Origin of the sequence: Pseudomonas algeriensis (assembly GCF_048847255.1) — a bacterium.
In the GTDB taxonomy this organism is placed as follows: domain Bacteria; phylum Pseudomonadota; class Gammaproteobacteria; order Pseudomonadales; family Pseudomonadaceae; genus Aquipseudomonas.
The window spans coordinates 1-115,343 of sequence record NZ_JBKKRK010000015.1 but is presented as its reverse complement, the minus strand read 5'-3'; the positions used below and the strand labels follow the sequence as shown (position 1 = coordinate 115,343).

Here is a 115,343-nt window from a genome sequence, read left to right as displayed (position 1 = left end):
CTGCCCGGCGACTCGCAGACCCATCGGCAGCGAGCCCGTAGAACAGTCGGGCGCCTGTTCTGGTTCTTCATTCGATTCATGGCCCGCACCGGTGTGCTCACCTATCAGATCGATGGCGCGGAGAAACTCGGCCGCCCGGGGCAGATGATCATCGCCAACCACCCGTCGCTGATCGACGTGGTGTTCCTGATCGGGCTGGTGCGCGACGCCAACTGCGTGGTCAAGCAAAGCCTGTGGGACAACCCTTTCACCCGTGGCCCACTGCGTTCGACCCAATACATCAGCAACGACGGCAGCATGGACATGCTCGATGCCGCCAGCAACGCCCTGCAGGATGGCCAATGCCTGATTGTCTTTCCCGAAGGCACGCGCACCCAGCCGGGCCAAGCGCCGGCCTTTCATCGAGGCGCCGCCGCCATTGCCCTGCGGGGTGCGAAAATCCTCACACCGGTGACGATCAAGGTCAGCCCCACGACCTTGACCAAGGCCGAGCCCTGGTACCGCATCCCCCTGCGCCGCGTGCACTTCAGTTTTCGCGTCGGTGCCGATATAGACCCACAGGCTTTCGCCGCGCTGGGCCCTGCGCCACAGGCTTCACGCCGGCTCAACGATTATTTGCATCACTATTTCATCAAGGAGCTCGCCGAAGATGAGCGATCTGCACCGTGACATCAAACAACTGATCATCGAGGCCCTCGGCCTGGAGGACATCGGTATCGACGACATCGGCGACGATCAGATCCTGTTCGGCGACGGCCTGGGCCTGGACTCGGTGGATGCCTTGGAGCTTGGCCTGGCGATCCAGAAAAAATATGGCATCAAGATCGACGCCGATGCCAAGGACACCCGTAACCATTTCAGCAACGTGGCAAGCCTTGCGGCCTTCGTCACTGCAAAAAGCGCCTGAGACCGACCATGCAAACTCGTGACGATATTTTCAACACCCTGCGCAATGCCCTGGTCGAGCTCTTCGAGCTGGACCCTGAGCGTGTAACGCTGGAGTCGAACCTGTATCAGGATCTGGAAATCGACAGCATCGATGCAGTCGACCTGATCGACCACATCAAGCGCCAGACCGGCAAGAAAATCGCCGCTGAAGAATTCAAATCGGTGCGCACCGTCAACGATGTAGTCGAGGCGGTCTATCGACTGGTCCAGCCGGCCGCATGAGCCGGCTGATTGGCCTCGGCCTGCTGCTGGCGGGCCTGCTATACCCTTTTGCGGTGTATTTCGGCATGGAGCACTTCGCCCCCTGGCAGTTCGGGCTTCTATTGGGCTGCCTGTGGCTGGCCCGGGCGTTCCTCGGCAAGGCCGGGCCCGGCAAACGCTGGATGGCGGTCACGGCGATCTTTTTTTGCGTGTTGCTCGCGGTATTCGACAGCCCGCTCTTGCTGCGCTGGTATCCGGTGTTGATCAGCGCGTTCATGCTCGCGCTGTTCACGCTGAGCCTGAAGTACGGCCCGCCGATCATCGAGCGTCTGGCCCGCCTGCGCGAACCACGGTTGCCGGCCAAGGCGGTGGTTTATACCCGCCAGGTCACGGTGGCCTGGAGTGTGTTTTTCCTGTGTAACGGTTTGCTCGCCGCCGCCCTGACCCTTTGGGCGCCGCTGAGCTGGTGGATGTTGTACACCGGCCTGATTTCCTACGGATTGATGGGGCTGCTGTTTGCCATTGAATGGCTCATACGACAACGGGTAAGAGGCCGCCCATGAATTGGATAACGCTTGAGCAGATACTGCTCGAGGCCCAGCCAGGCCGCGCGGTAGCGGTCGGGCCGGGACTGGACCACGCGCAACTGCGCACAGACGCGCTCAGCCTGGCCGCCGGATTGCAAGCCCGGGGCATCCGGCGCCTGGCCGTGCATCTGGATGATGCAGCGGACCTGGCGGTTGCCCTGCTCGGCGCCTGGCGCGCCGGCGCGCGCGTGCTGCTGCCCGCTGACCTGCAACCGCAGACCCGCCAGCGCTGGTCGGCCGATGTCGACTTGTGGCTGACCGACCTGCCCGGCGACACCCAACCCAATGACCTGCGACAGGCTCCGCTGGAAGCCGCTGAGCTGGATCTCGATCAATGCTGGCTGGCCCTGTGCACCTCCGGTTCCAGTGGCGAGCCCAAACGCATCGAAAAAACCCTGCGCCAGCTGAGCAATGAAGTCCAGGCGCTGGAGCAGTTGTGGGGCGCCGACCTTGGCCCGGACGCCTGCATGATCGGCAGCGTCGCCGCCCAGCATATCTACGGCTTGCTGTTCCGGGTGCTGTGGCCGCTGTGCGCCGGGCGCACCTTCGTTCGTCGGCAACTGGCCTTCCCGGAGGATATGCAGCGCGCCAGTCGCGAGCATCCGGCGTTTGCCTGGGTCGCGAGCCCGGCGCTGCTCAAGCGCATGGGCGATAACCTCGACTGGCCAGCCTTGGGCAGCGTGCGCCGGGTGTTTTCCTCTGGGGGCGCCTTGCCTGCCGACGCGGCCCAGAGTCTCGAACAACGCCTGGGACAATGGCCGACGGAAGTTTTCGGCAGCTCGGAAACCGGCGGCATTGCCTGGCGCCAGGGCGGCGACTTGTGGCAACCGTTCGCCGGTGTCGAGCTGAGCCAGGACAGTGACGGCGCCTTGCTGATTACCTCGCCTTATTTGCCGGCCGGTCATGTGGAACACACCGCCGACGCGGCGCGGATCGCGGCGGATGGCCGCTTCCAATTGCTCGGCCGCTTGGACCGCATCGTCAAGCTCGAAGAAAAGCGCATCTCGCTGCCCATGCTGGAACAGGCGTTGACGGCCCACGAATGGGTCAGCGATGCGCGGCTGGGCGTCGTGCAGGAGAACCGAGCCTCCCTCGGTGCCCTGCTGGCGCTCAGCGAAACCGGCTTGCTGGCCCTGCGCAATCTGGGCCGGCGGGCCGTGACCCAAGCCCTGCGCCAGCACTTGAGCGGGCACTGTGAAACCTTGGCGCTGCCACGGCGCTGGCGCTGGCTGCGGCAACTGCCGTTAAACGCACAGGGCAAGCTGCCCCAGGCCGAAGTCGAAGCCGTGTTGATGGCGCCGCGTCCAAAAGCCCCTGAGGTGCTTGAGCAAATTCAAACCGACGGCGAATGGAGCCTGCGCCTGGCGGTGCCCCCCGACCTTGCATACTTCAGCGGCCATTTTCCCACCGCGCCGGTCCTTCCGGGGGTGGTGCAAGTCGATTGGGCCTTGAACCTGGGCCGTCGATTGCTGGACTTGCCGCCCCGGTTCGTCGGCATGGAGGTGCTCAAATTCCAGCAACTGGTGCGACCCGGTGATGAAATCCAGCTGCACCTGCGCTTCGATCGTGAGCGCGGCAAGTTGTACTTTGCCTTTCGCAATGACACAGCGGCGTGCTCCAGTGGGCGGATTGTGTTGGGGGTGGCCGATGACTAACCGCACCGCTGTGCTTCTGTGGCGAGGGGATTTATCCCCGCTCGAGTGCGAAGCGCTCACCATCAGTCTGTGTCGTTGCACAGAATTTGGGGTCGCTGCGCAACCCAGCGGGGATAAATCCCCTCGCCACAGGAAGGTTGTGCACAGTGAAACCGTGGAAGGAGCAGAATATGCATAACCCCTGCGCCGTCATCCCGGTCTACAACCACGAAACCGCCATCGCAACGGTGGTCCAGGCATTGCTCGGCAGCGGCTTGCCCTGCGTGCTGGTGGACGATGCCAGTAGCGCGGCTTGCGCGGCGGTGCTCGAACAATTGGCTGAAAACGAACGGGTTCACCTGGTGCGGCTGGCCGTCAATCAGGGCAAGGGCGGCGCGGTGATGACCGGGCTGCGGGAGGCCGCGCGCCTGGGTTTCAGTCACGCCTTGCAGGTCGACGCCGACGGGCAGCACGACCTGGGCGACGTACGCACCTTCATCGAACAATCCAGCGCTCATCCCGACGCGCTGATCTGCGGTTACCCCCTGTACGACGCCAGCGTGCCGAAAGGCCGCCTTTACGCACGCTACCTGACCCACGTAATGGTCTGGATCAACAGCCTGTCCCTGCAGATCCGCGATTCGATGTGCGGTTTGCGGGTCTATCCCCTGGCACCGACCCTGGCACTGATCGACTCGGCAAACATCGGCAAGCGCATGGATTTCGACTCGGACATCCTCGTGCGCCTGTCCTGGCGCAACCAGCCGATGCGCTGGCTGCGCACGCGGGTCCGTTACCCTCTGGACGGGGTCTCGCACTTTCGCCTGTTCCACGACAATGTGCTGATTTCTCGCATGCACACCCGGCTGTTCTTCGGCATGCTGGTGCGCTTGCCGGTGATTCTCTGGCAACGGTGGCGCCCATGAACACTGACCAGCAGCACTGGGCGGATCGCCAGGAGCGCGGTAGTTTCTGGCTGATGAAACTCACCGCGTTTGCCGCCAAGGTGTTGGGCCGTCGGCTGCTGACACCAGTGCTGTACGGCATCGTCCTGTACTTCTTCGTTTTTGGTCGCAGCGCCCGGCAGGCGGCCTGGCAGTATCAGCAGCGCCTCGCCGACTGGAGCGGCCGCCCCGAGTTGCGCCCGACCCACCGTCGAGTCTTTGGGCAATTCATGGCCTTCGCCGACTCCCTGCTGGACAAGCTCGACGTCTGGAACGGCAAGCTAAGCATCGAGCAGATCGAAATCGTCGACCCGGCGCTGCTGCGCAACCATTTGCGCGACACGCGAGGGCAGATGTTGGTCGGCGCACACCTGGGCAACCTGGAAATGTGCCGAGCCCTGGCCGAACTGGGTGAAAAGGTCACCATGAACGTGCTGGTGCATACCAAGCACGCCGAGCAATTCAATCGCTTGCTGGGCGAAGCCGGCGCCACGCACTTGCGGCTGATCCAGGTCAGCGAGCTGAACCCGGTGATCATGCTGCAACTGAGCGAACGCCTGGAGCGCGGTGAGTGGCTGGCGATCGCTGGCGATCGCGTACCGCTGCATGGCGGGCGCAGCGTGACGGTGGACTTCATGGGTTATCCGGCGGCATTCCCGCAAGGCCCCTGGCTGTTGGCCGGCCTGCTGAAATGCCCGGTCAACCTGCTGATGTGTCTCAAGCACGAAGGACACTATCGGGTCACCCTCGAACCGTTCGCCGATGCCGTGGTGTGGAAGCGCAACGAACGCGACCACGTGATTGCCCATTGGGCCGGCTTGTACGCCGAACGCCTGGCGCAATACTGCCTCCAGGGGCCACAACAGTGGTTCAACTTTTACCCTTTCTGGAAGACCGATGACGATGCCCACTCTTGAGCCGGTAACCTTCGGCGAACGCCCCCTGCGCATTGAAGATGTGCTGGCCCTGGCCAACCGTCAGGCGCCGACGCAATTGCAGGATGATCCGACGTTCCGCCAGCGCATTGCCAAGGGTGCGCAGTTCCTCGATTCCCTGCTGGACAAGGAAGGCGTCATCTATGGCGTGACCACCGGCTACGGCGACTCTTGCGTGGTGGCCGTGCCGTTGCACCACGTCGAGGCCCTGCCCCGTCACCTCTACACCTTCCACGGCTGCGGCCTGGGCAAACTGCTCGATGCCCAAGCCACTCGTGCCGTGCTGGCGGCCCGTTTGCAGTCGCTGTGCCACGGTGTGTCGGGGGTGCGGGTGGAACTGCTGGAACGGCTCCAGGCCTTCCTCAAGCACGACATCCTGCCGCTGATCCCGGAAGAAGGTTCGGTGGGCGCCAGCGGCGACTTGACGCCGCTGTCCTACGTCGCCGCTACGTTGTCCGGTGAACGGGAAGTCATGTTCCGTGGCGAACGCCGCCTGGCCGCCGACGTGCACCGCGAACTGGGCTGGACGCCGCTGGTGCTGCGGCCGAAGGAAGCCTTGGCGCTGATGAACGGCACCGCCGTGATGACCGGCCTGGCCTGCCTGGCCTTTGCCCGCGCCGACTACCTGCTGCAACTGGCGACCCGCATCACCGCGCTGAACGTGGTCGCCCTGCAAGGCAATCCGGAACACTTCGATGAACGCCTGTTCGCCGCCAAGCCGCACCCGGGGCAGATGCAAGTCGCCGCGTGGCTGCGCAAGGACCTGGCCATCGACGCCCCGACCGCGCCGTTGCATCGTCTGCAAGATCGCTACTCCCTGCGCTGCGCCCCGCATGTGCTCGGGGTATTGGCCGACAGCCTGGGCTGGCTGCGCGGGTTCATCGAAACCGAACTCAACAGCGCCAACGACAACCCGATCATCGACGCCGAAGCCGAGCGCGTGCTCCATGGTGGGCACTTCTACGGTGGGCACATCGCCTTCGCCATGGACAGCCTGAAGAATCTGGTGGCCAACGTCGCCGATCTGCTGGATCGCCAGCTCGCCCTGCTGGTGGACGAGCGATACAACCATGGCCTGCCCAGCAATCTGTCCGGCGCCAGCGCCGAGCGGGCGATGCTCAACCACGGCTTCAAGGCCGTGCAGATCGGCACCAGCGCCTGGACCGCCGAAGCCCTGAAAAACACGATGCCGGCCAGCGTGTTCTCGCGCTCTACCGAGTGCCACAACCAAGACAAGGTGAGCATGGGCACCATCGCTGCCCGAGACGCGATCCGCGTGCTGGAGCTGACCGAACAGGTCGCCGCCGCCACCTTGTTGGCCGCCAACCAGGGCGTCTGGCTGCGCAGCCGCGCCGAAGACGCACGACCGCTGCCACCGGCCCTGGCCACGATGCACGAGCAACTGACCGAGGATTTCCCGCCGGTCATTGAAGACCGCGCCCTGGAAGGCGAACTGCGCCTGTGCCTGCAACGCATTGCCGAACAACACTGGAGGCTGCATGCGTAGCCAAGGCGTTCTGCACGTCGACACCCGGATCGTGGTGCCGTTTTTTGACGTCGACTCGATGAACGTGGTCTGGCACGGCCACTACGTCAAATACCTGGAAGTGGCCCGCTGTGCCCTGCTCGACCTGATCGGCCACAACTACAACGACATGCTCGAATCGGGGCATGCGTGGCCGGTGATCGACCTGCAGTTGCGCTACGTACGCGGTGCCGTGTTCGGCCAGACCCTGACCGTGCGCGCCAGTCTGGTGGAGTGGGAAAACCGGCTGAAGATCAACTACCTGATCAGTGACGCCGCAACCGGCGAACGCTTCACCCGCGCCAGTTCCGTTCAAGTGGCCGTGGACATGGCCACTCGCGAGATGCTGCTGGCCTCGCCTCGGGTGTTTGTCGAAGCGGTCGAGAGGAAACTGTCATGAAGCGCCTGCTCACCTGGCTGCTGCTGTGCAGCCTGTCGCCGCTGGCCCAGGCGTTCGACCTGCAGCAATTGAGCGATCAACTGGCGCGCCCGGACGTGATCCACGGCCAGTTCATCCAGGAAAAACACCTGCGCGCCCTGCCCCAGCCCCTCGTCAGCAAGGGCCGCTTCGTGCTGGCGAAAAACCAGGGCCTGCTGTGGCTGCTGCAAACGCCGCTGCAACAGGACTACCGCATCACCGCCAAAGGCATAGCCCGGCGGGACGGCAGCACCTGGCAGATACTGCCGAACAAAAGCGCCGGCGCCCAGCAGAACCGGTTGTTCCTGGCGGTGTTGCAGGGCGACAGCAGTGGCTTGCAGCGTGACTTTGAGCTGAACCTGTCGGGGGAGCCGCAACAATGGAGACTCACCCTGACCCCACGCTCGGCGCTGCTCAAGCAGGTCTTCAACCAGATCAACATTGACGGCGGCCAATTGGTCCAGCGCATTGAATTGCTGGAAGCCCAAGGCGACAGTACCGTCCTGCTTATGCGCGAGAGCACCAGCACGCAACCCTTGAGCGAAGCGGAGCAACATGACTTTGCCGAGTGAACGGAGGCTGCCGTGGCTGTTCTTGATCCTGCTGCTGGCAGTGCTGGCGCTCGCCGGTTGGCAATGGCGCAACGGTGCGCCGTTGTCGGCGAACCTGATGGAACTGGTGCCGGGCACATCGCCAGATGCGCTGGAGCTGATCGCTGAACAACGCATGCAGGAACCACTGAACCGCGAAGTGTTGGTGCTCGTCGGCCACGCCGACCGCCAGCAAGCCATCGCCCTGGCCCGCAGCCTGGGCGAGCAATGGCAGGCCAGCGGCCTGTTCGATAAGGTCCAGTGGACGCTTGAAGCCGACCTGCCTGCGCTGCGCAGGCAATTGCTCGACGGCCGGCTGGCCATGCTGTCGGCAACTGATCGGCAACAGTTGATCGACCAGCCCGAGGCCTTTATCCAGCAACGGGTGCAAGCGCTGTTCGACCCGTTCAGTGGCTTCAGCCTGGTGCCGAGCCAGGACGACTGGCTAGGCCTGACCGGGCGCATCCAGAACAGCCAGCCCCAGCGCGGCGCCATCGAGCTGGACGTCGGCAGCGGTGCGCTGGTTGCCGAAGCCGACGGCAAGCATTGGGTCATGTTGCGGGCCCGCACCCAGGGCAATGCCTTCGACATGAACCTGCCCCTGCAGGTGGCCGATCTGCTGCAACGCAGCCGCGAGCACGCGAGCCAGGCCCAGGGCAATCTCTTGGCAGCCAGCGGCCTGCTTTACGCCGCCAGCGGACAGCAACAGGCCTCGCGGGAAATCACTTGGGTCGGCGGCGGCGCAACGGTGGGCATCCTGTTGCTGCTGTTGCTGGCCTTCCGCCGCTTTGCCGTGTGGCTGGCGTTCGTGCCGGTGCTGGTGGGCATGTTGTTCGGCGCGGTGGCCTGCGTGGCAGTGTTCGGTCGCATGCACGTCATGACCCTGGTCTTGGGTTCGAGCTTGATCGGCGTCGCCGTGGATTACCCACTGCATTATTTGTCCAAGAGCTGGAGCCTCAAGCCGTGGCGCAGCTGGCCGGCGCTGCGCTTGACCCTGCCGGGCCTGAGCCTGAGCCTGGCCACTACCTGCATCGGCTACCTCGCACTGGCCTGGACACCTTTCCCGGCCCTGACCCAGATCGCCATCTTCTCCGCCGCAGGCCTGGTCGGCGCCTACCTGACGGCGGTCTGCCTGTTGCCGGCGTTGCTCAAGCGGGCGGACTTGCGCCCCGCACAGTGGCCGCTGCGGGTGTGCGAAGCCATGCTCCAGTGCCGAGAAGCGCTGCTGGCCCGGGTGCGCACGCCCGTCCTATTGGCATTGCTGTTGGCCTTCTGTGGTGGTGGCCTATGGCAACTGAGCAGCAAGAACGACATCCGCCAGTGGATCGGCACGCCCCGGCACCTGACCGACGAAGCCCGCGATGTGGCTCGCATCACCGGTTTCCAGCCCACCAGCCAGTTTTTCCTGATCCGTGCCGACGACCAAGCGCAACTGCTGGAGCGCCAGACCGCCCTCAACGAGCGGCTGGACCAGTTGATCGGCCTGGAAAAACTCCAGGGCTACCTGTCCCTCAATCAACTGGTCAGCCCGCCCGCCGAGCAACAAAAAATCCGTGAGGCCCTGGCCCGGTTGCCGGCGTTCTGGCAGCCATTGCTGGACGTCGGCGTGCCGGTTGCCGCGTTGCAAGCGCAGTTGCAGCAATTGCAGGCCCTGCCAGTGACCGACATCGACGCCGCGCTGACCGGCCCGCTCGCAGAACCCTATCGCACCCTCTGGCTCGGCCCGACAGCGCAGGGCGTGGCGGCGGTGGTCAGCCTGCAAGGCTTGAACGATGCCGCGTTGCTGCGGGTGCAGGCGGTTGACTTGCCCGGCGTGCAATTGGTCGATCGCCTGGGTGACCTCAATCGCGTCTTTGCCGCCACGCAGGTCAGCGCCGCCGAATTGAAACTGGCCTCCTGCGTGCTGATCGTCCTGGTGCTGATCTGGCCGTTCGGGGCCGGCGGCGCGTTGCGCGTTGTCGCCCTGCCGCTCCTGGCCGCGCTGTGCAGCCTGGCGAGCCTCGGCTGGCTGGGACAGCCGCTGACGCTGTTCAGCCTGTTCGGCCTGTTGCTGGTGACCGCCATCGGCGTCGACTACGCGATCCTGATGCGTGAGCAGATTGGCGGAGCCGCCGTGAGCCTGCTGGGTACGCTGCTGGCGGCGATCACCACCTGGCTGTCGTTCGGCCTGCTGGCGCTTTCCAGCACACCGGCGGTGAGTAATTTCGGTCTGGCGGTAAGCCTCGGATTGGCGTTCAGCTTCCTGCTTGCACCGTGGGCCGGGCGCCAACCCCATGGGCCCAGCACTGCGGAGCCGGTCCAATGATGACGGCGCTGTTCTGGGTCATGGCCCTGGCGCTGTTCGCCGTGGCGACGCTGGCCGGGCGACGCTTCGGGCTGATCCCCATCGTCAGCCAATTGCTGCTGGCGACGTTCGGCCTGCCCTTGTTGATGTATGGCTGGATCGAGCCGGGCTGGCACCTCAGCGGTGCGCAACTGGTTTCGCCCGTGTGGTTGAAGAATCTCTACAGCCTCGCCTTCGCCCTGTTGCTGGGGCATATCCTCAGCGATGTGATCGACCTGCGCCTGGACCGCCAGAGCGTGAAGATTGCCCTGCCAAGCTTTGGCGTACCGTTTGCCTGTGGCTTGGCGACCGCGTTCTGGCTGCTGCCACCCCAGCCCTGGATCAGCTCGCTGGCGGTGGGGCTGCTGTTCGCGATCACGGCGATACCGGTGCTGTACCTGTACCTGCGCCATATCGCCTACCCGCCCGCCGCCACTCGCCGATTGGTACAGACGGCCATCCTGATCGACCTGATCTGCTGGAGCCTGTTCGCCCTGGCCCAGGGCAGCCTGCACCTGGGCAACCTGTTGCTGCCGCTGGCCGGTGCCTGTCTGCCGATGCTGCTGCGATTGGCCGGCCTGCGCCAACCGTTGCTGCACAGCGCCCTGTTCTTCGCCCTGCTGGTGGTGGCCGAACATTACCGACTCAATGCGCTCATCGTCGGCATCGGCTACCTGCTGTGCATGGCCGCGCTCAAGGTGCCGCTGGTATTGCCCCTCGGCGCCGAGTGGATGAACAGGTTGCAGACCTACCTGGCCATCCCGTTGATCCTGACGTTCGGTATCGTGCAGATCAACGTGCACAGCGCGATGGACAGCCTCGGCTGGGCCCAGCTGGGGGCGTTGCTGCTGTTGCCCATTGCCAGCAAACTGCTGGGCAACTGGCTTGGGCTCGGCTGGGCCGGGGCGTCCTTCGCCGGCGCCAGCCGCGTGCGGGAAAGTATCTTGCTGAATATTCGCGGCTTGAGTGAAATCGTCTTCCTCAATCTGCTGCTGCAACAACAACTCATCAGCCACGCGCTGTACTTCGCGCTGATGCTGATGGGTTTGATCGCGACTTTGCTGCCGGCCCTGGCCGGTTTTCACCGTATTCCTTCGCACGCCGTCCCGGCCAGGAGCCCCAGTGTCAACAGTTGAAATGGAACGTCGACAGGTCGTCATCATTGGCGCAGGCCCTTCCGGCGCCATCGCCGCCGCGCTGCTCAAGCGCAAGGGGCATGACGTGCTGGTCATCGAGCGCCAGCATTTCCCGCGGTTCTCCATCGGCGAGAGCCTGTTGTCCCACTGTCTGGATTTTGTCGAAGAAGCCGGCATGCTCGACGCGGTCAATGCCGCTGGGTTCCAGCGCAAGAACGGCGCTGCATTCGCCTGGGGCGAGCGCTACAGCGCCTTCGATTTCGGCGACACTTTCAGCGAGGGCAAGCCCACTACGTTCCAGGTCCAGCGCGCCGACTTCGACAAGTTGCTGGCCGACCATGCGGCCCTGCAAGGGGTGGAAATTCGCTACGGCCAGGCCATTGCCAACGTTGATTTCAGCCTCGCCAGGCCGCAACTGGGCGTGCAGCGCGAGGATGGCAGCGAGTACCGGGTCGAGGCGGATTTCGTCCTTGACGCCAGCGGCTATGGCCGGGTCCTGCCGCGCCTGCTGGACCTTGAGGCGCCGTCCAATTTCCCGGTGCGCCAGGCCGTGTTCACTCACATCGAGGACCGCATCGACAGCCCGGTATTCGACCGCGAGAAGATCCTCATCACCACCCATCCGACGAAACGCGACGTGTGGTTCTGGACCATCCCCTTCAGCGATGGGCGTTGCTCGGTGGGCGTGGTCGCGGCAGCGGAACATTTCGCCGGCCGCACTAATGACCTCGATGCCTGCCTGCGCGGCTTTATCGACGAGACCCCAAGCCTGTCCGGCGTGCTGGCCAATGCTGCGTGGGACACTCCGGCTCGGACCATCGGTGGCTACTCGGCCAACGTGAAGACCCTGCACGGCCCTGGCTTTGCCCTGCTGGGCAACGCCGCGGAATTCCTCGATCCGGTGTTTTCTTCCGGCGTGACCATCGCCATGCGCTCGGCGAGCATGGCCGCCGGCGTGCTGCATCGTCAGTTGCAAGGCGAGCAGGTGGATTGGCAGGGCGAATTCGCCGAGCCACTGAAACGCGGCGTCGACACGTTCCGCTGCTACGTCGAAGGCTGGTATGCCGGCACGTTCCAGGACGTGATCTACTACACCGAAGGCTCCGCCGACATCCGCCGGATGATCAGTTCGATCCTCGCCGGCTATGCCTGGGATCAACGCAACCCGTTCGTCAGCGAACCCAAGCGGCGCCTGCGCGTGCTCTCGGAAATCTGCGCGAGCCCAGCGCCATGAGCAAACAACCATGAGCTACCTGAGCGATAACTACGTCCAAGAAACCCGCTTCGGCTTCTGGTTCCTGCGCAGCCACACCTGGCAGCATCATGTGCTGCGCGTGGCGGTCGAGGATCTGCGCGGTCTGTTCAATACCGCGCCGCCTTCCAATCCGGTGCTGCTGGATGCCGGTTGCGGCCAGGGCAAGTCGTTCCAGTACCTGCGCCAGGCATTCGCGCCGCAACGCCTGATTGGCGTGGACGCCGACCCCCACAGCCTGGACCTGAGCGCCCAAGAAGCCGCTCGCCAGGGCATGGCCGTGGAACTGATCGGCAGCGATTGCGCGACCTTGGCCGTGCCCGATGCCAGCGTCGACCTGCTGTTCTGCCACCAGACCTTTCACCACCTGGTGGAACAGGAAAAAGCCCTCGCCGAGTTCTATCGGGTGCTCAAGCCCGGCGGCTACCTGCTGTTTGCCGAATCCACCGAAGCCTACATCGATACCTGGGTGATCCGCTGGCTGTTCCGCCATCCCATGCACGTGCAGAAAAGCGCCGCGCAATACTTGGCGATGATCCGCAACCAAGGCTTCCAGTTCGAGGACCGCAACGTGTCCTATCCGTACCTGTGGTGGAGCCGCGCCAAGGACTTCGGCCTCCTGGAGCGTTGGGGCCTGCGCCGGCCCAAGCCGTTCGGCGAGCGCGAAGAAACCTTGGTCAACGTGGTGGCACGCAAGCCGCTCGAAGGGACCGCCACATGATCCGCTGCCTGTTGATCGGTTGCCTGCTGCTGCTCAGTGCCTGCGCCAGCCACGCGCCGCTGCCCGAGCGCATGCCAACCCTGGCGCTGCCACTGCAATTGCACATCGAGCGGCAACTGGACGGCCAGCGCCAGGATTGGCTGTTGGTGATCCAGCGTGAAAACACCGGCATACGCTGGTCGATGATGGACCCGCTGGGCATTCCCCTGGCGCGCCAGCGCCTGGTGGACAACCAATGGCAAGCCGACGGTCTGCTGCCGCCCAATGCCGAGGCGCGGGAATTGTTCGCTGCGCTATTGTTCGCCTTGACCCCGGAAACCGAGCTTGCCGATCGCTACCCCGTCGCCCGGCAACACGGTGTCGAACGAGCCCTCGATGCGCGTTGGCAGGTGCGCTACAAACGGCCCCTGGATTTTGAGCTGCGCCTGCCCCAAGGCCCGCACTACCGCATCACACCGCTGACCGAGAGCGCACCATGACCGCTTATCTGAACGCCCTCGGGGTCATCTGCTCCTTGGGCCGGGACAAACAAAACGTCGCGCGCAACCTGTTTGCCGGCGATTGCTCGGGCGTGCGCGTCGAAGCCGGCTGGGTGGCCGAGCGGGCATTGCCGGTGGCTGCGGTAAGGGGAGAACTGGCCCCCATCCCCGGGGCACTGGCGGCGCAACGCAGCCGCAACAATCAACTGCTGCTCGAAGCCGGGTTGCAGATTCGTGCCGACATCGATCAGGCCATCGAGGCGTACGGCCCCGCGCGCATCGGTATCGTTCTGGGCACCAGCACCTCGGGCATCGACGAGGCCAGCCAGGGCATTGCCCATTACCTGCGCGAGCAGCGGTTCCCCGAAGGCTACGATTACCAGCAACAGGAACTCAGCGCGCCGGCCAATTTCCTTTCCGACTGGCTTGGCTTGAGCGGGCCCTCCTATGTGATCTCCACCGCCTGCACCTCCAGCGCGCGGGCCTTGATGAGCGCCCGTCGCCTCCTGGACCTGGGCTTGTGCGATGCGGTGCTGTGCGGTGGCGTGGACAGTTTGTGCAAACTGACCTTGAACGGTTTCTCTGCGCTGGAAGCGGTGTCGAACGAGCGCTGCAACCCGTTTTCGGTGAACCGCAGCGGTATCAACATTGGCGAGGCGGCTGTGCTGTTTCTCATGAGCAAGACGCCAGGCGACGGCCATTCGATCGCCCTGCTCGGGGATGGCGCCAGTTCTGACGCGCACCACATTTCCGCGCCGGAACCCAGCGGTCGCGGCGCCCGCCAGGCGATGGAAAAAGCCCTGCGCTGTGCCGGCCTGGACGCCAGCCAGATCGACTACCTGAACCTGCACGGCACCGCCACGCAACATAACGACGCCATGGAAAGCCATGCGGTGGCTGGATTGTTTCCGGCGGGCGTGCCCTGCTCGTCCACCAAGCCCATGACTGGCCACACGCTTGGGGCGGCGGGCGCGTTGGAAGCGGCTTTCTGCTGGCTGACCCTTAGCCCTGACAACGTCGCCCAGGCCTTGCCACCCCACCTTTGGGACGGCCAGGCGGACCCCGAGCTGCCGGCGCTGGACTGGATAGATAGCCGTGCCCGCCTGAACCCGACCTTCCCCCGACGCCTGATGAGCAACTCGTTTGCCTTCGGCGGCAACAACGTCAGCCTCATTATCGGAGACGCCCAATGATCGACTGGCCGCTCGCCGAATTGCTGCCCCATGCGGGCGACATGATTCTCATCGACCGGGTCGTGTCTTTCGATGACGAACAGATCCATGCACTCGCCACGGTCAAGCCCGGCGGCTTGTTCAACCGTGAAGACGGCGCGCTGCCGGCCTGGGTCGGCATCGAATTGATGGCCCAGAGCGTCGCGGCGTTCGCCGGTTGCCACGCTCGCCAGCGCGGCGATGCAGTGGAGCTGGGCTTTTTGCTCGGGACCCGCAAGTTCGAATGCAACGTCGAGCATTTCCCTCTCGACACTGAACTGGCCATCCATGGCGTGCGCTCCCTGGAAGACGACAACGGCATGGGTGTGTTCGAATGCCACATCCACGCGCCGGGCATCCATGCCACGGCGCGACTGAACGTATTTCGTCCGCCCCATGCTGCCCAGTACCTCAATGAAACTTCCGCAACAGGAACCCAGCCATGACTGAATCCGTACTGGTCACCGGCTCCAGCCGTGGCATTGGCCGCGCCATCGCCTTGCGCCTGGCCCAGGCCGGGCACGATATCGTCTTGCATTGCCGCAGCGGCCGCGCCGAAGCCGAAGCGGTCCTGGCAGACATCCAAGCCCTGGGCCGCAACGCCCGGGTCCTGCAATTCGACGTGTCCGACCGCGCCGCCTGCAAGGCGGCCCTCGAAGCCGACGTCGAAACCCACGGCGCCTATTACGGCGTAGTGCTCAACGCCGGCCTGACCCGCGACGGCGCCTTTGCGGCCCTCAGCGAAGACGACTGGGACAGCGTGCTGCGCACCAACCTCGACGGTTTCTATAACGTGCTGCACCCGGTGATGATGCCGATGATCCGGCGCCGCGCCGCGGGACGAATCGTCTGTATCACGTCAGTGTCCGGCCTGATCGGCAACCGTGGCCAGGTCAACTACAGCGCCTCGAAAGCCGGCTTGATCGGCGCGGCCAAGGCGTTGGCCATCGAACTGGGCAAGCGCAAGATCACGGTCAATTGCGTCGCGCCGGGGTTGATCGACACCGCCATGCTCGATGAAAACGTACCCGTGGAAGAATTGATGAAGATGATCCCCGCCCAGCGCATGGGCACCCCGGAAGAAGTCGCCGGCGCGGTGAACTTCCTGATGTCCGCCGAAGCTGGATACATCACTCGGCAAGTCCTGGCCGTCAACGGAGGCTTGTGCTGATGAAGCGCGTCGTCGTCACCGGCATGGCCGGCATCACCTCCATCGGCAGCGACTGGGAGACCATCGCCGCCAACTTCGCCGCCAACCGCAGCGGCATCCGGCGCATGGATGAGTGGGACCGTTTCACCGAACTGAACACTCGCCTGGCCGGGCCCATCGACGATTTCCAGGTCCCGGCCCATTGGACGCGCAAGCAGTTGCGCAGCATGGGCCGGGTCTCACGCCTGGCGGTGGCCTCGGCTGAGCAGGCCCTGGCCGACGCTGGCCTGCTGGGCGACCCGTCGATCAAGGACGGGCGCATGGGCGTGTCCTGCGGCTCGTCCACTGGCAGCACCGATGAGATCAAGGCCTTCGGCAACATGCTGCTCAACAGCGTGGCCGAAGGGCTGAACGCCAACTCCTATGTGCGAATGATGCCCCACACCACGGCGGCCAACATCAGCATCTTCTTCGGCCTGACCGGACGGTTGATCCCAACGTCCAGTGCCTGCACCAGCGGCAGTCACGGCATCGGCTATGCCTACGAGGCAATCAAGTTCGGCCGCTTGCCGCTGATGCTCGCCGGCGGCGCGGAAGAACTGTGCCCGACCGAAGCGATGGTCTTCGATGCGCTCTACGCCACCAGCCTGAAAAACGATGCCCCGCAGACCAGCCCGCGTCCCTACGACAAGGGCCGCGATGGCCTGGTGATCGGCGAAGGCGCCGGCATGCTGGTGCTCGAAGAACTGGAACATGCCTTGGCCCGTGGCGCACGGATCCATGCCGAAATCGTCGGCTTTGGCAGCAACGCCGACGGCCAGCATGCCACCCGTCCCGAGTTGAGCACCATGCGCCGGGCCATGGAACTGGCCCTGGAGGATGCCGGCCTCGAACCGTCCGCCATTGGCTACGTCAACGGCCACGGCACGGCCACCGAGCAGGGCGACGTCGCCGAGACCCTGGCCACCAGCAGCCTGTTCGGCGAACACATGCCCATCAGCTCGCAGAAAAGCTTTTTGGGCCACACCCTGGGCGCCTGCGGTGCGCTGGAGTCCTGGTTCAGCATCGAGATGCTCAACCGCGACCTGTATGTACACACGCTCAACCTCGATGAAGTCGACCCCGAATGCGGCACACTCGACTACTTGCGCAGTGAGTTTCGCGCGATGAGCAACGAATACGTGATGAACAACAATTTTGCCTTCGGCGGGGTCAATACCTCGCTGATTTTCCGTCGCTGGCATTGATTCCCATCAATCCTCTGGTCAAGGAGACCATGATGCCGTTGAAGAAAATCGCTGTAACCGCCGCCCTGTTGCTCGGTGCCTTGCCAAGCCTCAGCCAGGCCCGTGATACCGCGTTGTACCTGCCATTCGACAAAGTGGTCGCCGAAGCCATCCGCACCGGCAAGATCGACGGCAGCGTGAAGTTCTACCTGGCCGGGCACAAACCGGCCGGCAACGTCACCGTGGTCAGCCCGGGAGCGGTCACCAACAAGAAAACCAACGCGTTCAACAAGTCCGACGAAGCGGCCTGCGAATGGGTACTTCAATCAGCCCTGATCAGCCTGCACGAGGCCGCGAAAAACGCCGGCGCCAACGCCGTCACCAACATCGTCAGCTTCTACAAGCGCAACGAGCGCAAGGACGCCACGACCTATGAATGCCACGCTGGGGCAATCATGGCCGGGGTTGCGTTGAAAGGGGATTTGGCGAAGGTGCAGTAGTCAGGATTTGGGGCTTACATAGCTAAATCCACTGTGGCAGCGAGCTAGCGGTGAATCAGTACCGGTGATGCCGGATCTACTGACGTCATCGCGAGCAGGCTCGCTCCCACAGGCCTCTACCCAGACGTGCCCTTGTGGCGACGAAGCTTGCTCCCGCTGGGCTGCGCAGCGGCCCCCAGCAGACTAACTGGCCCCCCTTTTCAAACTCCTTCTCCGACACATTCGCACCGGGCTGCCGAACGAGGTGCAACATGTGCCGGGCATCCATGGCCCTTATCTGGTACCGCCAACCACTCTGCTGATGGCCTTGATGATGCTGGCTGAACGTCCGTCCACAATAGTCATCATAGGGGCGATCATCGTGCTGAGCAGCGCTCTCTCGCTCAACCTCGGGCCAGGAGACGCCAAGCAAAGATCAGAAATCGGAGTACATAATTTCCGAAACTTCCCACAACAAAACCCTTGAACCTCGCGCTAGGGTCACGTTCCCGACCACCAGCCAGGAATCCAAGAATGAAAGAAGCAATAAAAAAAGCTGTGATCGTATTCAGCGGAGGCCAGGATTCCACCACCTGCCTGATCCACGCTTTACCCAAGTACAACGAAATCCATTGCATTACCTTCGACTACGGGCAACGGCATCGCGCCGAGATAGAAGTGGCAAAAGAACTGGCCGAACACTTTGGCGTGACGGCGCATAAGGTGTTGGACACAACGTTATTGAGCGAACTGGCGGTCAGCAGCTTGACTCGCGACAATATTCCTGTCCCCGCGGCAAGCAATACACAAAAGGGTCCGCCTAACACTTTCGTTCCGGGTCGCAATATTCTATTTTTGACGTTGGCGTCTATTTACGCTTATCAGGTAGGTGCTGAAACAGTTATCACAGGAGTGTGCGAAACGGATTTTTCCGGGTACCCGGATTGTCGCGATAGTTTCGTCAAGGCAATGAATACCGCGATTGAATCAGGCATGGATTACAAACTGAGTATCGAGACCCCGCTCATGTGGCTCAATAAAGCTGAGACTTGGGCACTGGCGGCCTACCATGACCAACTGGATTTGGTTCGTGACCATACGCTAACCTGCTACAACGGCATAAAAGGTAGTGGCTGCGGGACCTGTGATGCTTGTAGCCTTCGAGCAAAGGGCCTAGATGAGTTCCTTGATCAAAGAGATAAAGTTGCAGAAGCTTTGAGAGGCAAGATACACCTCTAAAAGCTAGTTGAGGTGGGCTGTGACCCGACACCCACCTTTTTCATACAGATTGCGCGCCAACCACATATTTTCTGAACATCGATCTTGCCGCGTAAGCGGGAAACACACTAAAAACAGCCACAGACATTTTTATGATAATTTGCACATAAACTATCTTTAATATTTCTTCGCTTGGCAACGCCCCGTAAAACGCGATAAAACAGAAAAGAAAACTATCGATAACCACAGCAAAACATGTACTCAGCAAAACCCTAAAGAATAGATATTTCGAATTTGTCAGCTCCTTTATTTTATTCAGCAGGTAAGCGTTAACGTATTCGGAGAATAAAAAAGAAACCGATGAAGCCACTAGCGCCGATGATACATGTTTGATGACTTCTTCATAAGCCGCGTCAAGTTGCCAACCAGCCATCCCTGGAAGCCAACTTGTCATACTCAACAGCAGGAGAATGAAAGCATTACTTACAAAGGCCAGGTATATCGCCTTCCTCGCGAGTCGGAGCCCATAGGACTCGTTCAGTATATCAACCACAAGAAAGGTAAGCGGGTAAAGAAAAACCCCGGGAGTGACCACCACCCCCAACGCTTCTATATACACAAGTTTTGCCGCAGAAACATTAGTGAATATATACAAAGAAAACAACAGCAAATTCAGTACAGCGTACACCATCCATGAACGCTCATTACGATCTCTTACATCGTAGACAGTCAAAGCAGTCCCACCAGAATAAAACTTCCTATAGATCTCCTTCACTTCAATTTGGCTAAGATTGTCAATAATTTCACTGCCCAGCAACTCGCCCAACCTTACCTTCAAGACCCGCCCGGTAGAAACCACCATTATCACGGCAGTATTTTTGGTTTTTTCAAAGCCTAGCAATCTGTACCTACTATTCTCGGCATCACTGACCATTGAATCTTTCCTCCATGATCAGCCCAACAACCAGATCCATGTTAGCTTGTTGCTGCAAAGCATTGCCCACGGATAATCTTTTTGTCACCTTGTTATATATCAATGTCTCACCATCGCTGCTCGGCGCACCTTTTTTCACTATCAACAGATCACCCGAACCGTAAAATCCGTCAATATCACTCTCAAGACAAACAGCCACCAAATTGCTCGCAGCACCAAAGTAATAAGTCAATGGGCCATCAACGACCAACTCACCAATCCTCCTATCCAATCTTCGAAGCAGTTGGCTCTCCATGATGATAGGTACTGCTGCGGGATTCATATTCCCAAACTGGGAAAAACTATTTTCTACTACCTCTCGCTCCTCAAAGTCCACGGTTTCGATTTCTTCATAAGATACACCAAAAAAATCAGATATTTTTCGAATGGTAGACTGCTGGACATTGATTACCCGCCCTTCCAAAATATTATAGATTGTCGTTCTCGTCAGGCCACTTGCATTGCACAATGATAATCGCGTCTCACCGCGACTTTTTATGAGATATCTAATATTATTTTTTAGCTTTTCAGCCCTGTCTCTTCTGTGCATATACGCACCACCATCTGCTTCAACCGAAGTGAATCACGATTTTGATAAAGGCGTTACAAAATAAACTATTTGGCATGCATATCTTACACTCACTGCTTTTTGAAAAAAACAGCGATATGCCACGCCCAGCGCAACTAACGACAATTCCTACAGACTTATATACATCGACATCGCGATACTTTTTTCCTACAGAAAACTCCCAACGTGCAGGAAGATTTCCGCACATCCAACAACAATTTAGGCCGGTACATTCAAAACACCAGAACATGAATCATTTATTTACACAGACGTTCAATAACTTGGTTAAAAGAACAGATTTTTCTGGTAATAAATAGACGCGACCGTCACCCTCGACTTATGGCAATCAACGCCCTGCGGGACGTATGGGCTGGCGCCTTCCCAAATCTTGCAAGGAGCTGCAAATGAAAAGGGTTATTTCTGACGCCCCGACCCGCAACGAAGCTGCTACTAATCACCTTTCACCCTTCAGTCGACAAAATCAGGAACTACCTGGGCCCGTCGGTAACATCTTCACTATCCTTCCCAACATCGACACCCAGTCCCTGCTCTGCCATGCCAGCGAAACCCTCGCTTCACTCAACGTCATATCCAGCGACCTTGCTGGCGAATTGCACGGCTCACATCGCAGCATGGCGATAGCTCTCCTGCAACTGACGGAGCTGGGCGAATTGCTGGTCAATCGCGCATTGGAAAACCTGGAACCCCCCATTGGCTTGCCGGATGCCTCGACAAATAATCAACGTTGACTCATGAACCCTTTACTAGAAGTGACAGATAAAGCGTTCCAGCCCCGAGTCGCATCTACTACCGTCAAGAGGAATCCGAAAAGCGGACTTAGCCCGTGAGCTTTAGCCAAAATTTACCGCCCGTCGGACCTGTCAACTCTGACAGTATCCAAAAGCTTCAAAGCGGTTCCAGATTCTAAACACGAAAAACATTCCTCAACCCCAAGGATGTTTTAGGTCAACGTTCGGCCGGCTGTTCGCCCTCCGAGCCACCACTCGTATGTTGATCTCTAACAACTACGGCCCACCGATGGATAAGAAATTGATGGACACGATAACCTGGTCAGGCGTCGTCTCCACGTCTTCCTCACCCCACAGCGCAACCACGGCCGGGGAACAGAACGTGGTGGTTGACGATGTGAAGCTGACGCACGCTTACGTACATGTGAATGGAATATGCCTGCACTATGTGATCTGCGGCGATGGTGAGCAGCCGGTCCTGCTGGTGCATGGGTTTCCGGGCAGTTGGCGCAACTGGGAGCCGTTGATCGGGCCGTTGGTGCGGGCGGGTTTTACCCCCATCGTTCCTGACTATCGCGGCGCGGGTGAAACGGATATTTCCAGCGTTGGGTATGACAAGAAAAACATGGCCCATGACCTGCACGAATTGGTGATGCATCTGAAGCTCAAGCAAGTCGATGTCATTGGCCACGATATGGGGTTGATCATTGCCTACGCCTACGCCGCGCTTTATCCAGATGACACCAAGCACCTGATATTGATGGACGGATTCCTTCCCGGTATTCCCGGCTGGGAAAGTGCCTACAACAGCGACCCGTCAACCGGCATTGCGAGCAAATGGCATTTCCGGTTTTTTGGCAAAACAGCTATCACCTTGATCAAAGGGCAGGAAAGAACCTACCTGGACATGTTCTTCGATGACTTTGTCTTCGAAGGCAACGACAAAGTGCCGGATGAAGTGCGCAAGGCCCTGGTAACCGACTACGCCCGGCCTGGCCGAATGGAGGCCGCATTCAAACTTTACTCAGCCTGGGTGGAATACGACGCCAAGGACAACCTGGAGTTTTCCAGGAACAAGCTGACGGGTCCGGTACTCACCATCGGCGGCGATCATTCCCGAGGGCGGACGCTGACCGAGCAGGCCGCTTGCATTGCCGCGCAACCACACTCGCTGATATTGAAAAATACCGGGCACTGGCTCCTTGAAGAGCAACCGCAAGCTACTCGCGACGCAATTCTGGCATTCCTGCATTACACGGAATATCCACATCCCCGAAATTCGTAACCCGAAGCTGACGACTGCACCGTCGCCCTTCCCATCGTGCGGTATTTATTTACCGCTCCTGCGTCGGCGTTCTCCAATAGCTTGCCTCTTCCGAAACTTTCCCAGGAAGAGCCCATGTTGGATAACGACTCACCGCCCCAGCCCAACATTCCACAGGGCAATGGCGCCAGCGATCCCAGTGCCGAATCGACACGCCAGATCAGCGCCTCGCAGCGGCAAATGATAAACCTGAGCAAGGCCGCGCCACGTCCTTGCCGGGTCACCAGGCAACACTTGGAATATTGGTTCAAGCGAACCTTCCCCACCGTCGCGGGCGATATGGCGGTCGATCAGCTTTTCGTGCGCACATCGCAGAAGGCCCGGCTCTCTCAATCGGAACGTGAACCCAACGGGCAAAGCCCCAGACAAAAAAAAGAAGATATTGCCGGCCTTGAACATTTTTTCTGGCGCGCCATTGCCGGCCAGGTAGATATCAGCGATAGCTTTGCTGATCTGGACAGCCTTGAAATAGTCGTGGAAATGGACGGCTCCAAGCGAGTGCCCACCGCCCTGAACAGTCCCGCGGCGAAAAAACAATTCCAGCGACTGCTCGGTACCACGCCAGTCGCTTATGAACAGCTGCTCATGACAGCGTTGGATGACTTCTGGGATACGCCGGCCGCGTTCAGCCAGGGACGAAACGTCAGTGACTGGTTGGCGAACGAACTCGCTGCGCAACTCACGGCACTGGCGAACCTTCATCTGCATGACAGAACGCTGAGCCCGCCGATGCATAAGGCGGTAATGGATTCGCTGTCGGCGCCGGACGCGGCGTCTCGTAGCCAGCTGGCGGAGGGTACCAGGCCCGGGGTGTACAGCCTGATCGCCGCTTTCAATGATTGGGGATTGTCCGTTCCGGTAACCAGCGCCGCTGTCCTGTCGCGACATGACGCGGACGTGGATTGGGGAGGTGCCGTGCTGTACCGTCCCGGTAGGCCGTTGGAGGTCTACGAAGATTCAAAGCAACTGAAGATTTCCTTCATAGGCGACAGCACCGCAGATGAGGTGGAACTCGTGCCGTTGGAGCAAAGCTTCCTGACGCGTCTGGTCACGGACGTGCGGACAACGCAAAAAGCCGCCATCCGCGATGCCTTGTCGAGCGATGTTGTCGACGGGGAAAACATCTCCGGTTGGATGCATCGGCTGGACGCCGCAGCGGACCTTGGAATGCGATTGGATCTGGCAGGCGCCCTGGACGAACGTGAGTTTCGGCTGAAGCTCAAGAGCCTGCATCATTGGCTGCACGCCAGCCCCCATATCATCGGCAGCGACCGTCTGGCGTGGTGGCAGGCGACGCAGGCCTTACAAGAAACCCTCACCGCTATGGCGGCGCCGCCGGACCCGGTTTCAATGGGCACTGCGCAGGCCATTCGGGACCAGGCTCGCACGCTGCTGGCCGGCTTCATCAAAGCGAAGTACCCAGCGGCTGATCCTGACGACATAACCTTGAGTATCCGAAAAGAGACGGTCGATCCGCACGCGCCGACGGGCCATTCACCGTTCAGGTCTGGGGTCTCAATGGGCAGTGCCAAAGCGTTCCAGGACGACACGCGCTTGCTGACGGACTGGGCGATGTCCAACCTGACGGATGAGGAGCGCCAGGCAGCCCACCACACCGTCGTTGGCCCGTTGAGCTTTGCACAGATTGTCGACGTCATCGAGCGGGCCGACGTGGGTGCGCGCCTTCCGGCTGTGCTGCAACGCATGGCACGGGAGCGACAGACTCAATGGATGGGTGTGAAAGCCAAGCACATGCGGGCCCAGGTGTGGGCGGCCCATATCTCTGGAGACCTGCGACACGACAAGGACAACACCGGCTTGAAGCTGGTCCTGGCGGCACTGGACCGCCCTGGATCGGCGGGACGTGGCAAGGTCAACGGGCATGAAGTGGTCGTCCGGCAATTGCATTGGGGCGACAGCGTGTTGAAGGACCTGCTTGCGTTCGGAGTGAAGTCATTCGCCAGCCGTCCTTCGTTGACCTTGTACACGCCGGGTGCGCCGGACGGAAAAACCTTCAGGGACGTGGATGCATCAGGCAGCGGACGGGCGTTGCAAACAGCGTTGGCGCAGACCCTCACGGCCACCCCGGAGATGACCCGCTGGCTGATCTCCCATCTTCCGTTGCCGGAGCAAGCCGCTCAGGTCGCAGGCATGTTGCCGGCAGAAGATGACCTGACCGTCCAAGCGAAAATAAAAAAGGTCACGCAATCGGTTTTCAAATGGACAAGGGACAGGGCTCGAAACGATTTCGCCTTCAACGTCACTTCGCCCGTGGTCGAGGGCGACCTGTTGAAGGCATTGCATGAAACGCAGATAACCCATGTCCTCAAAACGGTACAGACCCTGACAGTGAGCAACGCCGAACGCGACAGCGCAGCGGCTCGGGAAGGGCGTCGCAACGGTGTAGCCCTGTTGACCGGGGCTATGTCCATGGTTCCGGTGGGCCGCTTGGGTGGGATATTGGGACGAGCGATCTTGCCGACCCTGGCAGGCGGTGCCGCCGTCTCGGCGATACAGGATGAAGAGGGCAGCGTCGGCCAGTGGACGAGCGATTTCATCCGCGGGCTGGGTGAGGTGCTGGCCGAGGGCGGGCAAGACTTGATCATGGCCCGCGCGACACGGCGTCGGGGCAAGGCCCATCCGGCCTTGGCATCGCTGCCTCGCATGCCGGACCCGCAGCTAAAGCCGTTCCAGCTCAAAGGCTTCGATGGCAAGGGGCTGCTGCCCGAGGGGCGCAGCCTCTATAGGGATGTGCACGGACAGGGTTATCTGAGGCTCGGGAAGGATTACTTCAAAACGGCTTTCCAGAACGGCGAACGAGTCATCTACACACCGAGCAACCGCACGGACCAGCGCGCAGTGACGTGGGAAAACGGCCAATGGACCCTGCAGGAGCGGCAGCGTCTGCTCGGCGGAGGCGGGTATTTCAGCCGGGATCCGGAGCGTGCCGAAGATCGAACCTTCAACGCACTGGTGGAGGGCGTGCTGCCCAACGGGCATGACCTGCCTCGCGAAGTCGTCGACATGACGAAGCGTGTCGTCCGCACGATGCCTGAGACCTTGGCCGAACGCATACTCAAGGAAAGTATCGATGACGTTGGCGCGACCGACGTCGAGACTTACCGCTCATTGATGAGAACCGTAAATCGACAGAATTTTGCCAGGCATAAAGCTCACCGTAAGAACCTGGCCAATAAAATCTGTATTTGGGAACTGGTTGAGCGAACGAATGACAATCTTCAAAAAGGAAAACACTTTTCCCTCACCCCGCCGCAAAAAATGCGGCTGTATGAGACGCTGGTCAAGCACAAGGATGAGTTCACGCTCGACCATCAACTCAAAGTAAGCACAACGATATTGCCCGACAACGTCACGGGTGCGAAATACATTGTGATCGTCCCGAAAACGGGAAAGAAAAAAGAGGCTGCCGACAGGATAGCCAAGGATATTACCGACACGGTGAAGTACGTGGAAAACTCCATGGACGCCAAGTTGGACACGATGTTTACCGGGGACGGGCCAGCTGTGGCGGCCGCAAGGCAAGCGTACCTGGATTCGCCGGAGTATCAGGTCAAGATCATCGACGAATTCAGGAAAGAAAGGGCCCGTCGACACAGACCCGGGTTACTCACCGAGATCAGGAATTTCAAGATCCCCTACATTATCGTCAACCGAGGCAAGACCCAGCGAAGCGCATTTTTCACCACTGAAGAAGACATCAACAATTTCACCAGAACCCTTGAAAACTACAGCCCTTTCGATATCGAGCTGGTCACCCAAGCCGCCTCCAACAAGGTCACCGGACAGGCCTCCGCTTCTGCTCCAGCCGCTATCACGCCGCAGGCTCCCACCGTTATTCCCAGGTACACGGTGACGATCAGCCCATTGGCTGAGGCGCAGATGTCATATGACAATTTCCCGGGAACCGCCAGGGTGAAAGTCATGGAGATCATGGATGACCTCCGTGCCGGCAGGATCACCAGAAAAAAAATCAACCGATATTACTGGTACGACATGGCCCAGTTGGGTTTTGGCGGAGGAAGAGGCGCATGGCGCGCCGCGTTCGAACGTCACGGCGATACCTGGACCCTCCAAGGTTTTTACGACTATCACGCGACCCGAAACGCTACGGTCTGGGGGGATTGAGCAAGAGTGCCAGGTCAGCCCGTGGACCGCGGATACATTGCGTACAGAGCCTAGGATCCGGGTGAATCCGCTCCGTCGGTCAACAACGCCACAAACGCCGCGGCCATCGGCGAACGCTGGTCCTTGCGCTGGACCAGCCACACCGCCGAAACCGCCGCCGGGTCTAGCAGCGGCCGATAGACCACGCCGTCGATACGCATGCGTTGGTAAGACGCCGGCAACACCGAGACCCCGAGGCCAGCCGCCACCAGGCCGATGATGGTCATGGCCTCCCCTGCTTCCTGGGCGAAGTGCGGACTGAAACCGGCGTCGCGGGCCAGATTCAATAGCTGGGCGTAAAGACCGCTGCCGTAGCTTCGTGGGAAAAATACGAAAGGCTCGTGGGCCAGCGCCGACAGGTACAAGCCTTCGTCGCTGCCCTGGGCAAGCGGGTGCTTGGCGCCAAGCACGGCCACCAAGGGCTCGCGGCTGAGCTCGATTTCCACCAGTGAATCGGGCAACGGCAACGGCCGCATGATGCCCACCTCGATGGTTTCATCCACCAACGCATCGGAAACCTGGGTGCTACTCATCTCTCGCAGGTTGAGGTGGACGGCCGGGAAGCGTTGGCGAAAGTTGAAGATCGCTTGGGGAATGGTCGAATTGAACGGTGCCGAGGACGTGAAACCGATTTTCAGCTCGCCCAATTCTCCCAATTGGGCACGGCGCGCTACGTCGGCCGCCTTGTCGACTTGCGCCAGCACGCGTCTGGCTTCTTCCAGGAACAGCCGCCCGGCCTCGCTCAGTTCGACCCGACGATTGGTGCGCTCGAACAACCGCGCGCCGATTTCTTCTTCCAGCGCCTGGATCTGCTGGCTCAAGGGCGGTTGAGAGATGCCCAGGGCCAGCGCGGCGCGGCCGAAATGCAATTCTTCGGCAACGGCGATGAAGTAACGCAGGTGGCGCAATTCCATGGGTAATCCAATAGGTCGCAAAACGTCTTAAACAGGTCGAATAATATATTGGATAGAAACATTAGCCGGCTATATGCTTTTTTCAACGCCTGCCTGGTCGTGCTCCCGAGGTCCACCGTGAAAACTGCTACCGCTCCACTGGCCCATGAAGTCCCGTCTCGCACAGAGGAGAACGTCGGCGCCGAACTCAAAGACATCTTCATTGAAAAAGGCACGCCGATGTTCATGCGTACGGTGCTCGCCTTGTTCTGTGGCGGCTTCGCGACGTTCGCCCTGCTGTATTGCGTGCAGCCGATGATGCCGCTGCTGTCCCTGGAGTTTTCAATCAACGCCGCCCAGAGCAGCTTGATCCTGTCGGTGGCGACCGGCCTGCTTGCCATCGGCCTGTTGATCACCGGCCCGATTTCCGACCGTATCGGTCGTAAATCGGTCATGGTGGCGGCGCTGTTTGCCGCGGCGCTCTGCACAATCGCCAGTGCCATGATGCCCACTTGGCAAGGCGTCCTTGTCCTGCGCGCCTTGGTGGGGTTGTCGCTCAGTGGCTTGGCCGCGGTGGCGATGACGTACCTGAGCGAAGAAATTCATCCCAAGCACATCGGCCTGGCAATGGGGCTGTATATCGCCGGCAACGCGATTGGCGGCATGAGCGGGCGCCTGATCGCCGGCGTGTTGATCGACTTCGTCAGCTGGCACACCGCAATGCTGGTAATCGGCGGCCTGGCCTTGATCGCGGCGGCGGTGTTTTGGCGGATTCTTCCTGAATCGCGCAATTTCCGCCCCCGGTCGCTGCATCCACGCAGTCTGCTGGACGGTTTCATCATGCACTTTCGCGACGCCGGCCTGCCGCTGCTGTTTCTTGAAGCCTTCGTGTTGATGGGCGCGTTCGTGACGCTGTTCAACTACATTGGCTACCGCCTGCTGGCCGCGCCTTATCACCTGGACCAGGCATTCGTCGGGCTGCTTTCAGTGGTGTACCTTTCCGGCATCTACAGCTCGGCGAAGGTGGGCGCCATGGCCGACAAGCTCGGGCGTCGCAAGATGCTCTGGGCGACCATCGCCCTGATGTTGGCGGGCCTCGTCCTGACCTTGTTCACACCGCTATGGCTGTTGATCATCGGCATGCTGGTGTTCACCTTCGGTTTCTTCGGGGCGCACTCGGTCGCCAGCAGCTGGATTGGCCGTCGCGCCCTCAAGGCAAAGGGGCAGGCGTCGTCGCTTTATCTGTTCAGCTACTACGCCGGCTCCAGCGTCGCGGGCACCGCGGGCGGCGTGGCGTGGCACCTGGGAGGCTGGAACGGTGTCGGCGTGTTCATCGGGACGTTGCTGGTGATTGCATTGTTGGTGGCGGTGAAACTGGCGAAACTGCCGCTGCTGCCGGGGAACTTGCAGATCTAGGCTTGGATAGTTCACTGTCCCGACAAAAGTGAAACCCGAGTCATTGACGCAAAACCACCTGAGCCCGCAACACGCCGTTTTCCGCTTCCAAGGCCAGCGACTGCAACCTCGTGCCTTGCCGCTCCAGTTGATCCAACCAATGAAGCAGCGGCTTGGCATCGCCGTTGACGGCGAGCCGCAACAAATCGTCGTCAACTTCCATTTCCGCGATATCCAACCCAGCCTTCTCCGCACTCTCGTTGACTCGCACCGACAGCAACCCCGCGATGCTCGTTATCGGCCGGGTGGGTTCGGCGCGCAAGATCCGCGCCAGCAATCGGGAATGTTGACGATGCTGGCGCTCGGCGATTTCCAGCCGTTGCCGAGTCGGCTGCCATATCGAGGTGTAAGCCAGCACCATGCACAACAGCCCGACCAGCCCTACCAACAAACTCTGTTCACGGCGCGATAGGCGTCCCCAACGCTGTTTCAGAACCGCCAAGTTGTGGAAAGTCATCCGGTTTTCTCCAGCCTGAGGATGGCTTGCACACGGTTGTCCTGTTTGCTGGCGCTGCTCAGGGTGACCGGCAACCCGTTCTGCTGTCCACGTTCACGCAATTGTTCAAGTTCAGCGAAGCTATTGGCCGTCAGTTGGATTTTCCAGCCTTCGCCGTCATGAAAATCGATGCGCTGCACTTCGACGTTGCTGGCGCCTATGACTTGCTCCGCCAGGCGAACCAGACGCGCAACCTGGGTGTCCCTTTGGCCCACGTGTCGGTCTTTTTGCATTGCCTCGAACTGCACCGCCAGGTCGGCGATCAGCGCCTGCCCGGGGTACAGCGATCGGAATCGTTGCTCGCTCTGGGCATATATAAGTCGGGTTTCATCTTCAAGAAAACGCACTCGTGCTTCGCTAAAAGCCCAGGTCAGTACCAACATCCCCATCAGCGCGGCTGAAGCACCGCGCCACGGCAAAGGTCGACGGCGCCGACGGAACTCACCCTGCAACAGGTCGATGGGATGTCCACCGGCGTCCAGTACCCATTGATCGATGCCTGGACGATCGCGCTCTTCATCCAACCAGTGGATGCCCTCGGGCAGCTCAGGCTTGAGCGTTGCCAAGGCCCTCGTCGACAACGCTACCCGTGCCGACAATTCTCCGCCCAGCAACCAGCGACCGAACCACCGCACGGCAAACGCCTTGTCATCAGGGAACAGGTCGGCATCGACCTGCACTGTCCGAACGTTGATGCCCTGTGCGCCGAGCAACGTCAGCAGCGCTTGGAACCGAGCCCGCTCCGTCACCATCATCGAGTAGCGGTGTCGGCGGTCCCGTGGGCCGATACTGATGTGCAGCACCTCCAGGTTGTCACTCAGTTGCTCTTCGATGGCGAATGCCAAGGCCTGAGGCCTTGGTTGACGTCGAGAGGGCCACGGATCGCTGCGCAACCAACTGCACATTTCCATGGGCAGCAACACGTCGACAAACCTGCCGTTCAATTCGTTGGCGGCCTGCTGCAAAGGCAAGCGGCGGCGTTCGCCGGCTGGCGACCACACGCAGCAGGGCCAGTTGGCGCAAGGCGCGTCGAGGCCTTCGACGGTCAGGTAAAGCCAGTTTTTCATCTAGGAAGCTCACTGGGGATAAACGGTAAAAAACGGCGCTGGCGAACCGTCACGCGCCCACTGACGGGATCAAGCTCGATATCCGAGGCCAGGCGTACACGGCTACCGGCGCGGATCACGCTCACAGTGATCCGAAACCACCGACTTCCCACCCCTAACCCATGACTGCTAAGGCCTAATCCGGAGACCAGTGGGTCGTTGTTGAAAGCCTGCACGCTGGCGTATGGCGCCTGGCGACGCTGGTTGACCAGCGCCTCCGCTGGCCCGGCCTCCAGACCATCCAGACTCATCAACAAGCGCTGCGGCGCGGTGTTGATGTTCAGTCGCGCCTCCTTGGGCAATAACACCACCCAGGGCTCCAGGCGCTGTAGCGTCTGGCCGTCGATGCCCGGTAACAGGCGCAGTTGACTCAATTCCTGCACCGGCCCGACCTGAGGCAACGACAGTGGCGGCAGGTCCAACAAGGCGATCAGCCGGCTCCAGCGACCGAGGGTCACCTGATCGATCTGGCCCAGCGCCAGCAACCCATTGAGATTCAGGCGCCCCGACAAATCCTCGACATGGACATGCAGCTCGGCGCCGTCCACTTCCAATCCGGGCCCCAGCCGGGCCCAATCCTGGCTCAGGTCAACTGGCCCGGACGGCGTTATCCCACTGTCTTCGATTCTCAACAGCGCCCAGGCTTCCCCTGCCAGCCCCAACTGACGTAACTGAAGCTGTTGCAGTTGCTGCGCGCTGCTCTGCAATAACAGCCGATGACTGCGCAACATGCCGCCGACCAGCAACAACGCCAGGCTCAGCACCAGCAACACGCTGATCAAGGCAACACCTCGCTCTCGGTTCATGACCGTGCGCCCGGCAACGGCAGCACTCGGCGAATCCGCTCGAAACGCGCCGTCGAGATGACTAATTCCACCGCCAACGGCGGCGTACCGCCTGCGGTTTCGTTGCCCCAGCCTCGTTGCTGATCGAATATCCGCCACTGCAGGCTACGCACGTCGTCGAGCAATTTTTGCCGCTGCACGAACGTCGTGCCTTCACCGACACTGTCGCGCCACAGCTCGGTCCCCTCAAGCCGATAGCTCACCGTTTGCCGTTCGCTGCGCGGCTGGTCGAGAGGGTTGCGCCAGTGGCTGCGCTGCAGCTTCAAACCCTCGGATACAAGCACCACCGAGCCGATCACCGCCTGCCAGACGTCTCGTTCGATCACGCTGATGGCACGCTGCAAGGCCCTGATGTCGCGCTCATGCAGCCCCGCCCCCTGCTGGGCCCGCGCGACGCCATCGAACAGTCGCCAGCCGGCCAGGCCGAGCAAGGCAAAAATAGCGATAGCGATGACCAGCTCCAACAAGGTGAAACCCGACTGCTTATTCATGGCTGCGGATCCATCCGGTGGTGCGGTGTACGAAGGTCGGGCTGTCGACACGGCTGACTTGGATCTCGACCTGCAGCAGCTGCCCGTCACAGGCCGGAACAATACGTTGCTGCAAGACCCAGCCACGGCCATTCAAGTGCCGGTCCAATCGCTGCCGACCAATCGGCGTCTCAACTTGCAGGCGCAATTCGCTCAACTGGTTGTCCGCCAGCCACGCGCCGAAAAGGCGCTCTTCAAGCCTGGCGCTTTGCTTAAGCACGAACTGGCTCGCCGATAGCACAGCCGCCGCCAGCGTTGCGAAAATTGCCAAGGCGATCATGACCTCCAGCAACGTGAAGCCCCGACAATCGGCGACATGCCGGCGCGCGCTATTCATCGATCCGCAGCTGCGCCAGGCCATCGCTGGATACGCTGGAAACAGCCTGGCCGGCCATTTTGATGCGTAACCTGAACGGGCTGATCTCATCACTGCTGAGCAGTAATAATTGCGGTGGCCCTGGCACATCATCGAGGCGCAGGACATGACCGTCCTGTTCCAACCCAAGCATCAGCCCCTCAGGCAAGCGACGCCATGCCGACACCGCCGTCCAGCCACGGGCTTCGAGCCGCAATGCCTGATAACCGTCAAGCTGCACCCGCACGCCATATTCCTGGCCCTCCAATACCGCCCGCTCACGTAGCTGCTGCACCACACCGACAAAATCCAGGGCCTGCTGTCGGGCCTCACGCGTCGGGCTCGTCCCCGTGGCGAAGCGGACCATGCCTGCCAGGACGCCAATCAAGACGATGACGACCATCAGTTCCAGCAAGGTGAAGCCCCGGCATCGACGATCCATGTTCATTCGGCCCAATTGCCGATGTCCGCCGCCATTCCTTCACCGCCGGCCACGCCATCGGCGCCCAGGGAATAAAGGTCATAGCTGCCATCCAGGGATTTTTGCCCAGGATTGAGATACTGGTAGGGCGTGCCCCAGGGATCGACCGGCAGGCTTTTCAGATATCCGTGGGGATTCCAGTTCCTGGGCGCGGGCGTGCCGGTCGGGCGCGTGTTCAATGCCGCCAGGCCTTGTTGGGTCGAGGGATAGTGAAAGTTGTCGAGGCGGTACATTTCCAGGGCCGTGGCGATCGCCTGGATGTCGGTCCGAGCGGCCGTGGCCTTGGCTTGGTCGGGGCGGCTCATGAATTGCGGCACGACAATGGCACCCAGGACGCCAATGATGACCACCACCACCATGATCTCTATCAAGGTGAAGCCGCGTTGAGGCCGTGCAGGACGATTGCTTTGAAGTTTCATCGGATCAATTCACCCATTGGTTGAGGCTCAGGATTGGTAGGAGGATGGCCATGACGATCAGCAGCACGACGCCGCCCATCAGCACCAACATGGCCGGTTCGAAAAGGCTCACCACCAGCGCGATGCGCGCCGCAAGGCTGGCCTCCTGTTGTTCGGCGGCACGGGCGAGCATGTGGTCGAGTTCGCCGGCCTGCTCACCGCTGGCGATCATGTGCAACATCAACGGCGGAATATCGCCGCCCTGCTCCAGGCCACGCGTAAGCGTCCCGCCTTCGCGGACCGAACGGGCGACTTCGGCCATGCGGGCGCGAATCGTCAGGTTGCCGATCACTTGCGCGGCGATGTGCAGGGCATCCACCAGCGGCACGGCGCTTTTGCTCAGGATCGCCAGCGTGCTGGCGAATCGGGCCGCCTCCATCGCCCGCAGCAATTCGCTCAACAGCGGCAGCCGCAACAGCAAACGATGCCAGCGCAGGCGCCACGCCGGCTGGCGCAGGCTCCAGCGCCACAGCCCGAACAGCCCGGCCAGCGCACCGAGCATCAACAGGCCATAGCGGCGCAAGCCATCGCTCACGGCGATCAGCGCCTGGGTCAGCCAAGGCAACGGCTGACCGCTGTCGATGAAAATCTTCACGACGTCCGGCACCACGTAGCCCAGCAGAAAAGCGACAATCGCGACGCAGGCCAGCATCAGAATCATTGGATAGACCAGTGCTAACTGAATGCGCTGGCGCGATGCCTGGCGCGCCTGGGTGTAGCTGGCCAGTTGTTCCAGCACCTGGCCCAAATGGCCGGATTGTTCGCCCGCCGCAACCGTGGCGCAGAACAAGTCTGGGAACGCCTGGGGAAATGCCCTCAGCGCCGTCGCCAGCGCGTGACCCTCCATCACCCGGCTGCGCACCGCCGCCAGTAAGTGCGCGATGCGCCGCTTCTGGCTCTGTTGCGCCACCGCTCCGAGGGATTCCTCAAGGGGCAGGCCGGCCTGGATCAACGTGGACAACTGCAAGGTCAGCAGCGCCAGGTCCGCCGAACTCAAACGCCCCCCCGCATGCCGTCCGCCCAAGTTTCGCTGCGCCTTGGCTTCGGTCACTTCGCTGGGCAACCAGCCGCGCTCGCGCAGCACCTGGCGGGCATGACGAAGGCTGTCGGCTTCCACGCGGCCCTTGCGGCGTCGGCCTTGGGCGTCCTCGGCCCGATAATCGAAGGTCGGCAAGGTGCTAATCCTCCTGGGTGATGCGTAGCAGTTCATCGACGCTGGTCAGGCCTTCCAGCACTCGCGCTCGACCGTCCTGGAACAGGCTGCAAGAGGTTTTGCGCGCCTCGTCCGCCAGCGCCTGCTCGGTAGCGCCTTGGTGGATCAGCTGCGACAGGCCAGCACTGACGTTCACTAGCTCATAAATGCCGAAGCGCCCGCGATAGCCTCTCTGACACTGCTCGCAGCCTTGGGCTTTGAACAACCGAGGCGCGGCGTCGGCTTCGAGGCCCAGGCGCCGACAGGTAGCCGCATCGGCCACATAAGGCGTCGCGCAGGACGGACACAGGCGGCGCAACAAGCGCTGGGCGACGATGCCGGCGAGGGACGACGCCAGCAGATACGCATCCACGCCCATGTCCACCAGCCGCGTGACCGCACCGACGGCGGTGTTGGTGTGCAGGGTCGACAGCACCAGATGCCCGGTCAACGACGCCTGGACGGCGATTTCAGCGGTCTCGCGGTCGCGTATTTCACCGACCATCACCACGTCCGGGTCCTGGCGCAAAATGGCCCGTAAGCCACGGGCGAACGTCATGTCGACTTTCGGGTTGATGGGCATCTGACCGATGCCCGGCAGGTGGTATTCGACGGGGTCTTCGACGGTGAGGATGTTGCGGCTCTGGTCGTTGATGCTGCTCAACGCCGCATATAACGTGGTGGTTTTCCCCGACCCCGTGGGCCCGGTGACCAGCACTATGCCGTGGGGCTTGCCGAGCAATCGGCGCAGGCTGGCCAGGGTGTCGTCGGGTAGGCCCAGGCGTTGTAGCTCCAGACGCCCGGCCTGCTTGTCGAGCAGGCGCAACACCACGCGCTCGCCATGGGCCGAAGGCAGGGTCGAGACCCGCACATCGACTTCGTGCCCGGCCAGGCGCAACGCCATTCGCCCATCCTGAGGCACGCGTTTCTCGGCAATGTCCAGACGCGCCATGACCTTGATTCGTGATACTAACAGGCTCGCCAGCTCCCGGCGCGGCCGGAGCATTTCCTGTAACTGGCCGTCGATGCGCATGCGGACCGAGAGGTATTGCTCGAACGTTTCCAGATGCACGTCCGAGGCGTGTTCGCGGACCGCCTCGCTGAGCAAGGCATTGATCAGCCGGATGATCGGCGCATCGCCCTGCTGTTCCAGCAGGTCCGTGGTCCGCGGCATCTGGTCGGCCAGGCTGAGCAGGTCCAGCTCCTCGTCCAAGCCTTGGGCAACCTGCTCGGCGGCGCTCTGCCCCTGGCGATAGACGCTGGCCAGACGTGCGGCAAATGGAGCCGTTTCCACAAGCTGGATGGGCAAGTCCCGCCCGCACAGGCGCCGCACTTCAGCCAGGGCGGTCAGCGGCGCATCGCGGCGCATGACCAGGCTCAAGTCCGGCCCTTCGCCTTCCAGCAGCACTCCCAGGCGCCTGGCGAAACCAAAGGGCAACGACGCTCGCGGATCAGTCACAGGGGCTCCGGGCGCAGTTGATCGGAATCACCCATGGGCGGCTGCGAGGACGACTCGAACAAGTGGCGAGCATCCCGAGGCAACAGCAGCGAATTGTTTCTTTGCGAGCCAGGCTTGCTCAGTTCCCGGAGCGCGTCGTAGCGCTGGCGGCTGACCTCGGCGAGGTCTTCGTTGCTGCGCACGATGGTCGGACGCAAAAACACCATCAGGTTGCTTTTGGTCTGGGTGTCGCGGTTCCAGCGAAACAGCGCGCCCAGGTACGGAATGCTGCGCAGCAGCGGCACGCCGCTTTGCTGGGTGCGGACGCTGTCGCGGATCAACCCGCCGATCACGATGATCTCGCCGTCGTCCGCCAGGATCGTGCTCTTCAAGGCGCGCTTGTTGGTAATCAGGTCGGAGGAGTCCACGCCCGAGACGGACGGCGCGATGTCCGAAACCTCCTGCTGCACTTCAAGGCGCAAGGTCGATCCTTCGTTGATGTAGGGCTTGACCTTGAGGCTGATGCCAACGTCCTTGCGCTCCACGGTGGTAAAGGGATTGTCCGCGCCGTTGCCGCTGGTGGCGTAGGAGCCCGTCTTGAATGGCACGTTCTGGCCGACGATGATTTCCGCTTCCTGGTTATCCAGGGTCAGCAGGCTGGGTGTGGAAAGCAGGTTGCTATGGGTATTGCTGGCCAACGCCGAGACCAACGCACTGAAGCGATCGCTTCCCAGGCGCAAGACTGCACCTTCCGGCGCACGGTCGAGCTCATTGAAATTCAGGTTGCCGATGATCGGGATATCAGTTCCCGGAAAATTGATGATCCCTTTGGCGCTGCCGGCGTTGAGTCCCCACTGCACCCCCAGCGCGTCGGTAATATCCCCGGAAATTTCCACGATGGCGGCGTGGATAAGCACCTGGGCCCGAGGCTGATCCAATTCACGAACGATTTTCTCAATGGTGCGGACCTGGGCCGGATCGGCGATCAGCACCAGTGCATTCTGGCTCTCGTCCGCCTTGATCATGAAGGGCCCGGTGCCGGCGCCTTCCCGCTGGCCGGCCAGAGCCCCCGGATTGGATTTGTCCTGTCCAACGCCTTCCAGTACCTCGGCCAATGCCTTGGCATCGAGGTGGCGCAGGCGGATGACCCGTGCGTTGTCCTGGGATGCGGCGGCCGGAACGTCGAGGGTGCGGGCCAGATCCACCAGGCGCTGGCGCACCGTCGGGGAACCAATGATCACCAGGCGATTGCTGCGGGCATCGGCAATCACCAGGCCGGCCGTATCGCCCTCGCGCTTGCCGCCGGCGGCTTCCATCAGCGGCGCGATATCCCTGGCCTGAGCATGCCGCAACGGCACCACTACATGATTGCGATTGCGGCCCGAATCCAACTGCCGCACCACGCCTGCGATGCGTTGGGCGTTGGCGGCGCTGTCGGTGATCACCAGCGCATTGGACGATACCGATGGGCCGACGTAGCCACTGGCTGACACCAGGGGCCGGACCAACCCGGCAATGTCCGCGGCGACACTCGATTGCAAGTCGATGACCCGGGTGACGAACTGCGATGGCGTCGCGTTGTTGGCATCAGCGACCGCGGCGCGTGTCTTGGCATCGCCGACCGGGATGATCAGGATCCGCTCGCCTTCGTCGATCACGGTGAAGTTATGCGCGTCGAGCACCGAATAAAACAGCCGCCGCACCCCCTCGCGATCGAGCGGTTGGCGGGACATCACGGTAATGCGTCCCGATACCCGGGGATCGAGCACAACTGTCTTGCCTAGGATCGCTGAAAACTCCTCGACCACATCGCGCAGTTCCGCATTGTTCATCGCCAGCTGCCAACGGGCTTCCTCGGCCCGCAGCGAATCGGCAAGCACCAGCGGGCAGGACACGACAAGGCAGAGCAGCACCCTTGATGCAAGCCCCCCGATAAAGCTGTTCATCTTTTCGATCACTCTTATTGCCCGGCGACCGGGCGTAGGTATTGCGAGGAAGGGAGAACCGCCTGGCGGTTGTCTTCCGAATCCAGCCGGCGCAGCAATGGCTCGGCCGGTGGATGCAGCGCCAATCGCTCTTCACGTCCGTTGCGCCACAACGTCACATGGCGGGCTTCCACCCGGCGCAACACGCTGCCACTCGGCAAGCGTTCGCCCACCTGGTAGATACGCGGGCCGGCGGCGTCCGCCAGCAATGCCCGGGACAAGCCCTGGCCGGTCACGAAGCTGGCTTGCAAGGTCATCGGCTCCGCGCTCGGTACCTGGGCGCCTTCAGGTGCCAGCCCGAGCACGGTCGCAACCGCCAGGACATTGGGCAATTCGCGAACAGCGGCTTTCTGCGGGTCGGTAACTACCGGTACATCACCGCTCGATCCCTGGCGAAACCGCCATTCTTGCCCGGCGAGGAACGCCCCGTAAGCCAGCGGTATGATCAGCGGCAGGATCTTCAGCAAACGGTCATTGATAGGCATCACAGCCTCCTCATCAGAAGGCTCCAGACGATTCGCGAGAATCGCCTGGAGCCTTGCCTGCCAGGACCTACAGCTTGTCCCAAGCGTTCTGCCACGAAGCACCAACACCCGGCTCAAAGCCGTTCGAGGTCGGGCTGTATTGCTTGCAATAGCCAGACGCGGGGAACGGCTTGCACTGGAAGACTTCGTCAGTCTTGGGTTGCAAGACTTTTGTGCCGGCGGTGTAGTCAGCGATGCCGTCAGGGAAGACAAAATCGTATTCGATACCGGCGCCTTCACCGGTCAAGGTGACGCTCCGAGTCGCCTGGCGAGTGGTCCGCCCGTCCTCGGTAGTCCCCACAAGGGTGAGCGTATGGGCGCCCGGGGCACTGCGCACGTCCAGGTTCAGGCCGGTGCTACCCGCCCCTACCGTCCGAGTCTCCACGCCGACTGGTTTGTTCTTCTCGTCGAACAGCGTGGCTTCAAGCCGCATCTTGCGGTTTGTCTGCGCGGTGAACGCCAGGGTTACCCGGCCTTTGTCGAGAACGTATTCCGGCTGCAAGGCAGTGATTTCCATGCTCGCGCCAGCGTCTTCCTGCATGTCCAATTGCACTTCGTAGCGGTTCACGCCGCTTTCCTTCTGGGCATAGAGGGTGTTGGCGCCCTTGACCGGAGTGATACTGCCTTCTTCGTCACGAATACCCGCGCGAATCAGCGTGTGTGCGTTGTTGATCGCCTCGGCCAATTTGAACGACCAGTTCTCAGGCTTGGCTTCTTCGGCATGGTCGATGCCGATTTCGACGCTGTATTCGCTATTTTCACCGGCTGAGGAGAACGCCCGGGCCTTGACCTTGTCCCCCACCAGCAAGGGGGTCGACGGCGCAATGCTACCCACCGGCGACCAACCGCCCGGCAGCGCCGCTTCGGCAAGAATGTTCACATCCGCCGGATTGTAGAAAGCGGCGTCAGTGTCGCCCACCGTCCACACCGCCAGGATCACGTGATGGCCTGATTTGCTGTCGGGAATGACGCACTGGTGCTTGGCCCCGCCCACCGGAACCTGGTGACCTCCATCGACCGTACAGAACGGCGCGCTGTCGAACGAGGCGCGCTTGAGTGATTCGTTTGGATTCCAACCGTCGCGGGTAATGAAATATTCGTGTTTGGTCGCCGGATGCACCGCGGTGTACTGCCATTGAAAGGCAATGTTGCGGTCCCTGATCTCAGTCAGATGCCAATGCGTGGCCGACTGCGCGTCAAGGGCGGAAAAGAGCGGGATACCGCCGCTGGCGATTTTACCGTCGACAGGTCCTTGCAGCGGCGCGCCACCGGCGCCGTTGGGAAAACCCTTGAAGGTTTCGCCGGTACTTTGCGGTTCGTACTGCGCGCCGCCGCAGTTTTGGTTATCGCCTCTCTGGCACAGTAATGCCCGTGAAGGCGGAACTTCCAAATATCCATGGGCGAAGACCCCCTGCGACGCGACCGTACTTGCCAATAGCAATAGCGAAGATGCACAGCCTGTCAAAACGCTGCGCTTGTTGAAATTATTATTCATATAAGATCCAGACTAATCTCGGGATGCAGCGACGTGCTGCACTCTCTTGAAAGGGCGTGCCAGAGCTATCAGCTCCTGCTCTTTCAACCGAGCGGAACCTTATAGAAAGTTCGAGCATCCCTATGTAGGACAAATCACCCAAGATAGAAGGAAGGATCTCTGAATCTCTTTATCTCTCCACAACTAAAGACGTTTCTTACAAATAAAAATAGTCACCAAACAAAAAGGCAAACGCTTCCATCCAATCCAAACAATTGACTAGTGAAGCGAGCAACACATAAACAGCCAGACATAAAAAAGCCCGTCCGGTAGGGGCCGGACAGGCGGGTAGGACAGGGCTGAAATCAGTCGTGATATTGGCCCGACAACTCATGCACCGCGCGCAGGAAGGCGCCGGCGTGTTCCGGGTCGACTTCCGGCGTGATGCCGTGGCCGAGATTGAACACATGGCCACTGCCCTTGCCATAGCTGGCGAGGATGCGTCCGACTTCGGCACGGATGGCTTCAGGCTTGGCATACAGCACGGTCGGGTCCATGTTGCCTTGCAGCGCGACCTTGTGACCGACACGCTGGCGGGCGTTGCCGATGTCGCAGGTCCAGTCCAGGCCCAAGGCATCGGCGCCGGCATCGGCGATACTCTCCAACCACAGCCCACCATTCTTGGTGAACAGGATCACCGGGACCTTGCGACCTTCGTGCTCGCGGATAAGGCCGCTGACGATCTTGCGCATGTAGGCCAGGGAGAACTCCTGGTACGCCGCCGCCGACAGGTTGCCGCCCCACGTATCGAAGATCTGCACCGCCTGGGCACCGGCCATGATCTGGCCGTTGAGGTACGACGTGACCGACTGCGCCAGCTTGTCCAACAGCAGATGCATGGCTAGCGGATTGTCGTAGAGCATCGCCTTGGTCTTGCGGAAATCCTTCGACGAGCCGCCTTCGACCATGTACGTCGCCAGCGTCCAAGGGCTGCCCGAAAAGCCGATCAACGGGACGCGACCGTTGAGTTCACGGCGGATGGTGCTGACCGCGTCCATGACGTAGCCCAGGTCCTTCTGCGGATCGGGGATCGGCAGGGCCTCGATGTCGGCCAGGGTTCTGACGACTTTCTTGAAGCGCGGGCCTTCGCCGGTTTCAAAGTACAGGCCTTGGCCCATGGCGTCGGGGATGGTGAGGATGTCGGAAAACAGGATCGCCGCGTCCAGTTGCGGGTAGCGGTCCAGCGGCTGCATCGTGACTTCGCAGGCGAACTGCGGATTCATGCACAGGCTCATGAAGTCACCGGCCTTGGCGCGGCTGGCGCGGTACTCCGGCAAATAGCGACCGGCCTGACGCATCATCCACACAGGGGTGACGTCTACGGGTTGCTTGAGCAGGGCGCGAAGGAAGCGGTCGTTCTTCAGGGCAGTCATGTCGGCATCCGGAAAAAAAGTGCGGGCATTTTCTCAGAGCGCGACGTAAAAGGCACGGCAAGAGCCGTGCCTTTTATCTATCGGGGCAATTTGTCGCGGTGCAACGCAGTCTTCCAAAACACCACAAACAACTGTGGGAGCGACGATTCGGCGCCCCGACTTGCTCGCGATGGCGGCATGTCAGCCAACGCATCTGGCGACTGATCTACCGCCATCGCGAGCAAGCTCGCTCCTACAGGGTTACCCCATTTCAGGTCTGGACGCGGCTCAGACTTGCAGGTAATCCAGGATCCCTTCCGCCGCATTGCGGCCTTCGAAGATCGCCGTCACCACCAGGTCGGAACCCCGGACCATGTCGCCACCGGCGAAGATCTTCGGGTTGCTGGTCTGGTGCTTGTACTGACCCTGCTCCGGGGCAACGACGCGGCCCTGGCTGTCGGTCTGGATACTGAACTGCTCGAACCATGGCGCCGGGCTCGGGCGGAAGCCGAAGGCGATGACCACGGCGTCCGCCGGGATGATCTCTTCGGAACCGGGGATCGGCTCGGGGCTGCGGCGACCGCGGGCGTCCGGCTCGCCGAGACGGGTCTCGACCACCTTCACGCCTTCGACCTTGTCCTCACCGACAATGGCGATCGGCTGGCGGTTGTAGAGGAACTTCACGCCTTCTTCCTTGGCGTTCTTCACCTCTTTGCGCGAGCCTGGCATGTTCGCTTCGTCACGACGATAGGCGCAGGTCACCGACTTGGCGCCCTGGCGAATCGACGTGCGGTTGCAGTCCATCGCCGTGTCGCCACCGCCGAGCACCACGACCTTCTTGCCCTTCATGTCGACGAAATCTTCCGGCGACTTTTCAAAGCCCAGGTTGCGGTTGACGTTGGCGATCAGGAAGTCCAGCGCGTCGTAGACGCCCGGCAGGTCCTCACCGGCAAAACCGCCCTTCATGTAGGTGTAGGTGCCCATGCCCATGAAGACCGCATCGTACTCTTCGAGCAGTTGCTCCATGGTCACGTCCTTGCCCACCTCGGTGTTCAGGCGGAACTCGATGCCCATGCCGGTGAAGACTTCGCGACGATTGCTCAGCACGGTCTTTTCCAGCTTGAACTCGGGGATGCCGAAGGTCAGCAGGCCACCAATTTCGGGGTTTTTGTCGAACACCACCGGGGTCACGCCGCCACGTACCAACACGTCGGCACAGCCAAGGCCCGCCGGGCCCGCGCCGATGATCGCCACGCGCTTGCCGGTCGGCTTGACCTTGGACATGTCCGGGCGCCAGCCCATGGCGAACGCGGTATCAGTGATGTACTTCTCCACCGAACCAATGGTCACCGCGCCGAAACCGTCGTTGAGGGTGCAGGCACCTTCGCACAGACGATCCTGCGGGCACACCCGGCCGCAGACTTCCGGCAGGGTGTTGGTCTGGTGGGACAGCTCGGCGGCCTGGAGGATGTTGCCCTCAGCCACCAACTTCAGCCAGTTGGGAATGAAGTTGTGCACCGGGCACTTCCATTCGCAGTACGGGTTACCACAACCCAGGCAACGGTGGGCCTGGTCGGCCGACTGCTGGGGTTTGAAAGGCTCGTAGATTTCCACGAACTCTTTCTTGCGTTGACGCAACAGTTTCTTCTTCGGATCCTTGCGCCCGACATCGATGAACTGGAAGTCGTTATTCAGACGTTCAGCCATTGTTAAAACCTCATCAAACTCTTCAGGCGCATATCACTGCGGGTTGGCACGGGTGCTGGAAAGCAACGATTTCAGGTTGGCCGCCTTCGGCTTGACCAGCCAGAAACGACGCACGTAGTCATCGAGGTTCTCGGCGAGTTCACGACCCCACTCGCTGTTGGTTTCCTCGACGTACTCGTTCAGCACGCGTTGCAGGTGGCTACGGTAGGCTTCCATCGCCTCGCCGCTGATGCGCTGGATTTCCACCAGTTCGTGGTTGACCCGGTCAACGAACGTGTTGTCCTGGTCAAGCACGTAGGCGAAACCGCCGGTCATGCCAGAACCGAAGTTGTAACCGGTCTTGCCCAATACGCAGACGAAACCACCGGTCATGTACTCGCAGCAGTGATCCCCGGTGCCTTCCACCACGGTGTGGGCGCCGGAGTTACGCACGGCGAAACGCTCGCCTGCGGTGCCGGCGGCAAACAACTTGCCGCCCGTGGCGCCGTACAGGCAGGTGTTGCCGATGATCGCACTGTCCTGGGTCTTGTAGACGCTGCCCTTGGGCGGAACGATGACCAGCTTGCCACCGGTCATGCCCTTGCCCACGTAGTCGTTTGCATCACCTTCCAGGTACATGTTCAGGCCGCCAGCGTTCCAGACGCCGAAGCTTTGCCCGGCCGTGCCCGTGAAGCGGAAGGTGATCGGCGCATGGGCCATGCCCTGGTTGCCGTGTTTGCGAGCGATTTCCCCGGAGATCCGCGCGCCGATGGAACGGTCGCAGTTGCAGATGTCCAGTTCGAATTCGGCACCGCTCAGGTCGTTGATCGCCGCAGCGGCCATGTCGACCATCTTCTCGGCCAGCTCGCCCTTGTCGAACGGCGGGTTGCGATCGACATGGCAAAACTGTGGCTTGTCCGCCGGAATCAGATCACTGCCCAGCAACGGGGTCAGGTCCAAGTGATGCTGCTTGGCGGTCTGGCCCTCGATCACTTCCAGCAGATCGGTACGGCCGATCAGCTCTTCCAGCGAGCGTACGCCCAGCTTTGCCAGCCACTCGCGGGTCTCTTCGGCCACGTAGGTGAAGAAATTCACCACCATGTCGACGGTACCGATGTAGTGGTCCTTGCGCAGCTTGTCGTTCTGGGTCGCCACGCCGGTGGCGCAGTTGTTCAGGTGGCAGATGCGCAGGTATTTGCAGCCCAGGGCGATCATCGGCGCGGTGCCGAAGCCGAAGCTCTCGGCGCCGAGGATGGCGGCCTTGATCACGTCCAGGCCGGTCTTCAGGCCACCGTCGGTCTGCACCCGGACCTTGCCGCGCAAATCGTTGCCGCGCAGAGTCTGGTGGGTTTCGGCCAGGCCCAATTCCCACGGTGCGCCGGCGTACTTGATCGAGGTCAGCGGCGATGCGCCGGTGCCGCCGTCATAGCCGGAGATGGTGATCAGGTCGGCATAGGCTTTCGCCACGCCGGCGGCAATGGTGCCTACGCCCGCTTCCGCCACCAGTTTCACCGACACCAGGGCCTTCGGGTTCACCTGCTTGAGGTCGAAGATCAGTTGCGACAAGTCTTCGATCGAGTAGATGTCATGGTGCGGCGGTGGCGAGATCAGGGTCACGCCAGGCACCGCATAACGCAGCTTGGCGATAAGGCCGTTGACCTTGCCACCAGGCAGTTGGCCGCCTTCGCCGGGCTTGGCGCCTTGGGCAACCTTGATCTGCAGCACTTCGGCGTTGACCAGGTATTCCGGCGTCACGCCGAAGCGGCCGGTCGCCACTTGCTTGATTTTCGAACTCTTGATGGTGCCGTAGCGCGCCGGGTCTTCACCACCTTCACCGGAGTTGGAACGCGCACCGAGGCGGTTCATGGCTTCGGCCAGGGCTTCGTGGGCTTCCGGGGACAACGCGCCCAGGGAGATACCGGCCGAATCGAAGCGCTTGAGCACCGATTCCAGCGGTTCCACTTCACTGATGTCCAGCGGCGTGTCGAGGGTCTTGACCTTGAGCAGGTCGCGGATCATCGACACCGGACGGTTGTCCACCAGCGCGGTGTATTCCTTGAACTTGCTGTAGTCGCCTTGTTGCACGGCCGCTTGCAGGGTGTTGACCACGTCCGGGTTGTAGGCGTGGTATTCGCCACCGTGGACGAACTTCAACAGGCCGCCTTGCTGGATCGGCTTGCGCGGGCTCCAGGCTTCGGCCGCCAGGGCTTTCTGCTCGGCTTCGATATCGACGAAACGCGCACCCTTGATGCGGCTCGGTACGCCACGGAAGCTCAGCTCGCAAACTTCTTCCGAGAGACCGATGGCCTCGAACAATTGCGCGCCACGGTACGAAGCGATGGTCGAGATGCCCATCTTCGACAGGATCTTGAGCAGGCCCTTGGTGATGCCTTTGCGGTAGTTCTTGAACACCTCGTAGAGGTCGCCCAGCACTTCACCGGTACGGATCAGGTCGCCCAGCACTTCGTAGGCCAGGAACGGATAGACCGCCGAAGCGCCGAAGCCGATCAGCACCGCAAAGTGATGCGGGTCACGTGCGGTAGCGGTTTCCACCAGAATGTTGGAATCGCAGCGCAGGCCTTTCTCGGTCAGGCGATGGTGCACCGCGCCAGTGGCCAGGGAGGCGTGGATCGGCAGCTTGCCCGGGGCGATGTGACGGTCGGTCAGCACAATCTGGGTACGGCCGGCGCGCGCGGCTTCTTCAGCCTGGTCGGCGATGTTGCGGATCGCTGCTTCCAGGCCGACGCTTTCGTCATAGTTCAGGTCGATGACCTGACGCTCGAAGCCAGGGCGTTCGAGGTTGGTCAACGAGCGCCACTTGGCCGGCGAAATGACCGGCGAGCTGAGGATCACTCGGGAGGCATGCTCTGGCGATTCCTGGAAAATGTTGCGCTCGGCGCCCAGGCAGATTTCCAGGGACATCACGATCGCTTCGCGCAGCGGGTCGATCGGCGGGTTGGTCACCTGGGCGAACTGCTGGCGGAAGTAGTCGTACGGCGTGCGCACGCGCTGGGACAGTACCGCCATCGGCGTGTCGTCGCCCATGGAGCCGACCGCTTCGTAGCCCTGCTCGCCCAGCGGACGAAGCACCTGGTCACGTTCTTCGAACGTCACCTGGTACATCTTCATGTACTGCTTGAGCTGGTCGACGTCATAAAAGGCCGAACCGTGGTCGTTGTCTTCCATGGTCGCCTGAATGCGCAGGGCATTCTTGCGCAGCCATTGCTTGTATGGATGACGGGACTTGAGACGGTTGTCGATGGCGTCGGTGTCGAGGATCTGGCCGGTCTCGGTGTCCACGGCAAAGATCTGCCCAGGGCCTACGCGGCCTTTGGCGATGACGTCTTCGGGCTGGTAGTTCCAGACACCGATTTCCGAGGCCAGGGTGATGAAACCATTGGTCGTGGTGACCCAGCGCGCCGGGCGCAGGCCGTTACGGTCCAGCAGGCACACCGCATAGCGACCGTCGGTCATGACGATACCGGCCGGGCCGTCCCACGGCTCCATGTGCATGGAGTTGTATTCGTAGAAGGCCCGCAAGTCCGGGTCCATGGTCTCGACGTTCTGCCAGGCAGGCGGCACGAGCATGCGCACGCCACGGAACAGGTCGATGCCGCCGGTGACCATCAGCTCCAGCATGTTGTCCATGCTCGAGGAGTCCGAACCGACGCGGTTGACCAGCGGGCCAAGCTCTTCGAGGTCCGGCATCAAATCGTTGGCGAACTTGGTGCGACGGGCCAGGGCCCAGTTGCGGTTGCCGGTGATGGTGTTGATCTCGCCGTTGTGGGCGAGGAAGCGGAATGGCTGGGCCAGTGGCCATTTCGGCAGGGTGTTGGTGGAGAAGCGCTGGTGAAACACGCAGATCGCGGTTTTCAGGCGCTCGTCGCTCAGGTCCGGATAGAAGGCGGTGAGGTCCGCCGGCATCATCAGGCCTTTATAGATAATGGTCTTGTGGGAAAAGCTGCAGATGTAGTGATCGGTGTCGGCGGCGTTGGCCACGGACGAACGACGACGGGAGCTGAACAGCTTGATCGCCATTTCCTGGTCGCTCAGGCCTTCACCGGCAATGAACACCTGTTCGATCAGCGGCAGGCGCTCGAGGGCCAGGCGGCCGAGGACGCTGGTGTCGATCGGCACTTTGCGCCAGCCGACGAGCTGCAGGCCGGCGGCCAGGATCTCGCGGTTCATGTTCTCGCGAGCGGCCTGGGCCTTGACCGGGTCCTGATTGAAAAACACCATGCCCACGGCGTACTGCTTGGGCAGGGTCACACCAAACGTTTCCTGGGCAATGGCACGCAGGAACTCGTCTGGCTTTTGAATCAGCAAGCCACAACCGTCACCGGTCTTGCCGTCGGCGTTGATCCCACCACGGTGGGTCATGCAGGTCAGGGCCTCAATGGCCGTTTGCAAAAGGGTATGACTGGGCTCGCCCTGCATATGGGCTATCAGGCCGAAACCGCAGTTATCCTTGAATTCATCTGGTTGGTACAGACCTGCTTTCATAGACACTTTCTCACCAGGCTGCCTCTTAGCGAGGCAAATTTCTTTTCAATTCAACCAGTTGCATACCGCGCCGAACGTACGCCAGCTTTGCGGGGGCAAAAGGGAGGTCATTGTACACACCGACACAGAGGCCCACAAATTTGACGACGAACTGTCGCAAATCCATGTCGCATTTGTGAAAGGTTTAAAGCTATATGCTGTGCTAGTCAAAACTTTTTTGGGTTCGACCGCTACGACTCAAACACTACTGTGACGCAGACACCACAAGGCGCGCGGCCTGAAAGGCCGCCCGCCCTTGCGGAAATTTTGAGGTTGCCGGGAGAGGCGGCCTGGGTAAGGCCGCCGAATCATCAGCGAGTTGCTGCCAGTTCCTGTTGGACGCTGGCGACAGTGCGAGGCCAAGGTTTACCAGCCTGAACCTTCGCTGGCAAGGCCTTGATGGCGGAAACGGCTGCGTCACGGTTGGCAAAGCTGCCGTAAGTGATGACATACAGCGGCTTGCCATTGAGTACTTTCTTGAAATAACGGTACTCGCCGCCTTGCTCCTTGACGAAGTTCTGCGCGGCGGTTTCAGAGCTGGTGCCGAGGATCTGCACCACATAGTTGCCCGGAGCCTGGCCGGCGTACCAGCTACCGCCCGCGGCCTTGGCCGGGGCAGCAGGCTTGGCCGCGGGTGCTGGCGCCGCCGGTTTGGCCGCTGGCGCAGGTGCAGGAGCGGGCTTGGCGGTGGCGACCTGAGTAGGCGCAGGGGTCGGCTTGGCGGCCGGAGCCGGCGATGGCGTCGGCGCAGGGCCGGCCGGTACGCCCGCAGGCGGCGCGGTGGTGGTCACAGTAGGTGGCACGTCGCTGGTGTCTTCGATCGGAGGCGGCGCTCCGTCGTCACCCTCGGTGATTCCACCGGCGGCTTCAGCCAACGGACCGCGCATGACCGGTTGCGACTGGCCGACCAACGGCAGCGGCATTGGCTGGGTGTTGCCGGCGAATTCCACCGCCGGTGCGCCGCCGTTGGGTTGTGGCGTCCCCTGACCGAGAGGCAGCTGTGCCTGTTCGTTGGCAGGTGCGCCGGTGGTCGGTGCTTTGCTGCGACCCGGCATCAGCCAGGCGGCAGCCACCGCGACCACGACCACGGCGGAAATCGCCAATACGTGTTTCTTCGGCATGTTGAACCCCATACTTGGACGCTTCACCGCTGAGCGGCTGGCGATCATGATTTCGATCAGAGCATCTCGGGCTACCTGGTTGATATTCCCTGGCCAGCCGTCGGAGCTTTCGTGAATCTCAGAGATCTGATCCGCGGTGAAAAGTTCGATACCCCGGCCGGCGCCTTCGAGACGCTGGGCCAGATATTCACGGGTTTCTTCCTCGGTGTAGGGCGCCAGTTCGATAACGTGGAAACGCTCTTCCTCAAGGTCCAGTTGCTCGAGGTCAGCGATCAACGACGACTCGCCAAACAGGAACACATGAGGACGACCCTCCGGCGCGCCGGCAGCCAGGGCCAACAGGGCTTCCAGGGCGGATTCGTCGAGTTGCTCGGCATCGTCCACCAGCAGATAGACTTCCTGCCCCGTCAACGCCAGTTGCACGATCTGGCCGAGAATCGCGCCGATTTCCGCCTGCTCGACATTCAGTGCCTGGGCGACCTGACGCAGCACGCCAGCTGCGTCGCCGGCGCCACGGGCCGATATCACGACGCTTTGCACCGACTGTTTGTTGGTGCTGGCCACCAGGGCCTGGCGCAGCAAGGTCTTGCCGCTGCCCTGGGGGCCGGTGACGACCAACAGCAACTGGCTGTAGCGCGCCAGGTGATGCAACTGGCCCAGCACCGGCTTGCGCTGGGCGGGAAAGAATTTGAAACCCGGGACCCGTGGGGCGAAAGGGTCGTGACTCAACTGGAAATGGCCGAGGAAAGCCTCGTCGGCATGCAAACTAGTCATCGGAATCTTTTTAACCTTTAAGCTGAGCCAGGGCGCGGTAGTCCGCTCCCAGCGTGGCCTGTAGAACCTCTTTCGGATAATCGTCGGTCACCACCGCTTCGCCCATGCGGCGCAGCAGCACCAGACGCAGACGACCGTCGATCACTTTCTTGTCGATTGCCATGTGTTCAAGGAAATCCGCCTCGCTCATTTCCTCGGGCGGCACCACCGGCAGCCCGGCACGCTGGAACAGACGGATCCCACGATCACGCTCCTGCTCGCTGATCCAGCCCAGGCGCATGGACATTTCCAGGGCCATGACCGTACCCGCGGCAACCGCCTCGCCATGCAGCCAGACGCCATAGCCCATGTGGGTTTCAATGGCATGGCCGAAGGTGTGGCCCAGGTTCAGCGTGGCGCGCACGCCCGATTCACGTTCATCGGCGCCGACCACCGCGGCCTTGGCGGCACAGGAGCGCTCGATGGCGTAAGTCAGCGCCGCCTGGTCCAGCGCGCGCAGGCGGTCGACGTTGTCTTCGAGCCAGCCGAGGAAAGGCTCGTCGCAGATCAGTCCGTACTTGATGACCTCGGCCAAGCCCGCGGACAACTCACGGGGCGGCAGGGTCTTGAGCGTTGCCGTGTCGATCAGCACCACGTTGGGCTGGTAGAACGCGCCCACCATGTTCTTGCCCAGCGGATGATTGATGCCGGTCTTGCCACCTACCGACGAGTCGACCTGGGAAAGCAGCGTAGTGGGGATCTGGATGAAATCGACACCGCGCTGATAGCAAGCCGCCGCAAAACCGGCCATGTCGCCGATCACACCGCCACCCAAGGCAACCACGGTGGTGCGGCGGTCATGCCGGGCAGTCAGCAGGCCGTCGAAAATCAGTTGCAGGGTTTCCCAGTTCTTGAAGGCCTCGCCGTCGGGCAACACTACGGAAATGACCGAATAGGCAGACAGACTGCGTGCCAGGCGTTCCAGATACAAAGGGCCGACGGTTTCGTTGGAGATGATCGCGACTTGCCGCCCGGCGATGTGCGGCGCCAGCAATTCGGGCTGGTCCAGCAAGCCTTCGCCAATATGAATCGGGTAGCTGCGCTCGCCCAGGTCGACCTTAAGTGTCTGCATGTGTCCCCACAGTGAAGATGAAATCAGGCGTCCTGCCTGCATTGACGAAATTACACGGTGCCCGCTGTGGCGCCAGTTAATGGCCATCCGCCACGCCCCAGACGGGCCAAGGCGGGACGCCGAGGATAGCGCATTTCGCGCCGCGCATTAACGGGGGGGCAATTGTTGCAGGCGATCGAGGATTTCCAGTACCACCATCCGTGGCGGCCGCTCGTCGGTTTCGATGACCAGGTCGGCGATTTCCCGATACAGAGGGTCACGCACTTCCAGCAGGTCCCGTAAGGTCTTGGCCGGGTCGGCCGTACGCAGCAGCGGCCGGTTGCGATCGCGGGCGGTACGGCCAACCTGCTGTTCGACGGAAGCATGCAGATAGACCACTCGCCCTCCGGCATGCAGCGCCCGACGATTGGCTTCGCGCATGACCGCGCCGCCGCCGGTGGCCAGCACCACGCCTTCAAAATCGCACAGCTCGGCAATCATCGCCTGCTCGCGGTCCCGAAAGCCCGGCTCGCCTTCCTTATCGAAGATCCATGGGATATTGGCACCCGTGCGCAATTCAATTTCCTTGTCGGAATCTTTGAATGGCAGGCGCAGCTCTTTGGCCAGCAAACGACCGATGGTGCTTTTTCCAGCCCCCATCGGCCCAACAAGAATCAAATTTCGCACAGAATCAACGACTCACAGCAATCGCCTGGTTGTTCATGATACGCGGAGTGAGAAACACCAGCAGCTCGGATTTTTTCTCCGAGACCACATCACGCCGGAAAAGGCGGCCAAGATACGGCACATCGCCAAGAAATGGCACCTTATCTACAACCTTGCTCTGAGTATTTGAGAAAACGCCACCAATAACAATGGTCTCGCCGTCATTGACCAGCACCTTGGCGTTGACCTCATTTTTCTTGATCGGCGGGACATCCTGCACTTTGTTCAGATAATCCGGCTCATCCTTGGTGACCTTGACCTCCATGATGATGCGGTTGTCCGGGGTGATCTGCGGCGTGACCTCCAGCGACAACGATGCTTCCTTGAACGACACCGAGGTGGCGCCGCTGGAGCTGGCTTCCTGGTAGGGAATTTCCGTGCCCTTGAGGATTTTCGCGGTCTCCTTGTCGGAGGTCACCACCTTGGGCTGGGAAACGATTTCACCGTTGCCGGTTTTTTCCATGGCGGTCAGTTCCAGGTCCAGCAGCACGTTGTCCGTGATGAACGCGATACCAATCCCGGAGGTGTTGCCTGAAGCCCCGAGGTCGACGAACGGTTGGTTGGTGCCGGTACTGCCCGGCGTGCCGATGGTCGTGGAGTCTCCCGTGGTGACGCCGGAAGAATTCCAGTTGCCCTTGTTCTGTATCGAGCCCCCCCAGCGCACGCCCAGGCTCTTGTCGTAATCGACGTTGGCCTCGACGATTCGCGCCTCGATCATCACTTGACGCACGGGTATGTCCAGTTGCGCGACGATCCGGCGCAGCTCGTCGAGCCGGTCCTGGGTCTGGTAGGCGATGATGTTGTTGGTGCGTTCATCGACCGTGATCGTGCCCCGCTCGTCGGCCTTCGCCTCGGCACTGGTGACCGACTGGAACAACTTGGCGATGTCGGCGGCCTTGGCATAGTTGACCTGCAGCAGCTCACGCCGCAGCGGTGCCAGGTCGGCAATCTGCTTCTGGGATTCAAGCTCCTGGCGCTCGCGTGCCGCAATCTCGTCGGCGGGCGCCACCAACAGGACATTACCGACCTTGCGCTTGTCGAGCCCCTTGGTCTTGAGCACGAGGTCCAGCGCCTGGTCCCACGGCACGTTCTGCAACCGCAGGGTGATACCGCCTTGCACGGTGTCGCTGGCCACCAGGTTCAGGTTGGTGAAGTCGGCGATCAACTGCAGCACCGAGCGCACTTCAATGTCCTGGAAGTTGAGTGACAGCTTTTCCCCGTTGTAGGCGGCGCGGTCGCTGTTGCGTTTCTGCAAGTCTTCGACCGTCATTGGCCGGACGCTCACGGTCAGCTTGTTGTCGGTCTGGTAGGTCGAGTAGTCGAAGGTGCCGCTGGGTTCGATGCTGATGGTGGCGCGGTCGGAACCCGCGCTGGCATTGACGAACTGCACCGGGGTGGCGAAATCCTTGACGTCCAGGCGCACCCGCAGGGGTTCGGGCAACTGGGTCCTGGGGAAGTCGAGGATGATCCTGCCTTCGCGCTCCTGGATATCGGGCGCAATGGAAGGGTCGGACAAGTCAATGACCACATTGCCTTCCCCTTGAGTCCCGCGCTGGAAGTCCACGCCCCGGATGGCCTTGCCTGCCGGAGCGCTGGCCCTGGTGAGGGACGGTACGGCTCCGGCAGGGCGCGGTGCCTGCGCCGCGGCCCTGGCGGTCGCGCCCTTGCCAACCACTACGAAGAGGTTGTTGCCCTCGATCCGCGTGTCATAGGGCGCCAGCTGGGTAAGGCCGATGATCAGCCGCGTGCGGTCCCCCGCCTCGACCACGGTGGCGCTGCGTGCGTTGCCGCCGCCCAGGTCATGGCTTTTGCTGGCCAATCGATTGGTCACGCCGGGCAGGTCCAGCGCGATTCGCGCCGGTTGTTCGGTGGTATAGCCCCGGGGTGGGGGCGGCGGACCATCGAAGCTGAGCTTCAGTTCGACACGGTCCCCCGGCAACGCCGCGACATCGAGCGTCTTCAGGCTGGCCCCCTGTACCATCGGTGACAACAGCGCTATCCATAGCGAAATACCGAGGGCTGGAAAAATCCTGTTCATTGTTCGAATTCCACTATGAGTGCTCTTTCAAAGGAATGGTCCGCGGCCGCTCCAGCCAGGCGCCCTCGCCATCGGGAACGATTTCGACCACATCGACCTGCGTGGCGCTGATCGCGACGACCCGCCCATCATTGCGTCCCAGGTAGTCCCCCACCTTCAGCCGATGTACGCCGCCCGCGCCTCGTACCAGTGCAAAGGAACCACTGGCATTGGAGATCGTCCCGACCATCTCGAACTGCTCGATATTAAAGCCTTCCAGGTACTGCTTGACCCGGTTGGGATCGGGCCGCACGTTGCGCGAGCCCTGCGGCCGACCCGCCTGGTCCATGCGCACTTGCCTGGAGAAAGGGCTGCGCAGGTTCGCGGCGCTGTAGGTGAAGGTTTCGTTGGGCTTGAAGGTCGGCGTTGGCTCGATCTTGCCAGGTGGGCGCAGGCGCACCTCGTTCATGTAGGCATCCAGGTCACTGAAGCCGTCGTCGCTGTTACAGCCGGCCAACGCGACCAACCCGGCCAGCAGGCTCACACGCCAGGCCGACATCATGGCTGCGCCTCCTGCTCGTTGTACCGGTAGGTCTTGGCCTGGATGCTCATGCGCAGCTTCGTCCCCTCCTCGGGCTCCATCGGGGCGATCTCGAAGTCGTGCAGAGTCACGATTCGCGGCAACCCGGCCACGCCGCTGACGAATGTCGCCAGGTCATGGTAGCCGCCCGTCACGGTGATCTGGATCGGCAGCTCGATGTAGAACGGCTGGGTGACTTCCGGCAGCAGTTTGATTTCCTCGAACTCCAGGCCACTGCCCAGGCCGGTGCGGGTGATGTCTTCCAACAGGCCTGGCACTTCGGTGTCGCTGGGCAACTGCCGCAACAACACGCCGAACGAGGTCTCCATCTGCTTCATCTGCTCGGTGTAGCGCTCCAGGTTCGCCGCCATGTGAGCCTTGCCCGCAAATTGCGCCTTGAGGGTGTTCTCCTCTTCCTGCACTTGCTGCAACTGAGTCTGCAGGTCACTCAAGGCGAAGTTATAGCCCAGCCCCAGAATCAGTATCACTAGCACAATGCCAGCCAGCCATTTGATCGGTGCCGGCCACGAACCAATATTGTTGGTGTCCAAGTCGCTGAGGTCGATCTTGCGCAGTGCGTCCAGCCATTCTCCAGGCTTCATTGGGCGTCCTCCGCATCGGCCGGGCGGGTCTGGCGAACCGTCAGCTGAAAGACGTTCGCCTGGTCGAGCTGGCCCGCGGTAGTAGCCTTCACTTCCGTCAGGCTCGGAGCATCGAACAAGTCCGATGAGTCCAGGTTGCGCATCAGGTCAGAGACGCGGTTGTTCGACTCCGCGGCCCCTGTGATGGACAAGGTGCCCTCTTCCATCTTGACGTCAGTGAAATACACACCGTCGGGCAGGGTCCGCGCCAACTGATCGAAAATCCGCGCGCTGACCGGCCTATTGCCCTGCAGGTCCTGGATGATGCGCATGCGCTCCAGCAATTGTTGCCGCCGTGCCTTCAATTCGCTGATCTGCTCGATGCGCTCGTCCAGGACGGCAATCTGCTCGCGCAGGTGGCTGTTGCGCGCTGTTTGATAGTCGATGGCACTGTTCAGATATTGCACCGCGATCAAGGTCAGGCCCACCGCACCGACCAGCGCGCCGACCAATGCCAGCAGAAAGCGTTTGCGGCGCTCTTCGCGCAGCTCTTCGCGCCAGGGTAGAAGGTTGATCCGCGCCATCAGTCGAAACTCCTGAGGGCCAACCCGCAGGCGATCATCAGCGCCGGCGCGTCACTGGCCAGGGCGCCCGCGTTGACCTTGCTGCTCAGGGCCATGTTGGCGAACGGATTGGCCACCTGGGTGGGTGTGCCCAGGCGCTGCTCGATCAGCCGATCCAGCCCCGCCACCGAAGCCGTGCCGCCGGCCAACAGGATGTGATCGACCGCGCTGTACTGGCCGGAGGCAAAGAAAAATTGCAGCGAGCGCGATACCTGCTGGACCAATGCTTCGCGAAACGGCTGCAGCACCTCGCTGAGATAGTCGTCCGGCAACCCTCCCTGCTTTTTTGCCAGGCCGGCCTGCTCCGGCGTCAGGCCGTAGCGGCGCTGGATTTCCTCGGTCAGTTGGCGGCCACCGAACAACTGCTCGCGGGTATAGATGATGCGCCCGTTGTGCAACACGCTGAGGGTGGTCATCGTGGCACCGATGTCGACGACCGCCACCGTCAACCGCTCCTGAGTCGCCGCCAACTGGGTCGCGAGCAGACCAAAGGCACGCTCCAGCGCGTAGGCCTCCACGTCGACCACGCGGGCCGTCAACCCAGCGAGCGCCAGCGCGGCCTCGCGGACCTCGACATTTTCCTTGCGACACGCGGCCAGCAGCACCTCGACCCGCTCGGTGCTGCGGGGCGAAACGCCAATAACTTCGAAATCGATCGCTACCTCATCCAGGGGGTAAGGAATGTACTGGTCGGCTTCGATCTTGAGCTGGTTTTCCATTTCGTCATCGGACAGCCCGGCATCCATCTCGATGGTCTTGGTGATGACCGCCGAACCCGCGACGGCCACCGCCACGTTGCGCAAGGGCGTCCTGGCCTTGGCGAGCACCCGCGACAGCGCCTGCCCCACGCCTTCGAGCTCGGCAATGTTCTTTTCGATCACGGCATTGGCCGGCAGAGGCTCGACCGCATACGACTCGACGCGATAACGATCACCCTGGCGACTCAATTCGAGCAGCTTCACCGACGTCGAGCTGATGTCGATTCCCAGAAGCGCATGGGCTTTTTTATTGAAGAGTCGTAGCACTACCAATTCCCTATGACTATCCGTGAGTTACGGACTCTCTAATAAGCGTTGCGTTCAATCCCCCCGGTCCGACGAACGTCCGGATGGCGTTCCCGACGAAAAAAAATGCTTATAATGCCCAGCGTTTTTTTTCGCTTTGTTGCAAGCACGGGTTCTTCCCTGCACCTGGCGCCTTTTCATTCTTTGCCTGGATATCCAAAAGCCTTGATTCGTCTGCTGAAATTTTTCGGATGGTCCATCGTCGCCGTTTTCTGCGGACTGCTCTTGGGCCTGAGCGGTGCGTTTCTTTACCTTAGTCCGGGATTGCCGTCCGTGGAGGCGCTGAGAAGTATTCAGTTGCAGATTCCCCTGCGGGTGTACAGCAGCGACAACAAGTTGATCGCCGAATTTGGCGAAATGCGCCGTACGCCGATCCGTTTCGCCGACATTCCGCCCAATTTCATCAATGCGTTACTAAGTGCTGAAGACGACAATTTCGCCAACCACTACGGCGTCGATCCCGGCAGCCTGATGCGCGCCGCCAGCCAGCTGATCAAGAGCGGCCACATCCAGTCCGGTGGCAGCACCATCACCATGCAGGTGGCGAAGAACTTCTTCCTGACCAGCGAGCGCAGCTTCTCGCGCAAGACCACCGAGATCCTCCTCGCCCTGCAAATCGAGCGGCAGCTGACCAAGGACGAGATCCTCGAGCTGTACGTGAACAAGATTTACCTGGGCAACCGCGCCTACGGCATCGAGGCGGCAGCCCAGGTGTATTACGGCAAGTCGATCCGCGATGTGAGCCTGGCGCAGATGGCGATGATCGCCGGCCTGCCCAAGGCGCCGTCGCGCTTCAATCCGCTGGCCAATCCGGCGCGCAGCAAGGAACGTCGCGACTGGATCCTGGGGCGCATGTACAAGCTCGGCAAGATCAGCGAAGCGGACTACACCGCCGCGGTCAATGAGCCGCTGAACGCCAGCTACCACGTCCCGACTCCAGAAGTGAACGCCCCGTACATCGCCGAGATGGCCCGCGCCGAAATGGTCGGTCGCTATGGCAGCGATGCCTACACCGAAGGTTTCCGCGTCACCACCACGGTGCCGAGCAATCTTCAGGAAATGGCCAACACCGCGCTGCACGAAGGCTTGATGACCTATGACCAGCGCCACGGCTACCGGGGCCCTGAATCGCGCCTGCCGGGCAAGACCAAGGAAGCCTGGGCCCAGGAGCTGACCAAGCAACGCACCATCAGCAGCCTGGAGCCGGCGATCGTCACCCAGGTGGACAAGGACGGCATCAAGGTACTGACGCGCAGTGGCGAGGCAGAAGAACACGTGGCCTGGGAGACGATGAAATGGGCCCGTCCGTTCCTCAATACCAACAGCATGGGCGCCAACCCTCGCCAGCCATCGGACGTGGCGCAGGTCGGCGACCTGGTCCGGGTGCAGCGCCAGCCGGACAATTCCCTCAAGTTCAGCCAGATCCCGGCCGCCCAGGGCGCGCTGGTGTCCCTGGACCCGCAAAACGGCGCGATCCGTTCGCTGGTGGGTGGCTTCGCCTTCGAGCAAAGCAATTACAACCGCGCCTTGCAGGCCAAGCGCCAGCCAGGCTCGAGCTTCAAGCCGTTCGTCTACAGCGCCGCGCTGGATAACGGCTACACCGCCGCCAGCCTGGTGAACGACGCGCCGATCGTGTTTGTCGACGAGTACCTGGACAAGGTCTGGCGCCCCAAGAACGACACCAATACCTTCCTTGGCCCGATTCGCCTGCGCGAAGCCTTGTACAAGTCCCGCAACCTTGTATCGATTCGCCTGCTGCAGGCCCTGGGCGTAGACCGCACCATCGACTACATCAGCAAGTTCGGCTTCAACAAGCAGGACTTGCCGCGCAACCTGTCCCTGGCCCTGGGCACCGCGACGCTGACGCCGATGGAGATCGCCACGGGCTGGAGCACATTTGCCAACGGCGGGTACAAGATCACTCCGTATATCATCGATAAGATAGAAAGCCGCAACGGCGAAACGCTGTTCCTTGCCAACCCGCCACGGGTCCCCACGGGCGAGGAGGCCAGCAACGGCGTCGCCGCGCCTGCCACTGAGACCTTCACGGTGAACGCAACAGGCGGCGAAGCCACCACCGCCCCTGCCGTACCGCAAGCGCCGGCAATCGCCGAACGCATCGTTGACGGACGCACCACCTACATTCTCAACAGCATGCTGCAGGACGTGATCAAGCTCGGCACCGGCCGTCGAGCCCTCGCCTTGGGCCGCACCGACCTGGCGGGCAAGACCGGTACCACCAACGAATCCAAGGACGCCTGGTTCTCCGGCTATAACGCCGATTACGTGACCACCGTCTGGACCGGTTTCGACCAGCCCGAAAGCCTGGGTCGGCGAGAGTTCGGTGGCACCGTGGCGCTGCCGATCTGGATGAGCTACATGGGCGCCGCCCTCAAGGACAAGCCGCCCCACACCCAGCCTGAACCGGAAGGCATCCTCAGCCTGCGAGTCGACCCGGTCAGCGGCCGCGCGGCCACGCCAGGTACGCCGGGTGCGTACTTCGAACTGTTCAAAAGCGAAGACACCCCGCCGTCGGTCAACGAGCTGGGCAACGGCGTAGCGCCGGGCAGCCCGTTGCCGGCAGACGAGGCGGCGCCGATCGATTTGTTCTGACCGACCCCACCTCCCTGTGGGAGCCGAGCTTGCTCGCGATGGCGGCGGCCCAGGCAACCCAAAACCCGTGGCGAGGGAGCTTGCTCCCGCTGGCCTGCGCAGCAGGCCCCTGCATGCCTATAGACCGACCGCATTGCCCGGTTTGCGACGGCTGCGCAGCCGAGCGGGAGCAAGCTCCCTCGCCACAGGGTTGGATTGAGACTTGAGCGTTGGGCTGAGAGGCCTGGGGTGAATTGAAGATCGTCATCGCGAGCAAGCTCGCTCCCACAGGGGGATTTGTAGCGGTCGCACAATCAATGCCCAACACCGAACCAATGTGGGAGCGAGCTTGCTCGCGATGGCGGCAGCCCAGGCAACCCAAAACCCCGTGGTGAGGGAGCTTGCTCCCGCTGGCCTGCGCAGCAGGCCCTGCATGTTTATAGACCGACCGCATTGCCCGGCTTGCGACTGCTGCGCAGCCGAGCGGGAGCAAGCTCCCTCGCCACAGGGGTTGGATTGGGGTTCAAGCGCTGGGCTTGGGAGACCTCGGGTTAATTAAAAATCGTCATCGCGAGCGAGCTCGCTCCCACAGAGGATTTGCGGTGGTCATACAAAGCAGCGGCCAATAAAAAGCCCCGGCTCATCAGAGCCAGGGCTTTTTATTATTGAAGCGCTACAACGATTTAGCCGTTGAACACGTCATCCACGCTCTTGAGCGGGTAGTTCTTCGGGTACGGCAGGGTGGCCACGCCCGTCTCGATGGCGGCCTTGGCCACGGCGTCGGAGATCAGGGTGATCAGGCGGGCGTCCATGGGTTTCGGGATGATGTACTCACGACCGAATTCCAGCTTGATGCCGCCGTAGGCGTCGCACACTTCCTGAGGCACCGGCAGCTTGGCCAGTTCGCGCAGGGCGTTGGCGGCCGCGACTTTCATTTCTTCGTTGATGCGCTTGGCGCGAACGTCCAGAGCACCACGGAAGATGAACGGGAAGCCCAGCACGTTGTTGACCTGGTTCGGGTAGTCCGAACGGCCGGTGGCCATGATCACGTCGCTGCGAGTCGCGTGAGCGAGCTCTGGGGAGATCTCCGGGTCCGGGTTCGAGCAGGCAAACACGATTGGGTTCGGCGCCATGCGCAGCAGGTTTTCCGGAGTCAGCAGGTTCGGGCCCGACAGGCCGACGAACACGTCCGCACCGTCCAGCGCGTCCGCCAGGGAGCGCTTGTCGGTCGCGTGGGCGAACACGGCCTTGTATTGGTTCAGGTCGTCACGGCCGGAGTGGATCACGCCGGTACGGTCGATCATGAAGATGTTTTCGATCTTGGCGCCCATGCTCACCAGCAATTTCATGCAGGAGATGGCCGCAGCGCCCGCGCCCAGGCAGACGATCTTGGCTTCCGGCAGGGTTTTGCCAGCGATTTCCAAGGCGTTGATCATGCCGGCTGCGGTCACGATCGCAGTACCGTGCTGGTCATCGTGGAAAACCGGGATGTCGCACTGTTCGATCAGGGCGCGCTCGATCTCGAAGCACTCAGGTGCCTTGATGTCTTCCAGGTTGATGCCGCCGAAGGTGATGGAGATGCGCTTGACGGTGTCGATGAAGGCTTGCGGGCTTTCGGAATCGACTTCGATGTCGAACACATCGATGCCGGCGAAGCGCTTGAACAGGACTCCCTTGCCTTCCATGACTGGCTTGGAAGCCAGCGGGCCGAGGTCACCCAGGCCGAGAATCGCGGTGCCATCGGAAATGACTGCAACCAGGTTGCCCTTGCCGGTGTATTTGTAGGCCAGCTCAGGGTCGCGAGCGATTTCACGCACTGGTTCGGCTACGCCGGGGCTGTAGGCCAGCGACAAGTCGCGGGCAGTAGCGGTGGCCTTGGTGAGCTCGACACTCAGCTTTCCTGGACGAGGATTAGCGTGATATTCGAGAGCGGCAGTTTTCAGATCAGACATGTGGGCATTCCGCTTTTTACTGTGTTGGACAGACGGACCGCCGAGGATACGCGCCTCGCAAAGTCCCTACAAGACTGACCAGTCACTCCTGTCAAGCGCCCTGCCCTACGACTTTGGGCCAAGAGCAGCGAAACACACGGGCTTGATGCATACAATCGAGCAAATAAATGTCTACAATTATTTTCTCAGAGCACCGGCTGCAACATTGCTGGATCGGTCAGCGGCAACATCCATCGCGCCTGCCCCTGCTTGGTAGCTCCACGTCGAGAGCGATCGATGACCCAACCGCGCGCCTCGACTGTGCGGCCTTGCAGGCGTTTCAACATCGACGCATCGAAATTGCGCTGCAGGTTGGGAGCGATGTGCAGGACAACCGCGCCTTGCAGTTCGATCCAGATACCGCCGCGATTGCGTTGCACGCTGTCTACACGGCCGCTGACCAACGCAAAGCCGGGCGCCTTGATTTGCTCGGCTCGCGTGACAGGGGATTTCTTCCAGATCCCGAGCCTTGCTTGCCGCGCCTGGCGTTCCGCCGCCTGCTGACACTCCACCAACTCAACGTTCGGCGCGACTGCCACCAGGAAACCCAGCCCCTCGGCAATCAACTGTTCTTCCAGGTTTCGGCCCTGGCGGTCGTAGACATGAGCAAGCGTGCGCCCGTAATCATCGCGGTCGTCCCGACCCGGCAATACCTTGACCCGGCCGGCGCTGGCGGCCACCAAGGCCTCGAGTCGCTGGTGCGCCGCCACGGCGAACGGTTCGTCTGCACGCCCGCGCTTGCCCAGCTCCGGGCTGTTGAGGCCGATCATGCGGATGCGACGACCGTCCTCAAGGTAAACGGTGTCGCCGTCCACGACCCGCTGAACGGCCACTTCGGGCAGCTCACCCGGCGAAGGGCAGGACGCCTGAGCACCACAAAGCCAAATCGCGGACACAAAAAAGGCGCCCGCAAGGGACGCCTTTTTCATCAGTCTGGAATAGCCCGAAAGACTTTCCAAAATGATTAGCCTCAGGCTTTCGGAGTAACTTTGCCGAAAGCACCGAAACGATCGGCGAACTTCTGAACGCGACCGCCGGTATCCAGAGTCTTTTGCTTACCGGTGTAGAACGGGTGGCATTCGTTGCAAACGTCGATCGCCAGGGCTTTGCCGTAGGTCGAACGGGTTTCGAACTTGTTGCCGCAGCTGCAGGTGACTGCAACAACTGGGTAGTCTGGATGGATATCGGTTTTCATGGTGTTTTCCTCAGGCTAGCGTGCCGCCACCCAACACTATTGTTGAATACCGCACGTAATTAGGCCGCGGATTCTACCAGACATCGTCATTCACGCAAGCTATGCCTTGTACCAACCGTCTGCTAGGCTCGCCCCCACCACACCCCTGTGGGAGCAAGCTTGCTCGCGATAGCGGTGGATCTGCCACATGCATGTTGACTGACAGGCCGCCATCGCGAGCAAGCTCGCTCCCACATTGACTTGCGAATTTGTTCGTTTACCGAGATCCCCGCGTGCCCGACGCCATCCTGCGCCTCGCCTTGCCATCGCCCCTGCGCCGCCTGTTCGATTACCGCGCCCCGGCTGGAGTGCCGCGTGCCCAGTTGCAACCGGGCATGCGTCTGCGCGTGCCGTTCGGCCGGCGGGAAATGATCGGCATCCTGGTGGAAGTCAGCGATCAAAGCGAAGTGCCGGTCGATAAGCTCAAGCCAGCCCTGGCCCTACTCGATGCGACGCCACCGCTGCCGGCGCCGCTGCTCAAATTATGCCTGTGGACCGCCCAGTATTATCAGCACAGCCTGGGTGACACCCTGAGTTGGGCCCTGCCGGCGCTGTTGCGCCAGGGCGAACCGGCCGAGGCGCGCCAGGAGCGGTTCTGGTCGGCGGCACCGGGCGCCTCGCTGGACGATCCGCGTATTGCCCGCGCACCGCGCCAGCGCGAAGCCCTGGCGACCCTGGCCCAGCATCCCCATGGCGTGGCGCACCCGTTATTAAGCAAGTTGATGCTCAGTAAGGACAGCCTCGACCTGTTGTTGGCCAAGGACCTGGTCCAGGTGGAAGTCCGCCGGCATGCTCCGAGCGCACGCCATGAACACTGGCTGGCCCAGCCGGAACTGCCACTCAACGCTGAGCAACGGGCCGCTTGCGAGGCCATTCGCGCGGGCTTCGACAGCTACCACGCCTTTCTGTTGGCGGGCGTCACCGGCAGCGGCAAGACCGAGGTCTACCTGCAACTGATCCGCCAGACCCTCGAAGCCGGCAAACAAGCCCTGGTGCTGATCCCGGAGATCAACCTCGGCCCACAAACCCTGGCGCGCTTCGAACAACGCTTCAATGCGCGAATCGCCCTGGTGCACTCGGCGGTCAACGATCGCGAGCGACTGGAAGCCTGGCTCGCCGCCCGGGACGGCGAGGCAGATATCATCATCGGCACCCGCTCGGCGCTGTTCACACCGATGAAAAATCCCGGCCTGATCATCATCGACGAAGAGCACGACGGTTCTTATAAACAGCAGGAAGGCCTGCGCTATCACGCGCGGGATCTGGCGCTGGTGCGCGCCCGCCAGGAAAACATTCCCATCGTCCTTGGCTCGGCCACGCCCTCGCTGGAAAGCCTGCACAACGCCTACACCGGTCGCTACGGCCTGCTGCGCCTCAACGAACGAGCCGGCGGCGCCAAGCAACCGCGCTTCCTGCGCCTGGATGTGAAAAGTCGTCCACTGGATAGCGGTATTTCCGGACCGATGCAGCAAGCCATCGGCCAGACCCTGGCAGCCGGGCAACAGGTCCTGGTCTTCCTCAACCGCAGGGGGTTCGCCCCGACCCTGCTGTGCCATGATTGCGGCTGGATGTCCGGTTGCGAGCGCTGTGATGCACGAATGACCGTCCATCAACGCTACGGCGAACTGCGCTGCCACCATTGCGGGCACTCCGAGCGTGTGCCGAGGAACTGCCCGCAATGCGGGAAAGTCGACTTGCGTCCCGTGGGCGCCGGCACCGAGCGCGCCGAAGAGCGGCTGGGCATTTTGTTTCCCGACTATCCGGTGCTACGCGTGGATCGCGACAGCACTTCCCGAAAGGATGCGATGAACAATCTGTTCGCCACCATCCAAAAAGGCCAGCCCTGCATCCTGGTGGGCACGCAGATGCTCGCCAAGGGGCATCACTTCCCCCGTGTCACGCTGGTGTCGATCCTGGATGCCGATGGCGGGCTGTTTTCCGGCGATTTCCGCGCCAGCGAGCGCATGGCGCAGCTGATCGTCCAGGTCGCAGGCCGCGCCGGGCGCGCCGAAGAGCCAGGCAAAGTGATCATCCAGACCCACCTGGCGGATCATCCGTTGCTGATACAACTGACCGAGCAAGGCTATTTTGCCTTCGCCGAGCAGGCGTTGAGCGAACGCCGAGGCGCCGGGCTGCCACCGTTCGCCCACCTGGCGCTGTTGCGGGCCGAGGCTCACAAACCGGGGCAGGCTGAAGGTTTTCTGGATGAAGCGTGCAGCGAGGCGGAGCGTCTGCTGGCGGAACAGAACCTCACCGGCATCGAACTCTTGGGCCCGGTGCCAGCGCCGATGGAACGACGCGCCGGGCGCTATCGTGCCCAGCTTTTATTGCAGGCCAATGCCCGGGCGCCGCTGCATCGGCTGTTGAATGCCTGGTTGCTGGTGCTCGAACAGATGCCCAGCGGGCGGGCGGTGCGCTGGTCGCTGGATGTGGATCCGGTGGATTTGTACTGACCCAGGCGCCGCCTTCGCGAGCAGGCTCGCTCCCACGGAAACCTCATTTCAATGTGGGAGCGAGCCGGCTCGCGAAGGCGTCCGAACAACCACCACACATCCCCAACCAACCCGCTACAGTTGGCAAGCTCGCCCGCGCCACGGATAATGCCCAGTTTTTCCACCAGCGCATCGAAGCGCCGCCGCGCCTGCGGTTGAAAGAGAAGACCATGAAAGACACCATTCGCCAGCTCATCCAGCAAGCCATCACCCAACTCGTCACTGAAGGTGTGCTGCCAGAAGGCCTGTCGCCGGCGATTCAGGTCGAGAACACCCGCGACAAGACCCACGGCGACTTCGCCAGCAACATCGCGATGATGCTCGCCAAGCCGGCCGGCATGAAGCCTCGCGACCTGGCGGAAAAGATCATCGCAGCGCTGCCGGCCGACGAGAACGTCAGCAAGGCCGATATCGCCGGCCCAGGCTTCATCAATTTCTTCCAGAACACCCAGGCCCTGGCCTCGCGTCTCGACGCGGCCCTGGCCGACGCGCGCCTTGGCGTACGCAAGGCCGGGCCATTGCAGCGCACCGTAGTCGACCTCTCGGCCCCTAACCTCGCCAAGGAAATGCATGTCGGCCACCTGCGCTCGACCATCATTGGCGACGGCGTGGCGCGCGTGCTGGAGTTTCTCGGCGACACCGTGATCCGCCAGAACCACGTCGGCGACTGGGGCACGCAGTTCGGCATGCTGATGGCCTATCTGCAGGAAAACCCCATCACCAGCGACGAGCTGTCGGACCTGGAAAACTTCTACCGCGCCGCCAAGCAACGCTTCGACGAATCGCCCGAATTCGCCGACCGCGCCCGTGGCCTGGTGGTCAAGCTGCAGGCCGGCGATGCCGAGTGCCTGGCGCTGTGGACCAAGTTCAAGGACATCTCCCTGTCCCACTGCCAGAAAATCTACGAGCTGCTGAACGTCAAGCTGACCATGGCCGACGTGATGGGCGAGAGCGCCTACAACGATGACTTGGTCAACGTGGTCAACGACCTTCGCGCCAAGGGCATGCTGGTAGAAAGCAACGGCGCCCAGTGCGTGTTCCTGGAGCAGTTCAAGACCGCCGATGGCGAGCCCCTGCCGGTGATCATCGTCAAAGCCGACGGCGGCTACCTCTATGCCACCACCGACCTGGCGGCCGTACGCTACCGCAACGGCGTGCTCAAGGCCGATCGGGTGTTGTATTTCGTCGACCAGCGCCAAGCCCTGCACTTCCAGCAAGTGTTCGAAGTGGCGCGCCTGGCTGGCTTCGTGACCCACCCGATGGAAATGGAGCACATGGGCTTCGGCACCATGAACGGCGCCGACGGCCGCCCATTCAAGACCCGCGACGGCGGCACCGTAAAATTGATCGACCTGCTGACCGAAGCCCAGGACCGCGCTTACACCTTGGTCAAGGGCAAGAACCCGGACCTGGCCGAAGACGAACTGCGCAACATTGCCAAGGTCGTCGGCATCGACGCGGTGAAGTACGCCGACCTGTCGAAACACCGCACCAGCGACTACAGCTTCAACTTCGACCTGATGCTCAACTTCGAAGGCAACACCGCGCCGTACCTGTTGTACGCCTACACCCGCGTGGCGGGGGTGTTCCGCAAGCTCGGCAAACGCTTCGACGAAGTGGAGGGTCAGATTGTCCTCGAGGCCGCCCACGAGCAGGAACTCGCGGCCAGGCTGGCCCAGTTCGGCGAGGTGCTGAACAACGTCGCAGACAAAGGTACACCGCATACTTTGTGTGCCTACCTGTACGACGTCGCTGGCCTGTTCTCCAGCTTCTATGAGAACTGCCCGATCCTCAGCGCCGACACCCCGGCACAAATGCAGAGCCGCTTGCGCCTCGCCGCGCTGACCGGACGTACGCTCAAGCAAGGCCTGGAACTGCTGGGCCTGGAAACCCTGGAGCGCATGTAAGTTGGCCGCCAAGAAAAAACCTGCACCCAAACGCGGCGCCAGCCGTTACCAGCCCCCGGCCAAAAAGCCGATTCCGGGCTGGTTGTGGATGGCCATCGGCCTGACCGTCGGCGCTTTCATTGTCTTTCTGATGAAGCTGGAGCCGGGCCAGGGCGATGACGTCAAGCGCGTGCGGCAAGAGCAGCAGAAAGCCACGCGGATCGCCGAGGCCAACAAGACCCCGCCGAGCCCGACGCAACCGGTGAAGCCGAAGTACGACTTCTATACCCTGCTGCCGGAATCGGAAGTCATCGTGCCGCCCGATGCCGTGCCGGAGAAAACCCTGCCGACACCACAAGTGCCTCAGGTGCCGGCCACACCGGTGACCCCGGCCGAAGCCGCCAAGATCGACACCGCCCGCGCCCAGGCGGCCCTGGCTGGCATCACGCCGCCACCCGCGCCGCCCGTACAAAAGGCTGCGCCAGTGACGAAGTTCTTCTTGCAAGCCGGCTCGTTCCGCAAGGAAGCCGATGCCGACAAGGTCCGGGCACAGATCATTTTGCTGGGCCAGTCGGTTTCGGTGGAATCCGGCACGGTGAAGGACGAAACCTGGTACCGGGTACTGGTTGGCCCGTTCAGCAATCGGGAAGAGCTGACCAAGGCCCAGAAACAACTGGCCGGCAGCGGCTTCAGCAACCTGTTGTTACAACAACGCCAGAGCCGCTGATTCCAACGAAGGCATTTATGGCTGCGAGGCTTTTCGTGGCGAGGGAGCTTGCTCCCGCTGGGTCGGTCCGACGCCTCGGGCGTAGCAGCCCTAAAAGCTTGGGACCACTGCGCGGTCCAGCGGGAGCAAGCTCCCTCGCCACAAAGAAGTCCTCTGCCAAAAACAGCGAGGGACCACTCATCCCCTCCGCGCCCTTGCAGTTGAAAAACCCCACGCCACCCCCATATGAGTTCCATCCGGGCATTTTCGCCCCGCTGCGTGGAGACTCTTCCCTTGACCACCATCGTTTCAGTCCGCCGTCACGGCAAAGTCGTCATGGGCGGCGACGGCCAGGTTTCACTGGGCAACACCGTGATGAAAGGCAACGCGAAGAAAGTCCGCCGCCTGTACCACGGCCAGGTCATCGCCGGTTTCGCCGGGGCCACCGCCGATGCCTTCACCCTGTTCGAACGTTTTGAAGGCCAGCTTGAAAAACACCAGGGCCACCTGATCCGCGCCGCCGTCGAGCTGGCGAAGGAATGGCGTACCGACCGCTCCCTGAGCCGCCTCGAAGCGATGCTCGCGGTCGCAAACAAGGATGCCTCGCTGATCATCACCGGCAACGGTGACGTCGTTGAGCCTGAAGACGGCTTGATCGCCATGGGTTCCGGTGGCGCCTACGCCCAGGCCGCCGCCAGCGCCCTGTTGAAAAAAACCGACCTGTCGGCCCGGGAAATCGTTGAGACAGCCCTTGGCATTGCCGGCGACATCTGTGTCTTCACCAACCACACCCAGACCATTGAGGAGCAGGACCTCGCGGAGTGAGCCCATCCAGGCCCAGACTTCCGCTTGAGGACCGCCAATTATTATGTCCATGACTCCCCGCGAAATCGTCCACGAACTCAATCGCCATATCATCGGCCAGGACGATGCCAAGCGCGCCGTCGCCATTGCCCTGCGCAACCGCTGGCGCCGGATGCAGTTGCCTGAAGAACTGCGCGTCGAAGTAACACCCAAGAACATCCTGATGATCGGCCCCACCGGTGTCGGCAAGACCGAGATCGCCCGTCGCCTGGCCAAGCTCGCCAATGCGCCATTCATCAAGGTCGAGGCCACCAAGTTCACCGAGGTGGGCTACGTGGGCCGCGACGTCGAGTCGATCATTCGCGACCTGGCCGATGCCGCTATCAAGCTGCTGCGTGAGCAGGAAATCACCAAGGTTCGCCATCGCGCCGAAGACGCCGCCGAAGAACGCATCCTCGATGCGCTTCTGCCGCCTGCGCGTATGGGCTTCAATGCCGACTCCGCCGCGACCCAGGATTCCAATACCCGCCAACTGTTCCGCAAGCGCCTGCGCGAAGGCCAGCTGGACGACAAGGAGATCGAGATCGAAGTGGCCGAGATGGCCGGTGTCGACATCTCCGCGCCGCCGGGCATGGAAGAGATGACCAACCAGCTGCAGAGCCTGTTCGCCAACATGGGCAAGGGCAAGAAGAAAAGCCGCAAGCTCAAGGTCAAGGAAGCGCTGAAGCTGGTGCGCGATGAAGAGGCCAGCCGCCTGGTCAACGAAGAAGAATTGAAGGCCAAGGCCCTGGAAGCGGTCGAGCAGCATGGCATCGTGTTCATCGACGAGATCGACAAGGTCGCCAAGCGCGGCAACGTCGGCGGCGCCGATGTGTCCCGCGAAGGCGTGCAACGCGACCTGCTGCCGCTGATCGAAGGCTGCACGGTCAATACCAAGCTGGGCATGGTCAAGACCGACCACATCCTGTTCATCGCTTCCGGCGCGTTCCACCTGAGCAAGCCGAGCGACCTGGTTCCTGAGTTGCAGGGCCGCTTGCCGATTCGTGTTGAACTCAAGGCGCTGTCGCCGGAAGATTTCGAACGCATCCTGAGCGAGCCCCATGCGTCGCTGACCGAGCAATACTGCGCGCTGCTCAAGACCGAAGGCCTGAACATCGAGTTCGCGCCCGAAGGCATCAAGCGCCTGGCGCAGATCGCTTGGCAGGTCAACGAAAAGACCGAGAACATCGGTGCCCGCCGCCTGCACACGCTGCTTGAGCGTCTGCTCGAGGAAGTCTCGTTCAGCGCCGGCGACCTGGCCAGCGCCCACAACGAAGCGCCGATCCGCATCGACGCCGAGTACGTCAACAGCCACCTGGGTGAGTTGGCGCAGAACGAAGACCTGTCGCGCTATATCCTGTAAGCCACCGACAGGTTTCCCCGGACCTGTGGGAGCGAGCTTGCTCGCGATGGCGGCACAACATTCAATCCATGTATTGACTGTCAAACCGCTATCGCGAGCAAGCTCGCTCCCACATGAACCGCGTCGTTTTGCAGATCAACGCGTCCTTCAGAGACGGATCATAGGCCATGACCAAACTCCCCACCGCCATCAACCTGCACAAAGCCTCCAAGACCCTGACGCTCAAGTACGCGCCAGACGAGGAGTACCACCTGCCAGCGGAATTCCTGCGGGTGCACTCGCCCTCCGCCGAGGTCCAGGGCCACGGCAAGCCCATCCTGCAATACGGCAAGCTCGGCGTCGGCCTGACCAAGGTTGAACCGGCCGGCCAGTACGCACTGAAATTGACCTTCGACGACGGCCATGACAGCGGATTGTTCACCTGGGACTACCTGTATCAGTTGGCAGTGCGCCAGGAAGTCCTGTGGAACGATTATCTCGCCGAGCTCAAGGCCGCCGGAAAAACCCGCGATCCGAACGAGTCCGTCGTCAAGCTGATGCTCTAGCTCAAGGGCTGGCGCTTTAGGGCGAATTTTCTAGACTCATCTGCTTGAATGCCTGCGCAGCATCGTCAATGACTGGCCTGCTTGCGAAAAAAATTAAACTCGGGTAACCAATGGAGCTGGCAAGTTCCCTGCAAAGGAACCGGCGAGTTCCTGGCACACGTTTCCTCATTGCCCTCGATGCGGAATTAATGGTCACCCCGAGCAGCGTACCTGGTATTGGCCTTGCGGCTTCACGGCACGGCCCCGGTACTCGTCTGAAGGACAATGGAGCGTCGTAGATGAGCAACAAGAACAACGATGAGTTGAAATACCAAGCCTCGGAAAACACCCTGGGCTTGAATCCCGTCGTCGGCTTGCGCAGGAAGGACCTGCTGGCCTCTGCCCGGATGGTGCTGACCCAGACCATCAGACAACCCCTTCACAGCGTCAAGCATGTGGCCCATTTCGGCGCTGAGCTGAGGAAGGTCCTGTTCGGCAAGTCCGAGTTGCAGCCCACCAGCGACGACCGTCGTTTCGCCGATCCGGCCTGGAGCCAGAACCCGCTCTACAAACGCTACCTGCAAACCTACCTGGCGTGGCGCAAGGAGCTGCACGCCTGGATCGACGACAGCAGCCTCTCGCCCCAGGACATCAGCCGCGGGCATTTCGTGATCAACCTGATGACCGAGGCGATGGCCCCGACCAACTCGGCGGCCAACCCGGCGGCGGTCAAGCGCTTCTTCGAAACCGGCGGCAAGAGCCTGCTCGACGGTTTGTCCCACCTGGCAAAAGACCTGGTGCACAACGGCGGTATGCCGAGCCAGGTCGACATGGGCGCCTTCGAAGTCGGCAAAAGCCTGGGCGTGACGGAAGGCGCCGTGGTGTTTCGCAACGATGTGCTGGAGCTGATCCAGTACCGCCCCATCACCGAGCAGGTGCATGAGCGGCCGCTGCTGGTGGTCCCGCCGCAAATCAACAAGTTCTATGTATTCGACCTGAGCCCGGATAAGAGCCTGGCGCGCTTCTGCCTGCGCAGCAACGTGCAGACATTCATCATCAGTTGGCGCAACCCCACCAAGGCGCAGCGCGAGTGGGGCCTGTCGACTTATATCGAAGCGCTCAAGGAAGCGGTGGACGTTGTCACGGCCATCACCGGCAGCAAGGACGTCAACATGCTGGGCGCCTGCTCGGGCGGCATCACCTGCACCGCGCTGCTGGGCCATTACGCCGCGCTCGGCGAGAAGAAGGTCAATGCCCTGACGCTGCTGGTGAGTGTGCTGGACACGACCCTGGACACCGACGTGGCCCTGTTCGTCGACGAGCAGACCCTGGAAGCGGCCAAGCGCCATTCCTACCAGGCCGGCGTACTGGAAGGCCGCGACATGGCCAAGGTCTTCGCCTGGATGCGTCCCAACGACCTGATCTGGAATTACTGGGTCAACAACTACCTGCTGGGCAACGAACCACCGGTGTTCGACATTCTCTTCTGGAACAACGACACCACGCGACTGCCGGCGGCGTTCCATGGCGACCTCATCGAGATGTTCAAGAACAACCCGCTGACCCGCCCCAATGCACTGGAAGTATGCGGTACGCCGATCGACCTCAAGCAGGTCACTGCCGACATCTTTTCCCTGGCCGGCACCAACGACCACATCACGCCGTGGAAGTCCTGCTACAAGTCGGCGCAGCTGTTTGGCGGCAAGATTGATTTCGTGTTGTCGAGCAGCGGCCACATCCAGAGCATCCTCAACCCGCCGGGCAACCCCAAGTCGCGCTACATGACTAGCGAGGACATGCCGGCCAAGGCCGAGGACTGGATGGAAAACTCCACCAAGCACACCGACTCCTGGTGGCTGCACTGGCAAGCCTGGCAGGCCGAGCGCTCGGGCAAGCTGAAGAAAGCGCCCTCGGTGCTGGGCAACAAGACCTACGTGGCCGGTGAGGCGGCGCCGGGCACTTACGTGCATGAAAGATAGCTGTGAGCCGCAAGCTTCAAGCTACAAGCTACAAGCGCCTTAACTTGAAGCTTGAAGCTTGAAGCTTGAAGCTTGAAGCTGCCATTCTGCTTTTTTAACCCCAGGGCTTGAAGCATGCCGCAACCGTACATCTTCCGTACCGTCGACCTGGATGGCCAGACCTTGCGCACCGCGGTACGTCCCGGCAAGCCCCATTTGACCCCGCTGCTGATTTTCAACGGCATCGGCGCCAACCTGGAGCTGGTCTTCCCATTCATCGAGGCCCTGGACCCGGACCTGGAAGTGATCGCCTTCGATGTGCCCGGGGTCGGCGGTTCGTCTACACCGAGCCGGCCGTATCGCTTTCCCGGCCTGGCCAAGCTCACCGCGCGGATGCTCGATTACCTGGACTACGGGCAGGTGAACGTGATCGGCGTGTCCTGGGGCGGCGCCCTGGCGCAGCAGTTCGCCCACGACTATCCGGAGCGCTGCAAGAAGCTGGTGCTCGCCGCCACGGCCGCCGGCGCGGTCATGGTGCCCGGCAAGCCGAAGGTGCTGTGGATGATGGCCAGCCCCCGGCGCTACGTGCAGCCGTCACATGTCATGCGCATCGCTCCACTGATCTACGGCGGCTCGTTCCGCCGCGACCCAAGCCTGGCGGCCCGTCACGCGGCCAAGGTGCGTTCGGCCGGCAAGCTCGGTTATTACTGGCAGCTTTTCGCGGGCCTTGGCTGGACCAGCATCCACTGGCTGCACAAGATCCACCAGCCAACGCTGATCCTGGCCGGAGACGACGACCCGCTGATTCCCCTGATCAACATGCGCATGCTGGCCTGGCGCATTCCCAATTCTCAGTTGCACATCATCGATGACGGCCATCTGTTCCTGATCACACGGGCCGAGGCCGTGGCACCGATCATCATGAAATTCCTGGAGGAAGAACGTCAGCGCGCGGTCATGCACCCACATCCCGCACCGCTGGGTGGCGGCTGACACCGCCCATTGCGCCTGGCAGGACGCCGGATCACGCAACTACCCGAAACAGCGTCTATGTTGTCTGGTTCGGTGTGTTTGTTTTTAGCCTGATGACGAAGGAGTTGACTCATGCGCGACAAACCGGCGAAGGGTTCCATGCCCGCCCCTGCCAGTTTCATCAATGCACAGAGCGCGGTCACCGGCCTGCGCGGCAGGGACCTGCTTTCTACCTTGCGCAACGTCGCCGCTCATGGCTTGCGCAATCCGGTGCACAGCGCCCGGCATGCGTTGCGGCTGGGCAGTCAACTGGGGCGCGTGCTGCTGGGCGAAACGCTGCACCCCACCAACCCCAACGACAAGCGCTTCGCCGACCCGACCTGGCAGCTCAATCCATTCTATCGTCGTAGCCTGCAAGCCTACCTGAGCTGGCAAAAGCAGGTCAGGAGCTGGATCGACGAAAGCGACATGAGCGAGGACGATCGCGCCCGTGCCCATTTCACCTTCTCCCTGCTCAACGACGCGGTGTCGCCCTCCAATACGTTGCTCAATCCGCTGGCGATCAAGGAACTGTTCAACTCCGGCGGCACCAGCCTGATTCGTGGCATCAGCCACCTGGTGGACGACCTGCTGCACAACGATGGGCTGCCCCGGCAGGTCACGCCCCAGGCTTTCGAAGTCGGCAAGACCCTGGCAACCACACCCGGTGCGGTGGTGTTTCGCAACGAGCTGCTGGAACTGATCCAGTACAAACCGATGAGCGAAAAGCAATTCGCCACGCCAGTGCTGATCGTGCCGCCGCAGATCAACAAGTTCTACATCTTCGACCTCAGCCCCTCAAATAGCCTCGTCCAATACGCCCTGAAAAACGGCTTGCAGGTCTTCATCATCAGTTGGCGCAACCCCGACGTTCGCCATCGTGAATGGGGCCTGTCCAGCTATGTCGAGGCGACGCAAGAAGCCATGAACGTCTGCCGGGCGATCACCGGCGCACGGGAAGTCAACCTGTTGGGCGCCTGCGCCGGCGGCATGACCATCGCCGCCTTGCAAGGCCATTTGCAGGCCAAGCGCCAGCTGCGCCGGGTCGCCAGTGCGACGTACCTGGTCAGCCTGCTGGACAGCGAGATGGAAAGCCCGGCAACGTTGTTCATCGACGAACAGACTCTCGAAGCCGCCAAGCGTCGCTCCTACCAGCGAGGCATTCTCGACGGGCGCGACATGGCCCGCGTATTCGCCTGGATGCGCCCCAACGACCTGATATGGAGTTATTTCGTCAATAACTACTTGCTGGGCAAGGAGCCGCCGGCGTTCGACATCCTGTACTGGAACAACGACTGCACTCGGCTTCCGGCGGCGTACCACGGCGATCTGCTGGACTTTTTCAAGCACAACCCGCTGACCCGCCCGGGCGCGCTGGAGGTGTGCGGCACGCCGATCGATTTGCAAAAAGTCACGGTGGACAGCTTCAGCGTGGCGGGCATCAACGACCACATCACCCCATGGGACGCGGTGTACCGCTCCACGCTGCTGCTGGGGGGCGACCGCCGTTTCGTGCTGTCCAACAGCGGTCACGTGCAGAGCATTCTCAACCCGCCGGGCAACCCCAAGGCCAACTACATCGAGAACCCGAAGCTGAGCAGCGACCCCAGGGCTTGGTACTACGACGCCAAGCACGTCGAGGGGAGTTGGTGGCCCCAGTGGCTGGGCTGGATCCAGGAACGCTCCGGCGAACAGCGCGAAACGGTCATGGCGCTGGGCAACAGCAAATATCCGCCTCTGGAAGCCGCGCCCGGAAACTATGTACGGGTGCGCTGAAGGCCTCACCACGGCCGCATCGCGGACCGTGGCACGACTCACCATAAAGAAGACCGGATGAAGACCCGCGACCGTATCCTTGAATGTGCCCTGCAGTTATTCAACGAAAAGGGCGAGCCGAACGTTTCCACCATGGAAGTCGCCAACGAAATGGGCATCAGCCCCGGCAACCTGTATTACCACTTCCACGGCAAGGAACCGCTGATACTCGGATTGTTCGAGCGATTCCGGGCCGAGCTGGCGCCACTGTTGGACCCACCTGCCGATGCACAGCTGGCGCCGGAGGACTATTGGCTGTTCCTGCACCTGATCGTTGAACGCCTCGCTCAGTACCGGTTCTTGTTCCAGGACCTGTCGAACCTGGCCGGGCGCCTGCCGAAGCTGGCCAAGGGTATTCGCCAGTTGCTCAACGCGCTGAAGCGAACCCTGGCCTCATTGCTGGCGCAACTCAAGGCCCAGGGGTTGTTGGTCAGCGACACCCAGGCGTTGGGGCAACTGGTGGAACAGGTCACCATGACCCTGCTGTTTTCCCTGGACTATCAGCGGATCCTGGATCGCGAAGGCGACGTTCGCCTGGTGGTCTATCAGGTCATGATGCTGGTGGCGCCACACCTGCCGCCGGCGATCAAGGTCGCCACCGAGCAAATGGCGTTGCGGTATCTGGAAGAGCACGAATAACGAACGGCAGTGGCAGTGGCATACCCATTGTGGGAGCGAGCCTGCTCGCGATGGCTGCGGCACATTCAACGACAATGTGTACCGGCACACCGCCATCGCGAGAAAGCTCGCTCCCACAGTAGGGTTCTATGGCGCAAAAAAAACCCGGCCATTACAGGCCGGGCGTTTTTTTCAGCTCTGTAGATCAGGACTGGGTGGGAGGCGTCGATGGAGTCGGCGTAGATGTTGGCGTGGCCACCGGGGTTGGAGCCGAGGCGGAGTTCGCCGTGCTCACCGGAGCTGTTGCCGGTTTGGCGGCGGCGGTTGGCGCCTTCGGTGCAGCCGCTTTTGGTGCAGCCGGTTTCTTCACGGCCGGCTTCTTGGCCGCTGCGGGTTTCGCTGCTGCCTTGGCCGCAGGTTTGGCCGCCGCTTTTGCCGCTGGCTTGGCTGCCGGTTTGGCGGTAGCCGGTTTGGCTGCGGCGGTTTTCGCCGCCGGTTTAGCTGCGGGTTTAGCCGCAGCCTTGGTTGCTACCGGCTTGGCCGCTGCCTTCGCAGCTGGTTTGGCCGCTGCGGTTTTGGCCGCAGGCTTGGCCGCCACTTTTGCCACAGGCTTGGCCGCCGCCTTGACCAGTGGCTTGGCCGCCGCCTTCGCCGCAGGCTTGGCCGCCGCCGTCTTGGTTGCCGTAGCCTTGGTCGCAACCGGTGTGACCTTGGCCCCGGTGAGTTTTTCGATCTGCCTGGTCAGGGTGTCGACCTTGTTGTGCAGTTCCTTGACTTCATTGCGGCTGGGCACGCCCAGACGGGAGATCGCGCTGTTCAGGCGCTTGTCAAAAGCCCCTTCCAGCTCACCCCATGTGCCCAACGCACGGTCCTTCGCGCCGCTGATGCGCGACTTGGCGGACTCGGCAGAGTCCTTGGCTGCGTCGACTTGCTTGCCGACTGCCGTCTTGGTGAGTTTTTCGGCTTTCTCGCCGTCCTTTACCAGGGACTCGAAGAGTTTGCTGCCGTCAGTGTCGATCTTCGAGTACACGCCTAAACCAGCAAGCCAGATTTTGCGGGAGTACTTTTCAATCTTCCCGGCCCACGAGCTGCCTTCTTTTTCGGTGATTTTTTTGCCAGCCATCCCGTTCTCCTTAATGTTTACGCGCGACACGTTCGAGCAATGCCGTCAGCTCATCGAGCTTAGCAGAGAGTGCCTCAACGTCATGTTTAGACGGAATGCCGATACGATTCAAGGCACTTGCAACACGGGCGTCGAATACTTTCTCGACTTTGTCGAGTTGAACTTCGACCCTGGCCTTGAACGTATTGACCTCGGACTTGGCTTCGATCAGTTCGCTATTGGCCGCTTCAAGTTTCCCGGCAATCTTCTTTTTGCCTTTGGTTTCAACTACTTCGCCAGCCTTTACCAACTCCTGGAAGTACTCGCTGCCTTCCTGGCCGACCTTTGTATAGGCGCCCAGGCCCGCTAGCCAGATCTTGCGCGCATACGTTTTAACGTCGCTCAGCGTGGAAGATTCAACGTCCGTTTTTTTCTTCAGGATAACTTTGGCCATGGTGCACCTCACTCGAAAAAGGTTTGAGGAACTGCCCGCACACGGACGGGCTCAGGCACAAAGTAGTGGCAATAATTAGAAACGGCACCCTAACAACCGACACAAATCCCGAGACATCTGATTTCCAATGTGGGAGCGAGCCTGCTCGCGAATGCAGGGTATCAGCGACATCAGTATTGAATGGCACACCGCTTTCGCGAGCAGGCTCGCTCCCACAGGAGATTGTGCTCAACTTAAGTTTTGCGCGTTTCCAATCAATCAAGCCAACGCCTTATCCAGCGCCTTTTCGATTTCCCCCTTGATCGTGCCGCTCATGGCCGACATCAACATGCCCAACTCCACATCGACGCGAATCGAATCCTCGCCTACATGCACTTCGCCCTTGACCCCGGAGCGCTTGAGCTTCAGCGTGTCGCCTTCCCACGTGGGCTCCAGGCCATAGCTGTCGGACAGTTTCTGCGCCAACTTCTCAGCCTTTTCACGGGCCGCTTCCTTGCCCAAGCCATGTTCACGTTCAACCGTTATACGGGCCATCTGATAACTCCTGCTTGATCGAGACTTGCCTGAACGTTCAGACCCTGCCTGCGTCAAAACGTCCGGGCGATGGTTCATCTTACCTGCAGCCTTGCCAAGACAAAGCCCTCCACCGGGATTAGAATGTCCCGCATTCTTTTTTGGTGACAGCGATATGACTGATCAGCGCAAAGGCAGCGATGCCGAACCCACCACTCACTTCGGCTTCAAGAACGTGCCGGAAAGCCAGAAGGCGGAAAAAGTCGCTGAGGTTTTCCACTCGGTGGCGGCCAAGTATGACTTGATGAACGACTTGCTTTCGGGCGGCATGCATCGTCTCTGGAAGCGTTTCGCGATCGAGCTGTCGGGCGTGCGCAGCGGCAACCGCGTGCTGGATATCGCCGGTGGCACGGGCGACCTGACCAGGAAGTTCTCCCACATCGTCGGCCCGACCGGCCACGTGGTGCTCGCCGACATCAACGAGTCCATGCTCAAGGTCGGCCGCGACCGCCTGCTGGACCTGGGTGTGGCCGGCAACGTCGAGTTCGTCCAGGCCGATGCCGAAAAGCTGCCTTTCCCGGATAACCACTTCGACTGCGTGACGATCGCCTTCGGCCTGCGCAACGTGACCCACAAGGAAGACGCCCTGCGCTCGATGCTGCGCGTGCTCAAGCCTGGTGGCCGGTTGCTAGTGCTGGAATTCTCCAAGCCGACCAATGCGCTGATGTCCAAGGCCTATGACGCCTATTCGTTCGCCTTCATGCCGCTGATGGGCAAGCTGATCACCAACGATGCGGAAAGCTATCGCTACCTGGCCGAATCGATCCGCATGCATCCGGACCAGGAAACACTGAAGTCGATGATGGTCGAGGCCGGTTTCGACCGGGTGACCTATCACAACATGACTTCAGGCATCGTCGCCCTGCACCGCGGTATCAAGCCCTGATGTTGCTCACCGGCCTGCTCGCCAGCGTGGAACTCGGGATCAACCGAGTCCTGCGCCTGGACAGTACGGCGCCGGTGCGCCTGGCGCGCTTGAGTGGCAAGGTGATCGCTGTCGACTGCCGCAACCCGGCATTGCAACTGTTTATCCTGCCCAGCGATGAAGGCCTGATGCTCGCCGCCCATTGGGAAGCCGAAGCCGATTGCACGCTGCGAGCCCCGGCATCGAGCCTGCTGGAGCTAGCGCTGAGCAAGAACAAGACCGCCGTGCTGCACGGCCCGGACGTCGAGCTCGACGGCGACAGCGGTGTGCTGCTGGAGCTGGCGGCGATCCTTCAGGACCTGGAGCTGGACTGGGAATACGAAGTGTCCCGCTGGATCGGTCCGGTGGCGACCCAATTGCTCAGCGGTCACCTGCGCAGCCGCAGCCGCTGGTACCGCCAGGGCTTTGCCAGCCTGGGACAGAATCTGAGTGAATACCTGGCCGAAGAATCGCGTACCCTCGTGGGCCAACGCGAGGCCCAGGCCCGTTTTGATGAACTGGACCAGGTCAAGCTTGACCTGGAACGTCTCGAGGCGCGTTTCGAGCGCCTTTCCCGATCCCTTGAATCCAAGCGATAACGCATGAAGCTGCTTGCCGTCCGCCGTCTGTTGCGCATCCAGCGCGTCGTGATCCGCTACCGCCTCGATGACCTGCTGTTCGCCTTGCCGCTGCCCTGGTTCCTCCTGGCGCTGCGCTTTGTGTTGCCATGGCGCTGGTTCCCCCGGCGTACCCTGGACCTGACTCGCGGCGCACGCTTGCGCCTGGCCTTGCAGGACCTGGGGCCAATCTTCATCAAGTTCGGGCAGATCCTCTCGACCCGTCGCGACCTGTTGCCCGAAGACATCGCCGATGAGCTGATGCTCCTGCAAGACCGCGTGCCGCCGTTCGACTCGAAGTTATCGGTGGCGCTGATCGAAGGGCAATTGGGCAAAAAGATCAGCGAGGTCTTCAGTCGCTTCGATGTCGAGCCCCTGGCCTCGGCGTCGGTCGCCCAAGTCCACGCTGCCCAGCTCAAGACGGGTGAAGAAGTGGTGGTCAAGGTGATTCGTCCCGGCCTGAAGCCGATCATCGCCCAGGACCTGGCGTGGCTGTTCATTCTTGCCCGCGCCGCCGAGCGGTTGTCTGCCGACGCGCGCCTGCTGCACCCGGTGGACGTCGTCCAGGATTACGAAAAGACCATCTACGACGAACTCGACCTGCTGCGCGAGGCCGCCAACGCAAGCCAACTGCGTCGCAACTTCGAAGGCTCGCCGCTGCTCTATGTGCCGCAAGTCTATTGGGACTGGTGCCGGCCGAAAGTCTTGGTGATGGAGCGCATCTACGGCATCCAGGTGACTGACCTGGCGACCCTGGCCGACCAGCGCACCGACATGAAACTGCTTGCCGAGCGCGGTGTGGAAATTTTCTTCACCCAGGTGTTTCGCGACAGTTTCTTCCACGCCGACATGCACCCAGGCAACATTTTCGTCAGTACGGTGCAGCCGTGGAGCCCGCAGTACATTGCGATCGACTGCGGCATCGTCGGCAGCCTCACCCCCGAGGACCAGGACTACCTGGCCCGCAACCTGTTCGCCTTCTTCAAGCGCGATTATCGCCGCGTCGCGCAGTTGCACATCGACTCGGGCTGGGTGCCCGCCGAAACCAAGCTCAACGAATTCGAAGCGGCGATACGCACTGTGTGCGAGCCGATCTTTGAAAAACCATTAAAGGATATTTCCTTCGGCCAGGTCCTGATGCGCCTGTTCCAGACCGCGCGACGCTTCAACATGGAAGTTCAGCCGCAGCTGGTACTGCTGCAAAAAACGCTGTTGAACATCGAAGGCCTCGGCCGCCAGCTGTACCCGGACCTGGACCTTTGGAACACCGCCCAGCCCTTCCTCGAGCGCTGGATGCGCGAGCGAATGAGCCCGAAAGCCTTGCTGGGCAACGTCCAGAGCCAATTCGAACAGCTCCCGCACCTGGCCAACATGACCCGCGACCTGCTCGAACGCATGTCCCAACCCCACGCCAACGACCCCGCTCCACCATGGAAACGCCGTCGGGACGACTGGTTCCTGCGTTTGCTCGGCGCGGCCCACCTGGGTGGCGGCGCGGTGCTGGCGGCCGGTGGGCCGTTGAGCCAACTGGGCCATTGGCCCGCCGGCGTCATGGTGGCCGTTGGTTTGTATCTGGTCGTTCGCCGATAGCACGAAACAGCTGCAAGCGATAAGCTGCAAGCCGCGAGCTCAAACGGTTGGACCTATCACTCAACCCCTACACAGAATCGCTTTTACTTGCAGCTGGAAGCTTGAAGCTGCCGTCAGGACCGAAGATGAAAAACTGGCAGGACGAGATCAAATGGGACGCCGACGGCCTGGTGCCGGCCATCGCCCAGGATCACAAGACCGGGCGCGTGTTGATGATGGCCTGGATGAACCACGAGGCACTGGCGCTGACCGCTGCCGAGAATCGCGCCATCTATTGGTCACGTTCCCGTGGCAAGCTGTGGCGCAAGGGCGAAGAGTCCGGGCATGTGCAGCACCTGCATGAGATGCGCCTGGATTGCGACGGTGACGTCATCATCCTGATGGTCGAGCAGGTCGGAGAAATTGCCTGCCATACCGGCCGTCAAAGCTGCTTCTATCGAGTCTTCGAGAACGGCGACTGGAAAACCGTCGACCCGGTGCTCAAGGACCCGCATGCCATCTATTCAGGACATACCCATGAGTGACACCCTGACCCGCCTGGCCCAGGTGCTGGAAGAGCGCAAGGGCGCAGCGGCCGACAGCTCCTATGTCGCCAGCCTGTACCACAAGGGCTTGAACAAGATTCTGGAAAAGGTCGGCGAAGAATCGGTCGAGACCATCATCGCCGCCAAGGACGCCGCCGTCAGCGGAGACTGCAGCGACGTGATCTACGAGACCGCCGACCTTTGGTTTCACAGCCTGGTGATGCTGGCCCAGCTGGGGCAGCATCCCCAGGCCGTACTGGATGAACTGGACCGTCGCTTCGGTCTGTCCGGGCACGTCGAGAAAGCCTCGCGCCCATCCGCCTGATCAATTCTTGAGAGGAATAACCACATGGGTATTTTTGATTGGAAACACTGGGTCGTCATTCTGGTGGTCGTGGTGCTGGTGTTCGGCACCAAGAAATTGAAGAACCTCGGCACCGATGTCGGTGAGTCGATCAAGGGTTTTCGCAAGGCCATGAACGATGACGAGAAACCGGCCGACACCACGACCAACCAGGCTCAACCCGTGCCACCGGCCCAACCGGTCCACCCGCAGGCCACACAGCCTGTGAATGCACCGAACACCATCGACGTGCAGGCCCAGAAAGTCGAAGAGCCAACCCGCAAAGACTCGTGAGCACTGACTAATGTTTGGGATCAGCTTCACTGAACTGCTGCTCGTCGGCCTCGTTGCCCTGCTGGTGCTGGGTCCCGAGCGCCTGCCGGGCGCTGCGCGTACCGCCGGCCTGTGGATCGGCCGCCTGAAGCGCAGCTTCAATGCGATCAAACAGGAAGTTGAACGTGAAATCGGTGCCGACGACATCCGTCGGCAACTGCACAACGAACACATCCTGTCGCTGGAACAGGAAGCGCGAAAAATCTTCACGCCGACCCAGCAGGAGCCGACACCGGTCCAGCCTGTGGCCGAGCCGACGACCGCACCCCAGGCACCGGCTGTCGAAGCCTCGCCAGCGGTGGCTGAACCGGTTAAACCGGTCGATCCGGCGCCTGCGACGACACCGACTCCCAACGATCCCACTTTGCCGCCGCGAGCCCCATGAGCGATATCCCTGAAAACGACCAGCCAATGCCGCTGGTATCGCACCTCACCGAGTTGCGCACCCGCCTGCTGCGTTGCGTCGCGGCGGTTTTCGTTATCTTCGCCGGGCTGTTTGCCTTCACCCAGCAGATCTACACCTTCGTCTCCACGCCGCTGCGCGAGTACCTGCCGGTGGGTGCGACGATGATCGCCACCGACGTGTCGTCGCCGTTCCTGACGCCGCTGAAGTTGACGATGATGGTCTCGCTGTTCCTGGCGATCCCGGTGATCCTGCATCAGATCTGGGGCTTCATCGCACCGGGCCTGTACAAGCACGAAAAACGCATCGCCGTGCCGCTGCTGGTGTCGAGCATCCTGCTGTTCTACACGGGCATGGCCTTCGCCTACTTCTTCGTGTTCCCGCTGATCTTCAAATTCTTCGCCGCCGCCACCCCGGCGGGCGTGGAAATGATGACCGACATCACCAGCTACCTGGATTTCGTCATGACGCTGTTCTTCGCCTTCGGCGTGGCGTTCGAGATCCCCGTGGCGGTGGTGCTGCTGGTGTGGATCGGCGTGGTCGATGTCGCCTACCTGAAGAAGATCCGCCCGTACGTGATCATCGGCTGCTTTGTGGTCGGCATGATCCTCACACCACCGGACATCTTCTCCCAGACCTTGCTGGCGGTACCGATGTGGCTGCTGTTTGAAATCGGCATCCTGTTCGGCGGCCTGGTGCGCAAGCGCCGGGAAGAGCCTGAGGACCAGCCCGTCGATGATCACAACGACCAGCCGCCAGCGACCCAAGCGTGAACCTGCTGCTGCTCGAAGAGGCCGATTTCATCGGGCCTGACCGCGTCGTCCTGAGCGACCGTCGGTTGACCCATATGCAGGAAGTCCATCGCTGTATTGTCGGCGACAGCCTGCGGGTCGGCCGCATCGACGGCTTGATGGGCTCCGCCCAGGTGCTGCGCCTGGACCCTCGCGAGGCCGAACTGCAAGTGACCCTCGACCAGCCACCGCCGGCCAAATTGCCGCTGACGCTGGTACTGGCATTGCCGCGACCGAAGATGCTCAGGCGAGTGTTCCAGACCGTGGCGACCATGGGCGTGCCGCGTGTGGTACTGGTCAACAGTTACCGCGTGGAGAAAAGCTTCTGGCAGACGCCATTCCTGGAGCCCGAAGCCATTCGCGAGCAATTGATCCTGGGCCTCGAGCAGGCCCGGGACAGCGTGCTGCCTGAGATCGTCATCGAAAAGCGCTTCAAGCCCTTCGTCGAGGATCGCCTGCCGGCCATCGTCGATGGCACCCTCGGGTTGGTCGGCCACCCCGGCAATCATCCGCCTTGCCCCCGGGCACTGACGGAACCGGTGACCCTGGCAATCGGCCCGGAAGGTGGCTGGATTCCTTACGAGATCGACCTGCTGGGCAAGGCCGGCTTGCAGCCGGTGCAGCTGGGCGACCGGATCCTGCGGGTCGAGACCGCCGTCACTGCCCTGCTGGCGCGGTTGTTCTGACCCTGCAACACGCTGACAGACACCTCGCCACGAAATCTCGGCAAACGCCTACAGAACCCACCAAAGCCGCCGATACAGTCCCCATAAAACCAATATAAACGCTCCAAGGGAGTATCAGCATGTTCCGGTGGCTTGCCCAGGGTCTGGGAAATGTAAGCGTCAATCGCAAACTCGGCGCGGGCTTCGGCCTCGTGCTGTTCCTCACCTTGATGATTGCATTCACCGGTTGGTCCGGCCTGGGCAATGTCATCAGCCGGGGCGACAAGCTGGGGTTCATTGCCAGTCTCAATGACTTGAGCAAGGACCTGAACCTGGCCAGCATCGACTACAACACCACCCGGGGCGAGAAAGGGCCGCAAAAGGTCAATGACCTGCTGGCCAAACTCGAGGCTGGGCTCCAGACAGCGCGCCAGTTGATCGAACAACCAGCCGATGTGGCGCTTATCGATGCGCAATTGGCCGCCGTCGCTGAATACAAGAGCGCCTTTGCCCTGATGGCCAGCGCTACCGTCAGCCGCGAAGACGCCCGCAGCAAGCTCGGCGCCAGTGCCGACAACACGGTGGCCCGCGTCGCCGAGGTGGAAAAGGCAACGTTGCAAAGCGGAGACATCACGCAATTCAACAGCGTGGTGGCCCTCAGCAAGGCGATCCAACAGGCGCGCTATCAGGTTCGCGGCTACACCTACAGCGGCAAAAGCGAGGCCCAGCAACCGGCCATCGACGCAATCACCGATGTCCTGAAACTGCTGGCACGCTTGCCAGCCCAGTTGCCCGAGGAGCACGCCGACAAACTTCAGCAGGCCAGCGACTCGATGAATGTCTATCGAGCGGCGGTCAGCCAGTTTCGTGATTCCCAGCTCGACAACGGCGCTGCGCTGCAGCGCATGATCGAGCAAGGCCAGGTATTGATCGATTCCAGCCAGAAACTCACCGTGTCCCAGACCGCCGTGCGCGACCACGACACAGCTCAAGCCAAGACCGTCCTGATCGCAGCCGCCGCCCTGGCCCTGTTGTTTGGCGTGGTCGCTGCCCTGGTCATTACCCGCCAGATTGTCGGCCCGCTGGATGAGACGCTGAAGGTGGCGGAACGCGTCGCCGCAGGCGACCTCACCCACAACCTCACGTCTGACCGCCGCGACGAACTCGGCCAACTGCAACGGGCCATGCAACGCATGACCGTGGGCTTGCGGCAGCTGATCGGTGGCATCGGTGAAGGCGTCACCCAGATTGCCAGCGCCGCTGACCAACTCTCCGCCGTGACCGAGCAGACAAGCGCCGGGGTCAACAGTCAAAAAGTGGAAACCGATCAGGTTGCCACGGCCATGCATGAGATGACCGCCACGGTGCAGGAAGTGGCCCGCAACGCCGAGGAAGCTTCCGAGGCCGCCGTCGCAGCCGACCAACAGGCCCGTGAAGGCGACAAGGTGGTTGGCGAAGCCATCGCTCAGATCGAGCGCCTGGCTAAAGAGGTGGGCAACTCCACCGCTGCCATGGGCGATCTGAAGCGTGAAAGCGACAAGATCGGCAGCGTCCTGGACGTGATCAAGTCCGTGGCCCAGCAAACCAACCTGCTGGCCCTCAACGCAGCCATCGAGGCAGCCCGTGCTGGTGAAGCCGGGCGAGGCTTCGCCGTGGTGGCTGACGAGGTTCGCAGCCTGGCCCAACGCACCCAGAAATCCACCGAAGAAATCGAAGAGCTGATCGTCGGTTTGCAAAACGGTACCGAACAGGTCGCGACCATCATGGACAACAGCCGCAGCCTGACCGACAGCAGCGTCGAACTGACCCGCCGCGCCGGGGGCTCACTGGAGAACATCACGCGCACGGTGTCGGCGATCCAGTCGATGAACCAACAGATCGCCGCGGCTGCCGAACAGCAAAGCGCCGTCGCTGAGGAGATCAACCGAAGCGTGCTGAATGTGCGTGATGTGTCGGAGCAGACAGCGTCGTCCAGCGAGGAAACCGCAGCTTCGAGCGCTGAACTGGCGCGGCTGGGGGTTCACTTGCAAACGTTGGTGGGGCGGTTCAGGGTTTAACTTGGACTAGAGGGCTTGCTCGCGAAAGAAGATATCGAATATGCCGGCCTCATCGCGAGCAAGCTCGCTCCCACATTTGATCTTCAGCGCCGCAGCTCTCACCTACACCGCAAACCCATTGTGGGAGCGAGCCTGCTCGCGATAGCGGTGTCACGGCCAGTGGAGATGTTGAATATGCCGGCCTTATCGCGAGCAGGCTCGCTCCCACATTTGATCTTCAACGCCGCAGCAGTCATGTACACAGCAACGCCATTGTGGGGCGGGTTTGCTGGAAAAACTGAGTTTGCGCCCAACAAAAAGCCCCGCTTCCTTTCAGAAGCGGGGCTTTTTGTTTATCAGGCCAACTGAGGCTGTACGCTAACCGGCTGAAGCGGCAGCAACGGTGCATGCGGATCGGCCTTGACCGACTCACGCCATGCCGCCAGCCACTCGGGATGCGCCTCGTTCCAGACCTGCTCATGCAGGCGGGACAAGGCCACCGGGTCGCTCAGCAGCGCCAGTCGCTCGGCATTGCTGAGACCGGCCGGGCCAGCCTTCAGTGCGTGACGGACGCGTTCGACCCGTAGCCATTCAATCGGTTCGGCCTGGCCGTGACGGGAAGTCGCCAATGCACACGCCAAAGCATTCTGTTGCGGATCGACCACCGCCCGGATGAAGCCGTCGTTCAGCGCGTGCCAACGGTTTTCGTGGGTGTACTGGTCAGTCGACAGCAGCTCCTGAGGCGGTGCGTATTCCTCGGGGATCAGGAACAGGCTTTCATCACGGGACTTCAAGCCCAGGCCCACGCGACTGGAAATCACCGAGACCGGGATCGACAGCATCAGCGAGCCGACGATCGGCACGAGCCACCACAGGAAGCTTGGGTTCAGCCAGATCACCAGCAGTGCCCAGAAGAAGCCCAGCAAGGTCTGCGGGCCGTGGCGCTTGATGGCTTCGCTCCATGGCGTGGAGTCGTCGTCGCGCTTGGGCGAGTTCCAGGTCGCGGCCCAGCCCAGGAAAGCGGCAAGGACGAAGCGGGTATGAAAGATCATGCGCACCGGCGCCAGCAACATGGAGAACAGCATCTCCAGCAGCATCGACATCGTGACCTTGAACTTGCCACCGAACTCTTTCGCGCCTTTTGCCCAGATCAGCACGATACTCAAGAGCTTGGGCAGGAACAGCAGCACGATGGTGGTCGAGAACAGGGCGATGGCCTTCTCCGGGTGCCATTGCGGCCAGAGCGGATACAGCTGGCGCGGCTCCAGGAAGTATTGCGGCTCCATCAGCGTGTTCACGGCCAATAGCGCGGTGGACAGCACCAGGAAGAAGAACCACAGCGGCGCCGACAGGTAGGACATCACGCCCGTCAGGAATACCGCGCGGTGCACCGGGTGCATGCCCTTGACCAGGAACAGCCGGAAGTTCATCAGGTTGCCGTGGCACCAGCGACGGTCACGCTTGAGTTCGTCCAGCAGGTTCGGCGGCAACTCCTCGTAGCTGCCTGGCAAGTCATAGGCAATCCACACGCCCCAACCGGCGCGGCGCATCAGCGCCGCTTCAACGAAGTCGTGGGATAGGATCGCACCCGAGAACGCCCCTTTACCCGGCAACGGCGCCAGGGCGCAGTGGTCGATGAACGGTTTCATGCGGATGATCGCGTTGTGGCCCCAATAGTGCGACTCACCCAACTGCCAGAAGTGCAGGCCGGCGGTGAACAGTGGACCATAGACGCGGGTGGCGAACTGCTGCATGCGTGCATACAGCGTGTCCATGCCCGAGGCTTTTGGCGCGGTCTGGATGATGCCGGCGTCCGGCGTGGCTTCCATCAGACGCACCAGGCTGGTCAGGCATTCGCCGCTCATCACGGAGTCTGCATCGAGCACGACCATGTACTTGTAGTCACTGCCCCAACGACGGCAGAAGTCGTCGAGGTTGCCGCTCTTGCGCTTCACGCGGCGACGGCGACGGCGATAGAAGATCTTGCCGAAGCCGCCGGCTTCCCGGCAGACATCCAGCCAGGCTTGCTGTTCGGCGACGCAGATATCGGTCTCGTTACTGTCGCTGAGCACGAAGAAGTCGAAGCGATCCAGGTCACCGGTGGCCGCGACGGATTCGAAGGTGGCGCGCAGCCCGGCGAATACCCGTGGCACATCCTCGTTACAGATCGGCATCACCAGCGCGGTGCGAGCGTCTTTCGGAATCGGCTCGTTGCCGGCGCTGGCACCGGAGATACGGTACTTGTCATGACCGGTGAGCAGTTCGAGAAAGCCCATCAGCGCGGTCCAGAAACCGGCCGACACCCAGCAGAACAGGATCCCGAACATGATCAGGATGCTGGTTTGCAGCGCATACGGCAGCACTTGCGTGGCCGTTTGCAACAACGGCTGGTGCAGCACTTCGTCCAGGTCCACTAGCGACCAGCCCTGGTACGGCATGATGCCTTTCATGTACCAGCCGGCGACGATGGTCTGGCCGAGCATCAGTATCAGCAGGATATAACGACGGATCGACCCCACGGTGCGCCAGCGAGCGTGCGGCAAAACGCGCTCGTCCTTGGGCGGCTTCGGCGGGTTGGTGCGACCGGTCAGGCGGCGCCATGCACGCACCAGGATATTGGTACGCCATGGCTCCGGCACGACCTTGGTCCGGCGAATCGGCGGCGTTGCTTTCAAGCACACCCGACCACTGGAATCGAGCGCCAGCATTTCGGCGTCCTCGAGTTCCTCGGCGGTGCTCAGCGTCAGGCGACGGCCTACCGAGGCTTGGGCCGCCTCGGTGGGTGCATCGAATGTCGGCGAAGCCAGGCGTTCATGCAGTTCGCTGAAGGACTTGCAGCCCGCCAGCTCGGCGCGCTGCTCGTCGGTCATCGGCAAATGGGCCAGATACTCGCGAAGAGATTCTGGTTGTACGGGAGTATTACTCATCGGCAGGCAACTGATAGCTCCAGGTCTCGGTCAGGACTTGCTCAGTCTGTTCCGGTTCCTGCGGGGTTGGGGTCGGCTCGGCGGCGGCGGTGGACGCCTTGACGGCCTTGGCTTCTTTTTGCTCGTTGGCTTGCTCGTTGGTTTTTTCTTTCTCGCTCTGCTGCTTGGCAACCTTGTCGGCCTTGGCCAAGGTGGTCACGGAATGCGAGGCGGCCGGCAGTTCGACCGGCACAAGCGGCCGGACCAGGGCGGCACGCATTTCGGTGGCCTTGCTCGGGTCCTTGATCTTCAGGCGCAGCGTCAAGCGCCAGCCCTTGGTTTCCGGGTTGTAGCGCACGCTGTTTTCAACGATCTCGGCGTTGTCGCCGACGCTCACCTGGCTACGCACTTCTGCGTTTTCCGGCAGCGCTTGCAGGGACGGGCCTTCAAAATCGACCAGGTAGGCCACGCTGCCATCCGGTTGGCGGATCAGGTTGGACTGTTTGACGTCACCGGTGGAACGCAGGGTCTGCTTGACCCAGGCGCTGTCTGGCGAGTGCAGGCTGGCTTCATCGAGGGTCCAGTGCAGACGATAGGCGAAGTCCAGAGGCTGGCCTGGCTCAGGCAGCTTTTCCGGGCTCCAGAACGCAACGATGTTGTCGTTGGTTTCATCGGCAGTCGGGATCTCGACCAGGTTCACGGTGCCCTTGCCCCAATCGCCTTTCGGCTCGATCCAGGCGCTTGGACGCTTGTCGTAACGGTCGTCCAGGTCCTCGTAGTGGCTGAAGTCACGGCCACGTTGCAGCAAGCCGAAACCACGCGGGTTTTCCACCGAGAAGCTGCTCACGGCCAGGTGTTTCGGGTTGTTCAAGGCACGCCAGATCCACTCGCCGTTGCCGGCATGAATGGACAGACCGCTGGAGTCGTGGAGCTCGCGACGGTAGTTCAGCACTTTGGACGGCTGGTTGGCGCCGAACAGGAACATGCTGGTCAACGGGGCGATGCCCAGCTTGTTGACGCGATCACGCAGGAATACGCGCGATTTCACGTCGACCACGGTGTCGGTGCCTGGACGCAGCGTCAGGCGATAGGCGCCGGTAGCCCGTGGCGAATCCAGCAAGGCGAAGATCACCAGATGCTTGTCGGTCGGTTTCGGGCGCTGGATCCAGAATTCGCGAAAGCGTGGGAACTCTTCACCCGACGGCAGTGCGGTGTCGATCGCCATGCCACGCGCGGACAAGCCGTAAACCTGGCCTTTGCCGATGACGCGGAAGTAGCTCGCGCCCAGCATGGTCATGATCTCGTCTTGCTTGTCGGCCTTGTTGATCGGGTACAGCACACGGAATCCCGCGTAGCCCAGCTGTTCGGTCGCCTTGGGATCGAACTTGACGTCACCGAAATCGAAGCGCGCCGGGTCATATTTGATCTCATCGACGGTGGTCGCGGTGATCTCATTGATTTTCACCGGCGTGTCGAAGTGCATGCCCTGGTGATAGAACGACAGCCGGAACGGCGTCTTCTGGTCGGCCCATTCAGCTTTTTCAGTGCGGAAACGAATTTTCTGATAATCGGCGAACTTCATTTCGCGGAATTCATTCGGCAAATTGCTGCGCGGGGCTTCGAACTTCTGCCCGGCCAGTTCTTGTGCCTTCGCCGATACATCATCCAGGCTGAATGCCCACAGTTGGCCGGCGCCAAACAGGCACAACAGGGCCGAGCCCGCTACCAGAGCGTTTCTAAACCGTTTGGCAGTCATTTTTGGTGCATTACAGGGACTAACAATCACGAGCAACCCTCGCCGAAAACTGATCAAAAAACCAACGGCCAGATAAAGTATCTACACGGTAACGGCGCTGAAAAACCGTTCCTGCGGACCACTCTTGCCAAGTTGGCGAGCATTGTTCCGACTCCGACGGGGCAAAATGATTCCCCAAACGGTTCAGGACAAGTCTCTACCTAAGTCAAATGGACCAGCGAACGCTGGTCCCCCGTAGCGCGCGATTATCTAGTAGGCCGCGTGACAACGCATCAGGGCTAGCAAAGTATTTATCGAGAAAACATCCTGTTTTGCCTCGAAACCGGACCGAAAAGATGTTTCAAACGCTTTCAGGCCTGTAACAGAAAGGTTACCGGGCCATCATTGACCAGATGCACTTGCATGTCGGCGCCGAATCTACCTGATGCCACGGTGCCATGCACCTGTTTCGCCTGGCTGAGCAAATAGTCGAACAACTCTTCACCGAGAGCGGGAGGCGCGGCGGTCGAAAAACTCGGGCGCAAGCCGCTCCTGGTATCCGCCGCCAGGGTGAATTGCGACACCAACAGCAAACCGCCCTGCACATCCACCAGGGACAGGTTCATCTTCCCGTCGGCGTCGCTGAACACCCGGTAGTTAAGCAGCTTATGCAAGAGTTTGTCGGCGTGGGCAGGGGTATCCCCGGGCTCGACAGCCACCAGCACCAGCAAACCATGGTCCACCGCACCGACAATTTCCCCCGCGACTTCTACCCGGGCGCCGCGAACCCGCTGCAGCAACCCTTTCATGCTTCTTCGGGCGGCAGATCAAGCAGGCGTCGGGCCATTTGCGCGGCCGCGCGCACCAGCGCATCGGTGATCCCTGGCTCCGAGGCTGCATGGCCGGCGTCGCGAATCACCTGCAACTCGCTGTTGGGCCAGTTCTGGTGCAGCTCCCAGGCGTTGTCCAGTGGGCAGATCACATCGTAGCGGCCATGCACGATGACGCCGGGCAAATGGGCGATCTTGCCCATGTCGCGGATCAACTGGTTGGGTTCAAGAAATGCATTGTTGGTGAAGTAGTGGCATTCGATCCGGGCAATCGACAGCGCGCGCTGTGGCTCGGAGAAGCGGTCGACCACCAGCGGGTTCGGGCGCAGGGTAGCGGTACGGCCCTCCCACGTCGACCAGGCCTTGGCCGCGTGCATCTGGGCGATCTGGTCGTTACCGGTCAGGCGCTTGTGAAAGGCGCTGAGCAGGTCGTCGCGCTCATCCAGTGGGATCGGCGCGATGTAGTCCTGCCAGTAATCCGGAAACAGGCGGCTGGCGCCGGCCTGGTAGAACCACTCGATTTCCTGGGGACGGCAGAGAAAGATCCCACGCAAGATCAAGCCATGCACCCGCTCCGGATGGGTCTGAGCGTAGGCCAGGGCCAACGTTGACCCCCAGGAGCCGCCGAACAGCACCCACTTCTCGATGCCCAGGTGTTTGCGGATGCGCTCCAGGTCCTCGACCAGATCCCAGGTGGTGTTGTTTTCCAGGCTGGCGTGAGGCGTGGAACGACCACAACCGCGCTGGTCGAACGTGACGATGCGATACAGGTTCGGATCGAAGTAGCGGCGGCTTTGCGCATCGCAACCGGCCCCCGGGCCACCATGAATGAACACCACCGGCAGGCCTTCTGGCGAGCCGCTTTCATCGACGTAGAGCGTGTGGGTGTCATCGACAGCCAGATCGTGCCGGGCATGGGGTTTGATCTGCGGGTACAAAGTCTGCATTGCGCGCTCCGTAAGGGGTCGAGTCATCCCTGTGGGGACTTCTATTTAGTCTGCCGTCCGGCATCATAAACCCGAATCACCTCAATGAGCATGCCCCCGCACAGTCAAAGCGTGTCAGCCAGGTATGCCAGCAGTGTGCGATACATCTGATCGACCTCTGGCACCAGGCCACGTGCGCGCAGGCAACCGTGGACCAGCCCTTCCCCCCGATACAGGACCGACACGCCCCCTGCGACATTCAATCGCTCGTGATAAAGAACGCCGTCATCACGCAGGGGGTCCCATTGCGCGACGGCGACAAAGGCAGGCGCCAAACCGCTCAGATCGTCGGCAAGCAACGGGGCGGCGTAGGGCGTGGGGGCGGCACCGTGCAGGTACATGGCGTCGTAGCGTTGCAGGTCGCTGCTGCTCAAGAGAGGTGCGTCGAAACACTCCTGGCGCGACGGCAAATGCGCGGGGCCGCCTAGCGCCGGGTAAATCAGCACTTGGGTTCGCGGCTGAGGCTGGCCTGCATCACGCAGGGCCAGGCACAACGCGGCGGCGAGATTGCCTCCAGCGCTGTCGCCAGCCAGCGCTTTGCGTCGTGGATCAATGGCGAATGGGACGTCTGCCAAGTGATGCCACACCGCGAGGCAGTCTTCGAAACCGGCCGGATAGGGATGCTCCGGGGCGAGCCGGTAGTCCACCGCCACGACCAGCACACCAAGGCTTTCAGCCAGCTCCATGCAAATGAAGTCATGGGAATCCAGGTCCCCTACCACCCAGCCACCACCGTGCAGGTAAAGGATGCACGGCCAGCCGGCCAATGGTGGCGCGACGCGCGCGTGATAGGTGCGGATGGCCACGCCAGCCAATTGCAGGTCCTCGACCGCAAGCGTTGACGGGCGCGACGGGGTGAACGCCCGACACATCTGGCTGTAGGCCTCGCGCGAGCCGGCGAGGCTGTCGTCCGGGCTGGTGAAGCTCAGGGTCTTGTCGATGAAGGCAGTCATTGCCTGGGAAAGTGGGTAGGCCACGGGGTTCTCAATGTCCAGGAGCTTGCATCAGTTCTTGAGACTCGCCTGCACCGCTGCAATTCCATCCTTGCCGTCGAAGCTGGTCACGCCGGCCAGCCAACGCTGCAGATCCTCGGGGTGCTCGCGCAGCCATTGCCTTGCGACGTCCTGGGGAGTCTTGCGCTCCATGATCGGCACCATCAGCTGACTTTCCTGGGCAGCGGTAAACGTCAGGTTTTCCAGCAGCCGCTGGACGTTGGGGCAACGCTGGGCGTAGTCCGGCGCGGTCACGGTGGAGACAGTCGCGGCACCTTCGTTCGGGCCATACACGTCTTCGCTGCCCGTCAGGTAGGCGATATTCATGTTGATGTTCATCGGGTGCGGGGTCCAGCCAACGAAGACCACGAACTCCTTGCGATTCACCGCCCGTTGCACCGCCGCCAACATCCCCGCCTCGCCGGATTCGATCAGTTTGAAATCCTTGAGGCCAAAGTGATTGGTCTCGATCATGGTCTTGATGGTGGTGTTGGCGCCACTGCCCGGCTCGATGCCGTAGATCTTGCCGCCGAGCTCACCCTTGAACCGGGCGATATCGGCAAAGCTCTTGAGCCCTGCCGCCGCCACGTAATCGGGCACGGCGAGCGTGGCCTGGGCGTCGGCCAGGCTAGGTTTGTCCAGGACCTTCACTTGGTTGGCCGCCAGGAACGGGGCGATGTTCTTGTCCATCGCCGGTTTCCAATAGCCCAGGAAGATATCGAGTCGCTTGTCGCGGATGCCGGCGAAGATGATCTGTTGCACGGCGCTGGTCTGCTTGCTTTCGTAGCCAAGGCCGGTGAGCAGTACGTCCGCCATGCCACTGGTGGCAATGACGTCGGTCCAGTTGACCACGCCCATGCGTACGGCCTGGCAAGACGCAGGCTCGGCGGCCATCGCGCCGGAGCTTAGTAGAACGGTACCGCAGAGGAACGATAGACAGCGTTTGGACAGTCTTTTCATCGCGTGGGTCTCGTGCGGCAGTGGATTGTTGTAGGTCGGCGTCTAGATGCACCGTGCCTGGAACATTACGCAGCGTCGAGGGGGCGAAGGTGAACTGTGGCGACTTGGTTTTGCACGGTGGCGACAGTCCCCATTCCAGGGAGTCAGCGCCCATAAACCTGTGGCGAGGGGATTTATCCCCGCTGGACTGCGTAGCAGTCCCAAAATTCTGAATCCGTGTGGATCATCTATTTTTGGGGCCGCTTCGCGACCCAGCGGGGATAAATCCCCTCGCCACAGGTATTGGGTAGGTCTTTATTTCTTGTAGGCCTGCCGCCCCCACGCCAGGTAGCCTTCCAACAATTCCCTGAGCACCACCTGGGTCGGCGCCGCCAGGTCGGGCCGATAGTTGAACGGTTCGAACTCTTCCATGTAGGTGCTCTGGCATAGCTCCAGTTGCACCGCATGGATGTCCTGGGCCGGGTTGCCGTAGTGGCGGGTGATGTGCCCGCCCTTGAAACGCCCGTTCAGCACGTGGGTGAACTGATCATGGCGGGCGCAGATGCCTTCGAGCTCGCTCGCCAGCGTCGGATTGCAACTGGCGCCGTTGAAGGTGCCCAGGTTGAAATCCGGCAGCTTGCCGTCAAACAGGTGCGGGATCACCGAGCGGATCGAGTGGGCATCGAACAGCAAGGCATAGCCGAACTCGGCCTTGAGCCGCGCCAGTTCTTGCTGCAGCGCTTGGTGATAGGGCATCCAGACCCGTTGCAGGTACGTCGCCCGCTCTTCGGCGGATGGCTCCAGACCTTCACGAAACAACGGCACGCCATCGAACAGCGTCGCCGGGTACAAGCCGGTGGTGGCACCGACGTACATCGGTTTGTCATCGGAGGGCCGGTTCAGGTCAACGACGAACCGTGAGTATTCGGCGGCCAGGGTGCTGGCGCCAAGCTCATCGGCAAACTCATAGAGCCGCGGAATGTGCCAATCGGTGTCCGGCAGGCTTTGGGCTTGCGGGATCAATCCGGCCTGTACCGCCGGGGTCAGGCGCAGGCCGGCATGAGGCATGCTGATCAACAGCGGCACGCGCCCTTGCTTGAAATTCAGGACCTTCTCCACAACCGTTCTCCTCAATCGATTTCCACGCCGTGACGCACGACGCGTTTTTCCAGCTCGCCACCGAGCCAATAGGACAGGTCAGCGGGGCGATCGATGTCCCAGGCGACAAAGTCCGCTACCTTGCCCGCTTCCAGCGAACCATGGGTCCCGGCCATGCCCAAGGCTTGAGCCGCGTGGATCGTCGCCCCAGCCAGGGCTTCTTCCGGGGTCATACGCAAACAGGTGCACGCCATGTTCAACATCAAGCGCAACGACAATGCCGGCGAGGTGCCGGGGTTGAGGTCGCTGGCCACGGCGATTTTCACGCCGTGCTTGCGCAGGGCATCCATGGGCGGCAGCTGGGTTTCACGCAGGAAATAAAACGCCCCTGGCAACAACACCGCCACGGTGCCGGACGCGGCCATGGCCTTGGCGTCGTCCTCGGTCATGAACTCCAGGTGATCGGCCGACAGCGCCTGGTAGCGCGCCGCCAGGCTGGAGCCATTGAGCGACGACAATTGTTCAGCGTGCAGCTTCACCGGCAGGCCCAATTGCTGCGCGGTGATAAACACCCGCTCGACCTGCGCCGGGGAAAAGGCCAGGTACTCGCAAAAAGCGTCAACGGCGTCCACCAGCCCTTCAGCCGCCAACGCGGGCAGCATTTCAGCGCAGATGTGCTCGATGTAGTCATCGGCGCAATCCTTGTATTCCGGCGGCAAGGCGTGGGCCGCCAGGCACGTGCTGCGCACACTGACCGGAAGCTCGGCACCGAGGCGGCGGATGACGCGCAGGATCTTGCGCTCGCTGGCCAGGTCCAGGCCGTAGCCGGACTTGATTTCCACCGTGGTCACGCCATCGCGCATCAGGCTCTTCAGGCGTCTGGCGGCGCTGGCGAACAGCTCGTCCTCACTGGCGGCGCGGGTGGCACGCACGGTGCTGGCGATGCCACCGCCGGCCGCCGCTATTTCGGCGTAGCTGACGCCTTGCAGGCGCTGTTCGAATTCACCGCTGCGGTTGCCGCCAAACACCGTGTGGGTGTGGCAGTCGATCAGCCCCGGCGTGACCCAGGCGCCCTTGAGGTCGTTGACCGCCGGATAGTCGCCCATCGGCAGTTCGGCACGGGGGCCGATCCATTGAATGTGCTCGCCCTGGGTGACGATGGCGGCGTCTTCGATGATCGAGTAGACGCCCTGGGCCATGGTGGCGGCGTGGCAGTTTTGCCAGAGGGTTTTCATCCCGGTTTCCTCGTCGCGTTCAAAATCGAATCGCGAGCAGGCTCGCTCCCACAAGGGTCAGGGTGTACCCAAATGAATGTTCAACCCCTACCCCTGTGGGAGCGAGCTTGCTCGCGATGAGGCCCTTACAGACTCGGCAACAACTGCGCCGTGACCAGCTCGTTCAGGCAGCGACTCGCCAACAATTCACTCGCTGCATTGATATCCGGGGCAAAGAATCGGTCCTTCTCATAGAACGGCACTTCTGCACGCAACAGACCCCGGGCCTGTTCCAGCTTGGCGGAGGTCTTCAAACCGCCGCGCAGGTCCAGCCCTTGGCACGCCGCCAGCCACTCCACCGCCAGGATCCCGCGGGTGTTCTCGGCCATTTCCCACAGGCGCTTGCCAGCGGCCGGGGCCATGGAGACGTGGTCTTCCTGGTTGGCCGAGGTCGGCAGGCTATCCACCGAATGAGGATGGGACAGCGCTTTGTTTTCACTCGCCAGCGCCGCCGCTGTCACCTGGGCAATCATGAACCCGGAGTTCACACCGCCATTGGCCACCAAAAACGGCGGCAGCTGCGACATGTGCTTGTCCATCATCAGCGAAATGCGTCGCTCGCTCAGGGAGCCAATTTCGGCAATCGCCAGGGCCATGTTGTCCGCCGCCATCGCCACCGGTTCGGCGTGGAAGTTGCCGCCGGAAATCACATCGCCCTCGGCGGCGAACACCAGCGGGTTATCCGACACGGCGTTGGCCTCGATCACCAGCACCTCGGCGGCCTGGCGGAACTGGGTCAGGCAGGCGCCCATCACTTGCGGTTGGCAACGCAGGGAATACGGGTCCTGGACCTTGTCACAGTTCTGGTGCGAATCGGAAACTTCGCTGCGCTCGCCCAGCAGGTCGCGGTAGGCCGCGGCGGCATCGATCTGGCCTTTCTGGCCGCGAGCCGCATGGATGCGCGCATCGAATGGCGAACGCGAACCGAGCACCGCTTCGACAGTGAGGCTACCCAGGGCCAGGGCGCCAGCGAACAGGTCTTCGCCTTCGAAAAGGCCGCGCAAGGCAAACGCGGTGGAGACCTGGGTGCCGTTGAGCAGCGCCAAGCCTTCCTTCGCGGCCAGGGTCAGCGGCGCGAGGCCAGCAACTTTCAAGGCGTCGACGGCCGGCAGCCATTCGCCCTTGTAGCGGGCCTTGCCTTCGCCCAGCAGCACCAGGGACATGTGGGCCAGCGGTGCCAGGTCACCGGATGCGCCCACCGAACCTTTCAACGGAATGTGTGGATAAACCTCGGCGTTGATCAGCGCGATCAGCGCATCGATCACCTGCCGACGAATGCCCGAGAAACCTCGGCTCAGGCTGTTGACCTTGAGCACCATGACCAACCGCACCAGCGCATCGCTGATCGGCTCGCCCACACCGGCGGCATGGGACAGCACCAGGGAACGCTGCAGGTTTTCCAGGTCCTCGCTTGCGATGCGAGTCGAGGCCAGCAGGCCGAAACCGGTGTTGATGCCATAGGCGGTGCGGTTCTCGGCAAGAATCTGTTCCACGCACGCAACGCTGGCTTCGATCTGCGCCGACGCACTGGCATCAAGGCTCAGGGTGACCGGTTGCTGGTAGATGTCGCGCAATTGAGCCAGGCTCAATTGGCCGGGAATCAGGTTTAAGGCAGTCATTTATTGCTCCTTTTGAGAGTTTTGTTTTTTCATTCGCCAGTCGCTCCGGAATGCTCCGTTATCCGTCACCTTCGCTTTTTGGGCGATGCCTAGGGGCTATAGGTGCCTTGGCACGCTGGCGCTTTTTTGATCAATTCAAATTCGGTAATACGTTTTTCAGGAGGTGCGGGTCGCTGAGCAGCCCGGCGGCACTGGCGATGTCCGGCGCCAGCCAGCGGTCCTGGTCGTAGGCCGGAACGCGCTCGCGCAGCAGTTTCCAGGCGATGTCGGTGCCGGCGCCGAAGCGCTGCGCCTTGAGAAACTCGAAGGCCTGGGCCGCCAGCAGGTACTCGATGGCGAGGATCTGCGTGCAGTTTTCCAGCGCCCGGTGCAGCTTCAAGGCCGCGTTGGTGCCCATGCTCAAATGGTCTTCCTGCAACCCGGAGGTGACGAAATTGTCCAGCACCGCCGGTTGCGCCAGTTGCTTGTTCTCCGCGCACAGCGACGCGGCAACGTATTGCACGATCATCATTCCCGAGTTCACGCCCGGGTTGGCGACCAAAAATGCCGGCAAGCCGCTGACGTGAGGATTGATCAGGCGGTCGAGGCGACGCTCGGCGATCGAACCGATCTCGGCCATGGCAATCGCCAGCAGGTCCGCCGCCAACGCCACCGACTGGCCGTGGGGATTGGCCTGGGACATGACCCGGAAACTCTCCGGCGTACCCAGCAGCATTGGGTTATCGGTGACGGCGTTGAGCTCGGTTTCGATCTGTTGCCGTGCATGCTCCAACTGATCGCGAGCGGCGCCGTGAACCTGGGGAATCGAGCGGATGCTCAAGGCATCCTGGGTGCGGATACCCAGGCTCGAAGCAATGACTTCGCTGCCATCGAGCAACGCGCGCAAATTCGCACCAACCTGTTGCATGCCCGGGTGTGGCTTGAGGGCGACGATCTCGGCATCGAACGCGGCAATCTGCCCGCGCTGGGCCTCGAAGCTCATGGCACCGATCACGTCGGCCCATTGCACCAGCCGCGTGGCATCGGCCAGGGCCAGGCAACTGAGCCCGGTCATGCACGGCGTGCCGTTGACCAGGCACAAACCGTCCTTCGCTCCCAACTGCACCGGCTGCAGGCCTTCTGCGGCCAAGGCCTGTTGCGCCGGGACGATCTGCCCGCGATAGCTGACTTGCCCAACGCCCAACAGCGCGATACCGATGTGGGCCATGTGGGTCAAGTAACCCACTGAGCCCTGGGACGGCACTTGTGGCGTAATGCCGCGATTGAGCAACGCCAGTAATGCCTCGACCGCCCGGCGATGGATACCGGACTTGCCTTGGCTGTAGTTGTGGATGGCGGCGCAGAGAATCGCCCGGGTCTGCTCGTCGGCGAGTGCCGGGCCGACGCCACAGGCGTGGCTGAGCAGGGTGTTGCGCGACAATTGGCTGAGCTGTTCGTCCTTGAGCGAGACATTGCACAAGGCGCCCAGGCCGGTGTTGACGCCATAGGCACGCTCGCCGCTTTCGACGATGCGCTGGACGATGGCCTGGGCATTGTCGATCCGCGCCCAGACCTGGGCCGACAGCTCGAGCGTAGCGCCGAAGCGGGCGACGGCGACTACGTCCTGCCAGCGCAGGGGGGCGCCGGTGATGATGATTTTTTCAGCCTGGGACATCTCAAACCTCATTCCAAATTCTCAGTGCGCTGTCTCTTGGGCTGAAGGCATCACTCCCGTGGCGAGGGAGCTTGCTCCCGCCCGGCCGGGCTGGCGCTCCAGCGCGTAGGGGCCGCCTCTTTTGGGTCTGCTACGCAGCCCAGCGGGAGCAAGCTCCCTCGCCACAACAGCCTTTCAGCCAAAAATAGCTGTCCGCCGGCCACATCAGCCTTACACCACCGCAGCCCGGCGCTGCACGAACCGATCGACATACTCATCCGCCGGCGAGTGCAGGATCTCTCGCGGCGTGCCGACCTGAATCAGCTTGCCGTCCTTGAGGATCGCAATGCGGTTGCCGATGCGCACGGCCTCGTCGAGGTCGTGGGTGATGAAAACGATGGTCTTGTGCAGGGTCTTTTGCAGCTCCAGCAACTGGTCCTGCATTTCCGCGCGGATCAGCGGGTCGAGGGCGCTGAAGGCTTCGTCCATGAGGATGATGTCGGTATCGGCCGCCAAGGCACGGGCCAGGCCGACGCGCTGGCGCATGCCGCCGGAGAGCTGGTGCGGGTATTTGTTCTCGTAGCCTTTCAGGCCGACGGTGTTGATCCAGTGCAGCGCGCGCTCGGCGCACACCTGCTTGCTTTCGCCGCGCACTTTCAAGCCATAGGCGACGTTGTCCAACACGCTCTTGTGGGGAAGCAGGCCGAAGCTCTGGAAGACCATGCTGATCTTGTGCCGACGAAATTCGCGCAGGGCGTCCATGTCCAGCTGCAGGATGTCCTCGCCGTCCACCAGGATGGCGCCGCTGGTTGGGTCGATCAGCCGGTTGAAATGGCGCACCAGGGTGGATTTTCCGGAGCCCGACAGGCCCATGATCACGAAGATCTCGCCGGTGCCGATGCTCAGCGACAGGTCATTCACGCCGACCACGCAGCCGGTCTCGGCCAGCACCTGGTCCTTGGTCTTGTTCTGGCGGATCAGCGCCAGGGCTTCGTTGGAGCGGTTGCCGAAAATCTTGAAGACATTTTTGACTTCGATCTTGCTGATGACTTCGTTGCTCATTTGCTCACCTCGTGCCGCGGACGACCATAGGCCTGGGTAATGCGGTCGATGACCACGGCGAGAATCACGATGGCCAGCCCCGCTTCCAGGCCGCGCCCGACGTTGAGGGTCTGGATGCCCACCAGCACGTCTTCACCCAGGCCACGGGCGCCGATCATCGAGGCGATGACCACCATCGACAGGGCCATCATGGTGGTCTGGTTGATCCCGGCCATGATGCTCGGCAGGGCCAGGGGCAGCTGCACGCCGAACAGCTGTTGCCAGCGATTGGCGCCAAAGGCGTTGATGGCCTCCATGACTTCACCGTCCACCTGGCGGATGCCCAGGTCGGTGAGGCGAATCAACGGTGGCGCGGCATAGATCACCGTGGCGAAAATCGCCGGGACCTTGCCCAGGCCAAACAGCATCAACACCGGAATGAGGTACACGAAGCTGGGCATCGTCTGCATGATGTCCAGCAACGGCATCAGCACCGAACGCAGGCGGTTGCTGCGCGCCGAGAGGATGCCCAGCGGGATGCCGATCATCACCGAGATCAGCGTCGCCACCAGCATCAGCGCGAGGGTCTGCATCAGTTTGTCCCACAGGCCCACCGCACCCACCAGGAACAGCAGGCCGACGATCACCGCCGTGGCGACGACCTTGCGGGTGGCGTGCCAGGCAACACCGCCGACGATGGCCAGCATCAGCCACCAGGGTGCCATGCGCAGCAGGCCTTCAAGGCTGACGATGGCCCACAGCAACGTGTCGGAGATCTGCCGGAACACATCGCCATAATTGGTCACCAGGGCGTCGACCCAACCGTTGACCCAGTCGGCGATGGAGAAGGTAAAGCTTTCGGGAAACATAAGAGACTCTCGATCAGGTGGATGCGGTGAACGTCCCGGCCCGCCCTCTGGCTGGCCGGGAAATATTCGACCTACAGAGCCGCGTCGATTTTCTTGGCTGCGTCTTCGCTGACCCAGGCATGCCAGACTTCAGGATGTTCCTTCAGGAAGATCTTCGCCAGCTTCGGCGACTCGATCCGCTCTTTGGCCATGCGGCCGAGGTTCTGGTTCAGGATATCGATCGGCAGGTTGACCTTTTCCAGCACAGCCACCAGCTCCGGGGCTTCGTCGTGGAAGGTCTTGGACAGGCCGACCTTGATGCTCACGCTTTTATCCACGCCCGGTTTTTCTTCCAGTTTCACCAGGTCCACCTGGCCCATCAGCGGCGTTGGCGACCAGTAGTAGAACAGGATCGGCTCGCCACGCTTGTAGCTCGACAGCACGGCTGCATCCAGCGCCGGGCCGGTGCCCGGACGGAAGTTGGTATAAGTCTTTTCCAGGCCGTAGCTCTTCAGCATTTCGCTGTTGTCGAGCTCGCACGTCCAGCCGGCCGGGCAGTTGTAGAAGCGACCCTTGGACGGTTCCTCCGGGTCCTTGAACACGGCGGCGTACTGGCCCAGGTCGGCGATGTTCTTCAGGCCTGGCGCCTTGGCTTCCAGCTTGCGCTTGGCATCGCCTTCGATCACGTAGCGTGGCACGTACCAGCCTTCGATGGCCCCCACCACCGGCGCACCGACGCCCACCACCTTGCCGGCCTTCTCGGCCTTGTTCCACACTTCGCTGCGGCCGACCCACTCTTCGGCGAACACCTGGATGTCGTTGCTGCTCAGGGCATTTTCCATGGTGATGGAGTTGCCGGGCAGGCTATCGGTCTTGCAGCCGTAACCCTTGTCCAGCACCACTTGCATCACGTCGGTCAGCAGCATGCCGCTTTCCCAGTTCAGGCCGGCGAACTTCACCGGTTTGCCCGACTCGCACCAGCCTGCCGCCTGCGTGGCGCCGACACTGGCCAGCAGGCCCATGGACAGCAATGTGGTCAGCAGGGTCTTGTTCGATTTCATTATGTGACGCTCCTAATCAGTTGGATTGGCTTACGGCAGTCAAGAGGCATCTAGCCCTGTCAACGTCCCATCAGACCGCTTGGATGCGGCCCGCCCTGCTCGGTTGTGCGTCAACCGCGTCCTGCTCGACCGGCAGGATCAATTGATCGGGTACGGCGCTGTGCCATTTTCTAGCGATGACGTAGTACAGCACCGCCGGAACCACCAAGCCGATGATCCACGAGATATCCACACCGCCCATGGCTTCCACCAGCGGACCGGTATAGAACTTGGTGGCGATGAACGGCAACTGGACCAGTACGCCGAAGACGTAGACGCTGATACCCAGTGCGTTCCAACGACCGTAGCGACCGTTCGGATCGGCGAGTGCCGGCACGTCATAGCGCTCACGGGTTATGCAGTAGTAGTCCACCAGGTTGATCGCGCTCCAAGGCGTAAAGAACGCCAGCAGGAACAGGATGAAGGACTTGAACGCACCGAGGAACGAGTGCTGGCCGAGCAGCGCGATCAGGGTCGCGGCGCCGACAATGAACAGCACGAACACCAGGCGTTGCACCCGCGTTACGTTCAGGTGACCACGGAAACCGCTGATGATGGTCGCAATGCACATGAAGCTGCCGTAGGAGTTCAGCGTGGAAATGGTGACCTTGCCGAACGCGATGCTGAAATACAGCAGCGCGGCGGTGGCGCCGGTGCCACCCAGGCCAACGATATAGGCCACTTCGTGGCCGGCGAACTGCCCGTTGGCCGAGGCGGCGGCAAACACACCGAGGATCATCGCCACCTGCGCGCCGATGACTGAACCTGCACCTGCGGCAAAGAAGGTTTTCACCGAGGACGTCTTGCTCGGCAGGTAACGCGAGTAGTCCGCGACGTAGGGGCCGAAGGCGATCTGCCAGGAGGCCGCGAGCGACACCGCAAGCAGGAAACTGCTCCAACTGAAGTGGCGGATCTGCAGGAGTGCGCCCACATCCGTATGGCTGATCAGGCGAGCGAACAGGTAAACAAAGGCGATCACACCGATGATGCTGGCGACACGGCCGATCCAGTGAATCACCCGATAACCAAGCACCGTGACCAACACGATGACACTGGCGAAGATGAGGATGCCGACACTGTCGCTGACGCCAAACAACTGGCCCAGCGCCTGGCCGGATAGCACGGTGCCCGTTGCGGTGAAACCCAGGTACATCAGGCATACCAGCACGATCGGGATGGCCGCGCCATATACACCAAACTGCACCCGGCTGGAGATCATCTGCGGCAGCCCGAGCTTTGGCCCTTGGGCGGCGTGCAACGCCATGACACCACCGCCGAGCAACTGGCCGATCAGCAAACCGATCAACGACCAGAACACATCACCCCCCAACACCACCGCCAACGCACCGGTGACAATGGCGGTGATCTGCAGATTGGCCCCCATCCAGAGGGTGAACTGGCTAAACAGATGACCGTGTCTTTCCCCTTCCGGGATGTAGTCGATCGAGCGCTTCTCGATCAACGGCTTGCTGCTATCGCGTGTGCTGGTGACAGCCATGGTTCAACCTCTGTGGATTGTTCTGGTTCGAACGATGCTCTTATTTGTGGGAGCGAGCCTGCTCGCGATGAGGCCGACACATTCGATACATGCGTTGGCTGACAGGCCGCCACATTCGATACATGCGTTGGCTGACAGGCCGCCATCGCGAGCAGGCTCGCTCCCACAGTTTTTGCACTTACTTGCCAGTGATCATCGGCAGGTTGAGCCCCTGCTCCTTCGCGCAATCGATCGCGATCTGGTAACCGGCGTCGGCGTGGCGCATCACGCCAGTGCCCGGGTCGTTATGCAGTACGCGAGCAATCCGTTCGGCCGCTTCGTCGGTGCCATCGCAGACAATCACCATGCCCGAATGCTGGGAGAAGCCCATGCCGACGCCGCCGCCGTGGTGCAGCGATACCCAGGTCGCGCCGCTGGCGGTGTTGAGCAATGCGTTGAGCAGTGGCCAGTCGGAAACGGCGTCGGAACCGTCCTGCATGGATTCGGTTTCGCGGTTCGGGCTGGCCACGGAACCGGAGTCCAGGTGGTCGCGGCCGATGACGATCGGCGCCGACAACTCGCCGCTGCGGACCATCTCGTTGAACGCCAGGCCCAACTTGGCGCGTTGGCCCAGGCCAACCCAGCAGATCCGCGCCGGCAAGCCTTGGAAGCTGATGCGCTCGCGAGCCATGTCCAACCAGTTGTGCAGGTGGGCGTCGTCGGGGATCAGTTCCTTGACCTTGGCGTCGGTCTTGTAGATGTCCTGCGGGTCACCGGACAACGCCGCCCAACGGAACGGGCCAATGCCGCGGCAGAACAGAGGACGGATGTAGGCCGGGACGAAACCCGGGAAGTCGAATGCGTTTTCCACGCCTTCTTCCTGGGCCATCTGACGGATGTTGTTGCCGTAGTCGAAGGTCGGCACGCCCATTTTCTGGAATTCGAGCATCGCTTTGACGTGGACGGCCATCGATTGCTTGGCGGCCTTCACCACGGCGGCGGGTTCAGTCTTGGCGCGGGCACGGTATTCGTCCCAAGTCCAGCCGGCAGGCAAGTAACCATTGAGTGGGTCGTGGGCGCTGGTCTGGTCTGTGACCATGTCCGGGCGCACACCACGGCGGACCATTTCTGGCAGGATTTCAGCCGCGTTCCCACACAGTGCGATGGAAATCGCCTTGCCTTCGGCGGTGTATTTCTCGATGCGCGCCAGGGCGTCGTCCAGATCCTTGGCTTGTTCGTCGACGTAACGGGTTTTCAGGCGGAAATCGATACTCACCTGCTGGCACTCGATGTTCAGCGAGCACGCACCGGCCAAAGTCGCGGCCAACGGTTGCGCGCCGCCCATGCCGCCGAGGCCGGCGGTCAGGACCCAGCGGCCCTTGAGGTTGGAGTCGTAATGCTGGCGGCCGGCCTCGACGAAGGTTTCATACGTGCCTTGCACGATGCCCTGGCTGCCGATGTAGATCCAGCTGCCGGCCGTCATCTGGCCGTACATGGCCAGGCCCTTGGCGTCGAGCTCGTTGAAGTGTTCCCAACTGGCCCAGTGCGGCACCAGGTTGGAGTTGGCGATCAGTACGCGCGGGGCATTGCTGTGGGTCTTGAACACGCCCACCGGCTTGCCGGACTGCACCAGCAGGGTTTCATCGTCATTCAGATGGGTGAGGCTTTCGACGATCTTGTCGTAGCACTCCCAGTTGCGCGCCGCGCGCCCGATGCCACCGTAGACCACCAGCTCCTTGGGGTTCTCGGCCACTTCCGGGTCGAGGTTGTTCATCAGCATGCGCAGCGGCGCTTCGGTCAGCCAGCTCTTGGCGGTCAGCGTGTTACCGCGAGGGGCACGGATTTCAACGTCACGGTATTTTTCAGGTTTGCGGGTAGCGTCGGTCACAGCAAAAACTCCTCAGCGATCAATCCAGACCAGCCCGGGCAGTGGGCAGCGATTAAGCGAACGTAGCGTTGAATGCAGAGGACTCATACGCATACGTCTTTACTTGTATGTACAAGCATATGCAATCAAGCGGCCAACTTGTTGAAGGGCTAATCAAGAAAAATTGAAGAATCGGCGAGAAGCCTCGTAATAGAAGGGCCGCCAAGCTGCATGAAATTTTTGGAGGAGGTTTTTGGGAAGCAATCAAAAGGTCATAAAAAGCGTGGTATTGCGCCACGCTGGGGCGTTCGGTAACAAGTTGGTGCGCCAGAAGGAACAACGAACACACCTTTTGTGGCAAGGCGCCTTAGTGGGCCGTCAGCTCGATCACGCAGCATTGGCCGTGGGTAGTGATGTCCAGCAGCCCAGCGTTACCGCTCAGTTGCAGGCAGTCATAAAGCCCCAGTGCCTCGACAGTTTCATCCATCTTGACCCTCAGCGTCGGAGCGGCACTGAACACCAATACCGTTCCCGCCTCGCTGAAAAAACGCTGCTGGCCGCCCAGCCATTGCAGCCGCGCGCGGTAACGCTGCGGCGCGTAGATCAGGTTGAAGTCGCGAATCGGCCCCTCCAGCAGCGTGCACTGCACTTGGCTCTCGCCGCTGAAGGCAAACGGTTCCAGCGAATGCAGCGGCCGCGTGGCGTGGCCATCGACAGTCAGCGTCATGCCGCCACCTTGCAAGACCGTGATGATCCGTTCGTAGCCAGCGAAGGTGGAAAAACCACCCGATTCACCGATATCGGCAATGGACAGGCGCCAGCCGAAACCTTCCAGGCCGGTGCCGGCATCGCGGGTGATTTCCTCGGTGCTGCCACCGCCGTTTTTCCACGGCATGCGCGGGTAATCCGCTGCGCGTAAAACCTTCAATTGGCTCATTTGTGGAAACGCCCTTCCAGACTGTGACGCGAGCCCGGATGGATCAGGCGTGCGGCGGTCACCGGCTGGCGACCTGACCAGGTACGACGACGGATCAACAGGCACGGCTCGCCCCGCTCGATCTGCAACAGCTTGCATTCACTCGGCTCCGCCAGGATCGCCTCGACCACATGCTCACCTTCGGTCAGCGGCGCAACCTGGTTCAGGTAGGCATAAGGCGTTTGTTGAGTGAAGTCCTGCTTGAGGTAATCAGGCGCCACCAGCGCGTTGACGAAACGGTCCTCGATTTGCACAGGAATGTCGTTTTCGAAATGCACGATCAACGAATGGAATACCTTCTGGCCTTCGCGCATGTCCAGGGCCAGCGCCCGCTCGGAACCGGCGGCCTCTTCTTCCAGGGTGATGACCTTGCACGTATGGCGATGACCACGGGAGGCGATTTCATCCGCAATGTTATGCACTTCGAACAGTGCGGACTGGCTCTTGGGCTCGGCGACGAACGTGCCGACGCCTTGCATGCGCACCAGCAGGCCATCAGCGGTCATTTCCCGCAGGGCCCGGTTGATGGTCATGCGGCTGAAGCCCAACTGGCTGACCAGTTCGCTTTCCGATGGCACACGGTAATGGGGCGGCCAGTTTCCACTGTCGATCTGCTGGGTGATCATTTGTTTGACGCGGGCGTACAAGGGCGCCGGACTGTCACCCATGGTTGCGGCCAGCGGCGGTTTGGCAGGCGGAGTCGGCACGGCGTATTCCTGTTCTGCGAATGTTGATGACTAGCTTGCCGGAGTTTACCGGGCAGGCAAACGTCTGTATATGTATATACAAATTACACGCAACGAGGTTCAACCGATGTCCGCCTTCTTTGCCGAGCGTGCGCTGCTGCCTGATGGATGGGCCAATGATGTACGCCTCGAGGTCAACGCCGAGGGCGTCTTGACCCATGTCCAGGCCGATTCCCACGCAAACGGCGCCGAACGGCTCGGCGGTCCCCTGCTTCCGGGCATGCCGAACCTGCATTCCCATGCGTTCCAGCGGGCCATGGCCGGGCTGGCGGAAGTGGCGGGCAATCCCAATGACAGTTTCTGGACATGGCGCGATCTGATGTACCGCCTCGTCGGCAAAATCAGCCCCGACCAGCTGGGCGTCATCGCCCGTCAGCTTTACATCGAAATGCTCAAGGCCGGCTATACATCGGTTGCCGAATTCCATTACGTACACCATGACACCGACGGCAGACATTACGCCGATCCGGCCGAACTGGCCTTGCGTATCAGCCAGGCCGCCGGTGACGTGGGCATTGGCTTGACGCTGCTGCCGGTGCTTTACAGCCATTCCGGTTTCGGCGGCCAAGAGCCCAACGACGGGCAGCGCCGGTTCATCAACAGCACCGAAAACTACCTGAAGCTTCAGTCACGCTTGCAGCCGATCCTGGCCGGGCAACCGTCCCAGGCGTTGGGCCTGTGCTTCCACTCGCTGCGCGCCGTGACACCCGGGCAGATCCACGATGTGCTGGCCGCCAGCGACCGCGATTGCCCCGTGCATATCCACATCGCCGAACAGCAAAAGGAGGTTGACGACTGCCTGAGCTGGAGCGGCGCGCGTCCGCTGCAGTGGCTGTATGAAAATGCCGAGGTGGATCAACGCTGGTGCCTGGTTCATGCCACCCACGCCAATCCACAGGAAGTCAGCCTGATGGCCAAGAGCCGGGCAATTGCCGGTCTGTGCCTGACCACGGAAGCCAACCTGGGTGACGGAATTTTTCCGGCCGTGGATTTCCTAGCCCAAGGCGGGCGGATGGGCATCGGCTCTGACAGCCATGTGTCGTTGAGCGTCGTGGAGGAATTACGCTGGCTGGAATACGGCCAGCGGCTGCGGGACCAGCGCCGCAACCGGTTGTACCGAACGGATCAGCCGATGGTCGGGCGTACCCTGTATGACGCCGCACTGGACGGTGGCGCCCAGGCGTTGGGCCAACCGATCGGCGCATTGGAAGTCGGCAAGCGCGCCGACTGGCTGGTGCTCGATGGCAATGATCCTTACCTGGCCACGGCGACCGGTGACGGCATTCTCAATCGTTGGCTGTTTGCGGGCGGCGATCGCCAGGTGCGCGATGTGATGGTCGGCGGAAAATGGCAGGTTCGCGACGGCCGTCATGCCGGCGAGGAAGAAAGCGCCCGAGCGTTTAGCCGGGTGCTGCGCGAACTGCTGGGCTGACGACAATTCAATGTGGGAGCGAGCTTGCTCGCGATAGCGGATTCTCCATCAACATCTATGTTGACGGTAAAGGCCTCATCGCGAGCAAGCTCGCTCCCACAGGTGTTCTACTCCATCAGTCCGAAGTCTTGGCCATCTGCCGGTCCGACGCACGCCAGACCAACCGCGTCGTGTCGTAGCCCTGCTGGCGCGCCTTGCTCAGCAGTTCTTCGCGCACATCGACATTGACCGTTGGCGTGCGCGACAGCAACCACATGTAACGCCGGCTCGGATCGCCAACGATGGCGGTCTTGTAGTCATCGCTGACATACAAGACCCAATATTCTCCCTTCGCCACACCCGGCAGGATCCGCGAGAACCAGGTATCGAATTCGACCCAGAGCTTGTCGGTCTTGCCTGGCACCTGTGGGTAAGCGGTGCCCCGGGCTTCTTCCCACTTCCAATCGGAAGTCAGGCAGCGGTTGAACACATCCACGTTGCCGTCGGGCTTGAGGGTGTAATGGGCTTCGGATTGCGCGCAGTTGCGCTGGAAATACATCGGTAGGCGGGCCAGCTCGTACCAGGTCCCTTGGTAACGCTTGAGATTGACACTGTTGACGGTCTTGGGCGCCAACGGGTCTACGCCAGAAGTGGCACAGCCGGCCAATACCAGGCCAGCCAAAAGCACAAAAACTAACCGCATCATTATTTTTTTCTCCCGTGGGCGCTTGGCCCCGGTTTACTTCAGGTTACTTCAGGCCTTGGCCGGAAAACATCAACACTTTGTCACCGGCGTACTGCACGCTGATAAAGCTTTTCTGGTCGCCCCAGGTGCAGCTGGACATGCCGAGCGCGCCCGAACAGTCAGTCGGCTTCCCCAGCAACGTCTCGACTTCGGCCTTGGGCATGCCCGCCGACAGCTTCGAGTAGTTTTCCTGGTTGACCTTGCTGCATGCGGTCAATACGACGCACATGAACAGCAGGGCGATAGATCGCAGCGACATGGTGTAACTCCTGGAGCGGAAGGGAGGTGGCAGGGTGCCAACCTGAACCTTAGAAGAGAAAACCCCTATCTGGTTCCCCGACGCCCCCAGTATTTATTGGTTGTCCCGAGGGTTATCGACGGGTGAAACAATCGAACTGTGACGCCGTCGTGCCTTTCGTCGGGATGAGTCCATCGACGCCTGATGCGCCGGGCTTGCGGGCCGATAAAAAGTAACAGCGTAAAATCCTGTGTTATGGCAAATTGACACCCCTTTTTGACCCGTCCCTCCGCGGTAGCGTTCTTAATGACCAGAAACATGAAATTCAGCCACAAAATCCTGTTGGCTGCCGCCCTTGTGGTGGCCGTCGCATTCGCCTGTTTCATCCTGTTCAACGATTACCGCCAACGACAAAGTCTGTATTCCAGCACCGAGACCTCCATGCAGGAGCTCGGCAGCCTGACCAGCCGCAATATCCAGACGTGGGTCGAAGGCCGGATCCAACTGCTGCAATCGCTGGCCCAGCAAATCGCCATCGATGGCAGCAGTGCCGACAGCCTGAAACGCGCGGTGGGCCTGCCTGCCTACACCGGCAATTTTCAGCTCAGCTATTTTGGCGGCACCGACGGCGTAATGTTTTCGGTGCCGGCCGGCAATCGCGCCGCCGACTACGACCCGCGCGCCCGTGGCTGGTACAAGGCCGCCAACAGCGCCCAACAGACCATCGTCACCGAACCCTACATCGCCGCGTCTTCGGGCAAGCTTGTGATCACCGTTGCCACGCCGGTACAGCGCCAGAACCAGATGATCGGCGTGGCGGGGGCGGACATCGACCTGACCAGCGTCAGCGCCATCATCAACTCGCTGAACTTCGGCGGACATGGCCATGCGTTCATCGTCAGCGCCGATGGCAAGATCCTCGTCCACCCTGACAGCAAGCGCGTGCTCAAGACCCTCGCCGAGGCCTATCCCAACGGTGCGCCGCAAGTCAGCCCGGGCATGAAGGAAGTCGAGCTCGACGGCAAGACCCAGTTCATTTCCTTTACCCGAGTCGCCGGCGTACCCGGCGCCGACTGGTACGTGGCGCTGGTGCTCGACAAGAGCGCGGCGCTGGCGATGCTCAGCGAGTTCCGCACCTCGGCCCTGATTGCCATGGTCATTGCCGTGGTGTTCATCATCGCCCTGCTGAGCATGCTCATCCGTGTATTGATGCGACCGCTGCTGATCATGGGCCGCGCCATGCATGACATCGCCGAAGGCGAAGGCGACCTGACCCGCCGCCTGACCATCCACGGCCATGATGAATTCGGCGCGCTGGGCACTTCGTTCAACCGTTTCGTCGAGCGTATCCACGCTTCGATCCGCGAAGTGGCTTCCGCCACGGGCCAGGTCAATGAAGTCGCCCTGCGTGTCGTCAGCGCCTCCAATTCGTCGATATACAACTCCGACCAGCAAGCGTCGCGCACCAGCAGCGTGGCCGCGGCCATCAACCAGCTTGGCGCCGCCGCCCAGGAAATTGCCCAGAATGCCGCCCTCGCCTCGCAGCACTCCAGCGAGGCCCGCAACCTGGCCGAAGATGGCCAGCAAGTGGTGGATAAAACCATCACGGCGATGCAACAGCTGTCAGCCAAGATCAGCGATTCTTGCGGCAACATCGAAACCCTGAACAGCAACACGGTGAACATCGGCCAGATCCTCGAAGTGATCACCAGCATTTCCCAGCAGACCAACCTGCTTGCCCTGAACGCCGCCATCGAAGCGGCCCGGGCCGGTGAAGCCGGTCGCGGCTTCGCGGTCGTCGCCGACGAGGTGCGCAACCTGGCCCACCGCACCCAGGATTCTGCGCAGCAAGTGCAGAAGATGATCGAAGAGTTGCAAGTCGGCGCGCGGGAAGCGGTGCTGACCATGACCGATAGCCAGCGCCAGAGCGAAAGCAGCGTCGGCATCGCCAACCAGGCCGGCGAACGACTGGGCAGCGTGACCCAGCGCATCGGCGAGATCGACGGCATGAACCAGTCCGTGGCCACCGCCACCGAAGAACAGACCGCCGTGGTGGAATCGATCAACGTCGACATCAATGAAATCAACACGCTGAACCAGGAAGGCGTGGAAAACCTGCAAGCCACCTTGCGGGCCTGTTCCGACTTGGAACAGCAGGCGGCGCGGTTGAAGCAGTTGGTGGGCAGTTTCCGGATCTAACGCCTGGAAGGGCCCCATCGTCGGATCGCCGCCCGGAGCGAGCTTGCTCCGGGCGGCGATCCGACGATAGCGGCATCAGCCTCGCAAAAAATTCAGAACCTGGACCCAGGCCTGCTCAAGAATTCCACTTCCTCAGCCGTGGACTCACGCCCCAACACCGCATTGCGATGGGGAAAACGTCCGAACCGGGCAATGATCTTCTGATGCCGTTCGGCATAATCCAGGTTGTCTTCGAACACCGCGCGCTGCGCCTCGGGTTGCTCCCGGACCAGTCTGACGAACCGCGACACGGCTTCGTTCTGCACCGCGAGGTTTTCGCAATGTTCGAGGACGAGGTAGATGAGACACGCTGGATTGGCCGCAGTTGCTGGTCGAAACCTGCCGCCAGACCTTGGGCCACCAACGCTTGGGCACGCAAGTCGCCGGAAAAGCTTTTGGGCGTGTCGCGAAAGATCATACGCGGGAGTTGATCCAGTAGCAGGACCAGGGCCAGCCAACCTTCCGGGCGTTGCGCCCAATCGGTCAATCCGCCGGCCAGTGCTTGCTCGACCTGTTCGCCGAAGCGCTCTTGCGCCTGGCGATCATGGCCTTTGCCAAACCACAGCTTGCCCTTGTCAGCCGCTATTTCGTCCGGCGTTTGGGCTGTGCCAAACCACCAATCGAGCAACGGCTGCCAAGGCCCGGTCATGGTTTACTCCTTGTGGTAAGCCGTGGCGCGTGCCACTTCTTCCTTCGAACCGAGGAATACCGCAACTCGCTGGTGCAGGCCCTCAGGCTTGATGTCGAGGATGCGCTGGCGACCGTCGGTGGAAGCGCCACCCGCCTGCTCCACCAGGAACGACATCGGGTTGGCTTCGTACATCAGGCGCAGCTTGCCCGGCTTGGACGGCTCGCGGCTGTCGCGCGGGTACATGAACAGACCGCCTCGGGTCAGGATGCGGTGTACATCGGCAACCATCGCGGCCACCCAGCGCATGTTGTAGTTCTTTTTCAGCGGGCCTTCTTCACCGGCCAGCAACTCGCTGACGTAGCGTTGTACCGGAGCTTCCCAGTGACGCTGGTTGGACATGTTGATGGCGAATTCCTGGGTGGTTTCAGGAATGGTGATGTCTTCGTGGGTCAGGACGAAACTGCCCATCTCGCGGTCCAGGGTGAAGCCTTTCACGCCGTCGCCCAGGGTCAGCACCAGCATGGTCTGAGGACCGTAGATGGCGTAACCGGCGGCGACTTGCTCGGTGCCGGGCTGCAGGAAGGCCTTTTCATTCAAGGCTTCGTTCTGGCTCAGGTATTCGTTAGGGCAACGCAGTACCGAGAAGATTGTGCCGACCGGCGCATTGATGTCGATGTTCGACGAGCCGTCCAACGGGTCGAATACCAGCAGGTAGGCGCCTTTCGGGTATTTGCCCGGGATCTGGTAGGCATTGTCCATTTCCTCGGACGCCATGCCGGCCAGGTGACCGCCCCACTCGTTGGCTTCCAGCAGGATTTCGTTGGAGAGCACGTCGAGCTTCTTCTGCACTTCGCCCTGCACGTTCTCGGTGCCCATGCTGCCCAGGACACCGCCCAGCGCGCCCTTGGACACGGCGTGGCTGATCTCCTTGCATGCACGCGCCACCACTTCGATCAAAAAGCGCAGATCGGCAGGGGTATTGTTGCTGCGGGTCTGCTCAATCAAATAGCGACTCAAGGTAACGCGGGACATGGACGGCTCCGAAGAATAGGGGGCGGAAAACCCGCGCAGTTTAGCGCGAGTCGGGACTTAATTCCTCCTATGAGACGGGATATGGAGGATTGAGTTCACGGGGTGGGGCCCGCTTGGGTATTTATGTTGATTGACAAGGCGCCATCGCGACCAAGCTCGCTTCCACAAGTTGACCGAGTTGCTCTAACGAATGCGGTCTATTGTGGGAGATTCTATGTTGCAGGGGAACCCTGCAGCATAGAATTAGGGCGATATTCGCTCTGGTTTTTCATCAGGGCGAATGCCACCCGACACAATTTACGGGCGAGGCTCACCAACGCTTGGGTTCTGGCGAAACCTCTTGCCAAGCAGGACTCGTAGTAAGGCTTCCAGACTGGAGACCGGCAAGCCGCCATTGCTGCGGTGTGTGCCAAGCGTCGCAGCTCGCCATCTCCTTTCTTGCTCAGGTGTCTGGGACTGTGTTTTTTTCCGGAGTCCTTTGGCCTCAGGTCCATCCCTAAAAAGGCAATGAACGCATCGCCGCTGGCGAAGTCACCTCGCATGAATGCGGTCGCCAGGCTTGTTGCCGTCAGTTCGCCCACACCCTCAATGGCTTTGCAGCGGTTGATATTCTCAGTAATTCCCGCCCCTTGGCTGGCTTCACGCAATAATTTCTGAATGGCCCGATCGCTTTGCTTGAAGGCGTCCAGTTGCTGGGTCAGGATATCTTTCAGAAGCGGTTCGCCCGACCAGCTCAGCATGAGGCTGACGCGAGCTTTGATCAGTTCTGCACGCTTGCGTAGCAGGCTTCTTAGCACTTTGTAGGCATCGGGAGGTGGTGTCCAGGCACGTAGCCGTTGCTGTTCATTCGTCAGATAACGCGCCAGCAAACGTGCATCACAAGGGTCGGTTTTTGCCCGCTGCCCAATGCTTTCACGGTAATGGGCCACACGATAGGCATCCACAACATAAACCCTGTGCCCCATCCCATGGGCCAGTTCAGCCGTATCCAGGTGATAAAAGCTGGTGGCTTCCAAGGCAATCAAGCTTTGCGCTGGCAACATTTTGAGCCAGCGGACAAGGGCTTCACGATTGTTATCGACGATTTGAATGCTTTTCAGATCCTCGCGATAAGCGACAATTTCAGCCTTGGCGACATCAATACCGATAACCGCTGGAGAGGTAAGGATTGTCATGTCGAATCCTCGGAGCTAGGGTTTAGATGCTTGTCGGGGTCTACCGTAGCGCTGGCTTGCTTCTATCGTCGGTTTTACCGATGAATTCCTTATCGGCGCTTTAGGTAGAAAGGGCGGGACGAGAAGTCTCCCACGGTCCGTACTGGCTAGAGTCGGAATCGAGCTTTTAGTCCTGCCCACCCCTTCAAGTCTAAACATACAAGCGAGCTTGCTC

Annotated in this window: 101 protein-coding genes and 2 pseudogenes (1 of these 103 running past the window's edge); 49 read left to right on the top strand and 54 right to left on the bottom strand. The window is 61.5% G+C overall.

The window, feature by feature from the left end:
- The 21 genes from ACLK1G_RS20500 to queC all read left to right on the top strand — a co-directional run.
- Positions 1-669, top strand: the 3' portion of a protein-coding gene (locus ACLK1G_RS20500) for a lysophospholipid acyltransferase family protein (RefSeq protein ID WP_420767085.1). 141 nt of this gene lie to the left of the window's left edge; only the last 669 of its 810 coding nucleotides appear in the window; the start codon falls outside the window, past its left edge; the stop codon is at positions 667-669.
- Entirely contained in the window at positions 650-907 is a 258-nt protein-coding gene (locus tag ACLK1G_RS20495; protein ID WP_420767084.1) for a phosphopantetheine-binding protein, read from the top strand. The genes ACLK1G_RS20500 and ACLK1G_RS20495 overlap by 20 nt, the downstream gene beginning before the upstream one ends.
- Before the next feature lie 8 nt (positions 908-915).
- Positions 916-1,170 carry an acyl carrier protein gene (locus tag ACLK1G_RS20490; RefSeq protein ID WP_264427453.1) on the top strand — a complete coding sequence of 85 codons (255 nt, stop codon included), beginning with the start codon at positions 916-918 and terminating at the stop codon, positions 1,168-1,170.
- Positions 1,167-1,712 (top strand): COG4648 family protein, encoded by a 546-nt coding sequence (locus ACLK1G_RS20485; protein WP_420767083.1) that lies wholly within the window; start codon positions 1,167-1,169, stop codon positions 1,710-1,712. The genes ACLK1G_RS20490 and ACLK1G_RS20485 overlap by 4 nt, the downstream gene beginning before the upstream one ends.
- The gene (locus ACLK1G_RS20480; protein WP_420767082.1) at positions 1,709-3,391 is read left to right on the top strand and encodes an ApeI family dehydratase; all 1,683 of its coding nucleotides are present in this window, start codon (positions 1,709-1,711) and stop codon (positions 3,389-3,391) included. The genes ACLK1G_RS20485 and ACLK1G_RS20480 overlap by 4 nt, the downstream gene beginning before the upstream one ends.
- Before the next feature lie 170 nt (positions 3,392-3,561).
- Entirely contained in the window at positions 3,562-4,296 is a 735-nt protein-coding gene (locus ACLK1G_RS20475) for a glycosyltransferase family 2 protein (protein WP_420767081.1), read from the top strand.
- Complete coding sequence (locus ACLK1G_RS20470) at positions 4,293-5,231, top strand: lysophospholipid acyltransferase family protein (protein WP_420767080.1); 939 nt, start codon at positions 4,293-4,295, stop codon at positions 5,229-5,231. Before ACLK1G_RS20475 ends, ACLK1G_RS20470 begins: the two co-directional genes overlap by 4 nt.
- Positions 5,212-6,756 carry an HAL/PAL/TAL family ammonia-lyase gene (locus ACLK1G_RS20465; RefSeq protein WP_420767079.1) on the top strand — a complete coding sequence of 515 codons (1,545 nt, stop codon included), beginning with the start codon at positions 5,212-5,214 and terminating at the stop codon, positions 6,754-6,756. The genes ACLK1G_RS20470 and ACLK1G_RS20465 overlap by 20 nt, the downstream gene beginning before the upstream one ends.
- Entirely contained in the window at positions 6,749-7,174 is a 426-nt protein-coding gene (locus ACLK1G_RS20460) for an acyl-CoA thioesterase (RefSeq protein WP_420767078.1), read from the top strand. The genes ACLK1G_RS20465 and ACLK1G_RS20460 overlap by 8 nt, the downstream gene beginning before the upstream one ends.
- On the top strand, positions 7,171-7,764 hold the full coding sequence (locus ACLK1G_RS20455; RefSeq protein ID WP_420767077.1) for an outer membrane lipoprotein carrier protein LolA: 594 nt from the start codon (positions 7,171-7,173) through the stop codon (positions 7,762-7,764). Before ACLK1G_RS20460 ends, ACLK1G_RS20455 begins: the two co-directional genes overlap by 4 nt.
- On the top strand, positions 7,748-10,087 hold the full coding sequence (locus ACLK1G_RS20450; protein WP_420767076.1) for an MMPL family transporter: 2,340 nt from the start codon (positions 7,748-7,750) through the stop codon (positions 10,085-10,087). Before ACLK1G_RS20455 ends, ACLK1G_RS20450 begins: the two co-directional genes overlap by 17 nt.
- On the top strand, positions 10,084-11,241 hold the full coding sequence (locus tag ACLK1G_RS20445; RefSeq protein ID WP_420767075.1) for a cation:proton antiporter: 1,158 nt from the start codon (positions 10,084-10,086) through the stop codon (positions 11,239-11,241). Before ACLK1G_RS20450 ends, ACLK1G_RS20445 begins: the two co-directional genes overlap by 4 nt.
- A complete protein-coding gene (locus tag ACLK1G_RS20440; RefSeq protein WP_420767074.1) occupies positions 11,228-12,475 on the top strand; it encodes an NAD(P)/FAD-dependent oxidoreductase in 1,248 nt (415 codons plus the stop codon). Before ACLK1G_RS20445 ends, ACLK1G_RS20440 begins: the two co-directional genes overlap by 14 nt.
- 10 nt (positions 12,476-12,485) lie before the next feature.
- Entirely contained in the window at positions 12,486-13,214 is a 729-nt protein-coding gene (locus ACLK1G_RS20435; protein WP_420767073.1) for a class I SAM-dependent methyltransferase, read from the top strand.
- Positions 13,211-13,693 (top strand): DUF3261 domain-containing protein, encoded by a 483-nt coding sequence (locus tag ACLK1G_RS20430; RefSeq protein ID WP_420767072.1) that lies wholly within the window; start codon positions 13,211-13,213, stop codon positions 13,691-13,693. Before ACLK1G_RS20435 ends, ACLK1G_RS20430 begins: the two co-directional genes overlap by 4 nt.
- Positions 13,690-14,886: a beta-ketoacyl-[acyl-carrier-protein] synthase family protein gene (locus ACLK1G_RS20425; protein WP_420767071.1), complete on the top strand. Its 1,197-nt coding sequence runs from the start codon at positions 13,690-13,692 to the stop codon at positions 14,884-14,886. The genes ACLK1G_RS20430 and ACLK1G_RS20425 overlap by 4 nt, the downstream gene beginning before the upstream one ends.
- Positions 14,883-15,350 carry a hotdog family protein gene (locus ACLK1G_RS20420; RefSeq protein WP_420767070.1) on the top strand — a complete coding sequence of 156 codons (468 nt, stop codon included), beginning with the start codon at positions 14,883-14,885 and terminating at the stop codon, positions 15,348-15,350. The genes ACLK1G_RS20425 and ACLK1G_RS20420 overlap by 4 nt, the downstream gene beginning before the upstream one ends.
- Positions 15,347-16,075, top strand: coding sequence for a 3-oxoacyl-ACP reductase FabG (gene fabG / locus ACLK1G_RS20415; protein WP_420767069.1), 729 nt, complete (start codon positions 15,347-15,349; stop codon positions 16,073-16,075). The genes ACLK1G_RS20420 and fabG overlap by 4 nt, the downstream gene beginning before the upstream one ends.
- Entirely contained in the window at positions 16,075-17,301 is a 1,227-nt protein-coding gene (locus ACLK1G_RS20410) for a beta-ketoacyl-ACP synthase (protein ID WP_420767068.1), read from the top strand. The genes fabG and ACLK1G_RS20410 overlap by 1 nt, the downstream gene beginning before the upstream one ends.
- Before the next feature lie 32 nt (positions 17,302-17,333).
- Complete coding sequence (locus ACLK1G_RS20405) at positions 17,334-17,780, top strand: excinuclease (RefSeq protein WP_420767067.1); 447 nt, start codon at positions 17,334-17,336, stop codon at positions 17,778-17,780.
- A gap of 513 nt (positions 17,781-18,293) precedes the next feature.
- A complete protein-coding gene (queC, locus tag ACLK1G_RS20400; protein ID WP_420767066.1) occupies positions 18,294-18,998 on the top strand; it encodes a 7-cyano-7-deazaguanine synthase QueC in 705 nt (234 codons plus the stop codon).
- Positions 18,999-19,038: 40 nt separating this feature from the next.
- Here queC and ACLK1G_RS20395 read toward each other — a convergent pair whose 3' ends face one another.
- Positions 19,039-19,911 carry a queuosine precursor transporter gene (locus tag ACLK1G_RS20395; RefSeq protein ID WP_420767065.1) on the bottom strand — a complete coding sequence of 291 codons (873 nt, stop codon included), beginning with the start codon at positions 19,909-19,911 and terminating at the stop codon, positions 19,039-19,041.
- Entirely contained in the window at positions 19,901-20,500 is a 600-nt protein-coding gene (locus ACLK1G_RS20390; RefSeq protein WP_420767064.1) for a helix-turn-helix transcriptional regulator, read from the bottom strand. Before ACLK1G_RS20390 ends, ACLK1G_RS20395 begins: the two co-directional genes overlap by 11 nt.
- A gap of 422 nt (positions 20,501-20,922) precedes the next feature.
- Between ACLK1G_RS20390 and ACLK1G_RS20385 the strand changes: the two genes are divergently transcribed.
- The 3 genes from ACLK1G_RS20385 (at position 20,923) to ACLK1G_RS20375 (ending at position 26,737) form a co-directional block, all read left to right on the top strand.
- On the top strand, positions 20,923-21,267 hold the full coding sequence (locus tag ACLK1G_RS20385) for a DUF6124 family protein (protein WP_420767063.1): 345 nt from the start codon (positions 20,923-20,925) through the stop codon (positions 21,265-21,267).
- A gap of 304 nt (positions 21,268-21,571) precedes the next feature.
- Positions 21,572-22,552 (top strand): alpha/beta fold hydrolase, encoded by a 981-nt coding sequence (locus ACLK1G_RS20380; protein ID WP_420767062.1) that lies wholly within the window; start codon positions 21,572-21,574, stop codon positions 22,550-22,552.
- Between the two features lie 114 nt (positions 22,553-22,666).
- A complete protein-coding gene (locus tag ACLK1G_RS20375; RefSeq protein WP_420767061.1) occupies positions 22,667-26,737 on the top strand; it encodes a dermonecrotic toxin domain-containing protein in 4,071 nt (1,356 codons plus the stop codon).
- A gap of 50 nt (positions 26,738-26,787) precedes the next feature.
- On the opposite strand, the gene ACLK1G_RS20370 is transcribed toward ACLK1G_RS20375, so the two are convergent.
- On the bottom strand, positions 26,788-27,690 hold the full coding sequence (locus ACLK1G_RS20370; protein WP_420767060.1) for a LysR family transcriptional regulator: 903 nt from the start codon (positions 27,688-27,690) through the stop codon (positions 26,788-26,790).
- Positions 27,691-27,828: 138 nt separating this feature from the next.
- On the opposite strand from ACLK1G_RS20370, the gene ACLK1G_RS20365 reads away from it, so the two are divergent.
- Positions 27,829-29,085, top strand: coding sequence for an MFS transporter (locus tag ACLK1G_RS20365; protein ID WP_420767100.1), 1,257 nt, complete (start codon positions 27,829-27,831; stop codon positions 29,083-29,085).
- Between the two features lie 40 nt (positions 29,086-29,125).
- Here ACLK1G_RS20365 and ACLK1G_RS20360 read toward each other — a convergent pair whose 3' ends face one another.
- From ACLK1G_RS20360 to ACLK1G_RS20250, 23 genes are all read right to left on the bottom strand, one after another.
- Positions 29,126-29,581 (bottom strand): type II secretion system protein M, encoded by a 456-nt coding sequence (locus ACLK1G_RS20360; protein WP_420767059.1) that lies wholly within the window; start codon positions 29,579-29,581, stop codon positions 29,126-29,128.
- Positions 29,578-30,687, bottom strand: a complete 1,110-nt coding sequence (gene gspL / locus ACLK1G_RS20355; protein ID WP_420767058.1) for a type II secretion system protein GspL — start codon at positions 30,685-30,687, stop codon at positions 29,578-29,580. Before gspL ends, ACLK1G_RS20360 begins: the two co-directional genes overlap by 4 nt.
- A complete protein-coding gene (locus ACLK1G_RS20350) occupies positions 30,684-31,532 on the bottom strand; it encodes a type II secretion system protein GspK (RefSeq protein ID WP_420767057.1) in 849 nt (282 codons plus the stop codon). Before ACLK1G_RS20350 ends, gspL begins: the two co-directional genes overlap by 4 nt.
- Positions 31,529-32,062, bottom strand: a complete 534-nt coding sequence (locus ACLK1G_RS20345) for a type II secretion system protein GspJ (RefSeq protein ID WP_420767056.1) — start codon at positions 32,060-32,062, stop codon at positions 31,529-31,531. The genes ACLK1G_RS20350 and ACLK1G_RS20345 overlap by 4 nt, the downstream gene beginning before the upstream one ends.
- Positions 32,055-32,438, bottom strand: coding sequence for a type II secretion system minor pseudopilin GspI (gspI, locus tag ACLK1G_RS20340; RefSeq protein WP_420767055.1), 384 nt, complete (start codon positions 32,436-32,438; stop codon positions 32,055-32,057). Before gspI ends, ACLK1G_RS20345 begins: the two co-directional genes overlap by 8 nt.
- A complete protein-coding gene (gene gspH, locus ACLK1G_RS20335; protein WP_420767054.1) occupies positions 32,431-32,898 on the bottom strand; it encodes a type II secretion system minor pseudopilin GspH in 468 nt (155 codons plus the stop codon). The genes gspI and gspH overlap by 8 nt, the downstream gene beginning before the upstream one ends.
- A 2-nt stretch (positions 32,899-32,900) precedes the next feature.
- The gene (gene gspG / locus ACLK1G_RS20330; protein ID WP_420767053.1) at positions 32,901-33,356 is read right to left on the bottom strand and encodes a type II secretion system major pseudopilin GspG; all 456 of its coding nucleotides are present in this window, start codon (positions 33,354-33,356) and stop codon (positions 32,901-32,903) included.
- A 4-nt stretch (positions 33,357-33,360) separates the two neighbouring features.
- Positions 33,361-34,569, bottom strand: a complete 1,209-nt coding sequence (gspF, locus tag ACLK1G_RS20325; RefSeq protein ID WP_420767052.1) for a type II secretion system inner membrane protein GspF — start codon at positions 34,567-34,569, stop codon at positions 33,361-33,363.
- 4 nt (positions 34,570-34,573) lie between these two features.
- A complete protein-coding gene (gene gspE, locus ACLK1G_RS20320; RefSeq protein ID WP_420767051.1) occupies positions 34,574-36,046 on the bottom strand; it encodes a type II secretion system ATPase GspE in 1,473 nt (490 codons plus the stop codon).
- Positions 36,043-37,971: a type II secretion system secretin GspD gene (gene gspD, locus ACLK1G_RS20315; RefSeq protein WP_420767050.1), complete on the bottom strand. Its 1,929-nt coding sequence runs from the start codon at positions 37,969-37,971 to the stop codon at positions 36,043-36,045. The genes gspE and gspD overlap by 4 nt, the downstream gene beginning before the upstream one ends.
- 14 nt (positions 37,972-37,985) lie before the next feature.
- Positions 37,986-38,495 (bottom strand): type II secretion system protein N, encoded by a 510-nt coding sequence (locus tag ACLK1G_RS20310; RefSeq protein ID WP_420767049.1) that lies wholly within the window; start codon positions 38,493-38,495, stop codon positions 37,986-37,988.
- Positions 38,496-38,562: 67 nt separating this feature from the next.
- Positions 38,563-40,029: an N-acetylglucosamine-binding protein GbpA gene (gbpA, locus tag ACLK1G_RS20305; RefSeq protein ID WP_420767048.1), complete on the bottom strand. Its 1,467-nt coding sequence runs from the start codon at positions 40,027-40,029 to the stop codon at positions 38,563-38,565.
- A 344-nt stretch (positions 40,030-40,373) separates the two neighbouring features.
- A complete protein-coding gene (hemE, locus tag ACLK1G_RS20300; protein ID WP_420767047.1) occupies positions 40,374-41,441 on the bottom strand; it encodes a uroporphyrinogen decarboxylase in 1,068 nt (355 codons plus the stop codon).
- Between the two features lie 267 nt (positions 41,442-41,708).
- Entirely contained in the window at positions 41,709-43,127 is a 1,419-nt protein-coding gene (locus tag ACLK1G_RS20295) for an FAD-dependent oxidoreductase (RefSeq protein WP_003196992.1), read from the bottom strand.
- A gap of 33 nt (positions 43,128-43,160) precedes the next feature.
- Positions 43,161-47,609 carry a glutamate synthase large subunit gene (gene gltB, locus ACLK1G_RS20290; RefSeq protein ID WP_420767046.1) on the bottom strand — a complete coding sequence of 1,483 codons (4,449 nt, stop codon included), beginning with the start codon at positions 47,607-47,609 and terminating at the stop codon, positions 43,161-43,163.
- A gap of 350 nt (positions 47,610-47,959) precedes the next feature.
- Complete coding sequence (locus ACLK1G_RS20285) at positions 47,960-49,543, bottom strand: AAA family ATPase (RefSeq protein WP_420767045.1); 1,584 nt, start codon at positions 49,541-49,543, stop codon at positions 47,960-47,962.
- A gap of 10 nt (positions 49,544-49,553) precedes the next feature.
- Positions 49,554-50,654 carry a 3-dehydroquinate synthase gene (gene aroB, locus ACLK1G_RS20280; protein ID WP_420767044.1) on the bottom strand — a complete coding sequence of 367 codons (1,101 nt, stop codon included), beginning with the start codon at positions 50,652-50,654 and terminating at the stop codon, positions 49,554-49,556.
- A 147-nt stretch (positions 50,655-50,801) separates the two neighbouring features.
- Positions 50,802-51,320: a shikimate kinase AroK gene (aroK, locus tag ACLK1G_RS20275; protein ID WP_420767043.1), complete on the bottom strand. Its 519-nt coding sequence runs from the start codon at positions 51,318-51,320 to the stop codon at positions 50,802-50,804.
- Positions 51,321-51,324: 4 nt separating this feature from the next.
- Positions 51,325-53,397, bottom strand: coding sequence for a type IV pilus secretin PilQ (locus tag ACLK1G_RS20270; protein WP_420767042.1), 2,073 nt, complete (start codon positions 53,395-53,397; stop codon positions 51,325-51,327).
- A 13-nt stretch (positions 53,398-53,410) separates the two neighbouring features.
- On the bottom strand, positions 53,411-53,935 hold the full coding sequence (locus ACLK1G_RS20265; protein ID WP_420767099.1) for a pilus assembly protein PilP: 525 nt from the start codon (positions 53,933-53,935) through the stop codon (positions 53,411-53,413).
- Positions 53,935-54,558, bottom strand: a complete 624-nt coding sequence (gene pilO, locus ACLK1G_RS20260; protein ID WP_420767041.1) for a type 4a pilus biogenesis protein PilO — start codon at positions 54,556-54,558, stop codon at positions 53,935-53,937. The genes ACLK1G_RS20265 and pilO overlap by 1 nt, the downstream gene beginning before the upstream one ends.
- Positions 54,555-55,121: a PilN domain-containing protein gene (locus ACLK1G_RS20255; RefSeq protein WP_420767040.1), complete on the bottom strand. Its 567-nt coding sequence runs from the start codon at positions 55,119-55,121 to the stop codon at positions 54,555-54,557. Before ACLK1G_RS20255 ends, pilO begins: the two co-directional genes overlap by 4 nt.
- The gene (locus ACLK1G_RS20250; protein WP_420767039.1) at positions 55,121-56,185 is read right to left on the bottom strand and encodes a pilus assembly protein PilM; all 1,065 of its coding nucleotides are present in this window, start codon (positions 56,183-56,185) and stop codon (positions 55,121-55,123) included. Before ACLK1G_RS20250 ends, ACLK1G_RS20255 begins: the two co-directional genes overlap by 1 nt.
- Positions 56,186-56,392: 207 nt before the next feature.
- Here ACLK1G_RS20250 and ACLK1G_RS20245 point away from each other — a divergent pair, with 207 nt between their 5' ends.
- Positions 56,393-58,837 (top strand): penicillin-binding protein 1A, encoded by a 2,445-nt coding sequence (locus ACLK1G_RS20245; RefSeq protein WP_420767098.1) that lies wholly within the window; start codon positions 56,393-56,395, stop codon positions 58,835-58,837.
- A gap of 662 nt (positions 58,838-59,499) precedes the next feature.
- Here the strand turns inward: ACLK1G_RS20245 and ACLK1G_RS20240 are convergent.
- From ACLK1G_RS20240 to rpmE, 3 genes are all read right to left on the bottom strand, one after another.
- Complete coding sequence (locus ACLK1G_RS20240; RefSeq protein ID WP_420767038.1) at positions 59,500-60,768, bottom strand: malic enzyme-like NAD(P)-binding protein; 1,269 nt, start codon at positions 60,766-60,768, stop codon at positions 59,500-59,502.
- 185 nt (positions 60,769-60,953) lie between these two features.
- The gene (locus tag ACLK1G_RS20235) at positions 60,954-61,736 is read right to left on the bottom strand and encodes a thermonuclease family protein (protein ID WP_420767037.1); all 783 of its coding nucleotides are present in this window, start codon (positions 61,734-61,736) and stop codon (positions 60,954-60,956) included.
- A gap of 41 nt (positions 61,737-61,777) precedes the next feature.
- On the bottom strand, positions 61,778-62,002 hold the full coding sequence (rpmE, locus tag ACLK1G_RS20230; protein ID WP_305497356.1) for a 50S ribosomal protein L31: 225 nt from the start codon (positions 62,000-62,002) through the stop codon (positions 61,778-61,780).
- Between the two features lie 272 nt (positions 62,003-62,274).
- Between rpmE and ACLK1G_RS20225 the strand changes: the two genes are divergently transcribed.
- The 10 genes from ACLK1G_RS20225 (at position 62,275) to ACLK1G_RS20180 (ending at position 75,278) form a co-directional block, all read left to right on the top strand.
- The gene (locus tag ACLK1G_RS20225) at positions 62,275-64,494 is read left to right on the top strand and encodes a primosomal protein N' (RefSeq protein WP_420767036.1); all 2,220 of its coding nucleotides are present in this window, start codon (positions 62,275-62,277) and stop codon (positions 64,492-64,494) included.
- Between the two features lie 209 nt (positions 64,495-64,703).
- Positions 64,704-66,440, top strand: coding sequence for an arginine--tRNA ligase (gene argS, locus ACLK1G_RS20220; protein ID WP_420767035.1), 1,737 nt, complete (start codon positions 64,704-64,706; stop codon positions 66,438-66,440).
- A gap of 1 nt (position 66,441) precedes the next feature.
- Complete coding sequence (locus ACLK1G_RS20215; RefSeq protein ID WP_420767034.1) at positions 66,442-67,146, top strand: SPOR domain-containing protein; 705 nt, start codon at positions 66,442-66,444, stop codon at positions 67,144-67,146.
- Between the two features lie 273 nt (positions 67,147-67,419).
- The gene (hslV, locus tag ACLK1G_RS20210) at positions 67,420-67,950 is read left to right on the top strand and encodes an ATP-dependent protease subunit HslV (protein ID WP_007968352.1); all 531 of its coding nucleotides are present in this window, start codon (positions 67,420-67,422) and stop codon (positions 67,948-67,950) included.
- A gap of 43 nt (positions 67,951-67,993) precedes the next feature.
- Positions 67,994-69,331 carry an ATP-dependent protease ATPase subunit HslU gene (gene hslU, locus ACLK1G_RS20205; RefSeq protein ID WP_039592417.1) on the top strand — a complete coding sequence of 446 codons (1,338 nt, stop codon included), beginning with the start codon at positions 67,994-67,996 and terminating at the stop codon, positions 69,329-69,331.
- A 167-nt stretch (positions 69,332-69,498) separates the two neighbouring features.
- Positions 69,499-69,876 (top strand): gamma-butyrobetaine hydroxylase family protein, encoded by a 378-nt coding sequence (locus ACLK1G_RS20200; RefSeq protein ID WP_420767033.1) that lies wholly within the window; start codon positions 69,499-69,501, stop codon positions 69,874-69,876.
- Between the two features lie 278 nt (positions 69,877-70,154).
- A complete protein-coding gene (gene phaC, locus ACLK1G_RS20195) occupies positions 70,155-71,834 on the top strand; it encodes a class II poly(R)-hydroxyalkanoic acid synthase (RefSeq protein ID WP_420767032.1) in 1,680 nt (559 codons plus the stop codon).
- Between the two features lie 114 nt (positions 71,835-71,948).
- Positions 71,949-72,806, top strand: coding sequence for a poly(3-hydroxyalkanoate) depolymerase (phaZ, locus tag ACLK1G_RS20190; RefSeq protein WP_039592414.1), 858 nt, complete (start codon positions 71,949-71,951; stop codon positions 72,804-72,806).
- 111 nt (positions 72,807-72,917) lie between these two features.
- On the top strand, positions 72,918-74,600 hold the full coding sequence (gene phaC, locus ACLK1G_RS20185; protein WP_420767031.1) for a class II poly(R)-hydroxyalkanoic acid synthase: 1,683 nt from the start codon (positions 72,918-72,920) through the stop codon (positions 74,598-74,600).
- A gap of 57 nt (positions 74,601-74,657) precedes the next feature.
- A complete protein-coding gene (locus tag ACLK1G_RS20180) occupies positions 74,658-75,278 on the top strand; it encodes a TetR/AcrR family transcriptional regulator (protein WP_420767030.1) in 621 nt (206 codons plus the stop codon).
- A 184-nt stretch (positions 75,279-75,462) separates the two neighbouring features.
- Here the strand turns inward: ACLK1G_RS20180 and ACLK1G_RS20175 are convergent, their stop codons facing one another.
- From ACLK1G_RS20175 to ACLK1G_RS20165, 3 genes are all read right to left on the bottom strand, one after another.
- On the bottom strand, positions 75,463-76,380 hold the full coding sequence (locus ACLK1G_RS20175; RefSeq protein ID WP_420767097.1) for a phasin family protein: 918 nt from the start codon (positions 76,378-76,380) through the stop codon (positions 75,463-75,465).
- A gap of 10 nt (positions 76,381-76,390) precedes the next feature.
- A complete protein-coding gene (locus tag ACLK1G_RS20170) occupies positions 76,391-76,813 on the bottom strand; it encodes a phasin family protein (RefSeq protein WP_420767029.1) in 423 nt (140 codons plus the stop codon).
- 258 nt (positions 76,814-77,071) lie between these two features.
- Complete coding sequence (locus tag ACLK1G_RS20165) at positions 77,072-77,347, bottom strand: polyhydroxyalkanoic acid system family protein (RefSeq protein WP_420767028.1); 276 nt, start codon at positions 77,345-77,347, stop codon at positions 77,072-77,074.
- Positions 77,348-77,501: 154 nt separating this feature from the next.
- On the opposite strand from ACLK1G_RS20165, the gene ubiE reads away from it, so the two are divergent.
- The 11 genes and pseudogenes from ubiE to ACLK1G_RS20110 all read left to right on the top strand — a co-directional run bounded on the left by ubiE (position 77,502) and on the right by ACLK1G_RS20110 (position 85,961).
- Entirely contained in the window at positions 77,502-78,272 is a 771-nt protein-coding gene (gene ubiE, locus ACLK1G_RS20160) for a bifunctional demethylmenaquinone methyltransferase/2-methoxy-6-polyprenyl-1,4-benzoquinol methylase UbiE (RefSeq protein ID WP_420767027.1), read from the top strand.
- Positions 78,272-78,896: pseudogene (locus tag ACLK1G_RS20155) on the top strand (ubiquinone biosynthesis accessory factor UbiJ). Before ubiE ends, ACLK1G_RS20155 begins: the two are co-directional and overlap by 1 nt.
- On the top strand, positions 78,893-80,497 hold the full coding sequence (ubiB, locus tag ACLK1G_RS20150) for a ubiquinone biosynthesis regulatory protein kinase UbiB (RefSeq protein ID WP_420767026.1): 1,605 nt from the start codon (positions 78,893-78,895) through the stop codon (positions 80,495-80,497). Before ACLK1G_RS20155 ends, ubiB begins: the two are co-directional and overlap by 4 nt.
- 125 nt (positions 80,498-80,622) lie before the next feature.
- The gene (gene hisI / locus ACLK1G_RS20145; protein ID WP_420767025.1) at positions 80,623-81,021 is read left to right on the top strand and encodes a phosphoribosyl-AMP cyclohydrolase; all 399 of its coding nucleotides are present in this window, start codon (positions 80,623-80,625) and stop codon (positions 81,019-81,021) included.
- Positions 81,014-81,346 carry a phosphoribosyl-ATP diphosphatase gene (locus ACLK1G_RS20140; RefSeq protein WP_047699744.1) on the top strand — a complete coding sequence of 111 codons (333 nt, stop codon included), beginning with the start codon at positions 81,014-81,016 and terminating at the stop codon, positions 81,344-81,346. Before hisI ends, ACLK1G_RS20140 begins: the two co-directional genes overlap by 8 nt.
- Positions 81,347-81,370: 24 nt before the next feature.
- Positions 81,371-81,658 carry a twin-arginine translocase TatA/TatE family subunit gene (locus tag ACLK1G_RS20135; protein WP_420767024.1) on the top strand — a complete coding sequence of 96 codons (288 nt, stop codon included), beginning with the start codon at positions 81,371-81,373 and terminating at the stop codon, positions 81,656-81,658.
- Between the two features lie 10 nt (positions 81,659-81,668).
- Positions 81,669-82,082, top strand: coding sequence for a Sec-independent protein translocase protein TatB (gene tatB, locus ACLK1G_RS20130; RefSeq protein ID WP_420767023.1), 414 nt, complete (start codon positions 81,669-81,671; stop codon positions 82,080-82,082).
- Positions 82,079-82,873: a twin-arginine translocase subunit TatC gene (gene tatC, locus ACLK1G_RS20125; RefSeq protein ID WP_420767022.1), complete on the top strand. Its 795-nt coding sequence runs from the start codon at positions 82,079-82,081 to the stop codon at positions 82,871-82,873. Before tatB ends, tatC begins: the two co-directional genes overlap by 4 nt.
- On the top strand, positions 82,870-83,577 hold the full coding sequence (locus ACLK1G_RS20120; protein ID WP_420767021.1) for a 16S rRNA (uracil(1498)-N(3))-methyltransferase: 708 nt from the start codon (positions 82,870-82,872) through the stop codon (positions 83,575-83,577). Before tatC ends, ACLK1G_RS20120 begins: the two co-directional genes overlap by 4 nt.
- A gap of 119 nt (positions 83,578-83,696) precedes the next feature.
- Positions 83,697-85,613: a methyl-accepting chemotaxis protein gene (locus ACLK1G_RS20115; protein WP_420767020.1), complete on the top strand. Its 1,917-nt coding sequence runs from the start codon at positions 83,697-83,699 to the stop codon at positions 85,611-85,613.
- 15 nt (positions 85,614-85,628) lie between these two features.
- Positions 85,629-85,961, top strand: coding sequence for a hypothetical protein (locus tag ACLK1G_RS20110; RefSeq protein ID WP_420767019.1), 333 nt, complete (start codon positions 85,629-85,631; stop codon positions 85,959-85,961).
- Here the strand turns inward: ACLK1G_RS20110 and mdoH are convergent.
- The 17 genes from mdoH to hutC form a co-directional block, all read right to left on the bottom strand.
- Positions 85,949-88,519, bottom strand: a complete 2,571-nt coding sequence (gene mdoH, locus ACLK1G_RS20105) for a glucans biosynthesis glucosyltransferase MdoH (protein WP_420767018.1) — start codon at positions 88,517-88,519, stop codon at positions 85,949-85,951. The two genes, ACLK1G_RS20110 and mdoH, sit on opposite strands and share 13 nt — an antisense overlap.
- Positions 88,512-90,254, bottom strand: a complete 1,743-nt coding sequence (locus ACLK1G_RS20100) for a glucan biosynthesis protein (RefSeq protein WP_420767017.1) — start codon at positions 90,252-90,254, stop codon at positions 88,512-88,514. Before ACLK1G_RS20100 ends, mdoH begins: the two co-directional genes overlap by 8 nt.
- A gap of 350 nt (positions 90,255-90,604) precedes the next feature.
- On the bottom strand, positions 90,605-91,042 hold the full coding sequence (dtd, locus tag ACLK1G_RS20095) for a D-aminoacyl-tRNA deacylase (RefSeq protein WP_420767016.1): 438 nt from the start codon (positions 91,040-91,042) through the stop codon (positions 90,605-90,607).
- On the bottom strand, positions 91,039-92,010 hold the full coding sequence (gene pip / locus ACLK1G_RS20090; protein ID WP_003196909.1) for a prolyl aminopeptidase: 972 nt from the start codon (positions 92,008-92,010) through the stop codon (positions 91,039-91,041). Before pip ends, dtd begins: the two co-directional genes overlap by 4 nt.
- 104 nt (positions 92,011-92,114) lie before the next feature.
- A complete protein-coding gene (locus ACLK1G_RS20085; protein ID WP_420767096.1) occupies positions 92,115-93,002 on the bottom strand; it encodes an alpha/beta hydrolase in 888 nt (295 codons plus the stop codon).
- 51 nt (positions 93,003-93,053) lie between these two features.
- Positions 93,054-94,001, bottom strand: a complete 948-nt coding sequence (locus ACLK1G_RS20080) for a choline ABC transporter substrate-binding protein (protein ID WP_420767015.1) — start codon at positions 93,999-94,001, stop codon at positions 93,054-93,056.
- A 294-nt stretch (positions 94,002-94,295) separates the two neighbouring features.
- Positions 94,296-95,099 (bottom strand): N-formylglutamate deformylase, encoded by an 804-nt coding sequence (hutG, locus tag ACLK1G_RS20075; protein WP_420767014.1) that lies wholly within the window; start codon positions 95,097-95,099, stop codon positions 94,296-94,298.
- Positions 95,100-95,110: 11 nt separating this feature from the next.
- Complete coding sequence (gene hutI / locus ACLK1G_RS20070; protein ID WP_420767013.1) at positions 95,111-96,313, bottom strand: imidazolonepropionase; 1,203 nt, start codon at positions 96,311-96,313, stop codon at positions 95,111-95,113.
- Positions 96,314-96,438: 125 nt separating this feature from the next.
- Positions 96,439-97,971 (bottom strand): histidine ammonia-lyase, encoded by a 1,533-nt coding sequence (gene hutH / locus ACLK1G_RS20065; protein WP_420767012.1) that lies wholly within the window; start codon positions 97,969-97,971, stop codon positions 96,439-96,441.
- A 130-nt stretch (positions 97,972-98,101) separates the two neighbouring features.
- Positions 98,102-99,625 carry a histidine ammonia-lyase gene (gene hutH / locus ACLK1G_RS20060; protein ID WP_420767011.1) on the bottom strand — a complete coding sequence of 508 codons (1,524 nt, stop codon included), beginning with the start codon at positions 99,623-99,625 and terminating at the stop codon, positions 98,102-98,104.
- Positions 99,626-99,835: 210 nt separating this feature from the next.
- Positions 99,836-100,666 carry a quaternary amine ABC transporter ATP-binding protein gene (locus ACLK1G_RS20055; protein WP_420767010.1) on the bottom strand — a complete coding sequence of 277 codons (831 nt, stop codon included), beginning with the start codon at positions 100,664-100,666 and terminating at the stop codon, positions 99,836-99,838.
- The gene (locus tag ACLK1G_RS20050; protein ID WP_420767009.1) at positions 100,663-101,514 is read right to left on the bottom strand and encodes an ABC transporter permease; all 852 of its coding nucleotides are present in this window, start codon (positions 101,512-101,514) and stop codon (positions 100,663-100,665) included. Before ACLK1G_RS20050 ends, ACLK1G_RS20055 begins: the two co-directional genes overlap by 4 nt.
- Before the next feature lie 71 nt (positions 101,515-101,585).
- Positions 101,586-102,554, bottom strand: coding sequence for an ABC transporter substrate-binding protein (locus tag ACLK1G_RS20045; RefSeq protein WP_420767008.1), 969 nt, complete (start codon positions 102,552-102,554; stop codon positions 101,586-101,588).
- Between the two features lie 70 nt (positions 102,555-102,624).
- The gene (locus ACLK1G_RS20040) at positions 102,625-104,091 is read right to left on the bottom strand and encodes a purine-cytosine permease family protein (RefSeq protein WP_420767007.1); all 1,467 of its coding nucleotides are present in this window, start codon (positions 104,089-104,091) and stop codon (positions 102,625-102,627) included.
- Between the two features lie 178 nt (positions 104,092-104,269).
- Complete coding sequence (hutU, locus tag ACLK1G_RS20035; protein ID WP_420767006.1) at positions 104,270-105,958, bottom strand: urocanate hydratase; 1,689 nt, start codon at positions 105,956-105,958, stop codon at positions 104,270-104,272.
- Between the two features lie 346 nt (positions 105,959-106,304).
- Positions 106,305-106,874, bottom strand: a complete 570-nt coding sequence (locus ACLK1G_RS20030; RefSeq protein ID WP_420767005.1) for a HutD/Ves family protein — start codon at positions 106,872-106,874, stop codon at positions 106,305-106,307.
- Positions 106,871-107,581, bottom strand: a complete 711-nt coding sequence (gene hutC / locus ACLK1G_RS20025; protein ID WP_305501386.1) for a histidine utilization transcriptional repressor HutC — start codon at positions 107,579-107,581, stop codon at positions 106,871-106,873. Before hutC ends, ACLK1G_RS20030 begins: the two co-directional genes overlap by 4 nt.
- Before the next feature lie 145 nt (positions 107,582-107,726).
- Here hutC and ACLK1G_RS20020 point away from each other — a divergent pair, with 145 nt between their 5' ends.
- Entirely contained in the window at positions 107,727-109,091 is a 1,365-nt protein-coding gene (locus ACLK1G_RS20020; RefSeq protein WP_420767004.1) for a formimidoylglutamate deiminase, read from the top strand.
- Between the two features lie 115 nt (positions 109,092-109,206).
- On the opposite strand, the gene ACLK1G_RS20015 is transcribed toward ACLK1G_RS20020, so the two are convergent.
- Together ACLK1G_RS20015 and ACLK1G_RS20010 are read right to left on the bottom strand one after the other, a co-directional pair.
- Positions 109,207-109,776, bottom strand: a complete 570-nt coding sequence (locus ACLK1G_RS20015; protein ID WP_420767003.1) for a lipocalin family protein — start codon at positions 109,774-109,776, stop codon at positions 109,207-109,209.
- Positions 109,777-109,819: 43 nt separating this feature from the next.
- The gene (locus tag ACLK1G_RS20010) at positions 109,820-110,074 is read right to left on the bottom strand and encodes a hypothetical protein (RefSeq protein ID WP_003186715.1); all 255 of its coding nucleotides are present in this window, start codon (positions 110,072-110,074) and stop codon (positions 109,820-109,822) included.
- A 285-nt stretch (positions 110,075-110,359) separates the two neighbouring features.
- Between ACLK1G_RS20010 and ACLK1G_RS20005 the strand changes: the two genes are divergently transcribed.
- Positions 110,360-112,252, top strand: coding sequence for a methyl-accepting chemotaxis protein (locus tag ACLK1G_RS20005; RefSeq protein ID WP_420767002.1), 1,893 nt, complete (start codon positions 110,360-110,362; stop codon positions 112,250-112,252).
- Between the two features lie 92 nt (positions 112,253-112,344).
- Here the strand turns inward: ACLK1G_RS20005 and ACLK1G_RS20000 are convergent.
- The 3 genes and pseudogenes from ACLK1G_RS20000 to ACLK1G_RS19990 all read right to left on the bottom strand — a co-directional run bounded on the left by ACLK1G_RS20000 (position 112,345) and on the right by ACLK1G_RS19990 (position 115,129).
- A pseudogene (locus ACLK1G_RS20000) lies at positions 112,345-112,940 on the bottom strand (DUF924 family protein).
- Between the two features lie 3 nt (positions 112,941-112,943).
- The gene (locus ACLK1G_RS19995; RefSeq protein ID WP_420767001.1) at positions 112,944-113,954 is read right to left on the bottom strand and encodes a class 1 fructose-bisphosphatase; all 1,011 of its coding nucleotides are present in this window, start codon (positions 113,952-113,954) and stop codon (positions 112,944-112,946) included.
- A 212-nt stretch (positions 113,955-114,166) separates the two neighbouring features.
- The gene (locus ACLK1G_RS19990; RefSeq protein ID WP_420766129.1) at positions 114,167-115,129 is read right to left on the bottom strand and encodes an IS110 family transposase; all 963 of its coding nucleotides are present in this window, start codon (positions 115,127-115,129) and stop codon (positions 114,167-114,169) included.
- Positions 115,130-115,343 lie beyond the last annotated feature (214 nt).

Coding starts and splice junctions, on each gene's coding strand:
- ACLK1G_RS20395 (WP_420767065.1), bottom strand. CDS start 19,911: ATGGTCAGTGATGCCGAGAATAGTAGGTACAGATTGCTAGGCTTTGAA.
- phaZ (WP_039592414.1), top strand. CDS start 71,949: ATGCCGCAACCGTACATCTTCCGTACCGTCGACCTGGATGGCCAGACC.
- ACLK1G_RS20475 (WP_420767081.1), top strand. CDS start 3,562: ATGCATAACCCCTGCGCCGTCATCCCGGTCTACAACCACGAAACCGCC.
- ACLK1G_RS20135 (WP_420767024.1), top strand. CDS start 81,371: ATGGGTATTTTTGATTGGAAACACTGGGTCGTCATTCTGGTGGTCGTG.
- ACLK1G_RS20455 (WP_420767077.1), top strand. CDS start 7,171: ATGAAGCGCCTGCTCACCTGGCTGCTGCTGTGCAGCCTGTCGCCGCTG.
- ACLK1G_RS20055 (WP_420767010.1), bottom strand. CDS start 100,666: ATGAGCAACGAAGTCATCAGCAAGATCGAAGTCAAAAATGTCTTCAAG.
- ACLK1G_RS20170 (WP_420767029.1), bottom strand. CDS start 76,813: ATGGCCAAAGTTATCCTGAAGAAAAAAACGGACGTTGAATCTTCCACG.
- ACLK1G_RS20480 (WP_420767082.1), top strand. CDS start 1,709: ATGAATTGGATAACGCTTGAGCAGATACTGCTCGAGGCCCAGCCAGGC.
- ACLK1G_RS20485 (WP_420767083.1), top strand. CDS start 1,167: ATGAGCCGGCTGATTGGCCTCGGCCTGCTGCTGGCGGGCCTGCTATAC.
- ACLK1G_RS20495 (WP_420767084.1), top strand. CDS start 650: ATGAGCGATCTGCACCGTGACATCAAACAACTGATCATCGAGGCCCTC.
- gspH (WP_420767054.1), bottom strand. CDS start 32,898: ATGGATCGTCGATGCCGGGGCTTCACCTTGCTGGAACTGATGGTCGTC.
- ACLK1G_RS20385 (WP_420767063.1), top strand. CDS start 20,923: ATGAAAAGGGTTATTTCTGACGCCCCGACCCGCAACGAAGCTGCTACT.
- ACLK1G_RS20430 (WP_420767072.1), top strand. CDS start 13,211: ATGATCCGCTGCCTGTTGATCGGTTGCCTGCTGCTGCTCAGTGCCTGC.
- gspG (WP_420767053.1), bottom strand. CDS start 33,356: ATGAAACTTCAAAGCAATCGTCCTGCACGGCCTCAACGCGGCTTCACC.
- ACLK1G_RS20450 (WP_420767076.1), top strand. CDS start 7,748: ATGACTTTGCCGAGTGAACGGAGGCTGCCGTGGCTGTTCTTGATCCTG.
- dtd (WP_420767016.1), bottom strand. CDS start 91,042: ATGAAAGGGTTGCTGCAGCGGGTTCGCGGCGCCCGGGTAGAAGTCGCG.
- hutH (WP_420767011.1), bottom strand. CDS start 99,625: ATGTCCCAGGCTGAAAAAATCATCATCACCGGCGCCCCCCTGCGCTGG.
- gltB (WP_420767046.1), bottom strand. CDS start 47,609: ATGAAAGCAGGTCTGTACCAACCAGATGAATTCAAGGATAACTGCGGT.
- hslU (WP_039592417.1), top strand. CDS start 67,994: ATGTCCATGACTCCCCGCGAAATCGTCCACGAACTCAATCGCCATATC.
- ubiE (WP_420767027.1), top strand. CDS start 77,502: ATGACTGATCAGCGCAAAGGCAGCGATGCCGAACCCACCACTCACTTC.
- ACLK1G_RS20370 (WP_420767060.1), bottom strand. CDS start 27,690: ATGGAATTGCGCCACCTGCGTTACTTCATCGCCGTTGCCGAAGAATTG.
- ACLK1G_RS20380 (WP_420767062.1), top strand. CDS start 21,572: ATGGACACGATAACCTGGTCAGGCGTCGTCTCCACGTCTTCCTCACCC.
- hisI (WP_420767025.1), top strand. CDS start 80,623: ATGAAAAACTGGCAGGACGAGATCAAATGGGACGCCGACGGCCTGGTG.
- hutH (WP_420767012.1), bottom strand. CDS start 97,971: ATGACTGCCTTAAACCTGATTCCCGGCCAATTGAGCCTGGCTCAATTG.
- pip (WP_003196909.1), bottom strand. CDS start 92,010: ATGCAGACTTTGTACCCGCAGATCAAACCCCATGCCCGGCACGATCTG.
- aroB (WP_420767044.1), bottom strand. CDS start 50,654: ATGCAGACACTTAAGGTCGACCTGGGCGAGCGCAGCTACCCGATTCAT.
- tatB (WP_420767023.1), top strand. CDS start 81,669: ATGTTTGGGATCAGCTTCACTGAACTGCTGCTCGTCGGCCTCGTTGCC.
- ACLK1G_RS20030 (WP_420767005.1), bottom strand. CDS start 106,874: ATGAGCCAATTGAAGGTTTTACGCGCAGCGGATTACCCGCGCATGCCG.
- ACLK1G_RS20470 (WP_420767080.1), top strand. CDS start 4,293: ATGAACACTGACCAGCAGCACTGGGCGGATCGCCAGGAGCGCGGTAGT.
- hemE (WP_420767047.1), bottom strand. CDS start 41,441: ATGACTGCCCTGAAGAACGACCGCTTCCTTCGCGCCCTGCTCAAGCAA.
- ACLK1G_RS20435 (WP_420767073.1), top strand. CDS start 12,486: ATGAGCTACCTGAGCGATAACTACGTCCAAGAAACCCGCTTCGGCTTC.
- ACLK1G_RS20240 (WP_420767038.1), bottom strand. CDS start 60,768: ATGTCTGATCTGAAAACTGCCGCTCTCGAATATCACGCTAATCCTCGT.
- ACLK1G_RS20200 (WP_420767033.1), top strand. CDS start 69,499: ATGACCAAACTCCCCACCGCCATCAACCTGCACAAAGCCTCCAAGACC.
- ACLK1G_RS20350 (WP_420767057.1), bottom strand. CDS start 31,532: ATGAACCGAGAGCGAGGTGTTGCCTTGATCAGCGTGTTGCTGGTGCTG.
- fabG (WP_420767069.1), top strand. CDS start 15,347: ATGACTGAATCCGTACTGGTCACCGGCTCCAGCCGTGGCATTGGCCGC.
- ACLK1G_RS20265 (WP_420767099.1), bottom strand. CDS start 53,935: ATGTCGGCCTGGCGTGTGAGCCTGCTGGCCGGGTTGGTCGCGTTGGCC.
- ACLK1G_RS20115 (WP_420767020.1), top strand. CDS start 83,697: ATGTTCCGGTGGCTTGCCCAGGGTCTGGGAAATGTAAGCGTCAATCGC.
- ACLK1G_RS19990 (WP_420766129.1), bottom strand. CDS start 115,129: ATGACAATCCTTACCTCTCCAGCGGTTATCGGTATTGATGTCGCCAAG.
- ACLK1G_RS20255 (WP_420767040.1), bottom strand. CDS start 55,121: ATGGCGCGGATCAACCTTCTACCCTGGCGCGAAGAGCTGCGCGAAGAG.
- ACLK1G_RS20010 (WP_003186715.1), bottom strand. CDS start 110,074: ATGTCGCTGCGATCTATCGCCCTGCTGTTCATGTGCGTCGTATTGACC.
- ACLK1G_RS20285 (WP_420767045.1), bottom strand. CDS start 49,543: ATGACTAGTTTGCATGCCGACGAGGCTTTCCTCGGCCATTTCCAGTTG.
- gbpA (WP_420767048.1), bottom strand. CDS start 40,029: ATGAATAATAATTTCAACAAGCGCAGCGTTTTGACAGGCTGTGCATCT.
- ACLK1G_RS20390 (WP_420767064.1), bottom strand. CDS start 20,500: ATGCACAGAAGAGACAGGGCTGAAAAGCTAAAAAATAATATTAGATAT.
- ACLK1G_RS20445 (WP_420767075.1), top strand. CDS start 10,084: ATGATGACGGCGCTGTTCTGGGTCATGGCCCTGGCGCTGTTCGCCGTG.
- ACLK1G_RS20310 (WP_420767049.1), bottom strand. CDS start 38,495: ATGCCTATCAATGACCGTTTGCTGAAGATCCTGCCGCTGATCATACCG.
- ACLK1G_RS20100 (WP_420767017.1), bottom strand. CDS start 90,254: ATGACTGCCAAACGGTTTAGAAACGCTCTGGTAGCGGGCTCGGCCCTG.
- ACLK1G_RS20045 (WP_420767008.1), bottom strand. CDS start 102,554: ATGAAATCGAACAAGACCCTGCTGACCACATTGCTGTCCATGGGCCTG.
- phaC (WP_420767031.1), top strand. CDS start 72,918: ATGCGCGACAAACCGGCGAAGGGTTCCATGCCCGCCCCTGCCAGTTTC.
- phaC (WP_420767032.1), top strand. CDS start 70,155: ATGAGCAACAAGAACAACGATGAGTTGAAATACCAAGCCTCGGAAAAC.
- ACLK1G_RS20410 (WP_420767068.1), top strand. CDS start 16,075: ATGAAGCGCGTCGTCGTCACCGGCATGGCCGGCATCACCTCCATCGGC.
- ACLK1G_RS20375 (WP_420767061.1), top strand. CDS start 22,667: ATGTTGGATAACGACTCACCGCCCCAGCCCAACATTCCACAGGGCAAT.
- ACLK1G_RS20015 (WP_420767003.1), bottom strand. CDS start 109,776: ATGATGCGGTTAGTTTTTGTGCTTTTGGCTGGCCTGGTATTGGCCGGC.
- ACLK1G_RS20005 (WP_420767002.1), top strand. CDS start 110,360: ATGACCAGAAACATGAAATTCAGCCACAAAATCCTGTTGGCTGCCGCC.
- queC (WP_420767066.1), top strand. CDS start 18,294: ATGAAAGAAGCAATAAAAAAAGCTGTGATCGTATTCAGCGGAGGCCAG.
- tatC (WP_420767022.1), top strand. CDS start 82,079: ATGAGCGATATCCCTGAAAACGACCAGCCAATGCCGCTGGTATCGCAC.
- ACLK1G_RS20085 (WP_420767096.1), bottom strand. CDS start 93,002: ATGACTGCCTTCATCGACAAGACCCTGAGCTTCACCAGCCCGGACGAC.
- pilO (WP_420767041.1), bottom strand. CDS start 54,558: ATGAAGCCTGGAGAATGGCTGGACGCACTGCGCAAGATCGACCTCAGC.
- argS (WP_420767035.1), top strand. CDS start 64,704: ATGAAAGACACCATTCGCCAGCTCATCCAGCAAGCCATCACCCAACTC.
- hutI (WP_420767013.1), bottom strand. CDS start 96,313: ATGAAAACCCTCTGGCAAAACTGCCACGCCGCCACCATGGCCCAGGGC.
- gspI (WP_420767055.1), bottom strand. CDS start 32,438: ATGAATAGCGCGCGCCGGCATGTCGCCGATTGTCGGGGCTTCACGTTG.
- ubiB (WP_420767026.1), top strand. CDS start 78,893: ATGAAGCTGCTTGCCGTCCGCCGTCTGTTGCGCATCCAGCGCGTCGTG.
- ACLK1G_RS20080 (WP_420767015.1), bottom strand. CDS start 94,001: ATGAAAAGACTGTCCAAACGCTGTCTATCGTTCCTCTGCGGTACCGTT.
- rpmE (WP_305497356.1), bottom strand. CDS start 62,002: ATGAAAACCGATATCCATCCAGACTACCCAGTTGTTGCAGTCACCTGC.
- ACLK1G_RS20235 (WP_420767037.1), bottom strand. CDS start 61,736: ATGAAAAAGGCGTCCCTTGCGGGCGCCTTTTTTGTGTCCGCGATTTGG.
- hutC (WP_305501386.1), bottom strand. CDS start 107,581: ATGGGTGACAGTCCGGCGCCCTTGTACGCCCGCGTCAAACAAATGATC.
- ACLK1G_RS20295 (WP_003196992.1), bottom strand. CDS start 43,127: ATGGCTGAACGTCTGAATAACGACTTCCAGTTCATCGATGTCGGGCGC.
- ACLK1G_RS20405 (WP_420767067.1), top strand. CDS start 17,334: ATGCCGTTGAAGAAAATCGCTGTAACCGCCGCCCTGTTGCTCGGTGCC.
- ACLK1G_RS20175 (WP_420767097.1), bottom strand. CDS start 76,380: ATGGCTGGCAAAAAAATCACCGAAAAAGAAGGCAGCTCGTGGGCCGGG.
- ACLK1G_RS19995 (WP_420767001.1), bottom strand. CDS start 113,954: ATGTCCCGCGTTACCTTGAGTCGCTATTTGATTGAGCAGACCCGCAGC.
- ACLK1G_RS20050 (WP_420767009.1), bottom strand. CDS start 101,514: ATGTTTCCCGAAAGCTTTACCTTCTCCATCGCCGACTGGGTCAACGGT.
- gspD (WP_420767050.1), bottom strand. CDS start 37,971: ATGAACAGCTTTATCGGGGGGCTTGCATCAAGGGTGCTGCTCTGCCTT.
- ACLK1G_RS20360 (WP_420767059.1), bottom strand. CDS start 29,581: ATGACTTTCCACAACTTGGCGGTTCTGAAACAGCGTTGGGGACGCCTA.
- ACLK1G_RS20425 (WP_420767071.1), top strand. CDS start 13,690: ATGACCGCTTATCTGAACGCCCTCGGGGTCATCTGCTCCTTGGGCCGG.
- ACLK1G_RS20165 (WP_420767028.1), bottom strand. CDS start 77,347: ATGGCCCGTATAACGGTTGAACGTGAACATGGCTTGGGCAAGGAAGCG.
- ACLK1G_RS20345 (WP_420767056.1), bottom strand. CDS start 32,062: ATGAATAAGCAGTCGGGTTTCACCTTGTTGGAGCTGGTCATCGCTATC.
- ACLK1G_RS20420 (WP_420767070.1), top strand. CDS start 14,883: ATGATCGACTGGCCGCTCGCCGAATTGCTGCCCCATGCGGGCGACATG.
- mdoH (WP_420767018.1), bottom strand. CDS start 88,519: ATGAGTAATACTCCCGTACAACCAGAATCTCTTCGCGAGTATCTGGCC.
- ACLK1G_RS20180 (WP_420767030.1), top strand. CDS start 74,658: ATGAAGACCCGCGACCGTATCCTTGAATGTGCCCTGCAGTTATTCAAC.
- ACLK1G_RS20270 (WP_420767042.1), bottom strand. CDS start 53,397: ATGAACAGGATTTTTCCAGCCCTCGGTATTTCGCTATGGATAGCGCTG.
- ACLK1G_RS20490 (WP_264427453.1), top strand. CDS start 916: ATGCAAACTCGTGACGATATTTTCAACACCCTGCGCAATGCCCTGGTC.
- ACLK1G_RS20465 (WP_420767079.1), top strand. CDS start 5,212: ATGACGATGCCCACTCTTGAGCCGGTAACCTTCGGCGAACGCCCCCTG.
- ACLK1G_RS20460 (WP_420767078.1), top strand. CDS start 6,749: ATGCGTAGCCAAGGCGTTCTGCACGTCGACACCCGGATCGTGGTGCCG.
- ACLK1G_RS20020 (WP_420767004.1), top strand. CDS start 107,727: ATGTCCGCCTTCTTTGCCGAGCGTGCGCTGCTGCCTGATGGATGGGCC.
- gspL (WP_420767058.1), bottom strand. CDS start 30,687: ATGAAAAACTGGCTTTACCTGACCGTCGAAGGCCTCGACGCGCCTTGC.
- ACLK1G_RS20040 (WP_420767007.1), bottom strand. CDS start 104,091: ATGGCTGTCACCAGCACACGCGATAGCAGCAAGCCGTTGATCGAGAAG.
- ACLK1G_RS20140 (WP_047699744.1), top strand. CDS start 81,014: ATGAGTGACACCCTGACCCGCCTGGCCCAGGTGCTGGAAGAGCGCAAG.